This window comes from Arthrobacter sp. MDT2-16 (genome assembly GCF_054510925.1).
The window spans coordinates 1-113,924 of sequence record NZ_JBTNDP010000009.1 but is presented as its reverse complement, the minus strand read 5'-3'; the positions used below and the strand labels follow the sequence as shown (position 1 = coordinate 113,924).

110 protein-coding genes (1 of these 110 running past the window's edge) are annotated in these 113,924 nt (G+C 71.2%); 87 read left to right on the top strand and 23 right to left on the bottom strand.

All coding sequences use genetic code 11. The features are described 5' to 3' along the window. A protein-coding gene (locus tag ACX80N_RS15405; RefSeq protein ID WP_105031669.1) for a solute symporter family protein crosses the window boundary here: on the top strand, positions 1-1,521 show its 3' portion. 87 nt of this gene lie to the left of the window's left edge; only the last 1,521 of its 1,608 coding nucleotides appear in the window; its start codon lies beyond the left edge, outside the window; its stop codon occupies positions 1,519-1,521. A gap of 78 nt (positions 1,522-1,599) precedes the next feature. On the opposite strand, the gene ACX80N_RS15400 is transcribed toward ACX80N_RS15405, so the two are convergent. Next, positions 1,600-2,076 (bottom strand): Lrp/AsnC family transcriptional regulator, encoded by a 477-nt coding sequence (locus tag ACX80N_RS15400; RefSeq protein ID WP_105031528.1) that lies wholly within the window; start codon positions 2,074-2,076, stop codon positions 1,600-1,602. A gap of 187 nt (positions 2,077-2,263) precedes the next feature. Between ACX80N_RS15400 and pdhA the strand changes: the two genes are divergently transcribed. The 3 genes from pdhA to ACX80N_RS15385 are packed head-to-tail and all read left to right on the top strand — an operon-like array spanning position 2,264 to position 5,966. Further along, entirely contained in the window at positions 2,264-3,466 is a 1,203-nt protein-coding gene (gene pdhA / locus ACX80N_RS15395) for a pyruvate dehydrogenase (acetyl-transferring) E1 component subunit alpha (RefSeq protein ID WP_459340089.1), read from the top strand. Next, positions 3,466-4,500 carry an alpha-ketoacid dehydrogenase subunit beta gene (locus ACX80N_RS15390; RefSeq protein WP_105031529.1) on the top strand — a complete coding sequence of 345 codons (1,035 nt, stop codon included), beginning with the start codon at positions 3,466-3,468 and terminating at the stop codon, positions 4,498-4,500. The genes pdhA and ACX80N_RS15390 overlap by 1 nt, the downstream gene beginning before the upstream one ends. Continuing rightward, complete coding sequence (locus ACX80N_RS15385; RefSeq protein ID WP_459340088.1) at positions 4,497-5,966, top strand: dihydrolipoamide acetyltransferase family protein; 1,470 nt, start codon at positions 4,497-4,499, stop codon at positions 5,964-5,966. Before ACX80N_RS15390 ends, ACX80N_RS15385 begins: the two co-directional genes overlap by 4 nt. 64 nt (positions 5,967-6,030) lie before the next feature. Here the strand turns inward: ACX80N_RS15385 and ACX80N_RS15380 are convergent, their stop codons facing one another. The 4 genes from ACX80N_RS15380 to ACX80N_RS15365 form a co-directional block, all read right to left on the bottom strand. Further along, a complete protein-coding gene (locus ACX80N_RS15380) occupies positions 6,031-6,573 on the bottom strand; it encodes an SRPBCC family protein (RefSeq protein ID WP_459340087.1) in 543 nt (180 codons plus the stop codon). Further along, positions 6,570-6,932, bottom strand: a complete 363-nt coding sequence (locus tag ACX80N_RS15375; RefSeq protein WP_459340086.1) for an ArsR/SmtB family transcription factor — start codon at positions 6,930-6,932, stop codon at positions 6,570-6,572. The genes ACX80N_RS15380 and ACX80N_RS15375 overlap by 4 nt, the downstream gene beginning before the upstream one ends. A gap of 108 nt (positions 6,933-7,040) precedes the next feature. After that, the gene (locus ACX80N_RS15370) at positions 7,041-7,508 is read right to left on the bottom strand and encodes a GNAT family N-acetyltransferase (protein WP_459340085.1); all 468 of its coding nucleotides are present in this window, start codon (positions 7,506-7,508) and stop codon (positions 7,041-7,043) included. An 89-nt stretch (positions 7,509-7,597) separates the two neighbouring features. Next, on the bottom strand, positions 7,598-8,209 hold the full coding sequence (locus tag ACX80N_RS15365; RefSeq protein WP_105031534.1) for a TetR/AcrR family transcriptional regulator: 612 nt from the start codon (positions 8,207-8,209) through the stop codon (positions 7,598-7,600). Positions 8,210-8,328: 119 nt separating this feature from the next. On the opposite strand from ACX80N_RS15365, the gene ACX80N_RS15360 reads away from it, so the two are divergent. The 8 genes from ACX80N_RS15360 to ACX80N_RS15325 all read left to right on the top strand — a co-directional run bounded on the left by ACX80N_RS15360 (position 8,329) and on the right by ACX80N_RS15325 (position 16,630). Next, positions 8,329-9,936 carry a carboxyl transferase domain-containing protein gene (locus ACX80N_RS15360; RefSeq protein ID WP_459340084.1) on the top strand — a complete coding sequence of 536 codons (1,608 nt, stop codon included), beginning with the start codon at positions 8,329-8,331 and terminating at the stop codon, positions 9,934-9,936. A 4-nt stretch (positions 9,937-9,940) separates the two neighbouring features. Beyond that, complete coding sequence (locus ACX80N_RS15355) at positions 9,941-11,998, top strand: acetyl/propionyl/methylcrotonyl-CoA carboxylase subunit alpha (protein ID WP_459340083.1); 2,058 nt, start codon at positions 9,941-9,943, stop codon at positions 11,996-11,998. After that, the gene (locus tag ACX80N_RS15350) at positions 11,995-13,167 is read left to right on the top strand and encodes an acyl-CoA dehydrogenase family protein (protein WP_105031537.1); all 1,173 of its coding nucleotides are present in this window, start codon (positions 11,995-11,997) and stop codon (positions 13,165-13,167) included. Before ACX80N_RS15355 ends, ACX80N_RS15350 begins: the two co-directional genes overlap by 4 nt. A 55-nt stretch (positions 13,168-13,222) precedes the next feature. Continuing rightward, a complete protein-coding gene (locus ACX80N_RS15345; protein ID WP_459340082.1) occupies positions 13,223-14,020 on the top strand; it encodes a CoA transferase subunit A in 798 nt (265 codons plus the stop codon). 2 nt (positions 14,021-14,022) lie between these two features. Next, a complete protein-coding gene (locus tag ACX80N_RS15340; protein WP_459340099.1) occupies positions 14,023-14,673 on the top strand; it encodes a CoA transferase subunit B in 651 nt (216 codons plus the stop codon). Then, positions 14,670-15,176, top strand: a complete 507-nt coding sequence (locus ACX80N_RS15335; RefSeq protein ID WP_459340081.1) for a MaoC family dehydratase — start codon at positions 14,670-14,672, stop codon at positions 15,174-15,176. Before ACX80N_RS15340 ends, ACX80N_RS15335 begins: the two co-directional genes overlap by 4 nt. Continuing rightward, a complete protein-coding gene (locus tag ACX80N_RS15330; RefSeq protein WP_459340080.1) occupies positions 15,140-15,997 on the top strand; it encodes an HpcH/HpaI aldolase/citrate lyase family protein in 858 nt (285 codons plus the stop codon). Before ACX80N_RS15335 ends, ACX80N_RS15330 begins: the two co-directional genes overlap by 37 nt. Before the next feature lie 84 nt (positions 15,998-16,081). Beyond that, positions 16,082-16,630 (top strand): dihydrofolate reductase family protein, encoded by a 549-nt coding sequence (locus tag ACX80N_RS15325; protein WP_459340079.1) that lies wholly within the window; start codon positions 16,082-16,084, stop codon positions 16,628-16,630. Positions 16,631-16,730: 100 nt separating this feature from the next. Here ACX80N_RS15325 and ACX80N_RS15320 read toward each other — a convergent pair whose 3' ends face one another. Then, positions 16,731-17,849, bottom strand: coding sequence for an HNH endonuclease signature motif containing protein (locus tag ACX80N_RS15320; RefSeq protein WP_459340078.1), 1,119 nt, complete (start codon positions 17,847-17,849; stop codon positions 16,731-16,733). Positions 17,850-18,078: 229 nt separating this feature from the next. Here ACX80N_RS15320 and dxr point away from each other — a divergent pair, with 229 nt between their 5' ends. The 9 genes from dxr to ACX80N_RS15275 all read left to right on the top strand — a co-directional run bounded on the left by dxr (position 18,079) and on the right by ACX80N_RS15275 (position 27,068). After that, a complete protein-coding gene (gene dxr, locus ACX80N_RS15315; protein ID WP_459340077.1) occupies positions 18,079-19,353 on the top strand; it encodes a 1-deoxy-D-xylulose-5-phosphate reductoisomerase in 1,275 nt (424 codons plus the stop codon). Continuing rightward, the gene (locus ACX80N_RS15310; protein WP_459340076.1) at positions 19,350-20,693 is read left to right on the top strand and encodes a M50 family metallopeptidase; all 1,344 of its coding nucleotides are present in this window, start codon (positions 19,350-19,352) and stop codon (positions 20,691-20,693) included. The genes dxr and ACX80N_RS15310 overlap by 4 nt, the downstream gene beginning before the upstream one ends. A gap of 39 nt (positions 20,694-20,732) precedes the next feature. After that, entirely contained in the window at positions 20,733-21,347 is a 615-nt protein-coding gene (locus tag ACX80N_RS15305) for a MarR family transcriptional regulator (RefSeq protein ID WP_459340075.1), read from the top strand. Between the two features lie 99 nt (positions 21,348-21,446). Then, positions 21,447-21,887, top strand: coding sequence for a hypothetical protein (locus ACX80N_RS15300; RefSeq protein WP_459340074.1), 441 nt, complete (start codon positions 21,447-21,449; stop codon positions 21,885-21,887). A 19-nt stretch (positions 21,888-21,906) separates the two neighbouring features. Next, complete coding sequence (locus ACX80N_RS15295; protein ID WP_105031547.1) at positions 21,907-22,197, top strand: YciI family protein; 291 nt, start codon at positions 21,907-21,909, stop codon at positions 22,195-22,197. A gap of 99 nt (positions 22,198-22,296) precedes the next feature. After that, entirely contained in the window at positions 22,297-23,463 is a 1,167-nt protein-coding gene (gene ispG / locus ACX80N_RS15290) for a flavodoxin-dependent (E)-4-hydroxy-3-methylbut-2-enyl-diphosphate synthase (protein WP_105031548.1), read from the top strand. Further along, complete coding sequence (locus ACX80N_RS15285) at positions 23,417-24,319, top strand: GNAT family N-acetyltransferase (RefSeq protein ID WP_459340073.1); 903 nt, start codon at positions 23,417-23,419, stop codon at positions 24,317-24,319. Before ispG ends, ACX80N_RS15285 begins: the two co-directional genes overlap by 47 nt. A gap of 136 nt (positions 24,320-24,455) precedes the next feature. Continuing rightward, positions 24,456-26,246: a proline--tRNA ligase gene (locus tag ACX80N_RS15280; RefSeq protein ID WP_459340072.1), complete on the top strand. Its 1,791-nt coding sequence runs from the start codon at positions 24,456-24,458 to the stop codon at positions 26,244-26,246. 6 nt (positions 26,247-26,252) lie between these two features. Beyond that, a complete protein-coding gene (locus tag ACX80N_RS15275) occupies positions 26,253-27,068 on the top strand; it encodes a sulfite exporter TauE/SafE family protein (protein ID WP_459340071.1) in 816 nt (271 codons plus the stop codon). Between the two features lie 12 nt (positions 27,069-27,080). Here ACX80N_RS15275 and ACX80N_RS15270 read toward each other — a convergent pair whose 3' ends face one another. After that, on the bottom strand, positions 27,081-28,115 hold the full coding sequence (locus tag ACX80N_RS15270; protein WP_459340070.1) for an aminoglycoside phosphotransferase family protein: 1,035 nt from the start codon (positions 28,113-28,115) through the stop codon (positions 27,081-27,083). After that, the gene (locus ACX80N_RS15265) at positions 28,108-29,220 is read right to left on the bottom strand and encodes a DUF4439 domain-containing protein (RefSeq protein WP_459340069.1); all 1,113 of its coding nucleotides are present in this window, start codon (positions 29,218-29,220) and stop codon (positions 28,108-28,110) included. Before ACX80N_RS15265 ends, ACX80N_RS15270 begins: the two co-directional genes overlap by 8 nt. A 104-nt stretch (positions 29,221-29,324) precedes the next feature. Here ACX80N_RS15265 and ACX80N_RS15260 point away from each other — a divergent pair, with 104 nt between their 5' ends. The 5 genes from ACX80N_RS15260 (at position 29,325) to rbfA (ending at position 35,086) form a co-directional block, all read left to right on the top strand. Further along, positions 29,325-29,954 carry a ribosome maturation factor RimP gene (locus tag ACX80N_RS15260; RefSeq protein WP_459340098.1) on the top strand — a complete coding sequence of 210 codons (630 nt, stop codon included), beginning with the start codon at positions 29,325-29,327 and terminating at the stop codon, positions 29,952-29,954. A 10-nt stretch (positions 29,955-29,964) separates the two neighbouring features. Beyond that, the gene (gene nusA, locus ACX80N_RS15255) at positions 29,965-30,963 is read left to right on the top strand and encodes a transcription termination factor NusA (protein ID WP_105031553.1); all 999 of its coding nucleotides are present in this window, start codon (positions 29,965-29,967) and stop codon (positions 30,961-30,963) included. After that, a complete protein-coding gene (locus ACX80N_RS15250) occupies positions 30,897-31,433 on the top strand; it encodes a YlxR family protein (protein ID WP_459340068.1) in 537 nt (178 codons plus the stop codon). Before nusA ends, ACX80N_RS15250 begins: the two co-directional genes overlap by 67 nt. 124 nt (positions 31,434-31,557) lie before the next feature. Beyond that, positions 31,558-34,536 (top strand): translation initiation factor IF-2, encoded by a 2,979-nt coding sequence (infB, locus tag ACX80N_RS15245; RefSeq protein WP_105031555.1) that lies wholly within the window; start codon positions 31,558-31,560, stop codon positions 34,534-34,536. A 109-nt stretch (positions 34,537-34,645) separates the two neighbouring features. Beyond that, positions 34,646-35,086: a 30S ribosome-binding factor RbfA gene (gene rbfA, locus ACX80N_RS15240; RefSeq protein ID WP_105031556.1), complete on the top strand. Its 441-nt coding sequence runs from the start codon at positions 34,646-34,648 to the stop codon at positions 35,084-35,086. A gap of 156 nt (positions 35,087-35,242) precedes the next feature. Here the strand turns inward: rbfA and ACX80N_RS15235 are convergent, their stop codons facing one another. Further along, positions 35,243-36,418, bottom strand: a complete 1,176-nt coding sequence (locus ACX80N_RS15235; protein ID WP_459340067.1) for a pyridoxal phosphate-dependent aminotransferase — start codon at positions 36,416-36,418, stop codon at positions 35,243-35,245. 87 nt (positions 36,419-36,505) lie between these two features. Between ACX80N_RS15235 and truB the strand changes: the two genes are divergently transcribed. The 8 genes from truB (at position 36,506) to ACX80N_RS15195 (ending at position 44,561) form a co-directional block, all read left to right on the top strand. Then, on the top strand, positions 36,506-37,408 hold the full coding sequence (truB, locus tag ACX80N_RS15230) for a tRNA pseudouridine(55) synthase TruB (protein WP_459340066.1): 903 nt from the start codon (positions 36,506-36,508) through the stop codon (positions 37,406-37,408). Between the two features lie 2 nt (positions 37,409-37,410). Beyond that, entirely contained in the window at positions 37,411-37,779 is a 369-nt protein-coding gene (locus tag ACX80N_RS15225) for a hypothetical protein (RefSeq protein WP_105031558.1), read from the top strand. Positions 37,780-37,877: 98 nt separating this feature from the next. Further along, on the top strand, positions 37,878-38,246 hold the full coding sequence (locus ACX80N_RS15220; protein ID WP_105031675.1) for a hypothetical protein: 369 nt from the start codon (positions 37,878-37,880) through the stop codon (positions 38,244-38,246). 95 nt (positions 38,247-38,341) lie between these two features. Continuing rightward, positions 38,342-39,004: a DUF4345 domain-containing protein gene (locus ACX80N_RS15215; RefSeq protein WP_459340065.1), complete on the top strand. Its 663-nt coding sequence runs from the start codon at positions 38,342-38,344 to the stop codon at positions 39,002-39,004. A gap of 148 nt (positions 39,005-39,152) precedes the next feature. Further along, positions 39,153-40,148 carry a bifunctional riboflavin kinase/FAD synthetase gene (locus ACX80N_RS15210; RefSeq protein WP_459340064.1) on the top strand — a complete coding sequence of 332 codons (996 nt, stop codon included), beginning with the start codon at positions 39,153-39,155 and terminating at the stop codon, positions 40,146-40,148. 103 nt (positions 40,149-40,251) lie between these two features. Beyond that, on the top strand, positions 40,252-40,521 hold the full coding sequence (rpsO, locus tag ACX80N_RS15205; protein WP_105031561.1) for a 30S ribosomal protein S15: 270 nt from the start codon (positions 40,252-40,254) through the stop codon (positions 40,519-40,521). A gap of 292 nt (positions 40,522-40,813) precedes the next feature. Continuing rightward, the gene (locus ACX80N_RS15200; protein ID WP_459340063.1) at positions 40,814-43,078 is read left to right on the top strand and encodes a polyribonucleotide nucleotidyltransferase; all 2,265 of its coding nucleotides are present in this window, start codon (positions 40,814-40,816) and stop codon (positions 43,076-43,078) included. Positions 43,079-43,190: 112 nt separating this feature from the next. Then, on the top strand, positions 43,191-44,561 hold the full coding sequence (locus ACX80N_RS15195; protein ID WP_459340062.1) for a M16 family metallopeptidase: 1,371 nt from the start codon (positions 43,191-43,193) through the stop codon (positions 44,559-44,561). A gap of 9 nt (positions 44,562-44,570) precedes the next feature. Here ACX80N_RS15195 and ACX80N_RS15190 read toward each other — a convergent pair whose 3' ends face one another. Continuing rightward, positions 44,571-44,822 (bottom strand): MoaD/ThiS family protein, encoded by a 252-nt coding sequence (locus tag ACX80N_RS15190; RefSeq protein WP_105031676.1) that lies wholly within the window; start codon positions 44,820-44,822, stop codon positions 44,571-44,573. 1 nt (position 44,823) lies between these two features. Further along, entirely contained in the window at positions 44,824-45,903 is a 1,080-nt protein-coding gene (gene moaA, locus ACX80N_RS15185; RefSeq protein ID WP_459340061.1) for a GTP 3',8-cyclase MoaA, read from the bottom strand. Positions 45,904-46,097: 194 nt separating this feature from the next. Between moaA and ACX80N_RS15180 the strand changes: the two genes are divergently transcribed. The 7 genes from ACX80N_RS15180 to ACX80N_RS15150 are packed head-to-tail and all read left to right on the top strand — an operon-like array spanning position 46,098 to position 51,690. Continuing rightward, positions 46,098-47,648 carry a molybdopterin-dependent oxidoreductase gene (locus ACX80N_RS15180; protein ID WP_459340060.1) on the top strand — a complete coding sequence of 517 codons (1,551 nt, stop codon included), beginning with the start codon at positions 46,098-46,100 and terminating at the stop codon, positions 47,646-47,648. 53 nt (positions 47,649-47,701) lie between these two features. Further along, positions 47,702-49,006 (top strand): molybdopterin molybdotransferase MoeA, encoded by a 1,305-nt coding sequence (locus ACX80N_RS15175; RefSeq protein ID WP_459340059.1) that lies wholly within the window; start codon positions 47,702-47,704, stop codon positions 49,004-49,006. A gap of 26 nt (positions 49,007-49,032) precedes the next feature. Beyond that, positions 49,033-49,530, top strand: a complete 498-nt coding sequence (gene moaC, locus ACX80N_RS15170) for a cyclic pyranopterin monophosphate synthase MoaC (protein ID WP_459340058.1) — start codon at positions 49,033-49,035, stop codon at positions 49,528-49,530. Beyond that, positions 49,527-50,012, top strand: a complete 486-nt coding sequence (locus tag ACX80N_RS15165) for a MogA/MoaB family molybdenum cofactor biosynthesis protein (protein WP_459340057.1) — start codon at positions 49,527-49,529, stop codon at positions 50,010-50,012. The genes moaC and ACX80N_RS15165 overlap by 4 nt, the downstream gene beginning before the upstream one ends. After that, complete coding sequence (locus ACX80N_RS15160; protein ID WP_459340056.1) at positions 49,999-50,433, top strand: molybdenum cofactor biosynthesis protein MoaE; 435 nt, start codon at positions 49,999-50,001, stop codon at positions 50,431-50,433. The genes ACX80N_RS15165 and ACX80N_RS15160 overlap by 14 nt, the downstream gene beginning before the upstream one ends. Before the next feature lie 10 nt (positions 50,434-50,443). Next, on the top strand, positions 50,444-51,214 hold the full coding sequence (gene dapB, locus ACX80N_RS15155) for a 4-hydroxy-tetrahydrodipicolinate reductase (RefSeq protein WP_459340055.1): 771 nt from the start codon (positions 50,444-50,446) through the stop codon (positions 51,212-51,214). After that, entirely contained in the window at positions 51,211-51,690 is a 480-nt protein-coding gene (locus ACX80N_RS15150) for a hypothetical protein (protein WP_459340054.1), read from the top strand. The genes dapB and ACX80N_RS15150 overlap by 4 nt, the downstream gene beginning before the upstream one ends. 19 nt (positions 51,691-51,709) lie before the next feature. Here ACX80N_RS15150 and ACX80N_RS15145 read toward each other — a convergent pair whose 3' ends face one another. Beyond that, positions 51,710-52,891 (bottom strand): heparan-alpha-glucosaminide N-acetyltransferase domain-containing protein, encoded by a 1,182-nt coding sequence (locus ACX80N_RS15145; protein WP_459340053.1) that lies wholly within the window; start codon positions 52,889-52,891, stop codon positions 51,710-51,712. A gap of 113 nt (positions 52,892-53,004) precedes the next feature. On the opposite strand from ACX80N_RS15145, the gene dapA reads away from it, so the two are divergent. The 6 genes from dapA (at position 53,005) to ACX80N_RS15115 (ending at position 60,286) form a co-directional block, all read left to right on the top strand. Further along, on the top strand, positions 53,005-53,943 hold the full coding sequence (gene dapA, locus ACX80N_RS15140; protein ID WP_459340052.1) for a 4-hydroxy-tetrahydrodipicolinate synthase: 939 nt from the start codon (positions 53,005-53,007) through the stop codon (positions 53,941-53,943). Next, complete coding sequence (locus tag ACX80N_RS15135; RefSeq protein ID WP_459340051.1) at positions 53,940-55,640, top strand: ribonuclease J; 1,701 nt, start codon at positions 53,940-53,942, stop codon at positions 55,638-55,640. The genes dapA and ACX80N_RS15135 overlap by 4 nt, the downstream gene beginning before the upstream one ends. 97 nt (positions 55,641-55,737) lie before the next feature. Next, on the top strand, positions 55,738-58,629 hold the full coding sequence (locus ACX80N_RS15130; RefSeq protein WP_105031575.1) for an FtsK/SpoIIIE family DNA translocase: 2,892 nt from the start codon (positions 55,738-55,740) through the stop codon (positions 58,627-58,629). Positions 58,630-58,638: 9 nt separating this feature from the next. Beyond that, positions 58,639-59,226: a CDP-diacylglycerol--glycerol-3-phosphate 3-phosphatidyltransferase gene (gene pgsA, locus ACX80N_RS15125; RefSeq protein WP_105031576.1), complete on the top strand. Its 588-nt coding sequence runs from the start codon at positions 58,639-58,641 to the stop codon at positions 59,224-59,226. Between the two features lie 5 nt (positions 59,227-59,231). Continuing rightward, entirely contained in the window at positions 59,232-59,720 is a 489-nt protein-coding gene (locus ACX80N_RS15120) for a CinA family protein (RefSeq protein ID WP_459340050.1), read from the top strand. 125 nt (positions 59,721-59,845) lie between these two features. Beyond that, entirely contained in the window at positions 59,846-60,286 is a 441-nt protein-coding gene (locus ACX80N_RS15115; protein ID WP_105031578.1) for a helix-turn-helix domain-containing protein, read from the top strand. 55 nt (positions 60,287-60,341) lie between these two features. On the opposite strand, the gene ACX80N_RS15110 is transcribed toward ACX80N_RS15115, so the two are convergent. Next, positions 60,342-60,851 carry a MarR family winged helix-turn-helix transcriptional regulator gene (locus ACX80N_RS15110; RefSeq protein WP_459340049.1) on the bottom strand — a complete coding sequence of 170 codons (510 nt, stop codon included), beginning with the start codon at positions 60,849-60,851 and terminating at the stop codon, positions 60,342-60,344. Positions 60,852-61,092: 241 nt separating this feature from the next. Here ACX80N_RS15110 and ACX80N_RS15105 point away from each other — a divergent pair, with 241 nt between their 5' ends. From ACX80N_RS15105 to dapF, 6 genes are all read left to right on the top strand, one after another. Then, a complete protein-coding gene (locus tag ACX80N_RS15105) occupies positions 61,093-61,311 on the top strand; it encodes a DUF3046 domain-containing protein (RefSeq protein ID WP_105031580.1) in 219 nt (72 codons plus the stop codon). A 209-nt stretch (positions 61,312-61,520) separates the two neighbouring features. Further along, a complete protein-coding gene (recA, locus tag ACX80N_RS15100) occupies positions 61,521-62,567 on the top strand; it encodes a recombinase RecA (protein ID WP_105031581.1) in 1,047 nt (348 codons plus the stop codon). A 5-nt stretch (positions 62,568-62,572) separates the two neighbouring features. Further along, the gene (locus ACX80N_RS15095) at positions 62,573-63,676 is read left to right on the top strand and encodes a regulatory protein RecX (protein ID WP_459340048.1); all 1,104 of its coding nucleotides are present in this window, start codon (positions 62,573-62,575) and stop codon (positions 63,674-63,676) included. 53 nt (positions 63,677-63,729) lie between these two features. Next, positions 63,730-65,289, top strand: coding sequence for a tRNA (N6-isopentenyl adenosine(37)-C2)-methylthiotransferase MiaB (gene miaB, locus ACX80N_RS15090; RefSeq protein ID WP_459340047.1), 1,560 nt, complete (start codon positions 63,730-63,732; stop codon positions 65,287-65,289). Further along, entirely contained in the window at positions 65,286-66,197 is a 912-nt protein-coding gene (gene miaA / locus ACX80N_RS15085) for a tRNA (adenosine(37)-N6)-dimethylallyltransferase MiaA (protein WP_459340046.1), read from the top strand. The genes miaB and miaA overlap by 4 nt, the downstream gene beginning before the upstream one ends. A gap of 4 nt (positions 66,198-66,201) precedes the next feature. Next, the gene (gene dapF / locus ACX80N_RS15080; RefSeq protein ID WP_459340045.1) at positions 66,202-67,158 is read left to right on the top strand and encodes a diaminopimelate epimerase; all 957 of its coding nucleotides are present in this window, start codon (positions 66,202-66,204) and stop codon (positions 67,156-67,158) included. Positions 67,159-67,184: 26 nt separating this feature from the next. On the opposite strand, the gene ACX80N_RS15075 is transcribed toward dapF, so the two are convergent. Further along, positions 67,185-67,805: a class I SAM-dependent methyltransferase gene (locus tag ACX80N_RS15075; protein ID WP_459340044.1), complete on the bottom strand. Its 621-nt coding sequence runs from the start codon at positions 67,803-67,805 to the stop codon at positions 67,185-67,187. Between the two features lie 142 nt (positions 67,806-67,947). Here ACX80N_RS15075 and hflX point away from each other — a divergent pair, with 142 nt between their 5' ends. Together hflX and ACX80N_RS15065 are read left to right on the top strand one after the other, a co-directional pair. Then, positions 67,948-69,528 carry a GTPase HflX gene (gene hflX / locus ACX80N_RS15070; RefSeq protein ID WP_105031586.1) on the top strand — a complete coding sequence of 527 codons (1,581 nt, stop codon included), beginning with the start codon at positions 67,948-67,950 and terminating at the stop codon, positions 69,526-69,528. Next, positions 69,521-71,602, top strand: coding sequence for an ATP-dependent DNA helicase (locus ACX80N_RS15065; protein WP_459340043.1), 2,082 nt, complete (start codon positions 69,521-69,523; stop codon positions 71,600-71,602). Before hflX ends, ACX80N_RS15065 begins: the two co-directional genes overlap by 8 nt. 95 nt (positions 71,603-71,697) lie before the next feature. On the opposite strand, the gene lexA is transcribed toward ACX80N_RS15065, so the two are convergent. Next, entirely contained in the window at positions 71,698-72,474 is a 777-nt protein-coding gene (lexA, locus tag ACX80N_RS15060) for a transcriptional repressor LexA (protein WP_459340042.1), read from the bottom strand. 313 nt (positions 72,475-72,787) lie between these two features. On the opposite strand from lexA, the gene ACX80N_RS15055 reads away from it, so the two are divergent. The 8 genes from ACX80N_RS15055 to ACX80N_RS15020 all read left to right on the top strand — a co-directional run bounded on the left by ACX80N_RS15055 (position 72,788) and on the right by ACX80N_RS15020 (position 79,094). Then, positions 72,788-73,303: a LysM peptidoglycan-binding domain-containing protein gene (locus tag ACX80N_RS15055; RefSeq protein WP_459340041.1), complete on the top strand. Its 516-nt coding sequence runs from the start codon at positions 72,788-72,790 to the stop codon at positions 73,301-73,303. A gap of 106 nt (positions 73,304-73,409) precedes the next feature. Next, on the top strand, positions 73,410-74,504 hold the full coding sequence (locus tag ACX80N_RS15050; RefSeq protein ID WP_459340040.1) for a histidinol-phosphate transaminase: 1,095 nt from the start codon (positions 73,410-73,412) through the stop codon (positions 74,502-74,504). A 146-nt stretch (positions 74,505-74,650) separates the two neighbouring features. Further along, the gene (hisB, locus tag ACX80N_RS15045; protein WP_105031590.1) at positions 74,651-75,268 is read left to right on the top strand and encodes an imidazoleglycerol-phosphate dehydratase HisB; all 618 of its coding nucleotides are present in this window, start codon (positions 74,651-74,653) and stop codon (positions 75,266-75,268) included. Continuing rightward, complete coding sequence (gene hisH / locus ACX80N_RS15040; RefSeq protein ID WP_105031591.1) at positions 75,265-75,903, top strand: imidazole glycerol phosphate synthase subunit HisH; 639 nt, start codon at positions 75,265-75,267, stop codon at positions 75,901-75,903. Before hisB ends, hisH begins: the two co-directional genes overlap by 4 nt. Positions 75,904-75,907: 4 nt before the next feature. Then, positions 75,908-76,066: a hypothetical protein gene (locus ACX80N_RS15035; RefSeq protein WP_170068224.1), complete on the top strand. Its 159-nt coding sequence runs from the start codon at positions 75,908-75,910 to the stop codon at positions 76,064-76,066. A gap of 66 nt (positions 76,067-76,132) precedes the next feature. Further along, entirely contained in the window at positions 76,133-76,891 is a 759-nt protein-coding gene (gene priA / locus ACX80N_RS15030; protein WP_459340039.1) for a bifunctional 1-(5-phosphoribosyl)-5-((5-phosphoribosylamino)methylideneamino)imidazole-4-carboxamide isomerase/phosphoribosylanthranilate isomerase PriA, read from the top strand. Further along, a complete protein-coding gene (locus tag ACX80N_RS15025; RefSeq protein ID WP_459340038.1) occupies positions 76,888-77,754 on the top strand; it encodes an SseB family protein in 867 nt (288 codons plus the stop codon). The genes priA and ACX80N_RS15025 overlap by 4 nt, the downstream gene beginning before the upstream one ends. Before the next feature lie 29 nt (positions 77,755-77,783). Next, positions 77,784-79,094, top strand: a complete 1,311-nt coding sequence (locus ACX80N_RS15020) for an MFS transporter (protein ID WP_459340037.1) — start codon at positions 77,784-77,786, stop codon at positions 79,092-79,094. Here ACX80N_RS15020 and ACX80N_RS15015 read toward each other — a convergent pair. Then, positions 79,087-79,536, bottom strand: a complete 450-nt coding sequence (locus ACX80N_RS15015; RefSeq protein ID WP_105031595.1) for a DUF1844 domain-containing protein — start codon at positions 79,534-79,536, stop codon at positions 79,087-79,089. The genes ACX80N_RS15020 and ACX80N_RS15015 overlap by 8 nt on opposite strands. Before the next feature lie 342 nt (positions 79,537-79,878). On the opposite strand from ACX80N_RS15015, the gene infC reads away from it, so the two are divergent. The 4 genes from infC (at position 79,879) to ACX80N_RS14995 (ending at position 82,764) form a co-directional block, all read left to right on the top strand. Continuing rightward, positions 79,879-81,000, top strand: coding sequence for a translation initiation factor IF-3 (gene infC, locus ACX80N_RS15010; RefSeq protein WP_459340036.1), 1,122 nt, complete (start codon positions 79,879-79,881; stop codon positions 80,998-81,000). A gap of 105 nt (positions 81,001-81,105) precedes the next feature. Beyond that, positions 81,106-81,300 (top strand): 50S ribosomal protein L35, encoded by a 195-nt coding sequence (gene rpmI, locus ACX80N_RS15005; RefSeq protein WP_105031597.1) that lies wholly within the window; start codon positions 81,106-81,108, stop codon positions 81,298-81,300. Between the two features lie 87 nt (positions 81,301-81,387). Continuing rightward, positions 81,388-81,777, top strand: a complete 390-nt coding sequence (gene rplT, locus ACX80N_RS15000; RefSeq protein ID WP_105031598.1) for a 50S ribosomal protein L20 — start codon at positions 81,388-81,390, stop codon at positions 81,775-81,777. Positions 81,778-81,822: 45 nt separating this feature from the next. Further along, positions 81,823-82,764, top strand: coding sequence for a TrmH family RNA methyltransferase (locus tag ACX80N_RS14995; protein WP_459340035.1), 942 nt, complete (start codon positions 81,823-81,825; stop codon positions 82,762-82,764). Positions 82,765-82,789: 25 nt separating this feature from the next. Here ACX80N_RS14995 and ACX80N_RS14990 read toward each other — a convergent pair whose 3' ends face one another. After that, positions 82,790-84,028 (bottom strand): MFS transporter, encoded by a 1,239-nt coding sequence (locus ACX80N_RS14990; protein WP_459340034.1) that lies wholly within the window; start codon positions 84,026-84,028, stop codon positions 82,790-82,792. A gap of 261 nt (positions 84,029-84,289) precedes the next feature. On the opposite strand from ACX80N_RS14990, the gene ACX80N_RS14985 reads away from it, so the two are divergent. After that, the gene (locus ACX80N_RS14985) at positions 84,290-84,748 is read left to right on the top strand and encodes a (deoxy)nucleoside triphosphate pyrophosphohydrolase (RefSeq protein WP_459340033.1); all 459 of its coding nucleotides are present in this window, start codon (positions 84,290-84,292) and stop codon (positions 84,746-84,748) included. On the opposite strand, the gene ACX80N_RS14980 is transcribed toward ACX80N_RS14985, so the two are convergent. Then, on the bottom strand, positions 84,745-85,791 hold the full coding sequence (locus tag ACX80N_RS14980; protein ID WP_459340032.1) for an Rv2578c family radical SAM protein: 1,047 nt from the start codon (positions 85,789-85,791) through the stop codon (positions 84,745-84,747). The genes ACX80N_RS14985 and ACX80N_RS14980 overlap by 4 nt on opposite strands. Positions 85,792-85,854: 63 nt before the next feature. Here ACX80N_RS14980 and pcp point away from each other — a divergent pair, with 63 nt between their 5' ends. Beyond that, on the top strand, positions 85,855-86,493 hold the full coding sequence (gene pcp, locus ACX80N_RS14975) for a pyroglutamyl-peptidase I (RefSeq protein WP_459340031.1): 639 nt from the start codon (positions 85,855-85,857) through the stop codon (positions 86,491-86,493). A gap of 9 nt (positions 86,494-86,502) precedes the next feature. Here pcp and ACX80N_RS14970 read toward each other — a convergent pair whose 3' ends face one another. Further along, positions 86,503-86,967, bottom strand: a complete 465-nt coding sequence (locus ACX80N_RS14970) for an eCIS core domain-containing protein (protein WP_459340030.1) — start codon at positions 86,965-86,967, stop codon at positions 86,503-86,505. A gap of 197 nt (positions 86,968-87,164) precedes the next feature. Between ACX80N_RS14970 and pheS the strand changes: the two genes are divergently transcribed. From pheS to ACX80N_RS14955, 3 genes are all read left to right on the top strand, one after another. Continuing rightward, on the top strand, positions 87,165-88,247 hold the full coding sequence (pheS, locus tag ACX80N_RS14965; protein ID WP_105031604.1) for a phenylalanine--tRNA ligase subunit alpha: 1,083 nt from the start codon (positions 87,165-87,167) through the stop codon (positions 88,245-88,247). After that, positions 88,248-90,791, top strand: coding sequence for a phenylalanine--tRNA ligase subunit beta (gene pheT, locus ACX80N_RS14960; RefSeq protein ID WP_459340029.1), 2,544 nt, complete (start codon positions 88,248-88,250; stop codon positions 90,789-90,791). It begins immediately after the preceding gene. Between the two features lie 642 nt (positions 90,792-91,433). Continuing rightward, positions 91,434-92,189 (top strand): neutral zinc metallopeptidase, encoded by a 756-nt coding sequence (locus ACX80N_RS14955; protein WP_459340028.1) that lies wholly within the window; start codon positions 91,434-91,436, stop codon positions 92,187-92,189. 36 nt (positions 92,190-92,225) lie between these two features. Here ACX80N_RS14955 and ACX80N_RS14950 read toward each other — a convergent pair whose 3' ends face one another. Next, on the bottom strand, positions 92,226-93,191 hold the full coding sequence (locus ACX80N_RS14950; protein WP_459340027.1) for a quinone oxidoreductase family protein: 966 nt from the start codon (positions 93,189-93,191) through the stop codon (positions 92,226-92,228). Positions 93,192-93,315: 124 nt separating this feature from the next. Further along, positions 93,316-94,098 (bottom strand): SDR family NAD(P)-dependent oxidoreductase, encoded by a 783-nt coding sequence (locus tag ACX80N_RS14945; RefSeq protein ID WP_459340026.1) that lies wholly within the window; start codon positions 94,096-94,098, stop codon positions 93,316-93,318. A 55-nt stretch (positions 94,099-94,153) separates the two neighbouring features. Here ACX80N_RS14945 and argC point away from each other — a divergent pair, with 55 nt between their 5' ends. The 11 genes from argC (at position 94,154) to ACX80N_RS14890 (ending at position 106,360) form a co-directional block, all read left to right on the top strand. Then, positions 94,154-95,185, top strand: coding sequence for an N-acetyl-gamma-glutamyl-phosphate reductase (argC, locus tag ACX80N_RS14940; protein ID WP_105031609.1), 1,032 nt, complete (start codon positions 94,154-94,156; stop codon positions 95,183-95,185). Then, on the top strand, positions 95,182-96,351 hold the full coding sequence (gene argJ / locus ACX80N_RS14935) for a bifunctional glutamate N-acetyltransferase/amino-acid acetyltransferase ArgJ (RefSeq protein WP_459340025.1): 1,170 nt from the start codon (positions 95,182-95,184) through the stop codon (positions 96,349-96,351). The genes argC and argJ overlap by 4 nt, the downstream gene beginning before the upstream one ends. 11 nt (positions 96,352-96,362) lie before the next feature. After that, positions 96,363-97,325 (top strand): acetylglutamate kinase, encoded by a 963-nt coding sequence (argB, locus tag ACX80N_RS14930; RefSeq protein ID WP_459340024.1) that lies wholly within the window; start codon positions 96,363-96,365, stop codon positions 97,323-97,325. Beyond that, positions 97,322-98,605 (top strand): acetylornithine transaminase, encoded by a 1,284-nt coding sequence (locus ACX80N_RS14925; RefSeq protein WP_459340023.1) that lies wholly within the window; start codon positions 97,322-97,324, stop codon positions 98,603-98,605. The genes argB and ACX80N_RS14925 overlap by 4 nt, the downstream gene beginning before the upstream one ends. Then, the gene (gene argF / locus ACX80N_RS14920) at positions 98,602-99,567 is read left to right on the top strand and encodes an ornithine carbamoyltransferase (protein WP_459340022.1); all 966 of its coding nucleotides are present in this window, start codon (positions 98,602-98,604) and stop codon (positions 99,565-99,567) included. Before ACX80N_RS14925 ends, argF begins: the two co-directional genes overlap by 4 nt. Then, the gene (locus tag ACX80N_RS14915; protein ID WP_105031614.1) at positions 99,564-100,103 is read left to right on the top strand and encodes an arginine repressor; all 540 of its coding nucleotides are present in this window, start codon (positions 99,564-99,566) and stop codon (positions 100,101-100,103) included. The genes argF and ACX80N_RS14915 overlap by 4 nt, the downstream gene beginning before the upstream one ends. 106 nt (positions 100,104-100,209) lie before the next feature. Then, positions 100,210-101,412: an argininosuccinate synthase gene (locus tag ACX80N_RS14910; RefSeq protein WP_105031615.1), complete on the top strand. Its 1,203-nt coding sequence runs from the start codon at positions 100,210-100,212 to the stop codon at positions 101,410-101,412. Next, positions 101,412-102,935 carry an argininosuccinate lyase gene (gene argH, locus ACX80N_RS14905; RefSeq protein ID WP_459340021.1) on the top strand — a complete coding sequence of 508 codons (1,524 nt, stop codon included), beginning with the start codon at positions 101,412-101,414 and terminating at the stop codon, positions 102,933-102,935. Before ACX80N_RS14910 ends, argH begins: the two co-directional genes overlap by 1 nt. Before the next feature lie 168 nt (positions 102,936-103,103). Next, positions 103,104-104,096 (top strand): FAD-dependent oxidoreductase, encoded by a 993-nt coding sequence (locus ACX80N_RS14900; RefSeq protein WP_459340020.1) that lies wholly within the window; start codon positions 103,104-103,106, stop codon positions 104,094-104,096. 82 nt (positions 104,097-104,178) lie between these two features. Beyond that, complete coding sequence (locus ACX80N_RS14895) at positions 104,179-104,322, top strand: hypothetical protein (protein ID WP_157940208.1); 144 nt, start codon at positions 104,179-104,181, stop codon at positions 104,320-104,322. 118 nt (positions 104,323-104,440) lie between these two features. Next, positions 104,441-106,360, top strand: coding sequence for an ABC transporter ATP-binding protein (locus ACX80N_RS14890; protein WP_459340019.1), 1,920 nt, complete (start codon positions 104,441-104,443; stop codon positions 106,358-106,360). Between the two features lie 31 nt (positions 106,361-106,391). Here the strand turns inward: ACX80N_RS14890 and ACX80N_RS14885 are convergent, their stop codons facing one another. Together ACX80N_RS14885 and ACX80N_RS14880 are read right to left on the bottom strand one after the other, a co-directional pair. After that, a complete protein-coding gene (locus ACX80N_RS14885) occupies positions 106,392-106,937 on the bottom strand; it encodes a methylated-DNA--[protein]-cysteine S-methyltransferase (RefSeq protein WP_459340018.1) in 546 nt (181 codons plus the stop codon). Positions 106,938-106,980: 43 nt separating this feature from the next. After that, positions 106,981-108,528 (bottom strand): DNA-3-methyladenine glycosylase 2 family protein, encoded by a 1,548-nt coding sequence (locus ACX80N_RS14880; protein WP_459340017.1) that lies wholly within the window; start codon positions 108,526-108,528, stop codon positions 106,981-106,983. A 122-nt stretch (positions 108,529-108,650) separates the two neighbouring features. Here ACX80N_RS14880 and ACX80N_RS14875 point away from each other — a divergent pair, with 122 nt between their 5' ends. From ACX80N_RS14875 to tyrS, 4 genes are all read left to right on the top strand, one after another. Continuing rightward, positions 108,651-109,265, top strand: coding sequence for a DNA-3-methyladenine glycosylase (locus ACX80N_RS14875; protein WP_459340097.1), 615 nt, complete (start codon positions 108,651-108,653; stop codon positions 109,263-109,265). Between the two features lie 80 nt (positions 109,266-109,345). Next, positions 109,346-109,849, top strand: coding sequence for an adenine phosphoribosyltransferase (locus ACX80N_RS14870; protein WP_459340096.1), 504 nt, complete (start codon positions 109,346-109,348; stop codon positions 109,847-109,849). 51 nt (positions 109,850-109,900) lie between these two features. Continuing rightward, positions 109,901-112,153, top strand: a complete 2,253-nt coding sequence (locus tag ACX80N_RS14865; RefSeq protein ID WP_459340016.1) for a HelD family protein — start codon at positions 109,901-109,903, stop codon at positions 112,151-112,153. Positions 112,154-112,165: 12 nt separating this feature from the next. After that, positions 112,166-113,488, top strand: a complete 1,323-nt coding sequence (gene tyrS / locus ACX80N_RS14860) for a tyrosine--tRNA ligase (protein ID WP_459340015.1) — start codon at positions 112,166-112,168, stop codon at positions 113,486-113,488. The last annotated feature ends 436 nt before the right edge of the window (positions 113,489-113,924 follow it).

Sequence of the window (113,924 nt, the reverse complement as noted above, 5' to 3'; positions counted from 1 at the left end):
GTGATCGTGCTCCGGGCCAGCCGCAACAACAAGACGGCGGCCGACTACTACGCCGCCGGCCGGTCCTTCACCGGCGGACAGAACGGCACCGCCATCGCGGGCGACTACCTCTCCGCGGCGTCGTTCCTCGGCATCGTGGGCGCCATCGCCATCAACGGCTACGACGGCTTCCTCTACTCGATCGGATTCCTCGTCGCGTGGCTCGTGGCCCTGCTGCTCGTCGCCGAGCTGCTCCGCAACACCGGCAAGTTCACGATGGCGGACGTGCTGTCCTTCCGCCTCAAGCAGCGCCCGGTCCGCATCGCCGCCGCCATCACCACGCTGGCGGTCTGCTTCTTCTACCTGCTCGCCCAGATGGCGGGCGCGGGCGGCCTCGTCTCGCTCCTGCTCGGGATCGACGACCGCCTCGGCCAGTCCGTGGTCATCACGGTGGTCGGCGTCCTGATGATCATGTACGTGCTGATCGGCGGCATGAAGGGCACCACCTGGGTGCAGATCATCAAGGCGTGCCTGCTGATCGCCGGAGCGTTCATCATGACCGTCTGGGTGCTGGCGCTGCACGGCTTCAACCTCTCCACGCTGCTCGGCGCGGCCATCGAGACCTCCGGCAACGCCGCGATCACGAGCCCCGGCCTGCAGTACGGCGTCAGCGCCACCACGCGCCTGGACTTCCTGTCCCTGGCGCTGGCCCTGGTGCTCGGCACGGCAGCCCTGCCGCACGTGCTGATGCGTTTCTACACGGTGCCCACGGCCAAGGAGGCCCGCCGGTCGGTGGTCTGGGCCATCTGGCTCATCGGCGCGTTCTACCTGTTCACGCTCGTCCTCGGTTACGGCGCCAGTGCGCTGATCGGCGCGGACCGCATCAAGGCCGCACCCGGCGGCGTCAACTCGGCGGCTCCGCTCCTGGCCTACGAGCTCGGCGGGTCGATCCTGCTCGGACTCATCTCCGCGGTCGCGTTCGCCACGATCCTCGCGGTCGTCGCGGGGCTGACCATCACGGCGGCCGCCTCCTTCGCCCACGACATCTACGCGAGCGTCATCCGCAAGGGCAAGGTCAACCCCGACGGCGAGGTGAAGGTGGCACGCCGCACGGTGATCGTCATCGGCCTGCTCTCGATCGCCGGCGGCATCGGAGCACAGGGGCAGAACGTCGCGTTCCTCGTGGCGCTCGCCTTCGCCGTGGCGGCCAGCGCGAACCTGCCCACCATCCTGTACTCCCTCTTCTGGCGGAAGTTCAACACGCAGGGCGCCATCTGGAGCATGTACGGCGGGCTCGGCTCGGCCATCCTGCTGATCGCACTCTCGCCCGTGGTCTCCGGCGGTGCGACGTCGATGATCAAGGGGGCGGATTTCTCGGTGTTCCCGCTCAGCAACCCGGGCATCGTCTCGATCCCGCTGGCGTTCTTCCTCGGCTGGCTGGGCACCGTCCTGTCCCGCACCGAGGAGGACCCGATGAAGCAGGCCGAGATGGAGGTACGCTCGCTCACCGGCGTCGGCGCCGAGAAGGCCACCGACCACTGATCGGATCGGCTCCTCGAGCCGACAGGAGGCCGTCCCACCCTCGCGGTGGGGCGGCCTCGTGCGTGGAGGCCGGACGCTTCAGGGCGCCGTGCGGGGACCGCGGGCGAGCAGCGGCTCCACGCGGAACGGGATGAGCTCGCCCATCGCGAGCGAGGTGTCGCACCGCTCCACGCCGTCGCAGGCGAGGATCTTGCCGTTGATGCGGAAGAGGTCCTCGGCGTCGACGGCGACCACCCGCACCAGGATGTCGGCCTGGCCCGTCAGTCCGAAGGCCTCGATGACCTCGGGCACCGCCGCGATGCTCCGCGTGATGGCCGCCAGCTTCTGCTGCTGCACGTGGACGTGGATGAACGCGGTCAGCGGATAGCCGAGCGACGCCGTGTTGATGCGCCGCTCGAACGAGAGGAAGACCGATTTCTTCTCGAGCTGCGCCATCCGTGCCTGGACGGTGTTCCGGGACAGCCCCAGCTTCTGCGCGAGGGCGACGACCGTGCGCCGGGGGTCCTTGGCCATCGCCTGCAGCAGGCGTGTGTCGGTGAGGTCCAGGGGTTGCATAGTGCGCAACGCTAACACGCCCGTTCGCGCCCGAATAGTGCAATCTGCTCAGTCCAAGCGACAACGGTTGTGCCACCTGTTCCCTGTGAGTAGGGTCACACTCACTCAGGGTAAAGGCGCCCGGAGCCCCTCCCGCCGTGCTGACAGGCCGGCGGAGGGTCGCCTGCGAGGACGAAGGTTGCGTGCAATGGCTCAGGATGGCATCCTGCCGGGATCGGGATCCGAGGAGAGGGTCGAGGCCCCCGGGGAAACGGCCGGACAGACGGGCGGTACGGTCCACCCCGGACCCTCCCGCCCCGGCGCGGACGGGCCGGTCCAGCTCATCGACTCCTCCGGCGTCCGGCACCCGCACGACCACTACGACGCCCTCGTGGCCGACGTCGACGGCCCCGCCCTGCAGAAGCTCTACGAGGACATGGTGGTGGTGCGGCGCATCGACGCCGAGGCCACCGCGCTGCAGCGCCAGGGGGAGCTCGCGCTCTGGCCCCCGCTGCTCGGCCAGGAGGCGGCGCAGATCGGATCCGGCCGGGCCCTGCGCTCCGACGACTTCGTCTTCTCCAGCTATCGCGAGAACGCCGTCGCCTACTGCCGCGGGGTGGACCTCGCGGACATCCTGCGCGTCTGGCGCGGCAACGCCTCCTCGGGCTGGGACCCCTACACCATCAACATGGCGACGCCGCAGGTCATCATCGGGGCGCAGACCCTCCACGCCACCGGCTACGCCATGGGCATCCTCAACGACGGCGCCGACGCCGTCGCCGTGACCTACTTCGGCGACGGCGCCACGAGCCAGGGCGACGTCAACGAGGCGATGGTCTTCGCCGCCAGCTACCAGGCGCCGGTGGTGTTCTTCTGCCAGAACAACCACTGGGCCATCTCGGAGCCGGTGGGGCTGCAGGCCCACGTGCCCATCGCGCGCCGCGCTCCCGGCTTCGGCATCCCCTCGGTGCGGGTCGACGGCAACGACGTCCTCGCATGCCTGGCCGTGACCCGCGAGGCCCTCGCCAGGGCACGCTCGGGCGGCGGACCCACCTTCATCGAGGCCGTGACCTACCGCATGGGACCGCACACGACGGCGGACGACCCGACCCGCTACCGCGACGCCAACGAGCTCGAGGACTGGGCGGCCCGCGACCCGCTGGCGCGGCTCGCCACGCTGCTGGACTCGCGCGGCCTGCTCGAGGCCGACTACACGGACGCGGTGAAGGCGAAGGCCGACGCCGTCGCCGCCGAACTGCGCGAGGGCTGCCTCTCGATGCCGGAACCGGCGCCGTCGGACGTCTTCCGGCACGTCTACAGCGAGCCCAACTCCTGGCTGGAGCGCCAGCAGGACCACTACGAGCGCTACCTCGCCTCCTTCACCCCCGCACCGCAGGAAGGACCCCGCTGATGTCCACCATGACCTTCGGCCGTGCGATCAACGCAGGCCTGCGCCGCGCCATGGACAACGACCCCAAGGTGGTCCTCATGGGCGAGGACATCGGCAAGCTCGGAGGGGTCTTCCGGATCACCGACGGGCTGCAGAAGGACTTCGGCCCGCACCGCGTCCTCGACAGCCCACTGGCCGAGGCCGGCATCATGGGCACCGCCGTCGGCATGGCCTACCGCGGGTACCGCCCGGTGGTGGAGATCCAGTTCGACGGCTTCATCTACCCGGCGTTCGACCAGATCGTGTGCCAGGTGGCGAAGCTGCACTACCGCACGCAGGGCGCGGTGAAGATGCCCATCACCATCCGCGTACCCTTCGGCGGCGGCATCGGCTCGCCCGAGCACCACTCGGAGTCGCCCGAGGCGTACTTCACCCACACCTCCGGCCTGCGCGTGGTCAGCGTCTCGAACCCGCAGGACGCCTACACGATGATCCAGCAGGCCATCGCCAGCGACGACCCCGTGCTGTACTTCGAGCCCAAGCGCCGCTACCACGTCAAGGGCGAGGTGGACGAGGCAGCGGATCCGGCGTCGTCGGACATGGGGGCCGCACGCGTGGTCACCGAGGGGACGGACGTCACGCTCGTGACCTACGGCCCGCTCGTGCCGACCGCCCGCGACGCCGCCGTCGCCGCGTCCGACGACGGCACCTCGATCGAGGTCATCGACCTCCGGTCGCTCGCCCCGATCGACTTCGCGACCGTCGAGGCGTCCGTCCGCAAGACCGGCCGGCTCGTCGTCACGCACGAGGCCGCGCAGTCCGGCGGACTCGGTGCGGAGATCGCCGCGAGCATCACGGAGCGGTGCTTCGACTACCTCGAGCACGCCCCCGTGCGCATCACGGGCTTCGACATCCCCTACCCGTACTCCAAGCTCGAGTTCCACCACCTCCCGGACCTCGACCGGATCCTCGACGGTGTGGACCGCGTGATGCGCCGACCGAACTCCCTGAGCGGGCTCGAGGGCGCGCCCACCCCCCAAGGAGCAGCACAGTGACGGCCACGACCTCGACCACCGTCCGCGAGTTCCGCCTGCCCGACCTCGGCGAGGGGCTCACGGAGTCGGAGATCGTGCAGTGGCACGTCGCCGAGGGAGACACCGTGGAGCTGAACCAGATCATCGCCGACGTCGAGACCGCCAAGGCCGTGGTCGAACTGCCCTCGCCCTACGCCGGCGTCGTCGTCCGCCTCCACGAGCCGGCCGGGACCACCGTCGATGTCGGAGCACCGATCGTCTCCTTCGCGGTGGCGGGGGAGTACGACGGCGGCGTCCCCGCGGCAGGTGAACACGGTCCTGCCGTGCGTGCGGTGCTTCCCGGCCCGTCCGTCGCCGACGAGGTACCTGCGAAGCGCGAACCGAATCTCGTGGGCTACGGGGCGGCGATCGAGAAGGGCGGGCGTCCGCAGCGTCGCCACCGCGTGCTTCCGCCATCGACGCCTGCGATGGCGCCGGCCGGTTCGGCACAGGTTGCCGTGATGGCGCAGATCCCGTCACCGGTGCCGGCTGCCGTCGCGCCGGCACCCTCCGGCCGCGTGCTCGCCGAGCGCCCGCGGTCCACTCCTCCCGTCCGCAAGCTCGCGCGTGACCTGGGCATCCCGCTCGACGGACTGCAGGGCACCGGTCCCGGTGCCCTGATCACGCGGGCCGACGTCCTCGCCGCCCTGGCAGGGATCGAGGGCAGTGCTGGAGCATCGTCGTCCGCGCCGTCCCTCCCGTCGCAGGCCTCATCGCCGGACCCGCGCCAGGCTGCACATCCGGCAGCGGGTCAGACACGTATCCCGATCAGGGGGGTGCGGAAGCACACGGCCGCCGCCATGGTCGCGAGCGCCTTCACGGCACCGCACGTCACCGAGTTCCTCACCATCGACGTCACGCCGACCATCGACCTGCTGGCGGAGCTGAAGCAGACCCGCACGTTCGAGGGGATCAGGGTCACACCGCTGACCATCGTGGCGAAGGCCGTGTGCATCGCGCTCCAACGCAATCCGAGCCTCAACTCGTCGTGGGACGAGGCGACGCAGGAGATCGTGCAGTACGCGGACGTGAACCTCGGCATCGCCGCCGCCACCCCGCGCGGCCTGCTCGTACCGCACATCAGGGCCGCGCAATCCCTGGCGCTCGCGGACCTCGCACGATCCCTCACGGCGCTGACCGAGACCGCGCGGGCGGGGAAGACCTCCCCGGCGGACCTGTCCGGCGGGACGATCACGATCACCAACATCGGCGTCTTCGGGATCGATGCGGGAACACCGATCCTCAATCCGGGAGAGGCCGCGATCCTGGCGGTCGGAGCCGTGCGTCGCATGCCGTGGGAGTACCAGGACGCCGTCGCCCTCCGCTCGGTGCTGACGCTCAGCCTGTCCTTCGACCACCGGCTCGTGGACGGTGAGCAGGGGTCGCGCTTCCTCGCGGACGTGGGGACGATCCTCCGGAATCCGGCCATGGCCCTCACGATGGTGTGACGCTCGGGTCATAGGGGCGGACGCTGGACTGCCGTGTCCCACGACCTCGGCACACCCCGGTGCCTTAGGAGAAGAGGTCGCGGTAGCCCTCGGAGCGCTCGAGGTAGGGCTCCCACGGAATCCGGCCCGGGTCGGCACCGCCGACCGCGGCGACGAGGCGATCGAGGTAGTAGTCCCAACCGGGGCCGACACTCCCGACCATGTCTGCTCCCACCGGCCCGTCGGGGATGACCTGCGTGAACGTGAGGGTCGTCAATCCGTCCGCCTCGCTGAGCTCCAGGGTGTGCTGCCAGGTCACGCGCGGGCCGGATCCGTCGGGGGAGAAGGAAGCGCCCTCGCGGCTGCGTACCACGAAGCGGTGCGGCGGCTCGCAGGCCTCCACGAGGTAGACCTCCTCGGGCACGTCGTCGCCCTCGGCTGTCATCCGGAACGAGACCTCACCGGAGGCCGGATCGCCGCTCCACGTACCGATCCACCGCTGCATCCGCTGCGGCTCGGTGCAGGCTGCCCAGACGTCGTCGAGCGGGGCGGCGAACAAACGGGTGAAGACGATCTGCTCGGCGCCGTCGCGCGTCTCGCGATGGCCGAACGGGGTGGTGGTGCTCATGCGCTGTCCTCCTGGTGATCGTTCCTGCGATGGTCCGGGCTCCGTTCGCGGACGGTACGACGGACCTCGAGATCGAGCGCGTCGAAGGCCGCCTCGCCGAACGGTGGTGGAGGTCGCAGCTCGTCGAGCAGGTCGGCCACCGGCATGAGACCGGCGCCCTCGAGCACGTAGTGCCTCTCGCGGCCGTGGTCCTCCACCGAGACCAGCCCGGCCTCGGTGAGCAGCCGGAGGTGCTTGCTGACGGCGGGGCGGCTGATCGGCTGGGCGGCGGCGAGATCGACCACCCGGGCCGGGCCTGCTGCCAGCGCGCGAAGGAGCTCACGGCGTACGGGGTCGGCGAGGGCTGCGAACGGATCCACCCCCTATTGGTAACTCTTCGGTTACCAATCTGTCAACCGTCCGGCCGGGGCGTCCGGCGGGCGGACGGGGAGCCGGGCCGTTCCGCCGCCGGCGGCCGTCCTACAGGGTCACGCCAGTTCGAGGATGAGCTCGCGCACCACGGCGCCACGGGCGGGGGCGAAGCCCTGCGTCTCGCCGACCTGCCGGAAGCCCCAGCGCTCGAGGATGCGGATGGAACTCGCGTTGTCGGCCACGGCGCGTGCCCGGATGGGCCGCTCGGTGACCTCGGCGAGGAACTGGCCCACGGCGGCCGTGGTGATGCCCTGGCCCCAGCGGGCGCGGTCCACCCAGTAGCTGATCTCCGGGGCGTCGTCGTCGTGGTAGGCGAGGATGCTGCCCACCACCGCGCCGTCGGACAGGATGGTCCGCACCGTGATCCGGCGGTCGTTGAGGATGTCCTGCCAGTGGTGGTCGAACACGCCGCGGTCCGCGGGATTCTTGGCACCGAAGGCGGCCATGTGGTTGGCACTCGGGTCCAGCTGGTGCGAGAAGAACTCGTCGAGGTCGGTTGCTTCAACGGGACGTAGCGTGATCACGGCGGTACTTTCAGTCGGTGGGGCCGGGCGGGCTGCGCGGCGGATTCCTTTGTTCAGCGTACTAGGCGGTCCTGCGCACGTCGGCTGCGTCATGCGGTCAGGGCGGCCCACGCCATGTCCTGCAGCAGGTCGCGGAGCAGCGTGAGCTCGCGCGGCGAGGTGGTGCGGCGCGTGGTGTGCGGGGTCGAGTTGATGAGGCCGAAGACGGCGTGCACCTTGCGCCGCAGCAGCGCCCGGTCCGTTCGGGGCAGGAAGGCGCCGAGCTCGTCCACCCACACCTGCACGTAGCTGCGCTGCAGCGACCGCACGGCGCGCTGGTCGTCGTGCGGGAGGGAACCCAGATCACGGTCCTGGACGCGGATGACGTCCGCGTTGTTCAGGGCGAACTCCACCTGGAACCGGATGAGCCCGCGCAGGGCCTCCTCCGGGGAGGGCGCCCCGGCCGCGACGGCACGGCCACCCTCGAGCAGGTCCTCGCTGACCCCGGTGAGGAGGGCGGAGAGGACGGAGGGCTTGCCGGTGAAGTGCCGGTAGACGGCCGGACCGCTGACGCCGGCGGCGGCACCGAGGTCCTCGATGGACACGCCGTTGTAGCCGCGGTCGGCGAAGAGCTGGGCGGCGGCGTCGAGCAGCGCTGCCCGACGGCTCGCCTTCGCGATGCTTCGACCGGTCACGGGGACCGCGGTGGGTGACGCCTCCATGTCGGTCCTTCTCGTCCGCCGGGGGATTCCTCCCCTCATTGTCATGGACATCCGGGTTAATGACCACTAACCTGAGTTCGGTTAGCGAATGCTAACTGAACAGCGCGAGGAAGTAGTCGATGGAGACTCTGGCATCGAAGGTCGATCCGCTCTCGGCGGCGTTCTCCGCGAACGCGGCGGCCCAGGCGGAACTGGTCGGCGACCTCCGCCGTCGCCTGGCCACGGCAGCCCTGGGCGGCCCCGAACGCTCCCGCGACCGGCACATCGCCCGCGGCAAGCTCCTGCCGCGTGAGCGCATCGACCACCTGCTCGACGACGGCAGCCCCTTCCTCGAGATCGCGCCCCTGGCCGCGAACGGGATGTACGACGACGAGTGCCCGGGCGCAGGCGTCATCGCCGGGATCGGGCTCGTCCACGGCCGCCACGTCCTCGTGCTCTCCAACGACGCCACCGTCAAGGGCGGGACGTACTACCCGATGACGGTCAAGAAGCACCTCCGGGCACAGGAAATCGCCCTCGAGAACAACCTGCCGTGCGTGTACCTCGTCGACTCGGGCGGGGCCTTCCTGCCGCGGCAGGACGAGGTCTTCCCCGACCGGAACCACTTCGGCCGGATCTTCTACAACCAGGCCACCATGTCGGCCCGGAAGATCCCGCAGATCGCGGCCGTGCTGGGAAGCTGCACCGCCGGTGGTGCCTACGTGCCGGCCATGAGCGACGAGACCGTCATCGTCCGGAACCAGGGCACCATCTTCCTGGGCGGCCCGCCCCTCGTGAAGGCAGCCATCGGCGAGGTGGTCACGGCGGAGGAGCTCGGTGGCGGCGACGTCCACTCCCGGATCTCCGGCGTCACCGACCATCTCGCCGAGAACGACCAGCACGCGCTGGAGATCGTCCGCGACATCATCGCCACCCTGCCGCCGGCCCTGCCGACGACGGCGGCGCAGACGCCCGTCCTCGAACCCGCCGTCGCGCCCGACGAGCTCTACGGCGCCGTGCCGGTCGACGTCAACGCCTCCTACGACGCCCGGGAGGTCATCGCGCGGATCGTCGACGGTTCCCTGTTCCACGAGTTCAAGCGCGAGTACGGCACCACCCTCGTCACCGGCTTCGCGACCATCCACGGACACCGTGTGGGCATCGTCGCCAACAACGGCGTGCTGTTCAGCGAGTCCGCACTCAAGGGCGCCCACTTCATCGAGCTCTGCGACCAGCGCGGCGTACCCCTGGTGTTCCTGCAGAACCTGTCCGGTTTCATGGTGGGCAAGGACTACGAGGCCGGCGGCATCGCGAAGAACGGCGCCAAGATGGTCACCGCCGTCGCCACCGCGCGCGTGCCGAAGCTCACCGTGGTCGTCGGAGGGTCCTTCGGGGCCGGCAACTACTCGATGTGCGGCCGGGCGTTCTCGCCCCGGTTCCTGTGGATGTGGCCGGCGAGCCGCATCTCCGTGATGGGTGGCAACCAGGCGTCGTCGGTGCTCGCCACCGTCAAGCGGGACCAGCTCGAGGCGCGCGGCGAACAGTGGCCGTCCGACGAGGAGGAGGCGTTCAGGGCGCCGATCCGCGACCAGTACGAGGCGCAGGGCAACCCCTACTACTCGACGGCGCGCCTGTGGGACGACGGCGTGATCGACCCCGCGGACACCCGCACCGTGCTCGGCCTCGCGCTCGATGTCTGCGCCAACGCGCCCCTGCCCGATACCTCCTTCGGCCTCTTCCGGATGTGACCCGATGATCTCCGATTCCACCCCCGGTACGACCCCGTGGGCCTTCGACACCGTCCTGGTGGCCAACCGCGGCGAGATCGCCTGCCGCGTGATCCGCTCCGTCCGGGCCCTGGGCCTGCGCTCCGTCGCGGTGTACAGCGACGCCGACGCCGGTGCCCGGCACGTCCTCGAGGCGGACGTCGCCATCCGCATCGGTACCGCGGCGCCGTCGGAGAGCTACCTGTCCATCCCCGCGGTCGTGGAGGCCTGCCGCCGCACCGGAGCGGGCGCGGTCCACCCCGGCTACGGGTTCCTCAGTGAGAACGCGGCCTTCGCCGACGCACTGCGCGACGCCGGGATCGTGTTCATCGGTCCGAGCGTGCACGCGCTCGACGTCATGGGGGACAAGATCCGCTCGAAGAACCACGTGGCCGGCTTCGGCGTGCCCGTGGTCCCCGGCATCGCCGAACCGGGTCTGTCCGACGACGACCTGGTCCGCGCCGCCGTGAACGTCGGCTTCCCCCTGCTCATCAAGCCGTCCGCCGGCGGCGGCGGCAAGGGCATGCACGCCGTCCACCGCGCCGAGGACCTCCCCGACGTGCTCGCCACCGCCCGGCGCGTCGCGGCCCGTGCGTTCGGCGACGACACCCTGTTCCTGGAGCGGCTCATCGAACGTCCCCGCCACATCGAGGTGCAGGTGCTCGCCGACGGCCACGGCTCCGTCATCCACCTCGGCGAGCGCGAGTGCTCGCTGCAGCGTCGGCACCAGAAGGTCATCGAGGAGGCGCCGTCGGCCCTGCTCGACGAGCCGACACGCCGCCGCATCGGCGAGGCGGCCTGCGCCGCGGCCCGCAGCGTCGACTACACCGGCGCCGGGACCGTGGAGTTCCTCGTGTCCGACGCCGCACCCGACGAGTTCTTCTTCATGGAGATGAACACGCGCCTGCAGGTGGAGCACCCCGTCACGGAACTCGTGACCGGCGTCGACCTCGTCGAATGGCAGATCCGCATCGCCGCCGGTGAGCCGCTGCCGCTCACGCAGGACGACGTCGTCCTCACCGGTCACGCCGTCGAGGCCCGCGTGTACGCCGAGAACCCCGAGGCCGGGTTCCTCCCATCCACCGGGACCGTCCTGGCGCTCGCCGAGCCGACCGGTGAGGGCATCCGCGTGGACAGCTCGCTGCTGCCCGGTGGCACGATCTCGTCGTCCTACGATCCGATGCTCTCCAAGGTCATCGCCTGGGGAGCGGACCGGCGCGAGGCTCTCGACCGCCTCGACGCCGCGCTCGCCGGCACCGTGCTGCTCGGCGTGGACACGAACATCGAATACCTCCGCCTCCTCGTGAACGACGACGACGTAAGGGCAGCCCGGCTCGACACGACCCTGATCGAGCGCAAGCTCCCGGCCCTCGCCTTCCGTCACCTCGGCGCGGAGGACCTCGCCCTCGCTGCCGTGCTGCTCGTCGAGGCCGGGCTCGAGGCGGTCCCGGGCGGTTCGCCCTGGCACCGCGGTGACGGGTTCAGGCTCGGCACACCCCGACCACGGATGGTGACGCTGGAGGCCGACGGGTCCACGACCCCGGTCCGGCTCCTGCGCACCGACGGGGCATGGGAGGCGACGATCGAGGGCGCGACCCACACCGTCGGTGTCGACGCCGGCGGAGCGACCATCGACGGTGTGCGATCCCGCCGCTCCTACCGGGTGGACGGCGACACCGTGTGGCTGGGCGACGCCGGGTGGTCCGCCCGCGTGCGTCGACCGGGCCGACGCGAACTGCTCGACGCCGCCCTGTCCCGCATCTCACGAGCGGAAGGATCGGCCGACCCGCTGGTCCGCAGCCCCATGCCGGGCACCGTGGTGTCCGTGTCCGTCGAGGACGGCGCCGTCGTCGAGGCGGGGGACGTCCTCGTGGCCGTCGAGGCCATGAAGATGGAACACCAGCTCACCGCCGCGCTCGCCGGCGTCGTCCGCCTGTCCCTGAAGCCCGGGGACCTCGTGAAGGCACAGCAGATCCTCGCAACCATCGAAGCCGCCCCCGAGGGCGGCCCGGCAACCATCTCCACGGAAGGCAGCGCAGCATGAATTTCGAACTGAGCGAGGAGTACCAGGACCTCGTCGACACCGTCCGCGAGTTCGCCGACGAGGTCGTGGCACCCGTCTCCGCCAAGCACGACGCCGAGCACAGCTTCCCCTACGAGGTGGTCAAGCAGATGGGGGACATGGGCCTGTTCGGTCTGCCGTTCCCCGAGGAGTACGGGGGCATGGGCGGGGACTACTTCGCGCTGTGCCTGGCGCTCGAGCAGCTGGCACGCGTCGACCAGTCGGTGGCCATCACCCTCGAGGCCGGTGTCTCGCTGGGGGCCATGCCGGTCTACCGCTTCGGCACCGAGGAGCAGAAGCAGCAGTGGCTGCCCTCCCTCGCCGCCGGCCAGGCCCTCGGCGGCTTCGGCCTCACCGAGTCCGAGGCCGGGTCCGACGCCTCGGGCACCAAGACGACGGCCACCCTCGAGCAGGGCGCCGACGGTCCCGAATGGGTGATCAACGGCACCAAGGAGTTCATCACGAACTCGGGGACCGACATCACCTCGCTGGTGACCGTCACCGCGGTGACCGGCACCTCCCAGCGGCCGGACGGCACGGTGAAGAAGGAGATCTCCACCATCCTCGTCCCCTCGGACACGCCGGGCTTCACGGCCGAGAAGGCCTACAACAAGGTGGGCTGGAACGCATCGGACACCCACCCGCTCACCCTCCGGGACGTCCGGGTCCCCGAGGCGAACCTGCTGGGCACACGCGGCCGGGGCTACGCGAATTTCCTGCAGATCCTCGACGAGGGCCGGATCGCCATCGCCGCGCTCGCGACCGGCGCCGCGCAGGGCTGTGTGGAGCAGTCCATCCGGTACGCGGGGGAGCGCATGGCGTTCGGCAGCACCATCGGTGCCTACCAGTCCATCCAGTTCAAGATCGCCCGTATGCAGGTCCGTGCGCACACCGCGCGCCTGGCCTACTACGACGCCGCCTCGCGCATGCTCGCGGGCAAGCCGTTCAAGACGCAGGCCTCCATCGCGAAGCTCGTGGCCGGCGAGGCCGCCATGGACAACGCACGCGATGCGACGCAGATCTTCGGCGGCTACGGTTTCATCAACGAGTTCGTGGTGTCGAGGCACTACCGTGACTCGAAGATCCTCGAGATCGGTGAGGGGACCACGGAGGTCCAGCTCATGCTGATCGCGAGGGAACTCGGCCTCTAGGCCGGTCCGACCAGGCCGTCGGCGGGTTCGGCAGCGGCGACACGAAGGAGAAGCAGTGATCGACAAGGTGGTTGGCAGTGCGGCGGAGGCCGTCGCGGACATCCCCGACGGCGCGTCCCTCGCCGTCGGCGGATTCGGACTGTGCGGCATCCCGGTGACACTCATCGACGCCCTGCACGCGCAGGGGACGGCGGAGCTCGAGACGGTGAGCAACAACTGCGGTGTGGACGACTGGGGTCTCGGCATCCTGCTGTCCGACCACCGCATCCGCCGTACCGTCAGCTCCTACGTGGGCGAGAACAAGGAGTTCGCGCGCCAGTACCTCTCGGGCGAGCTCGAGGTGGAGCTGACCCCGCAGGGCACCCTCGCCGAGAAGCTCCGTGCGGGCGGTGCGGGCATCCCCGCGTTCTTCACGACGGCGGGGGTCGGCACCCAGGTCAGCGAGGGGGGCCTTCCCCAGCGTTACGACACCGAGGGCAACGTCGCCGTCGCCTCGAGGCCCAAGGAGGTGCGGTCCTTCGACGGCGTCGACTACGTGCTCGAGGAGTCCCTGCGGCCCGACTACGCGCTCGTGCACGCGTGGAAGGGCGACCGCCACGGCAACCTCGTCTTCCACGCCACCGCGATGAACTTCAACCCCCTGTGCGCCCAGGCCGGTGCGATCACGATCGCGGAGGTCGAGGAACTCGTGGAGCCCGGCGAGCTCGACCCCGGGGAGATCCACACGCCGGGCATCTTCGTGCAGCGCGTCGTCGTGGCGCCCGGCGTGGAGAAGCGCGTGGAGAAGCGCACCGTGTCCCTCGATGGTTCCCCCGATCCGCAGGCCGGCGTCAACGCACCCGAAGGAGCATGAGCATGGCACTGACCCGGAACGAACTCGCGGCTCGAGTCGCCCAGGAACTCCAGAACGGCCAGTACGTGAACCTGGGCATCGGGATGCCCACGCTGATCCCGAACTACATCCCCGACGGCGTGGAGGTGGTGCTGCACTCCGAGAACGGCATCCTCGGCGTCGGCCCGTATCCGATGGAGGACGCGGTGGACCCCGACCTCATCAATGCGGGCAAGGAGACCGTCACGGCCAACGCCGGGGCGGCGTTCTTCGACTCCGCATCGTCGTTCGGCATGATCCGTGGGGGGCACGTGGACGTCGCCGTCCTCGGGGCCATGGAGGTCGCGCAGAACGGCGATCTCGCCAACTGGATGGTCCCGGGCAAGATGGTCAAGGGCATGGGCGGTGCGATGGACCTCGTGTTCGGTGCCAAGCGCGTGATCGTCATGATGGAGCACGTGGACCGTGCCGGTCGCCCGAAGATCGTCGAGGCCTGCTCGCTGCCGCTGACCGGCAAGGGCTGTGTGGACCGGATCATCACGGATCTCGCCGTGATCGACGTCGAACCGGAAGGTCTCGTGCTGCGTGAGACCGCTCCCGGTGTGGGCGTCGAGGACGTCGTCGCTGCCACCGGAGCGCGGCTGCGGATCGATCTCGCGGAAGCGGCTGCGTGACCAGTTCCCTGCCGGAGCGCCCGGTCATCGAGCAGCGCGGGCTCTACTTCGACGAGCTAGAGGTCGGCGCTGTGTATGCGCACCGTCCCGGCCGCACCCTCACGGAGGCGGACAACGTCCTGTTCACGACGCTGACGATGAACACGCAGGCACTGCACCTCGATGCCGCGTGGTCGGCGGGGCAGCCCTTCGGGCAGCGGCTCGTGAACTCGATGCTGACCCTCGCGACGCTCGTCGGGCAGTCCGTCTCGCAGCTGACGCAGGGCACCATCGTGGCGCAGCTCGGACTCACCGACGTCGCCTTCCCGAAGCCGTTGTTCCACGGTGACACCCTCTACACCGAGACGGAGATCACCGGTGTCCGGCCGTCGTCGTCCCGCCCGGGGCAGGGCGTCGTGACCATGGCCCACACCGGGCGGAACCAGCACGGGGACATCGTGGCGACGGCGACCCGCAGCGTGCTCATGTGGTCCTCGACGGCGCGGCAGTCGGTGCCTTCGTGAGCGCCATCGTCCTGGGGCCGGCCCTGCTCTTCTGTCCCGCGGACCGTCCCGAACGGTACGCCAAAGCCGCCGACCGTTCCGACACCGTGATCCTCGACCTCGAGGACGCCGTCGCGCCGGCCGCGAAACCCGCCGCGCGCGGCGCGCTCGCCGAGGCCGCGCTGTCCCGGCATCACACGGTGGTGAGGCTCAACGCCGTCGGAACCCCCGACTTCGCCCTCGACTGCGAGGCCGTCCGCGGCACCGCGTATCGCACGGTGATGCTCGCGAAGACAGAGGTCCCCGAGGACGTCGCAGCGGTCCGGGACGTGCTCGGTGACGTGGACGTCATCGCGCTGTGCGAGACCGCCCGCGGCGTCGTGAACGCGGTGGACATCGCGGCCACCGAGGGCGTCGTCGCCCTCATGTGGGGCGCGGAGGATCTCGTGGCCTCCCTCGGGGGCACCTCGAGCAGGACACCTGCCGGGACCTATCGTGCCGTTGCACTCCAGGCGCGCTCACAGGTGCTGCTGGCGGCAGGTGCGGCAGGTGTGGGCTGCATCGATGCCGTGTACGTGGACATCGCCGATACCGAAGGGCTCACCGACGAGGCGGACGACGCCGTCGCGTCGGGCTTCTCGGCGAAGGCGTGCATCCACCCGGGGCAGGTCGCTGCGGTCCGTGCCGCCTTCGCGCCCGACGACGCCGAGGTGGAGCGGGCCCGAGCGCTCCTGGCGGCGGCCGAGCACGAGCGCGGGGTCTTCACGTTCGAGGGTCGCATGGTGGACGAGCCGATCCTTCGCCATGCCCGCAGTGTCCTGGCGAGGGCGCAGCGCAGCTGAGGATCTGGTCGGACTCCCAGCCCCGATGCAGGGGCCTTCGAGGCAGGGGGTTGTGGACCGCAAGGTTTTCCGTACGCTGGGGCGATGCAGCCGCTGCGATACTCCATCAACATCACCCTGGACGGGTGCTGCGACCACCGTGAGGGCGCGTCGGACGAGGAGTTGCATCGTCACGCTGTGGAGAACCTCGAGCGGGCCGACGCCCTTCTGTTCGGCCGGGTCACGTACGAGATGATGGAGGCAGCGTTCCGCGCGCCGGTCCCGGGAGGCGCGGAGCCCGCGTGGACGGAGCCCTTCGCACGGACGATCGACGCGGCGAAGAAGTACGTCGTGTCGAGCACCCTGGAGCATGTCGACTGGAACGCCGAACTGTTGCGCGGTGACCTGGCAGAGGCGGTGCTGGAGCTCAAGCGGGAGCCGGGCAGGGGACTGTTCACGGGCGGGGTGACGCTTCCTCTCGCCCTGGCGGAACTGGGCCTGATCGACGAGTACGAGTTCGTGGTGCACCCACGGATCGCAGGCCATGGCCCTACCCCCTTCAGGGGACTCTCCGAGCGCGTCGACCTCCGCCTGGTCGACCGGCAGGAGTTCGGTTCCGGAGCGGTGGCGCTTCGGTACGAACCGCGGCGTTAGCTGTTCGGTTCTGCCGCATCGAACCCGTCTGTTCTCGCCGAGGTGATCGGACGGCGCCGCTCTCGCCGGACCTGCCGTGGCGTCGCCGTCCGCCCGACTGTCAGAAGGGAGGCAGGGATTCCACGTCGGCCACCCGTTCAGCATCCATCGCGGTCTCGAAGTCGCGCAGAAGGGCGATGGCAGAGGTTCCCGGCCCGGCGGGCGGCGGTTCGGGCGGCGTCGTGTACGTACGGCCGCCCGGGGACAGCCAGGTCAGTCCGCCGTCGGGCTCGCGCATGGGCGTCCAGTCCGTCTGGTGCTTGAGCACATGGTGTCGTTTGCAGACGGGGTGGAGGTTCTCATGGCTGGTCGATCCGTCATCGGCCCAGGCGACCAGGTGGTCCAGGTCGCAACGGCTCGCCGGACGCATGCAGCCGAGGAAACTGCACGTTTCGTCCCTCAGGTGGACCCACATCCGGAGGTCCTCGCTCGGGCGGTACCACGCCATTCCATCCTGATCCGGCTCGAACACGACGCAGCGGTCGGCTGCGGCGTTCACCCGGCGGGCGGTCAGCGTCTCGGGGTGCAGTCTCTCCCGCAGCCGCCGGCACCGGGCAAGCAACCTGGGCCGGTTCAGGTCTCCCGCGAAGTCCAGGACCTCGGTTTCGAACGACTGCACGGCTTCGTCCGGGAGGGTGCGGGACTGCTCCACGACGACCGATGCGCGTGCAGGACAGATGTCACCCTTCTCGAGGGCAGCCAGGGTGTTCCTCAGTTCACCGGTCAAGGTCAGTGACTCCGAGGCGAGCCGCGAAGCGGCCCCTTCGGACAGCTTCAGCAGTGCTGCGGTCTCCACGACCGTCTCGGTGAACGCGAGGGACGAGGACCGTCCGGACCAGGTGTGGTGCCCCCGATCGCTGAACGTGTGAACCTGAGCGACCCATCGGGTCCGCTGGGCGGCTGCCCAGGACGCCAGCCGGTCGGCCGCACGCAGCAGGTCGAGTGTGACCGCGAGACCGGCTGCACCGGATGGGCCGTACGTGGCGTCCTGCAACCGGGCCACCAGACCTGACGGCGAGGCGATCTCGACCCGTGCCCGCGCGTGCTCGTCGACGTCAGCGCCGTCGGCTCCCCACTCGTCCATCGAACCGAGGATCTCGTCGAACGCATCCGCGGGCCATCCCGAGGTCGCCTCGTCGTAGGCGTCCTCGAGGGTCAGCAGCGCCGATCCGGTGGTCATAGCTCATCCAATCACCCGGCGCCGACACTATCGGCGCTCGTCAGAGGGCGGAGAACAGCCGTTCACGCAGCCCCACGCCCCCGCACAGTGCAGCGCAGGGCGCACGCTCCCCGCCGAGCCGAGCTGCACGCCCTCGCGTGGTGCAGGCGGCCAGACGCCGTCGAGGCCGGACGGCTTCGACCCCGGCTCCGAGGGGGTGTCCACCCGTAGTCTGCGCGATACTGGGGCCATGGATTTCAGCAACCTCACGCGGGACCACCGGCGCGTCTCCATCCTCGGGTCCACCGGCTCCATCGGCACGCAGGCACTCGACGTGATCGCCGCCGCTCCCGATCGTTTCAGCGTCGCCGGTCTCAGCGCCGGAGGGCGGAACGTGGAGCTGCTCGCCCGCCAGGCCGTCGCCGTCCGTGCTCCCGCCGTCGGAGTCGCTTCAGGGACCGAGGCCGAGCTCGAGCACGCCATCGGCGAGGCCGCCGACGCCGCCGGAGTCTCGGGATATGCCCCGGAGCTTTTCGCCGGCACGAGCGCGGCAGCAAAGATCGCCGCCTGGCCGGATGCCGACGTCGTCCTCAACGGGATCACCGGATCGATCGGCCTCGAGCCGACCCTCGCCACCCTGGCTGCCGGGCACCTGCTCGCGCTCGCCAACAAGGAGTCGCTGATCGTCGGGGGAGCCCTCGTGCGGGCCGCCGCCGCGCCCGGACAGCTGGTGCCCGTCGACTCGGAGCACTCCGCGATCGCCCAGGCACTGCGCGGAGGGACGGCGGACGAGGTGGACCGTCTCATCCTGACCGCCTCGGGCGGCCCGTTCCGCGGCCTCACGCGCTCGCAGCTGGGCAATGTCACCCCGGCGCAGGCCGTGGCCCATCCGACGTGGGACATGGGCCGGGTGATCAGCACGAACTCCGCGTCCATGGTCAACAAGGCCCTCGAGGTCATCGAGGCGCACCTGCTCTTCGACATCCCGCTGGAGCGGATCGACGTCGTGGTGCACCCGCAGTCCATGATCCACTCGATGGTCCAGTTCATCGACGGCTCGACGCTGGCGCAGGCCTCCCCGCCGGACATGCGCCTCCCGATCGCGCTCGGCATCGGCTGGCCGTTCCGGGTCCCCGGCTCCGCGCGCGCCTGCGACTGGAGCCGGCCCTCGGAGTGGAACTTCGAGCCGCTGGACGAGCAGGCGTTCCCGGCGGTCGCCCTCGCCAAGCGCGCAGCGGCCGAGGGCGGAACGCGCATGGCGGTGTTCAACGCCGCGAACGAGGAAGCCGTGGACGCCTTTCACAGGGGAGCCATAGGTTTCCTTGACATCGTGGACACGGTGTCCGCCGTCGTCGACGACCAGCGCGCGCGGGACGCCGCGGTCGGTGAGAGGACGGACGTCACTCTCGACGCCGTCCTCGAGGCTGAACGCTGGGCACGGACGAGTGCCCGGGCCCGTTGTGGGCTCGGAGACCCGCTGCCGGAGACGGCAGCGGCATCGGAAGGCCAGAAGGAAAAGCTGTGACAGTTCTGTTGTTCCTCGTCGGGGTACTCTTCGTCGTTCTCGGGATCGCTGCGTCGATCGCGCTGCACGAGGTGGGACACCTGGTGCCCGCGAAGCTCTTCCGGGTCCGCGTCACGCAGTACATGGTCGGCTTCGGTCCCACGGTCTGGTCGCGACGCCACGGTGAGACCGAGTACGGGCTCAAGGCGATCCCCGCGGGCGGGTACGTCGCCATGGTGGGCATGTTCCCGCCCGCGACGACCGAGGACGGCGCCGTGCGCCAGTCCAGCACCGGCGTCTTCCAGCAGCTGACCAACGACGCACGGCAGGCCGCGGCCGAGCAGCTCCAACCGGGCGACGAGGACCGCGTCTTCTACAAGCTGCCCATCTGGAAGCGGATCGTCATCATGCTGGGAGGTCCGCTGATGAACCTCCTGATCGGGACGGTGCTGTTCGCCGTCCTCATCATGGGTTTCGGGACCGCGCAGGCCACCACCACCATCTCCTCCGTCTCCGAGTGCGTCGTGCCGGCCAGCCGGCAGGCCGCCACGGACCAGACGGAGTGCGGCGCCGATGACCCCGCCGCCCCGGCCTACGAGGCGGGCCTCCTGCCGGGCGACCGCGTGGTCGCCTTCGACGGACGGGACGTCACCAGCTGGGACGAGCTCTCCGGCTGGATCCGCGATGCCGCCGGTCGTGAGGTCGGCATCTCCTACGTGCGCGACGGTGAGACGATCGACTCGACCATCACGCCCCTGCTGACCGAGCGCCCCGTCGCCACGGCGGACGGTACGGCCGAGGTCGACGACGACGGCACCACGGTGACGCAGGAGGTGGGCTTCATCGGCGTCGGGTCCACGCAGGAGCTCGTCCCGCAACCGGCCACCGAGGTGCTCCCGGCCGTCGGCGACTCGCTGGCGCGCGTGGCCGGGGTGGTGCTCAACCTCCCGCAGCGCGTGGTGGACGTCGGCAAGGCCGCCTTCTCCGATGCGCCCCGCGATCCCGAAGGGCCGATCAGCGTGGTGGGCGTCGGCCGGATCGCGGGTGAGATCTCCGCGATGGAGGAGGTCCCCGTGGCCTCCCGTGCCGCGACCCTCATCGGGCTGGTGGCGGGCGTCAACCTGGCGCTGTTCGTGTTCAACCTCATCCCGCTCCTCCCGCTCGACGGCGGCCACGTGGCCGGAGCGCTGTGGGAAGGGCTCCGCCGCGGCGTCGCCCGCCTGTTCCACCGGCCCGACCCCGGTCCGTTCGACATGGCCAGGCTCCTGCCCCTCACCTACGCCGTGGCGATCCTGCTCATGGGCATGGGCGTCCTGCTGATCTATGCCGACATCGTGAAGCCGGTGAACCTCTTCGGCTGATCGGTTGTAAACCGGATTTCAACCCCATACGGTTGATGAATGTTCGTCCTCACGATCGACCAGGCCGGAAGCCGCACCTCGGCCGACCGCATCCCGGACCTGCTGGAGCTCCTCGCGTCCGTCCCCACTGTCCTGCCGTGGGAGCGGTCGGTCGGCGACGAAGCACAGGGCGTCATCGGGAACGCGCACGACGTCGTCGACGCCGTCCTGCGCTGCCTGCGGGCCGGCGGGTGGTACGTCGGGATCGGCCTCGGTGACGTGGAGCGGCCCTTCCCGCCCTCGCCGCGGGAGGGACGCGGAACAGCGTTCGTGGCGGCTCGGCTCGCCGTCGAACGGGCCAAGAAGACGGGGGAGCGGGCGCCCGTGGCCGTGGAAGGACCGGTCGGTCGGGCGGACACAGCGGCGGAGGCGGAGGGTGTCCTCGCACTGCTCGGCCGTCACGTCCTGGCGCGATCGGAGGCCGAGTGGCGCATCCTCGACCTCCTCCAGCCCGGCGAGCGGGGCACGCAGACCGCCGTCGCCCGCACCCTCGGGATCAGCCCGCAGGCAGTGAGCAAGGCCGCGGCCCGGGCAGCATGGCACGAGGAGCACGCCGTCCGTCCTGCGGCAGCCCGACTCCTGGCCTGGGCCGACGCGGGCGCGGACGACGCGTAGGCCGACGGCGCAGGCGACGACGACGGCAACGTGGAGGCCCGTTGGGGGTGCCGTGCGATAGACATGGAGCAGGGACCGACGGGACATGGAGGAGGTTCGGTGGACGCACTGTGGATCCTGACGGCGCTGGTCGTGGCGGGCGGCCTGGGCCTGCCCGTGACCATGCTCGTCCTGCGTCTGGCACGCTCCGTCGACACCGCCGAGCGACGCCGGGAGGAGCTGCCCGAACCTGCGGACCAGCCCCAGCTCGACCTCCCGGAACCACCTTCCCAGCCGCCCCAGGCTCCCGTCGACGCCCTGCCCCCCGGCGTGCTCCGCGGCGGACTGGTCATCGGTGTGCTCGAGCGCCTTGCGGTGACGGTCGCCATCCTCGGCGGCCAGCCCGTCGCCCTCGCCTACGTGGTGGCGGTCAAGGCACTCGGCCGCTACGCCGAACTCAAGGAGACCCCGGCTGCGTCGGAACGCTTCATCATCGGCACCCTGACCTCCATGCTCTGGGCCGCCGGCGTGGCGACCCTCGTCAAGGTGTACCTGCTGTAACTCACGTAGGGTGAAGCCCATGAGTATCTTCGCCGTTGAGTACGTGTACAGCCCCGACCACGACGCCCTCCGCACGGAGCACCGGCCCGCGCACCGGCAGTGGCTCGAGGAGCTCGTCGGGCAGGGACGTGTCCTCGCATCCGGCCCCTTCGCCGACGGCAGCGGTGCCCTGCTCCTCTTCGCCTCCGAGACCGAGGGCGACCTCAACCAGCTCGTCAGCGAGGATCCCTTCGCCCGCGCCGGAGCCATCTCGGCGGTCAAGACCACCGAATGGAACCCCATCATCGGGGCCTTCCGCGACCGCGTGTGACGTGCATCGCCACCGCAGCCCCGCACGGCGGGGACGGTGGATAATGAAGAAGAGAATCCCGTCAGACGTGCGGTCAAGGCCGCGAGCATGGAGGATGTTTTGACCTCGGTCAACCTAGGAATGCCAGCAGCGCCGCCGCCCGTCCTCGCCCCTCGGCGTAAGACCCGCCAGATCAAGGTCGGCTCGGTGGGGGTCGGTTCGGACTCCCCGATCAGCATCCAGTCGATGACCACGACGCCGACCACGGACATCAACGCGACGCTCCAGCAGATCGCCGAACTCACGGCCACCGGCTGCGACATCGTGCGTGTGGCCTGCCCGTCGGCCGATGATGCCGCGGCCCTGCCGATCATCGCGAAGAAGTCTCAGATCCCGGTGATCGCGGACATCCACTTCCAGCCCAAGTACGTGTTCGCCGCGATCGACGCCGGATGCGCCGCGGTCCGCGTGAACCCCGGCAACATCCGCAAGTTCGACGACCAGGTCAAGCAGATCGCCGACGCCGCGAAGGCCGCCGGCACCTCGATCCGCATCGGCGTCAATGCCGGGTCCCTCGATCCGCGCCTCATGCAGAAGTACGGCAAGGCCACCCCGGAGGCGCTCGTCGAGTCCGCGGTATGGGAGGCGTCCCTGTTCGAGGAGCACGACTTCCACGATTTCAAGATCTCCGTCAAGCACAACGACCCCGTGGTCATGGTCCGCGCCTACGAGCTCCTGGCCGAGCGCGGCGACTGGCCCCTGCACCTCGGCGTCACCGAGGCCGGGCCCGCCTTCCAGGGCACCATCAAGTCCGCCACCGCCTTCGGGGCGCTGCTGTCCAAGGGCATCGGGGACACCATCCGCGTCTCCCTCTCCGCGCCGCCGGTCGAGGAGATCAAGGTGGGGAACCAGATCCTGCAGTCGCTCAACCTGCGCCCGCGCAAGCTCGAGATCGTCTCCTGCCCCTCCTGCGGCAGGGCCCAGGTGGACGTGTACACGCTCGCCGAGGAGGTCACCGCAGGCCTCGAGGGCATGGAGGTCCCCCTCCGCGTGGCCGTCATGGGCTGCGTCGTCAACGGGCCGGGAGAGGCCCGCGAGGCCGACCTCGGCGTGGCCTCCGGCAACGGCAAGGGCCAGATCTTCGTGAAGGGCGAGGTCATCAAGACCGTGCCCGAGGACCAGATCGTCGAGACCCTCATCGAGGAAGCGATGCGGCTGGCAGAGGAGATGGGTGAGACGGATGGCGAGACTGCTGGCCAAGGTGGCCCCATGGTTACCGTCAGCTAGGCCCGAGCCCGACCCCGAGGGGCCCTGGTCCTTCCGTGTCCTCGGCGAGGAGGACACCCGCGACCTCTGGACCATCGTCAATGCGGATCCGGTGGCGAACGTGTTCGTCGCCTCCCATCTCGAGACCCTCGGCAGCGCGGCGCCGTCCTTCTCGGGCGGAGAGATCGTGGGCATGTTCCGCCACAACGAACTGCGTGCCGCGTGCTGGGCGGGTGTGAACCTGGTGCCGGTCGGCGTGACCGACGAGACGGGGGCCATCTTCGGAGACCATCTCGGACGCTCGGGGCGCACCTTCTCCTCCATCTTCGGGCTCTCCGAGGGCGTCATGGACCTGTGGTCCACGCTCGAGGACTACAGTGCCGAGCCGTTCGACGTCCGCCCCACGCAGCCGCTCATGGCCATCGACCGGGACCCCCTCATCCGGCCCGCGACCGATCTGAGGTTCACCCGTCCGGAGGAGCTCGACCGCCTGCTGCCCGCGTGCGCGGCGATGTTCGAGGAGGAGGTGGGGTACTCGCCGTTCATCGGCGGGTCGGAGCACTACCGGCGCCGCGTGGCCTCCCTCATCAGCCGGAAGCACTCCCTCGTGGCCTTCGACGACGGCGGCGAGGTGGTCTTCAAGGCCGAGCTCGGCACGGTGTCCTCCCAGGCCGTCCAGGTGCAGGGCGTGTGGATGAACCCGGACCACCGCGGCAGGGGGCTGAGCGCCGCGTACATGGCCGCCGTCGTCGTCGCCGCCCGCGCCGTCGCCCCCACCGTGAGCCTCTACGTGAACTCCTACAACGCCCGCGCGATCGCCGCGTACAAGCGCGTGGGGTTCGAGCAGGTGGACACCTTCGCGACCATCCTCTTCTGAGGACGGACACCCGGCCCGCGACGGCGGCGCCGGGTCGGGACCGGCTAGATTGGTACCTGTTGTCTCCCGCCGGACGGCGGGAGCGTGAACGGCAGTGCACGATCTCGATGCACGATAGATACGAACGGACACCCGCGTGGTCTTACGACTCTCGACCCTTTTCCTGCGCACCCTGCGTGAAGATCCAGCCGACGCCGAGGTGGCGAGCCACCGCCTCCTGCTGCGTGCGGGCTACATCCGGCGGGCCGCGCCCGGGATCTACAGCTGGCTGCCGCTGGGACTGAAGGTCCTGGCGCGGGTCGAGGCCATCATCCGCGAGGAGATGGAGGCCATCGGCGCCCAGGAGGTGCACTTCCCGGCGCTGCTGCCCAAGGAGCCCTACGAGGCGACGAACCGCTGGACCGAGTACGGCGACGGCATCTTCCGCCTCAAGGACCGCAAGGACGCCGACTACCTCCTCGCGCCCACGCACGAGGAGATGTTCACGCTGCTCGTGAAGGACCTGTACACGTCGTACAAGGACCTGCCCGTGAGCCTGTTCCAGATCCAGACCAAGTACCGCGACGAGGCCCGGCCCCGCGCCGGACTGCTCCGCGGCCGCGAGTTCATCATGAAGGACTCCTACTCCTTCGACATCGACGACGAGGGCCTCGAAGCGAGCTACCAGCTCCACCGCGGCGCCTACCTGCGCATCTTCGAGCGGCTCGGCCTCGAGGTGATCCCCGTGACGGCGACCGCCGGAGCCATGGGCGGCTCCAAGAGCGAGGAGTTCCTGCACCCGACGCCCATCGGCGAGGACACCTTCGTCCGCTCCGCCGGCGGGTACACCGCGAACGTGGAGGCCGTCACCACCGTGGTGCCCGACGACGTCGACTTCACGGACGCGCCGGCCGCGGAGGTCCGGGACACCCCCGACACCCCGACGATCGACACCCTCGTGGACCACGCCAATGCCGTCGGCGACCGGACCTGGACCGCCGCCGACACCCTGAAGAACGTCGTGCTCGCCGCCGTGCTGCCTACGGGGGAGCGCGAGATCGTCGTCGTCGGCGTGCCCGGCGACCGCACCGTGGACCTCAAGCGCATCGAGGCGAACATCGCCGTGCACCTGGAGACGGGCGGGGAAGTGGCCGTGGAGGCCGCCGGCGAGGAGGACCTGAAGAAGCACCCGGGCCTCGTCAAGGGCTACATTGGCCCTGGGCTCGCCCCGGAGGCCGCCGTCCTCGGCGTCGAGGGGTCCACCGGCCTGCGCTACCTCGTCGACCCGCGCGTGGTCCGCGGAACCTCCTGGATCACCGGCGCCAACGAGCACGGCAGGCACGTCTTCGGCCTCGTCGCCGGCCGCGACTTCACGTGGGACGGCGTCATCGAGGCCGTCGAGGTGCGCGAGGGCGACGAAGCGCCGGACGGCTCCGGACCGCTCGCCGCCGCCCGCGGCATCGAGATGGGACACATCTTCCAGCTCGGCCGCAAGTACGCCGAGGCCCTCGGGCTCAAGGTCCTCGACCGGAACGGCAAGCTCGCCACGGTCACCATGGGCTCCTACGGTGTGGGCGTGACCCGCGCCATCGCCGCACTCGCCGAATCCAACCACGACGACCGCGGCATCATCTGGCCCCGCAACGTCGCACCTGCCGACGTGCACATCGTCGCGACCGGCAAGGGAGCCGAGGTGTTCGAGGCCGCGGAGAAGCTCGCCGCCGAGCTGGAATCGGCCGGCCTGACCGTGCTCTACGACGACCGCCCGAAGGTCTCGCCGGGCGTCAAGTTCGGGGACGCCGAACTGATCGGCGTCCCGACCATCGTCGTCGTCGGACGCGGGCTCGCGGACGGCGTCCTCGAGGTGAAGGACCGCCGGACGGGCGAGGCGCAGGACGTCGCGGTGGACGACGCCGTCGCGCTGCTGCGCGAGCTCACGGCCTCCTAGCCGGCGGTGGTCTCGGGACTCGAGGAACTGCACCTCGCCACGATCCTCCTGGTCCTCGTCGCCGGGTTCGCCGCGGGCTGGGTGGACGCCGTCGTCGGCGGGGGAGGGCTCCTGCAGCTGCCGGCGCTCCTCCTCGTCCCCGGTATCACGCCGGTGGAGGCCCTCGCCACGAACAAGCTGGGGTCCATCTTCGGCACGACGACGAGCGCCGTCACCTACTACCGGCGGGCGCACCCGGATCTGCGCACGGCCCTGCCGATGGCCGGAATCGCCCTCGGAGGGAGCTTCGGCGGCGCGATCCTCGCCGCGTCGCTGCCGTCGTCGGTCTTCAAGCCGATCATCGTGGTGGCGCTCATCGCCGTCGCGGTGTTCACGGCGCTCAAGCCGTCCGTGGGGACGCTGACGCAGCTGCGGCACCAGGGCGCCCGGCACTACGGGACGGCCGGCGCGATCGGCCTCGTGATCGGCTTCTACGACGGGCTGATCGGACCCGGCACCGGATCCTTCCTCATCATCGCGATGGTGACGCTGCTCGGGTACAACTTCCTGGGCGCCAGCGCGAAGGCGAAGATCGTGAACATGGCCACCAACTTCGGTGCCCTGATGTTCTTCCTGCCGAACGGGTCCATCCTCTGGGGCCTCGGTCTCCTGCTCGGCGTCGCCAACATGGCCGGCGGTTACACGGGGTCCCGCATGGCCATCAGCCAGGGGAGCCGGTTCATCCGCATCGTGTTCCTCGCCGTCGTCGGGGCCCTGATCCTCAAGCTGGGCTACGACGTGTGGGTCGAGAACGTCAGGCCCTGGGTGGACGGGACGTCCTGACCGCTGCTCCGCCTAGAGCGCCGGGAGCGCACTGACCGGCGGCAGCCCGTCCAGGGTCCGTCCCAGCACGGAGCTCGCCACCCAGAGCGAGCGCTGCGCGTCACCCGCCTGGCCGTGGCCGAGGTAGGACAGTGCGTTGCGAACCTCGCGCACCACCGTCCAGCCGCTCGCCAGCTCCGCGTCGAGGCCGGCGGCTCCCGCCAGGGCGCTGCAGTGCGCGCGGAGGTGCGCCGCAGGGTCGGCGGCGTCCAGTTCGTGGAGCCGGTTCCACAGCATCGGGGGGACGGCGTACTCCGCGTCACCGAGCACCGGCTTCGGATCGATCGCCGTGAAGTCCCGCAGCTGCCCCTGCGTGGTGGGCAGCAGGTTCTCGTAGTGCAGATCGGAATGCACGAGCACGTCACGCTCGGACCGCCGGCCGACGGCGCCGCGGAACTGGCACACTTCCAGCGCAGCCTCCATGAGCCACCGGGGGAAGGGCTCGCCGAGCTCGTCCCAGCGCGCCGGCAGCGTGTCCGTCCACTGCTCGGCCGCTGCTGCCAGGTGTGGGATGGCCGCCCAGAGGGCGCTGTCACCGGGCGGGATCGACAGCTTCCGTACGACGTCGGCCCACGGTCCGGGGGTCTCGTCCAGCGGGACATCACGGAGCGAACGGTCCCCGTCGAGGCGCGCGAGCAGCAGTGCGAAGTCGGGACGCGACGCCCTGACGAGCCGCACTGCGCCCATCCCGTCCCACAGTTCGAGGGCGTCGGGTTCGGGGAGGGCTTCGTCGTGCGGGATGGTCAGCTTCAGCACGCCCTGCACGGGGTCGGTGCCGGCGTGCTGCACCACGGGGACGACGACGGCGCACCGGCCGGCCCACGCGGGCCGGCCCGGCACCAGGTCCAGGCCGAGGTCCCAGGCCTCGAGCCTCTCGGACAGCAGGCCCTGCCAGTCCCGCAGCCACCGTGCCCCGCCGACGATGGTCCGGGCACTGTGCACGAGGCGGAGCGGCAGGTCGGGCAGTCCCGCGATCCTGTGGAGTTCCTCGTCCCGCCTGTCAGCCATCGGCAGGCTCCGTCGGTCCACCCTGCCCTGATGCTGCCGGGCCGGCCCCCAGACCCGGGAAGGTCACCAGCGGGGTGCCGGCCTCGATGCTGCGCTGGACCGCGGCGTTGTAGGAGGCGACAGCCCACGCCCGCGTGTCGGGTCCGACGGTGGCGACCAGCCCCGCGTACAGCCCGACGTGATCCTCCTCCAGTTCCCGCAGGGCGGCAGCCGGATCGGCGCGGAAGGCCCGGTCGATCGCGAAGCCTGCCGGTGCCGGGGCCACCTCCGTGCAGAGTCCCGCGAGGCGGCGTGCAGCGGCATCCGCGGCCGCCCCGTGGGTGGCGGAACGGGCCAGGAGCGGAGCGGCCTCGGGCAGCAACGCCGCAGCGACCTCGTAGCCGAAGCGGGCCTGCTCCTCGGCCGTCCTCGCGCTGAGCAGGGCCTGGCGATCGGCCTCCGGCCCCAGGGGCGTGCCGTCGCAGTCGGCCGGTACGTCACCGTCGGGGCTCCCCGATGCGGACCCGGCCGTCAGATCCGCGCCGGGGCTCGCCTCGACGGGCGGCAGTCCCGGATCCTCGCCGAGGGCAACGCCGAGCACCACCGCGTGCCGCCACTGGTTGGCCCCGGCAGACGCGAGCACGCGCGCCGGGCCGGGTTCCGCCCCGCCGGCGTCACGCAGGCTGCGTAGCGCGCTGTCCCGCAGCAGCGCCATCACCCGTGCACCGTCGACAGGCACGGACGCCGGCGCCGAGGCCGGGGCGGACGCCGGTGCATCAGGGGAGGCGGGGGAGCGCGGCAGTGCCACGGCGTCCGACTGTGCAGTGAGATCGTCGGCGAGAGCGGTCAGCATCCCGCCGAGGGCCGGATCCGTCGTCGCGGCCGCCCGGGCCTCCGCGGCCAGTGTGCGATACCGTCCCTCGGCGTCGAGCTGTGCCTGCTGGCCCGCGGTATACACCGGTGCCGGCGGCTGCACGGAGGGCACGCCCATCCCGAAGCCGACCACGAGGAGGACCGCGCCGAAGAGGGCGACGAGGCCGGCCGACCGCCGGGCGATGCGGCCCGCAATGGAGGTCGCACGCCCTCCGCGCTCCTGCTGTCCGCCTGCACCCGCCTGTCCGATCACAGTTTCCGATCATCCCACGACGGTCCGCGTTTCCCCGGCCATACACCCGGGGCCGTGGAATGTCGGTACTCTTGGTGGACAACATCATCGAGGAGGAGGCAGCAATGACGGTCCGGTCCGGGAACGAAAAACATGCCTCGACCCGCAAGTCCGCCCTCGAGGCCGAACTGCAGGTGGAAGCACAGCGCCTGCGGACCAGGCTGCAGCCCGTGGTGGACGAGCACAACCTGTACCTCGAGGACGTCGAGGTCAAGGTCGCCGGCTCCCACCGGACAGTCCACGTCGTCGTCGACCTGCCCGAGGAATCCACGGGGAGCGTGGGTCTCGATGTGATCTCCGCCATCTCCTCCGACCTCTCCGCGGCCATGGACAGCGATCCCGAGGACGACGACCGCCCGTACAACCTCGAGATCTCCTCACCCGGCGTATCACGCCCCCTCACGGAGCCGCGGCACTGGCGCCGCAATGTGGGACGCATGGTGGAGATCAAGCCGGTGACCGGCGACGTCGTCGTCGGACGCCTCCAGGACGTCACCGCCACCGGCATCCGGCTGATCCCCCAGCTGCCGGTCAAGAAGGGCCAGAAGCCCAAGCAGGGCGATCCGCTCGCCCTCGAGTTTTCCAAGATCCGCAAGGGGACCGTCCAGGTCGAATTCGCGCATCTTGAGGACGAACACCACGAGACCAGCGATGGTGCCGAACCGGACGACTCCGGCGCCGTGCACCGCGCGTAAGGAGAACCACATGGACATCGACATGAGCGCGTTGAGGCTGCTCGAGCGTGAACGCGAGATCCCGCTGGACAAGCTGATCCCCACGATCGAGCAGGCACTGCTGATCGCCTACCACCGCACGCCCGGAGCGCACGAGACGGCGCGCGCCGAACTCGACCGCCGCAACGGCCACGTCACCATCTGGGCCACCGAGAAGGACGACGACGGCGAGCCCGTCGGCGAGTTCGACGACACCCCCGGCGGCTTCGGGCGCATCGCGGCGAGTACCGCGCGCCAGATCATCCTCCAGCGCCTGCGTGACGCCGAGGACGAGAACATCCTCGGCGAGTTCCGCGGCAAGGAGGGCGAACTCGTCGCCGGCATGATCCAGCAGGGCACCAACCCGCACATGATCCAGGTGAACCTGGGCTCGGTCGAGGCCGTGCTGCCGCCGCCCGAGCAGGTCCCCGGCGAGAAGTACCTGCACGGCACGCGGCTGCGCGCGTTCGTGGTCGACGTCCACCGCGGGATGAAGGGCCCCTCCATCACCCTGTCCCGCTCGCACCCCGGACTCGTCCGGAAGCTCTTCGAACTCGAGGTGCCCGAGATCGCCGACAGGACGGTGGAGATCGTGGCCCTCGCCCGTGAGGCGGGCCACCGCACGAAGATCGCGGTGAAGGCGAACGTCCCGGGCGTCAACGCCAAGGGAGCGTGCATCGGCGAGATGGGGACCCGCGTCCGCGCCGTCATGAACGAACTGAACGACGAGAAGATCGACATCGTGGACTACAACGACGACGCCGCCTCCTTCATCGCCAGTTCGCTCTCGCCGTCCCGCGTGACGTCCGTGACGATCACCGACGAGGCCACGAGGTCCGCGCGCGTCGTCGTGCCGGACTACCAGCTGTCCCTCGCGATCGGCAAGGAAGGCCAGAACGCACGGCTCGCCGCGAAGCTCACCGGGTGGCGGATCGACATCGTCTCCGACGCGGCCCAGCCGGCCCAGCCCGCCAGGGCGGCCAAGGCCTGAACGGCCGGTCGGGCAGCGGGGCCGGAAGGGGTAGACTGGAGGTGACTGCTGTGGAGTCGCGCCCGGAGGACGTCATCGATCGACGAGAGGTTGATCGAGAAGAGTCCGGGCGGCACCCGGGGGACCATCATCCGATACGCACCTGCGTTGGATGCCGCCGGCGGGACCGCCAGTCACACGTGATGCGGGTTGTCGCACAACCGATCGACGGGCAGGATGTGGCCGTCATCGACGAGCGGCGCCGGCTATCCGGACGGGGCGCCTGGCTGCACCCCGACCCGGCATGCCTGGAGACGGCGGTCAAGCGGAAAGCCTTTCACCGGGCCTTCCGCGGGCCGGTGGACACTGTGAGGTTGGCAGTGGACTTCCAGGCATACCTGGAGCGTCGAGATGAACGCTCCGACTCACCACCGTCCTCCCTGAAAGCGGGTCAGAACCCTCATGGAAACCCGATGAGTACCCAGCGATGAGTGCGCAACGATGACCTATCAGTTGCGCTCTGCAATTCAGCGTCCGGACGCCTCGGCGACCCGGATCAGCAGTAGGAAATAGACGGTTCGTGCCTGGCTCGGTGCGGACCGAGACAGGAGAAATGTGGCCAAGGTCCGCGTACATGAGCTCGCCAAAGAGCTCGGTATAACCTCGAAAGACGCAGTAGCGAAACTGCAGGAACTGGGCGAATTCGTCCGTTCGGCCTCCTCGACCATCGAGGCCCCCGTCGTGAAGAAACTTCGCGGCGCATTCCCCGGCGCCGGCGGCACCAAGCCCGCCGCCGCCCCCGCACCCTCACGCCCCTCGGCACCCGCGCCGTCGGGCCCCAAGCCGGGCGCCGCGCAGGCCGCGGCTCCCGCCCCGGCCGCACCGGAAGCACCTGCGGCCCCCGTCGCTCCGGCACCCCAGGCATCGCCGTTCTCGAACGATGCCGCTCCCGCCGAGGCTCCCGCCCCGGCCGCACAGAACACCCCTGCTCCGAGCGCCCCTGCCCAGAGCGTCCCTGCGCAGAACACTCCTGCACAGGACACCCCCGCCCCTGCCCCGCAGGGCACGCAGGGCGGTCCGACGCCGGGGACGCGTCCTGCGCCCCGCCCAGCGACCCCGCCCGCAGCTCCCTCGGCAGGCACCCGTCCCACGGGCGCCCGTCCCGGTGGCGCACCGCGTCCGGGCAACAACCCGTTCGCGCCGTCGCAGGGCATGGGATCCCGCCGCGGCGAGACCGACCGCGGTGCCGACCGCACGTCGGAGCGTCCGCCGCGTCCGGGCAACAACCCGTTCGCGCCGTCGCAGGGCATGCCCCGTCCCGGTCGTCGCGACGACGCCGGTGCCGGTGGACCCCGCCCGGCCGCGGGTGCCGGTGGACCCCGTCCCGCAGCAGGCGCGGGTGGACCCCGTCCCGCAGCAGGCGCCGGCGGACCGCGCCCGGGTGCGCCGCGTCCCGGTGCGCCACGTCCGGCCGGAGCCCCCGGCTCGCGTCCCACTCCCGGCATGATGCCCAACCGCACCGAACGCCCCGCTGCCCCCGGCCGCGGAGCACCCGGCGCAGGAGCCGGTCCGCGCCGCGGACCCGGCGGAGCACCGAACAGCCCCAGCGGAGCGCCCGCAGGCGGCGGCTTCGGCAAGGGCACCCGCGGACGCGGTGGCACCGCCGGCGCCTTCGGCAAGGGTGGAGCCGGTCGCGGCAAGCAGCGCAAGTCGAAGCGTGCGAAGCGGCAGGAACTGGAGCAGATGTCGGCTCCTTCGCTGGGCGGCGTGAGCGTACCCCGCGGAGACGGCAACACCATCGTCCGCCTGCGCCGCGGTTCGTCCATCACGGACTTCGCCGACAAGATCGAGGCGAACCCCGCAGCGCTGGTCACCGTGCTGTTCCACCTCGGTGAGATGGCCACGGCCACGCAGTCGCTCGACGAGGACACCTTCGAGGTGCTCGGAACCGAGCTCGGCTACAAGATCCAGGTAGTCTCGCCCGAGGACGAGGAGCGCGAGCTCCTCAGCAGCTTCGACATCGACTTCGATGCCGAGCTCGAAGCCGAGGGCGACGAGCAGCTCGAGGCCCGTCCGCCGGTCGTCACGGTCATGGGCCACGTCGACCACGGTAAGACGCGACTGCTCGACGCCGTCCGCAACACCAAGGTCGTCGAAGGCGAGCACGGTGGCATCACCCAGCACATCGGTGCCTACCAGATCCAGCACGTCCACGAGGACAGCACGCGCGCCATCACCTTCATCGACACCCCGGGCCACGAGGCGTTCACCGCCATGCGTGCCCGTGGTGCGAAGGTCACGGACATCGCGGTGCTCGTCGTCGCCGCGGACGACGGCGTCATGCCGCAGACCGTGGAGGCGCTGAACCACGCCCAGGCGGCCAACGTGCCGATCGTCGTGGCCGTCAACAAGATGGACAAGGAAGGCGCGAACCCCGACAAGGTCAAGGGCCAGCTCACCGAGTACGGACTCGTCCCCGAGGAGTACGGCGGCGACACCATGTTCGTCCACGTGTCGGCGCTGCAGGGCATGGGCATCGACGACCTCCTCGAGGCCGTCCTGTTGACCGCCGACGCCGCCCTGGACATGCGGGCCAACCCGAACAAGGACGCCCGCGGTATCGCGATCGAGGCCAACCTCGACCGTGGTCGCGGCGCCGTCGCCACGGTGCTCGTGCAGTCCGGGACGCTGCACGTCGGCGACACGATCGTCGCCGGTACGGCCCACGGCCGCGTGCGTGCGATGTTCGACGAGAACGGCGACGTCGTCACGACGGCCGGTCCGTCGCGTCCGGTCCAGGTCCTGGGTCTGTCCAACGTGCCCCGTGCAGGTGACACGTTCTTCGTCACCGACGACGAGCGCACCGGTCGCCAGATCGCCGAGAAGCGTGAGGCGGCGGACCGCAACGCGGCCCTCGCGAAGCGCCGCAAGCGCATCAGCCTCGAGGACTTCGACCAGGCCGTCGCCGAGGGCAAGGTCGACACCCTCAACCTCATCCTCAAGGGTGACGTGTCGGGTGCCGTCGAGGCCCTGGAGGACTCGCTGCTCAAGATCGACGTCGGGGAGGGCGTGCAGCTGCGCGTCATCCACCGCGGCGTCGGTGCCATCACGCAGAACGACGTCAACCTGGCCACGGTCGACAACGCGATCATCATCGGCTTCAACGTCAAGCCGGCCGAGCGCGTGGCGGACCTCGCCGAGCGTGAGGGCGTGGACATGCGCTTCTACTCGGTGATCTACGCCGCGATCGACGACATCGAGCTCGCCCTCAAGGGCATGCTCAAGCCGGAGTACGAGGAGGCGCAGCTCGGGACCGCAGAGGTCCGCGAAGTGTTCCGTTCCTCGAAGTTCGGCAACATCGCCGGTTCGATCGTCCGCTCGGGCATCATCCGACGCAACACCAGGGCGCGAGTCCTGCGCGACGGCAAGATCATCGGGGACAACCTCTCCGTGGACTCGCTCAAGCGCTTCAAGGACGACGCCACCGAGGTCCGCACCGACTTCGAGTGCGGTATCGGCCTCGGCTCGTTCAATGACGTCAAGGAAGGCGACATCATCGAGACCTTCGAGATGCGGGAGAAGCCCCGCGTCTAGCAGGTAGCAGCCCTCCACAGGCGCTCCGGGCAACCGGGGCGCCTGTGGCTTCCGTACCACCGGGACCCGCATCCGGGGTCCCCCACCCGCTTCCAGAGGAGTACCAGCCATGGCAGATCCGGCCCGCGCCGCGCGGCTCGCCCAGCGCATCAAAGTCATCGTCGCCGAGGCGCTCCGGCGCCGCGTGAAGGATCCCCGGCTCGAGGCCGTGACCATCACGGACGCCCGCGTGACCAACGATCTCCAGCACGCGACCCTGTACTACACCGTGCTGGGCGACACGGACGAGCAGCAGGCCACCCGGGTGGCGCTCGAGTCCGCTCGCGGCGTCCTGCGCTCGGAGGTCGGCAAGAACATCACCGCCCGGCTGACGCCCACCCTCGAGTTCGTCCCCGACGAGGTGCCGGTCAACGCCAGTCACCTCGAGGAGCTGCTGCAGAAGGCACGCGAGCGCGACGCCGAGGTGGCGGCGATCGCCCAGGGCGCCGACTTCGCGGGCGACGCGGATCCGTACCGCACGTCCGAGGACGACGGCGAGGCGGGACGCTAGAGCGACGGTCCCGAAGAGCACTGCGGAACGGAAGGCAGCCGACCCGACGGTCGGCTGCCTTTCCCATGTCCGGGCCGGCAGTGCCGGACCGGCCCGGGCGAGGTCCGCGGAGCGATCGGCTCCTGTGGCCGACCGCTCGCCCGTGGCGCTGCGCGGTCAGGCCTGCGGGGCGGGGAGCCGGGAGAGGCCCTCGACGAGCTCGTCGGTCCTGCCGCACAGGGCGATCCTCACCCAGCCCTCGCCCATCGCCCCGAAGGCGGTACCCGGCGCGAGCGCCACACCCTGCTCGGCCAGGAAGCGCCGCGTCCAGGCGCGGACGTCGCCGCCCGTCGCGTGGGACAGGTCGGCCCACAGGTAGAACGCCCCGCGGGCGTCGAGGTAGGTGATACCGCGTCCGTCCAGGACGGAGGTCGCTGCATCACGGTTGGACCTGTAGTGCTCGAGCGCCGTCGACACGTAGTCCTGCGGGCCGGTCAGTGCGGCCAGGGCGGCATACTGCGATGCCGCCGCGACGCAGGAGACCGTAGCCTCCATGACGTTGCTGAGCAACTGCTCCATACCGGGCGGCGTGACGAGGGCGCCGATGCGCAGTCCGGTCAGGCCGTACGTCTTCGACAGGGTGAGCGAGGTGACGACGCGCGCCTCGCGCGCCTCCGGCACTGCCTCGGGTCCGCCGGCGTCGAATCGTGCCGGGCTGACGTGCGGGACGTCGTAGGTGAAGGCCTCGTAGCACTCGTCCGAGATGACCCACAGGTCGTTCGCATGGGCGAACCGCACGAGTTCCCTCGTGAGGTCGGCGTCGAACACCGAGCCGAGGGGGTTCGACGGCGAATTGACCATGAGCACCCTCGTCCGTCCGGTCACGAGCCGCTGCAGGTCCTCGATCCGCGGCTGGAAGCCGTGGTGCGGCACGAGCGGGTAGGGCACCGGGACGCCGCCGAGCAGCCCGACGGTCATCGTGAACGTGGGATAGCCCGGGTCGGGGATGAGCACCTCGTCACCGGCACCGATGAGCGTGCTGAGCGCCAGGTGGAGGCCCTGCTGCGCACCCGCGACGACGAACACGCGCGAGGGGTCGTCGTCCACACCCGCCAGGCGTGCGAACCGCTCGGCGAAGGCCGCCCTCACCGGCGCCAGGCCCGCGTTGGGCGTGTAGTTCGTGTCGTCCCGGTCCAGCGCTGCCATGCCCGCCTCGAGGACGTGCCGCGCGACGGGGAACCCGGGCTCGCCGATGCTGAGGACGATGGAGTCGGGCGTGGCCCAGGCCGCCTGCGTGATCTCGCGGATCTGGTTGACCGGGACGTTGAGCACGTGGGCGGGAGCGGAGGGCATAGGCAGGATGCTATCGCGGGCCGGGCGGCGCCACGCGCCGATCGGGAGGCGCGGAGTGCCACGTCGGCGGCCCATATACTGGGAGGCGTGAATTCCGGGCAGGTCCACTCAGGGCTGATCATCGTGGACAAGCCTCAGGGCTGGACCAGCCATGACGTGGTCGGCCGTATGCGCCGGCTCGCGGGGACACGCAAGGTCGGCCACGCCGGCACCCTCGACCCCATGGCCACCGGGGTCCTCGTGATCGGTGTCAACCGTGCCACGCGCCTGCTGACCTTCATCGTGGGTACCTCCAAGACGTACACCGCCACCATCCGCCTCGGCCAGTCGACCATCACCGACGACGCCGAGGGCGAGGTCACCGGCGGCAGCATCGCCGCCGCCGTGACGGAGGTGGACATCCGCACCGCCGTCGGAGCGCTGACCGGGGACATCCAGCAGGTGCCGAGCAGTGTCAGCGCCATCAAGGTGAAGGGCGAGAGGTCCTACGCGCGGGTCCGCGCGGGCGAGGACGTGGACCTCCCCGCACGCCCCGTGACCGTCCACCGCTTCGACGTCCATGCCGTGCGGCGGGTGAGCAACGGCCGCCTGCAGGACGTCGACGTCACCGTCGAGTGCAGCTCCGGCACCTACATCCGCGCGCTCGCACGGGACCTCGGGGAGGCGCTGGGCGTGGGAGGGCACCTCACGGCCCTGCGCCGCACGCAGGTGGGTCCCTACTCGATCGCCCAGGCCCGCACCCTCGACGAGCTCGCGGGGGACCTGCAGATCCTCGCGCTCGACGACGCCGGCCGCGCCCTGTTTCCGGTCAGGGAACTCACCGCGGAGGAGGCCGCCGACGTCTCCCACGGCCGGAGGATCGCACCGAACACGGAGCCCGACGTCCCGGTCGCGGCGTTCGCGCCCGACGGCACGCTCGTGGCACTGCTGGAGAACCGTGGCGGGGCGGCCCGGACCGTGCTGGTCTTCGCCCCGGGCGGGAAGGACTAGCCGTGGATCCCTTCTTCCTCGTCGGGACCCTGGTCTGCGCCCTCTCGGCCGTCGTGTGCATCGGAGCGGCGGTGCTGCGGCAGCCCCCGAACGACATCACCATCCTCTCCGTCGCCGCCGTCGAGCTGTTCCTGCTCGCCTATACCGTGGGCGCCGTCGTCCGCCAGGTGACCGGTGAGCCGGTCCTGGGGGAGGCGTGGGAGTTCTGGGGCTACCTCCTCACGGCGCTCCTCGTGCCCGTGGGCGCGTTCTGGTGGTCCATCCTCGAGAGGACGCGCTGGAGCAACCTCGTCCTGGCGGCGGCAGGGCTGACCGTGTTCGTCATGCTCTTCCGCATGGAGCAGATCTGGGACGGGGTGGCGGGGCTGTGAGGAACCGACACGAGGCGACACCCCCGGGATCCCGGGCTCAGCAGGGCGCCCCCTCCGGGGCGGCCGGGACCAGCCGCGCCACCGGACCCGGGCGGCTCCTGATCGCCGTCTACGGCGTGTTCGCCCTCGCGGCGACGGCCCGGGCATCCTTCCAGATCGCGACGAAGTTCGGCGAGGCGCCGCTGGCCTACATCCTCTCGGCCGTCGCGGCGGTGGTCTACATCGTCGCGACGGTGTCCCTCGCCCGAGCCGGGGCGCGTGCCTACCGCGTGTCCGTCGTGGCGGTGACCATCGAACTCGTGGGGGTGGTCGCGGTGGGACTGCTCAGCGTGTTCGACGCGCAGGCCTTCCCCAGCGAGACGGTGTGGTCGGCCTTCGGCCGCGGCTACGGTTTCGTCCCGCTCATCCTGCCGATCCTGGGGCTGCTCTGGCTGCGCAGGAACCGGCCGGGCCGCCCCCGCGACTGACCCGGGGGCCGGCGGGCGAAATCCGCCGCCGACGTCGTGCGGCAGCGTGAGAGTATGGCCGGAGAGCATCATCCGGCCCGCCTCCAGGGAGTGACATGACCAGCAACAGCCCCGAGCACGAGAACCCCACCACGCCCGGCGGACGCGGCCGCGACGTCGCAGGAGCCTCCGGGGTGCCCCTCGAACCGGGCAGGCCCGTCGCGCCGTCGACGACGTCCTCCCCGCGCACCGGGACCACGGCCTCCGGCGATGCCGCACCCGCCGGCAAGGGCGGCACCACGCCGGCCAAGGCCGGGACCACCCCCGCCCAGGGCAAGAAGGCGGGCAAGGGCGGATCAGGCGACGACTGGAACGTCTTCCGCACCGTGGTCGTCCTTGTGGGCGTGGTCATCGCCGGGTTCGGCGCCTACTACCTGATCCTCGGCACGGCGGGCCTGCCCGACACCGAGGCCGACCCGGTGAACCCCACGCTGGAGAGCCAGTTCCGGTTCTTCTCGGCGATGATGGTGGGCGTCGGCGCCGCCTTCATCACCATCGCCATCAAGTTCCAGTGGGCCAACATGCTCTGGCTGGTGTGCCTCATGGTGTTCGCCGGCGGCATCGGGAGGGTCCTGTCCTGGGCCTTCTCGGGCACGCCCAACTACGTCCTGATCATCCTCATGGTCGTCGAACTGGCGTTCCCCCCGGCCCTGCTCGTCTGGCACAAGTACATCGCGAAGACGAGCGACCTCCGCAGGGAGTTCTCACAGCGCGGCTAGGCCGACGGTGCCGTACACGCCCGCGGTACCCCGTGCGTGGCCGCCCGATGCCGTACGGGGCGTACCGGTCGGCCATAATGAGATGGGCGATCGACCCGCCGGAGGACCCCCGGTGCCAGGGGGATCGGCCGGATCATGAAGGAGATGCGTGTACTACTGGAGAGACCTGGACAGCGTGCCCCCGGAGTTCGGGCCCTCCGTCCTGACGCTGGGCAACTTCGACGGCGTGCACCGGGGCCACCAGCGCGTCCTGCAGCAGGTCGTCGAGGCGGCCCGGCAGCGCTCCGCGGCCGCCGTCGTCGTCTCCTTCGAACCCCATCCGGCCCGGGTGCACCGCCCGGAGTCCGCCCCCGAGCTGATCATGGGCCTCGACGACCGCGTCGAGACCCTCGCGGAGTCCGGCATCGATGCGCTGCTGATGATGCACTACACCCTCGAGCTGGCCGCGAACTCGCCCGAGGAATTCGTGGAGCGCGTGTTCGTCCGTGCGCTGAAGGCCCGGGCGGTCGTCATCGGCCACGACGTCCGGTTCGGCCGCGGCAACAGCGGCGACCTCGACACCATGCGGGAACTCGGCCGGACGCTCGGCTTCGAGGTGATCGCGATCGACGACTTCGGCACCAGCTTCCCCATGGACGCGACCGACGCCGACGGCGACCGCCGGTGCTCGTCCACCTGGGTGAGGGAGGCCCTCGAGGCCGGCGACGTCGGTACCGCCGCCCGCGTCCTGGGCCGCCACCACCGCATGCGCGGCGACGTGGTGCACGGTGCGGCGCGCGGACGGGAGCTCGGCTACCCGACGGCGAACCTCGCCGCATCCTCCGAGGGCTACATCCCCGCCGACGGCATCTACGCCGGCTGGCTGACCGACCAGGCCGGGACCCGCTGGCCGGCCGCGATCTCGGTGGGTTCCAACCCGACCTTCGACGGCGTCGACCGGCAGGTCGAGGCGCACGTCATCAACCGGCCGCCCGAACGGGTGCAGGACTTCGACCTGTACGGTCAGGCCGTCGTCGTCGAATTCGTGGAGCGGCTACGCGGGCAGGTGGCGTACACCGGACCCGAGGCGCTGATCGCGCAGATGAGGCTCGACGTCGAGCGCGCGCGCGGGTTGCTTTCGACAGAACAACAGCCCAGACGCTAAACTGGCTGGAGATCCGGCTGCAGTCCGTGGTGGCTGGATTTTTCTGTGTCGTCGCGCAAGCGATGCTCAGCACCTGATCACGGTACAACTCTAGGAGTTACTCGTGGCCCTTGACGCCGCCATCAAGCAGGAGATCATCAAGCAGTACGCCCTCGCCGAAGGTGACACCGGTTCACCCGAGGTGCAGATCGCGATGCTCTCCCGCCGCATCCTCGACCTGACCGAGCACCTGAAGATGCACAAGCACGACCACCACACGCGTCGTGGCCTGCTTCTTCTCGTCGGCCGCCGCCGTCGCCTGCTGGACTACCTGCGGGACACCGACATCGCGCGGTACCGGTCGCTCATCGAGCGCCTCGGCCTGCGTCGATAACCAGCATCGGAAGGCGGCATCCTCCCCTCGGGGAGGAAGCCGCCTTTCTGCGCTGGGGTGACGACCAGCACCACCGGCAAGGAAAACCTGCACCAGCAGGAATGACAACGCACAACAGGAGTCGACCGGCACCGCGCATTCGCGGTCCTCGGTAGTGGTCTCCGGAACGCATCGAGACGATGCTGATCCGTGGATCTCGATCGAAGACCGGGTGCTGTGGGCCGTCCAGCAGGGACGGAACCCACGACGGGTGCCGATTGCCTCCGATACCCCAGAAACGGAGGTGACTCTCTTGGAGGGTCCCGAAATCCAGTTCGCCGAAGCAGTGATCGACAACGGTCGCTTCGGAACACGCACCGTCCGCTTCGAGACCGGGCGCCTCGCCCAGCAGGCCGCCGGCTCCGCCATGGTCTACATCGACGAGGACACCGCACTGCTCTCGGCCACCACCGCGGGCAAGCAGCCGCGCGAAGGCTTCGACTTCTTCCCCCTGACGGTCGACGTCGAGGAGCGCATGTACGCCGCGGGCCGCATCCCGGGCTCGTTCTTCCGCCGCGAGGGCCGCCCCTCCACTGAGGCCATCCTCGCCTGCCGCCTCATGGACCGCCCGCTGCGCCCCGCGTTCGTCAAGGGCCTGCGCAACGAGGTCCAGGTCGTCGTGACCGTCCTCGCGATCAACCCCGACGTCCGCTACGACGTCGTCGCCATCAACGCGGCCTCCATGTCCACCCAGCTGTCCGGCCTGCCCTTCTCCGGCCCAATCGGCGGCGTGCGCGTGGCCCTCGTGTCCGACGGCAGCGGCGCCGACCAGTGGATCGCCTTCCCCAAGCACTCCGAGCTCGAGAACTCCGTCTTCGACATGGTCGTCGCCGGACGCATCGCCGGTGACGACGTCGCGATCATGATGGTCGAGGCCGAGGCCACCGACAACTCCTGGACCCTCATCAAGGAGAACGGCGCTACGGCCCCCACCGAGGAGATCGTCGCCGACGGCCTCGAGGCCGCGAAGCCCTTCATCCGCGCCCTGTGCGAGGCGCAGGCAGACCTCGCGGGCCGCGCCGCGAAGCCGACCGTCGAGTTCCCGATCTTCCTGGACTACCAGGACGACGTGTACGAGGCGATCGAGGCCGCCGGGTCCGAGAAGCTCACGCAGGTCTTCCAGATCGCCGACAAGCAGGAGCGCGGCGCCGCGACCGACGCCCTGAAGTCCGAGCTCATGGACGCCCTCGGCGGCCAGTTCGAGGGACGCGAGAAGGAGCTGTCCGCAGCCTTCCGCTCGCTCAACAAGGCCGTCGTCCGCCAGCGCATCCTCAAGGACCAGGTCCGTATCGACGGCCGTGGCCTGAGCGACATCCGCAAGCTCACCGCCGAGGTCGAGGTCCTGCCGCGCGTGCACGGCTCCGCGATCTTCGAGCGCGGCGAGACCCAAATCATGGGCGTCACCACGCTGAACATGCTCAAGATGGAGCAGCAGATCGACTCGCTGTCGCCCGTCACGCGCAAGCGCTACATGCACAACTACAACTTCCCGCCCTACTCCACCGGTGAGACCGGCCGCGTCGGTTCGCCGAAGCGCCGCGAGATCGGCCACGGAGCACTGGCAGAGCGCGCCCTCGTGCCCGTCCTGCCGACCCGCGAGGAGTTCCCCTACGCGATCCGCCAGGTCTCCGAGGCGCTGAGCTCCAACGGCTCGACGTCCATGGGCTCGGTCTGCGCCTCCACGCTGTCGCTGCTCAACGCGGGCGTGCCCCTCCGGGCGCCCGTCGCGGGCATCGCCATGGGCCTCGTGTCCGACGTCGTCGACGGCCAGACGCGCTACGCGGCGCTGACCGACATCCTGGGAGCCGAGGACGCCTTCGGCGACATGGACTTCAAGGTCGCCGGCACGTCCGAGTTCGTCACCGCGATCCAGCTCGACACCAAGCTCGACGGCATCCCCGCCTCGGTGCTCGCCGCCGCGCTGAAGCAGGCGCGCGAGGCGCGCCTGCACATCCTCGGTGTCCTGCAGGCCGCGATCGACGCCCCGGACGAGCTCTCCGAGTTCGCGCCGCGCATCATCTCGGTCAAGATCCCCGTGGACAAGATCGGCGAGGTCATCGGCCCCAAGGGCAAGATGATCAACCAGATCCAGGAGGACACCGGAGCGGACATCTCCATCGAGGACGACGGCACCGTGCTGATCGGCGCCACGAACGGCGAGTCGGCCGAGGCCGCCCGCGCCGCCGTGAACGCCATCGCGAACCCGCAGGTCCCCGAGATCGGTGAGCGCTACCTGGGCACGGTCGTCAAGACCACGACGTTCGGCGCCTTCGTCTCGCTGACCCCGGGCAAGGACGGCCTCCTGCACATCTCCGAGCTGCGCAAGCTCGCCGGCGGCAAGCGCGTCGACAACGTCGACGAGATCGTCTCCGTGGGCCAGAAGGTCCAGGTCGAGATCACCAAGGTCGACGACCGCGGAAAGCTCTCGCTCTCGCCCGTCGTCGCCGAGGAGTCCGCAGCGACGTCCGAGGACGCCGGTATCGAACTGCCCGAGCCGGCAGCGGGCGACGACGACTGATCCGTCGCCCGCTCGACCTGAGCGGCCCATGGCCTGCGGCCCCGGCGCCTACCGATCGAACTCGGTCGGCGCCGGGGCCGTCGGCCTTCCCAGAACTCCCAGAAAGACCGGCATGTCCCTGTCCTCCGTAGTGTCCCTGCCCCTGCTGCCGACGCCCCGCACGGGGTCCGACGGCCTCGACCCCACCTTCGTGTCGGGCGATCCAGGAGGCAACGTCGTGCGCCGCAGCGTGCTGCCCGGGGGAGTGCGCGTGCTCACCGAGGCGATGCCGGGGCAGCGTTCGGCGACGATCGGCTTCTGGGTGGGCGTCGGTTCCCGTGACGAGGCCGAGGGCCAGCACGGCAGCACGCACTTCCTCGAGCACCTGCTGTTCAAGGGAACCTCGCGCCGCAGCGCCATGGACATCGCGTCCGCCTTCGACGAGGTGGGCGGCGAATCGAACGCGGCCACCGCGAAGGAGAACACCTGCTACTACGCGCGGGTGCTGGACTCGGACCTGCCCATGGCCATCGACGTCATCGCGGACATGGTGACCTCGGCCGTGCTCGACCCGGAAGAGCTCGAGCAGGAGCGCGACGTCATCCTCGAGGAGATCGCGATGGACAGCGACGACCCGGCGGACGTCGCCCACGAGAAGTTCGTGGAGCTCGTGCTGGGCGACCACCCGCTCGGCCGACCCATCGGCGGGACCCCCGAGGCCATCCGTGCGGTTCCGCGGGAGTCCGTCCTCGCCCACTACCGGCGCTACTACACGCCCGCCGAACTGGTGGTCACCGCCGCCGGAGGCCTCGACCACGACGTCGTCTGCCGGCTCGTGCAGGAGGCACTCGAGACAGCGGGGTGGACGCTCGACGAGGGCGCCCTGCCGGTCGCGCGCCGATCCACCACCGAGGCCCAGGTGCAGGGCGCCACGGGTACCCACGTGATCCGCCGGGCCGTCGAGCAGTCCAACATCCTCATCGGCTGCCCGTCCCTCACCGCCACCGACGAGCGCCGCTTCGCCATGAGCGTCCTGAACGCCGTCCTCGGCGGCGGCATGTCCTCCCGCCTCTTCCAGGAGATCCGGGAGAAGCGAGGCCTGGTCTACTCCACCTACTCCTTCTCGGCCTCCTACGCCGACGCCGGCTACTTCGGCATGTACGCCGGCTGCTCGCCCGCCAAGACGGGGCAGGTCATCGCGCTCCTCGGCGCCGAACTGGACCGGCTGGCCGCCGACGGCATCGACGCCGAGGAGCTCCGCAAGGCCGTCGGGCAGCTCTCGGGCGGGCTCGTCATGGCCCTGGAGGACAGTAGCTCCCGCATGTCCCGCCTCGGTCGCTCGGAACTGGTGTCGGGGGAGTTCGTCGACATGGACACCTCGCTCGACCGGATCCGGTCCGTCACGGCCGGGGAGGTGCAGTCGCTGGCCCGTGAGCTCGCGGCCGCACCGCGCACCACGGTCGTCGTCGGGCCGTTCGACTCCGAGGCCGACTTCACGCGCTGAAGGGCGCGGTCAGCCGCCGGCGAAGGGCGGCAGGACGTCGAGCACGTCGTCGTCCTGCAGGACGGTCGCGGGATCGCGCAACGCCACCTCGTTGAGCAGGAAGCTGCTGCGCTCCAGGACCCTCGCGAGGGACGGGGCGCCCGCTGCGGAAGGACGCTCGCGCAGCCCGTCGAGCACCGCGGCGAGGGTCCGTCCGCCGGGCAGGCGCTCCTCGTCCACGCCCGTCGCGGCCCTGGCCGCACCGAAGTACCGCACCAGCACGTCAGCCACCGATGGCGCTCATCGACCGGTCGGGCTGCACGAAGTCCTCGGCGCCGAGGCCCGTATGATCCATGCCGTGCGCGCGGGGCTTCAGCCACATGGCCTCGCGCCAGCGCCGGGCGACGGCGTCGTCGTCCGCGCCGGAGCGCAGGAGCCCCCGCAGGTCGGTCTCCTCGCGGGAGAAGAGGCAGCTCATCACCCTGCCCTCCGCGGTGACGCGCGTGCGGCGGCAGTCGGCGCAGAAGGGTTCGGTCACCGACGCGATGATGCCCACGGTGCCGAGGACGACGTCGGGGGTCTCCCTGGCCCGGACCTCCCACCGCTCGGCGGGGGCGCCGTCGCGCGTGCGCGGATCGGGGGTGAGGACGAAGCGGGTCTCGACGAGCGCGCGCATCTCGGCGGCCGTGACCATGCCCTCCTTCGTCCAGCCGTGGTCGGCGTCCAGGGGCATCTGCTCGATGAAACGCAGCTCGAAGCCGCGGGCCACCGCCCATGCCACGAGCTCGGGCGCCTCGTGGTCGTTGATGCCGCGCATGAGCACCGCGTTGATCTTCACGAGCCCGAGACCGGCGTCCGCCGCGGCCTCGATGCCCTTGAGGACGCGGTCCAGGAAGGGTCGCCGGGTCAGTTGCGCAAACGTCTCGGGGTGCAGGGAGTCCATCGAGACGTTGATGCGCGTCAGGCCGGCGTCCTTGAGCTGCACGGCCCGGCGGTCCAGGCCCAGGGCGTTGGTGGTCATGGAGATGGGCAGCGCGGGATGTCCCGTGCGGATGTCCCGGATGATCTCCAGCAGGTCTGCGCGCACGAGCGGTTCCCCGCCGGTGAGGCGCAGTTCGCGGATCCCGAGCAGATCGACGCCGATGCGGACCAGCCGTACGATCTCCTCGCGGGAGAGCACCTGGTCTTTCTGCAGCCAGTTGAGGCCCTCGGCGGGCATGCAGTAGGTGCACCGCAGGTTGCACTTGTCCGTGAGGGACAGGCGCATGTCGGTCGCCTGCCGGCCGTGGATGTCCAGGAGTCCCCGGCCTGCGTCCGCAGTGGCAGCGTGGGCACCGCGCGGCATCCCCAGGTGTACTCCCATGGAACGAGGGTACGCCCTCCGGCAGGCGGCGCCCTATCCGGGCGGCAGGGGACGCCCCGGCTGGTCCTCGGCGCCGGAATGGGGTAGGAGGGCCGCCCCGACAGGACCGGGGAACCGGGTGGGGGCGGCAGTCGTGTAACGGTGGGTCCCTGCCCGGCAACGCGCCGTCGCCGGGATCCCAGGGGAAGGCAGGAATGATTCGACAGCGGACATGGGCGGCGGTGTCGGGCGCCCTCGCCGTCGGGCTCGGTGTGATCGGCGGGGAGCTGGCCGCGGCCGCCCTGAGTCCCTCCGTGACGCCGGTCAGCGCCGTCGGCTCCGCCGTGATCGACGGCCTGCCGCCGGGCGTGAAGGACTGGGCCATCGCCTGGTTCGGCACCGCGGACAAGGCGGTCCTGCTGGGGGCGATCGCGCTCGTCATCGCGGTCCTCGCCCTCGTCGCCGGCGTGCTGGAGCACCGCAGGCGTTTCGCCGGTCGGGCGGTGGTCCTCGCCTTCGGCGTCCTCGGCGTCCTCGCCGTGGCATCGCGCCCGCAGTCCTCCCTGGTGTCCTTCGTGGCGCCCGTTCTCGCCGCGGTGCTGGCGGTGCTCGTCCTCGATGCCCTCGTGCGCTCTCTCGGGTCCTGGACCAGGGCGGCCGGGACCGACACCGAGGGCTCCACCCCGGCACGCCGGCGGTTCCTGCAGGGCGCGGGAGGCGCGGCGGTGGTGGCTGCCGCGACGGGCGCCGCGGCTGCCGGGGTGCGCTCGTCGCAGACCACGGTGGCGCAGCAGCGCGCCGCCCTCCGCCTTCCCGCCCCTGCGGACGTCACCCCGCCTCCCGAGGGGTCCGTCGTCCCCGACGGCGCGGACCTCGAGATGGAGGGCATCACGGAGCTGGTGACGCCCTCCGACGACTTCTACCGGATCGACACCGCCCTCGTGGTACCCGTCGTCGATCCGGCGCAGTGGTCCCTGAAGGTCACCGGGCTCGTGGACCGCGAGGTGGAGATCACGCTCGACGAACTGCTCGCCCTGCCCCTCATCGAGCGCCACATCACCCTCGCGTGCGTGTCCAACACCGTGGGCGGGGACCTCACGGGCAACGCCCGCTGGCTCGGCTGGCCGGTCCGCGAGCTCCTGGCCCGCGCCGGCGTGCAGGCGGGCGCGGACATGGTGCTGTCGCGGAGCGTCGACGGGTTCACCGCCGGCACGCCCCTGGAGGCCCTGACCGACGCACGCGACTCCCTGCTCGCGGTCGGCATGAACGGCGAAGCCCTGCCGGTCGAGCACGGCTTCCCGGTCCGGCTCGTGGTCCCCGGACTCTACGGTTTCGTGTCCGCGACGAAGTGGGTGAGCGAGCTGAAGGTCACCCGCTTCGCCGACGACCGCGCGTACTGGTCCACGCGCGGCTGGTCCGAGCGGGGCCCCGTCAAGACCTCCTCCCGCATCGACGTCCCGCGCTCCGGCGCGCGCATCCCGGCGGGCGACGTCGTCGTGGGCGGCGTGGCCTGGGCCCAGCGACGGGGAGTGGAGGCCGTGGAGGTGAGGGTCGACGGCGGCCCTTGGCAGCGCGCGACACTCGCCCGGCCGATCTCCGCCGACACCTGGTGCCAGTACAGCACCACGCTGCGGCTGGACGCCGGCTCCCACACGCTCCAGGCACGTGCCGTCGACCGCACGGGGGACGTCCAATCCGAGGCGTCCGTGGAGCCGGCGCCTGACGGGGCGGAGGGACTGCACACGGTAACGTTCACGGTGACCTAGACCACCGGGTCGGCCCTCCTGCACCGGGCCGCCGGCCGACGCGGAAGGCAGCCATGAGAAGAACCGTCGACGAACACCGGGCCGCCGTCGCCGGGCTCCTGCGCTGGAGCAGCGGGTACGACGGTGCCGGGGCAGAGGTCCTGCCGCTCGCCGCGGCGCTGGGTCGGGCACTGGCCGGGGACGTCGCCGCGCCGGTGAGCCTGCCGCCCTTCGCCAATTCCCAGATGGACGGCTACGCTGTCCACGCCGACGACCTCGCCGGCAGGGACGCCTTCGAGGTCGCCGACGCCATCCCCGCCGGCTCCGTGCCGCCGCCCCTGGCACCGGGCACCGCCGCGCCGATCATGACGGGCGCCATGCTGCCCGAGGGCGCCGCCGCCGTGGTGCCCATCGAACGCGCCGACCCGGCGCAGTTCCACTCCGCCACGGACAGGGCCCGCGGACCCGTCACCGTCCGGCTCCCCGCCGGCATCGACGCCGGCCTGTTCGTCCGGAACGCCGGCAGCGACATCGCCGAGGGGGAGGCGGCGCTCCGGGCAGGCACGCTGCTCGGCCCCGCCCAGCTCGGTCTCCTCGCCGCGTGCGGTGTCGGCGAGGTGCCCGTCCGTCCCCGCTTCCGCGTGCTGCTGCTCTCCACGGGTGACGAGGTCGCCGAGCCCGGCGCCCCGCTGGCCCCCGGCTCGATCTACGACGCCAACACCACGCTCCTGGAGGCGGCCCTGCGCGAGGCCGGGGCCGAGGTCTCCCGCCACAGGCTCCTCGGCGACGACCCGGCGGTGCTGCGCGACGCCTTCGGGGCCATCCCCGCCGGCAGCACCCACCTGGTCCTCTCCACGGGAGGCATCAGCCAGGGTGCGTACGAGGTGGTGAAGCAGGCGCTGGCCGACAGCAGCGTGGAGTTCTCCTCCGTCGCGATGCAACCGGGTGGCCCGCAGGCCCACGGCACCATCTCGGGCATCCCGTTCCTCGGGTTCCCCGGCAACCCCGTCAGTGCGATCGTCTCGTTCGAGATGTTCCTGCGCCCGGCCCTGCACCAGCTGACCGGCGTGCCCGCCCCGCGCCCGGTGCTGGAGGCAGTCCTCGTCGACGCCCTCGACAGTCCCCGCGCGAAGCACCAGCTGCGGCGCGGGCTCTACCGCGACGGCAAGGTGGCACTCGTCGGCGGGCCCGACTCCCATCTCCTGCACGCCCTCGCCGCCTCCAACTGCCTGGTGCACGTCCCGGAGGGCGTCGCCGCGCTCGCCCCGGGAGACCGCGTCGAGGTCACGCTCATGGGCCCGGTGCCCACGGACCCCTTCGCCGTCGAGGACGTGCTCGTGCTGGACGAGGCCGGTACGGATGCGGCCGGCACTGGTTGAATGGACTCCGCAGAAAGGATCCAGCCATGAGCACCCCACCTCCCACCCCGCCGCCCGCGGACGCGCTGTCGCACGTCCGCGCCGACGGCACCGCCCACATGGTCGACGTCTCCGGCAAGCAGGCCACCGTCCGCCAGGCCGTCGCCGAGGCGACGCTCGAGACCACGCCCGACGTCGTCGCCCTCATCACAGAGGGGGACCTGCCGAAGGGCGACGCCCTCGCCGTCGCCCGGATCGCCGGCATCATGGCCGCGAAGCAGACGTCCTCGCTCATCCCGCTGTGCCACCCGCTCCCGCTGTCCAAGGTGACCGTGGACTTCGAGCCCGACGGCGGCGCCGTCCGGATCATCGCGCTCGTGCGGACCACCGCGCTCACGGGCGTCGAGATGGAGGCGCTCACGGCGGCGTCCGTGGCGGCCCTGACGCTGTACGACATGATCAAGGCCGTCGACAAGCACGCGGTCATCAACGGCACGCGCGTGGTGTCGAAGTCCGGCGGCAAGAGCGGGGACTGGACCATATGACCGCTCTCCGCACCGCCGCCGTGGTCATCGCCTCCACCCGGGCGGCCGCCGGCATCTATCAGGACGAGTGCGGGCCCGCGATCGCCGAGTGGCTCTACCGGCACGGCTTCGCCGTCACGGACGCCGTCGTGGTGCCCGACGGCGACGCCGTCGGGTCCGCGATCGGCGCCGCGCTCGAGGCGCGCCCGGCGGTCCTGATCACGAGCGGGGGGACCGGCCTGAGCCCCGACGACGCCACCCCCGAGCAGACCGCCCCCTACCTCACCCGCAGCCTCCCCGGCATCATGGAGGCCATCCGCCGGGCAGGTGCGGACGCGGTCCCCACCGCCGTCCTCAGCCGCGGGCTGGCGGGCACCGCGGGCACGACCTTCGTCCTCAACCTGCCCGGATCACCCGGCGGGGTGCGCGACGGGCTCGCCGTCCTCGCACCGCTCATCGACCACATCTGCTCCCAGCTGGAGGGCCACCATGACCACCGGTGAAGTGATCCACGCAGCCGTCGCCGCCACCCCGATCACCCCCGAGGAGGCCCACGCCGGTGTCGACTCCCCGTACTGCGGGGCCGTGGTCGGCTTCAGCGGCGTGGTGCGGGACCACGACGGCGGGCGCTCCGTCACGTCCCTGAGCTACTCCGCCCACCCGAGCGCCGAGCGGGTGATCCGCGAGGTCGCCGAGGAGATCGCCGCCCGCCACGACGGCGTCCGCATCTGGGTGGCCCACCGGATCGGCCCCCTGGCCATCGGCGACCAGGCGCTCGTCGCCGCCGTCGGCGCCGCGCACCGCGGGGAGGCGTTCCGGGCCTGCTCGGACCTCGTGGACCTCGTCAAGGAACGCGTGCCCATCTGGAAGGAGCAGTTCTTCACGGACGGGACCGTGGAGTGGGTTGGCGCAGGGGAACAGTAGGGTTGGGGGCATGACCGAACACCTGCCCGTGGCCGTCCTGGGCGCCCGCGGCCGCATGGGCTCCGAGGCCGTGCGCGCCGTCGAGGCCGCTGCCGACCTGGAGCTCGTCGCGGCCCTCGGCAGCAGCGACCCGCTCGACTCGCTCCTGTCCGCCGGCGCGCGCGTCGTCGTCGACCTCACCGTCCCGGACGCCACCGTCGGGAACGTGTCCTTCGCCGTCGAGCACGGCATGCATGCCGTGGTCGGGACCACCGGCTGGACGGACGAGCGCCTAACCCGCCTGGAGACGCTGCTGGCCGGCAGCCCCGGCACGGGCGTGCTGATCGCACCGAACTTCGCCCTCGGCTCCGTGCTCGCCACGGCCTTCGCCGCGGCCGCCGCACGGTACTTCGAGTCCGTCGAGATCGTGGAGCTGCACCACCCCGACAAGGTGGACGCGCCCTCCGGCACCGCCGTCCGGACCGCACGGCTCGTCGCCGCCGCCCGCGCAGCAGCGGGCGTGCCGCAGGCTCCCGACGCGACACGCGAGATGCTCGACGGCGCCCGCGGAGCCGGGATCGACGGCGTCCCGGTGCACTCGGTCCGCCTGCGCGGGCTCACGGCGCACCAGGAGGTGCTGCTGGGCAGCCCGGGGGAGCAGCTGACCATCCGGCACGACTCCTACGACCGCGCGTCCTTCATGCCCGGCGTGCTCCTCGGCATCCGGTCCGTCGCCGACCACCCCGGCCTGACCGTGGGGCTCGACGGCTACCTGGACCTGCCGACCGGCGGGGCCCGGTGACCGCAGTGGAGTTCTACCGGCAGCATCAGGCAAAGCTCGGCGTTCTGCTCATCACGGCCCTGCTCGTCTTCTGGCTCGCCGTCGCCTTCCAGCGCAGCTTCCTGCTGCTCGGCGATCCGGAGCCGGTCGCGAAGGCCATCGGAGCCGCCTACCTCCTGCTGCCGTGCATCGGCGCCTGGGCGCTGATCCGCGAACTGCTCTTCGGGGCGCAGACGCAGCGCATGGCGCGCCGGCTCGAGGCCGAGGGCGGCCTGCCGGTCGACGACCTCCCGAGGGCGCCCTCCGGCCGGATCGTGCGTTCCGCCGCGGACGCGGCGTTCCCCGCCTACCAGGCGGAGGCCGAGGCGGACCCGGAGAACTGGCGCACCTGGTTCCGTCTCTCGTGCGCCTACGACGCCGCGGGAGACCGCAAGCGCGCCCGGCGGGCCATGCGCGACGCCGCGAAGCTGTACCGACAGGACGGCGCCGGCGCCTGACCGGGCAGCCGGCGGGTGGTCAGCGCCGCACCTCGGCGTGGCCCTCGCGCGCGGCGTTCGCGGCACCGGAGGTCAGCAGCTCCAGCGGCCCGCGGGCGTGCAGGCGCTGGAAGAGGATGCCGAGGGCGACCGCGGCGAGCACCTGCACCCAGAACAGCTGCAGCGGGTCCGGCAGCGGCACGAGCTGGTCCGCCCAGCTCATCACGCAGATGTGCAGGCTGTAGAGGGTCAGCGTCATGGCCCCGGGAGCCGACAGCGGCAGGAGCGCCTGCGGGAACTGCCGGGTCAGCAGCAGGCACACGGCGATAACGGCGGCGGCCGACCCGGCCACGTGCACCAGGTCCAGGGTGGTCCCCGAGTGGGGTGCGCTCACGGCCAGCCACCACCAGGAGCCGGACTGGTCCACGCCGGCGAGCCCGACGTCGAGCATCGCCTCGAGCGGGTAGCGGCGCCCGTCGGGTGTCTGCAGGAGCGCCGCGAGCCCTCCGCCCGGACCGAGGAGCTGCGCGCTGACGAGGCGGGCGCCGACCGCCGCGATGATCCCCGCGACGAGGAGGCCCAGCTGCACGCCGAGGCGCGAGAGGTCCAGCCGACCGATCACCATGCCGATCAGGAGGAAGCCGAGCCACTGCAGCACCGGGTAGTACCCGGTCAGGAGGACGTCCGCGGCCAGCGTCTGCGGCACGAGGAAGTGCTCGAAGAGGGGATTGCCGCCCACCGACGCCGGGACCACGCTCCCGGCCACCACCGGGCGCAGCAGGTACGCCGCGACGGGAGCGAGCACCACCCAGCCCGCGGCCCAGGCGGCGAGGGGACCCGTCCGGAGGCCCGTGAAGGGCAGCGCGAGGAGGAAGAGCACACCGTAGTGGAAGAGGATGATCGCGATGTTCGTCTCGACCCCGCCGAGCACCAGTCCGACCAGGGCGATGATCACGGCGCGCACCGCGATGCCGCGCCGGTCCGCGGACAGCGTCCGGTCGCGGTGCGGGAACCGGCCGCCCGTCAGCAGGGCCAGACCGATCCCGGCGACGACGGCGAACAGCCCCGACGCGCGTCCCGAGAAGAGCAGGGCCGTCCACGTGGCCTCGGTGGTGCCGGGCGTGTAGAGCGGGAGGACGTGGGTGCTCATCATGCCGAAGAGCGCCACGCCGCGGGCTGCGTCGATCCCGGTCAGCCGCCGGGGAGCGGACTTCGTGTGCATCCCGCCATGGTCCCACAGGCGCCCCGGCCCGGCCTGTGCCCGACCCCTGCCAGGATGCGCCGGGCGGGGTGCCCTTGCCGCCGCCCACCCCGCGAACGGGTAACGTTTCACCCATGGCTGACACCCCCTCGCGCACCCTCCCGTTCGGTTCCCTCGTGACGGCGATGGTCACACCGTTCACCGCCGACGGCGCCGTCGACTTCGACGCGACGGCCGCCCTCGCCGCCCGGCTCGTCGATGACGGCTGCGACGGTCTGGTGGTCTCCGGCACCACCGGGGAGACCTCCACGCTGGAGGACTCCGAGAAGGAGGACCTCTACCGCGTGGTCGTCGAGACGGTGGGGGACCGTGCCCGCGTCATCGCCGGCACGGGCACGAACCACACCTCGCACTCCGTCGAGATGGCCCGGCGAGCCGAGCGGGCCGGTGCCCACGCGCAGCTGGTCGTGACGCCGTACTACAACAAGCCCACGCAGCCCGGCGTGCTGGCACACTTCGAGGCGGTCGCCGCCGCGACCGACCTGCCGATCATGATCTATGACATCCCCGGCCGGTCCGCCATCCCCATCACCACCGAGACGATGCTCCGGCTCGCCGAGAACCCCAGGATCGGTGCCCTGAAGGACGCGAAGGCCGACTTCGGCGCCATCACGCAGGTCCTCGCCGCCACCGACCTCGACGTCTACTCCGGTGACGACGGCCTCACCCTCCCGTGGATGGCCGCGGGCGCCGTCGGCGTCGTCAGCGTCACCGCGCACGTCGCGACCACCGCCTTCCGGGCGCTCGTCGACGCCGCGGCAGCGGGCGACTTCGTCGAGGCGCGCCGGGTCCACTTCGAGCTCGACCCCGTGATCCGCGCCGTCATGACGCACATCCCGGGCGCCATCTCCGCCAAGCACATCCTGCACCTGCAGGGGGTGCTGCCGAACGCCGTCGTGCGACTGCCTCTCGTGGAGCCCGATGCGCGCGAACTGGAGCCGGTCCTCGCCGACCTCGCCGAGGCCGGGTGGGACCTGTCCGCCCTCGGGGTCCGGCGGGACGCGCGGGCATGAGCGAGCACGGCGGTACGGGACCGGCCCTGCGCGAACTGCCACCCGCCCTCGAGCCGGGCACCCTGCGGGTGGTGCCGCTGGGCGGCCTCGGCGAGATCGGCCGGAACATGGCGGTCTTCGAGATCCACGGCAAGCTGCTGATCGTCGACTGCGGCGTCCTGTTCCCCGAGGAGAACCAGCCCGGCGTGGACCTCATCCTGCCGGACTTCTCCTACATCGAGGACCGGCTCGACGACGTCGTCGGCCTCGTCCTCACGCACGGCCACGAGGACCACATCGGCGCGGTCCCGTACCTGCTGCGCCTGAAGGCCGACATCCCGATCATCGGCTCGCAGCTGACGCTCGCGCTCATCGAGGCGAAGCTGCAGGAGCACCGCATCCGGCCGTACACGCTCACGGTCTCCGAGGGGCAGATCGAACAGCTCGGACCGTTCGAGTGCGAGTTCGTCGCGGTCAACCACTCCATCCCGGACGCCCTCGCGGTGTTCCTGCGCACCGAGGCCGGCACGGTCCTGCACACGGGCGACTTCAAGATGGACCAGCTGCCCCTGGACGGCCGCATCACCGACCTGCGTGCCTTCGCCCGCCTCGGCGAGGAGGGCGTGGACCTGTTCATGGTGGACTCCACGAACGCCGACGTGCCCGGCTTCACCACCGCCGAACGCGAGATCGGGCCGGTCCTCGAGAACCTGTTCGGGCAGGTGAGGAAACGCATCATCGTGGCGTCCTTCTCCTCCCACGTGCACCGCGTGCAGCAGGTGCTCGATGCCGCGCACGCCCACGGGCGCTTCGTCTGCTTCGCCGGTCGCTCGATGGTGCGCAACATGGCGATCGCCGAGAAGCTCGGCTACCTGAAGGTCCCGGCCGGGATCCTCGTGGACATCAAGAACGTCGACGACCTGCCCGACGACCGCGTGGTCCTGATGTCCACCGGCTCCCAGGGCGAGCCCATGGCGGCGCTGTCGCGCATGGCCAACGGCGACCACCGCATCACGGTGGGCCGCGGCGACACCGTGATCCTGGCGTCGTCGCTGATCCCCGGCAACGAGAACGCGGTGTACCGCGTGATCAACGGGCTCCTGAAGCTCGGCGCCGACGTCATCCACAAGGGCAACGCGAAGGTTCACGTCTCCGGCCACGCCGCCGCCGGGGAGCTGCTCTACTGCTACAACATCCTGCGGCCGAGGAACGTGATGCCGGTGCACGGCGAGACGCGGCACCTCATCGCCAACGGCCGGCTCGCGGAGCAGACGGGCGTGCCGGCGTCGAACGTCCTGCTCACCGAGGACGGCTCGGTCATCGACCTCGTGGACGGCACGGCCCGCGTGGTGGGCACCGTGGAGTGCGGCTACGTGTACGTGGACGGCTCCAGCGTCGGCGAGATCACGGACGCCGACCTCAAGGACCGGCGCATCCTCGGCGAGGAGGGCTTCATCTCGATCATCACGGTCGTGAACCGCACCACCGGGAAGATCGTCTCGGGCCCGGACATCCACGCCCGCGGCTTCGCCGAGGACGACTCCGTGTTCGACGAGATCACGCCGAAGATCAGCGCGGCCCTCGAGGACGCCGTGACGAACACCACCGACCACACCACGTACCAGCTGCAGCAGGTGGTCCGGCGCACCGTCGGCACGTGGGTCAACCGCCGCTACCGCAGGCGTCCCATGATCATCCCGGTGGTCCTCGAGGCCTGATCCGGGGTATCCGCCGCCTCCCTCCGCCCGGTCGCCCCGATCCGTCAGGAACCGGAGATCCGTCGGTTCGGATGCGCCGTCCGGTACCGTGAAGGGCATGGCCACTCGAACGACCCCTGCCCCGCGGGGCCAGCACCAGACCCGCAGCAGGGGAGCGTCCGCCGTCGGCGCGGCCCCCCGGACCAAGGCAGCAGGAGGGTCCTCGGCGAAGGGGAGTGCGCGTCCCCCGGCGAAGTCCCGGCAGGCGCCGGCCCCGCCGGAGCCCCGGCACGAGGACCGCCCCGCGCTCCCGCTGAGGGCCGTCCAGGCCGTCTGGATGGGCATGGCGGGCGCCGCCGCGTCCGGCGTCCGGGTCTTCGGGCACGCCGTCACCCCTGAGCGGGAGCTGCGCCGCGACGGCTCCGGCTTCTTCCTCCTCCTGCTGGCCCTCGCCGTCGCCGCCGTCGAGTGGTGGGCACTGACGGGCCTTCCCGCCGACATCGTGCACGCCGCGGCCGGCGGCACCTTCGGCTGGATGGCCCTGCTCCTGCCGTTCCTGCTCGGTATCGGCGCCGTGCGCCTCTTCCGGTACCCGGAGCGCCACCGGGCCAACAACCGCATCAGCATCGGCCTGCTCGTCATCCTCTTCGCCGGATCGGGCATCGCGCACCTCGTCGGTGGGGGGCCCGCCCTCTCGGACGGGCTCGACGCGCTCTGGCGAGCCGGCGGCGTGGTGGGCTTCCTCACGGCCGGTCCCCTCAGCTCCGTCCTCACGGCGTGGCCCGTCGGCGTCCTGCTCGCCCTCGTGGTCCTCCTCGGCCTGCTGATCGTCACCGCGACGCCCTTCCGCCACATCCCCGCCCGCCTGCGTTCGCTCTACGAGCACCTGATGGGCCAGGACCCCGACGACGCCGGCCACAAGCGCGACGACGGGCACGACCAGAGCTACCTCTACGAGACGCACGGTGCCACGGCCAAGCCGGAGCCGAAGAAGCGCAAGCGCCTGTTCGGCAAGGACAGGACCGACGAACCCTTCGACGCCGAGCACGGCGCAGGCGCGGATGACGCCGACGGCTACGTGGGCGACGAGGCGTTCGAGCGCGCCGTCATCGAGGACGAGGAGCGCCGGGCCCGCGAGGCCGAGGCGGCCGTTCCCCCCGGCGTCCGTCGCCCCACCAAGCAGGAACTGGCCGCCGAGGAGCTCAAGCGCTCCTCGACCAGCCGCCGGCCCGCGGCACCGGCACCGGAGCGCGCCCCCGAGGGGGCCACCGAGGCGATCGACGTCGTCCCCGCCGCGAAGGCGCTCATCGTCCCCTCCACCCCCGTGCAGCCGCAGGTCCCGCCGACGCCCATCCCGCAGCGCACCGAGCAGCTCCAGCTCGCCGGCGACGTCGCGTACACGCTGCCGCCGTCGGACTACCTGCCGGCCGGCACGCCGCCGAAGGAACGCTCGGAGGCCAACGACGCCGTCGTCGCCGCCCTGACCCACACCCTCGACCAGTTCAACGTGGACGCCAAGGTGACGGGCTTCTCCCGTGGCCCCACGGTGACGCGCTACGAGATCGAGCTCGCCCCGGGCACCAAGGTGGAGCGCGTCACGGCCCTGTCGAAGAACATCTCCTACGCCGTCGCGAGCTCCGACGTCCGGATCCTCTCGCCCATCCCCGGCAAGTCCGCCATCGGCATCGAGATCCCCAACACCGACCGCGAGACGGTGTCGCTCGGCGACGTGCTGCGCTCCGGCAACGCCCGGAAGACCGAGCACCCGATGGTCATGGGCGTGGGCAAGGACGTCGAGGGCGGGTTCGTCGTCGCGAACCTCGCCAAGATGCCCCACCTGCTCGTGGCCGGTGCCACGGGTGCCGGCAAGTCGTCCTTCGTGAACTCGATGATCACGTCCATCCTCATGCGTTCCACGCCCGACGAGGTGCGCATGGTCATGGTCGACCCAAAGCGCGTGGAGCTGACGGCCTACGAGGGCGTACCGCACCTGATCACCCCGATCATCACGAACCCCAAGAAGGCCGCCGAGGCGCTGCAATGGGTCGTCCGGGAGATGGACACCCGCTACGACGACCTCGCGAACTTCGGGTACAAGCACATCGACGACTTCAACAAGGCGGTCCGCAACGGGAAGGTCGTCCCGCCCGAGGGCTCCAAGCGCGTCGTGCGCCCCTACCCGTACCTCCTGGTCATCGTGGACGAGCTCGCCGACCTCATGATGGTCGCGCCGCGCGACGTCGAGGACTCCATCGTCAGGATCACGCAGCTCGCGCGCGCCGCCGGCATCCACCTCGTGCTCGCCACGCAGCGGCCGTCCGTCGACGTCGTCACCGGCCTGATCAAGGCGAACGTCCCGTCCCGCATGGCGTTCGCGACGTCGTCCGTCACCGACTCCCGCGTGGTCCTCGACCAGCCGGGCGCCGAGAAGCTGATCGGTCAGGGCGACGCGCTTTTCCTGCCCATGGGCGCCTCCAAGCCCATGCGCGTCCAGGGTGCCTGGGTCACCGAGTCCGAGATCCACCGCGTCGTCGAGCACGTCAAGGGCCAGCTCCAGGCCACCTACCGCGAGGACGTGGCGGTCGAGGCGCCGAAGAAGCAGATCGACGACGACATCGGGGACGACCTCGACGTCCTGCTGCAGGCCACCGAGCTGGTGGTCACCACGCAGTTCGGGTCCACGTCGATGTTGCAGCGCAAGCTGCGGGTCGGATTCGCGAAGGCCGGGCGGCTCATGGACCTCCTCGAGTCCCGCGGCGTCGTCGGCCCGTCCGAGGGCTCCAAGGCCCGCGACGTGCTGGTCAAGCCCGACGACCTCGAGCCGGTGCTTGCGGCCATGCGCGGCGACGAGCCGGTGGCCCAGCCGCGCCCCCCACAGGCGCCGGTGGACCTCGTGGCCGAGGACCTCGCCTCCAGGCCGCAGGCCGTCGACTACTACGACGGCGCGGATGCGACCGGGGGGTCCGCCGACGAGGACGGCGAGGACGCCTGGAACCTCACCGGCAGGTAGCCTGAGACGGTGAACAGCTCCCCGAGCCCGGCGGTGCCGGTCCTGAACATCGCGAACGTCCTCACGGTCGTGCGAATCCTGCTGGTCCCCTTCTTCATCTGGTTCCTGCTGCTCGACGACGGGCGCGCCGGGCTGTTCCGCTGGCTCGCCGTCCTCACCTTCGTGGTCGCGATCTACACGGACAAGCTCGACGGCGACCTGGCCCGCAGCAGGGGGCTCATCACGGACTTCGGCAAGATCGCCGACCCGATCGCCGACAAGCTGCTCATCGGATCCGCCCTGGTGCTGCTGTCGGTCCTGGGCGAGCTCTGGTGGTGGGTGACCGTCGTCATCCTCGTCCGAGAGGTGGGCATCACGCTGTTGCGCTTCGCCGTGATCCGGTACGGCGTCATGCCGGCCTCGCGCGGCGGCAAGCTCAAGACCGTGGTCCAGACCGTCGCCATCCTGCTGTTCCTGATCCCGCTGCAGGCCCTCGTGGGGGACTGGGCGTGGTGGGTCGCCGCGGCCGTCATGGCGGCCGCCGTCGCCATCACCGTGGTGACCGGCGTCGACTACATCGTCCAGGCGATCCGGTTGCGGGCGAGCGCCCGCAAGTGACGGGGGTGCGGCCGGCATCGGACGTCGTCGCCCTCGCGGCACGGCGGGGACTCACGGTGGCCACGGCCGAGTCGCTCACGGCGGGGATGGTCGCCGCAGCCCTCGCCGAGGTGCCGGGCGCCTCGTCCGTGCTGCAGGGCGGCATAGTGGCATATCAGGTGTCCGTCAAGCAGAACCTCCTGAGGGTCGATGCGCAGCTCCTCGCGAGCGCCGGTGCCGTGGATGCCCGCGTCGCCGCGGCGATGGCGGAGGGGGCGCGGTCCGCGCTCTCGGCCGACATCGGTATCGCGACCACCGGCGTCGCCGGCCCGTCGGCGCACGAGGGCAAGCCCGTCGGCACCGTGTTCACAGCGATCTCGAGCGCCGAGGGCACGGAATCGTTCGAACACCACTTCGCCGGGACCCGCGACGAGATCAGGGCCGCTTCGCGGGATGCCGTGCTCGGCGAGCTCCTCGGAGCACTGTCCAGGGGAACAAACGGCGGGCAGGGGTAGTTATAAACAGTGCCGGCCGTTGGTAGGGTTGGCGACTCAGGCTCAAGCAGCTCGGGCAGGTCATCATCACGTGGCACACGTCGATCAGGACGGTGCCGCATTCATGAGGGAGCAAGGCGATACAGATGGTAAAGCAGCCCGTGTCCGTAAACGGCGTCGTCCGTTGGCGTGATGTGGGGTTGGCAGAGGATGCACAACGCAAGCCCAAGGAGCGCAAAATGGTAGTTCTTCGCCATGAGATCGGCGATGTCCTCCGCGACGTCCGCCAGCGCCAGGGCCGGACTCTGCGTGAGGTGTCGCACAGTGCGAGGGTCTCCCTCGGATACCTCAGCGAGGTCGAGCGTGGCCAGAAGGAAGCATCCTCTGAACTCCTCTCATCAATCTGCAGTGCACTCGAGGTGCCGCTCTCCTCGATGCTGCGGGAAGTCAGCGACCGCCTGGCAGAAGCAGAAGGCGTGTCCATCCCGGACACCATCCCGCAGGAGTTCTCGCGGGAGTTCGGGGACGATCTCACCGACGATCTGAACGACGACTTCCGTCGGGGACTCGCGGCCACGAACCGCTAGTACCCCCACGACAAGGAAGGCCCGTCCCCTCGGGGACGGGCCTTCCTGCCGTCCGCTACCAGTTGTCCTTGGTGTACGTGTTGTTCAGCTGGGCGATCAGGGTGCCGAGCCGGGTGAGGTCGTCGACGTCCCAGTCCTCCATGAGCTGGTGGAACGCCTGCTTGCGGGCGTGCTGCGCCGCGACGAGCTGCCGGGTCCCGGCCTCCGTCAGCGAGATCGCCTGGGCACGGCCGTCCAGGGGGTCGGCCTCCTTCTGCACGAGGCCGAGCTGTTCCAGCATCGCGATCTGCCGGCTGACCGACGGCTTGCCCACGCCCACGCTGGCAGCGATGTCCGTGAGGCGCATGGAACCCTCGCGCTGCAGGATCACGAGGAGCCCGTAGGCTGCCGGCTCCATGTCGGGGTGCACGCGGCGGGCCACCTTGTAGGAGTTCGACCGCGCCCGCCGCCACAGCATGCTCAACTGCTGCTCGAGCGCCTCGATGGCGGCATCGGTGTCGGCGTCATCCCCGGGGTAGGCGTCAAGGCCCGGGCCGGGGTCCGTGGTGCTCGGCTTCGCGTTCATGGGGCCATTGTAGGGTGACGTGTCGCGGGGAACACCATGGCGCGGCCAACTCCTTCCGCCCCGTCGGTGCCGGGGTGCGGGCACCGAAGGGGCGGTGCTGCCGCGGCGGCCCCGCCCGCTGCCGCGCGCGGGCGGAGGATCGGGCGCGACGGTGCACCCGCCGGGTGGTACACGCAGAATAGAGGGACGCGCGCGGCTCCACGGCAGCCGCGCGGCCGGACGACGAGAGCAGGGACAGCACATGCGGTTGAGCGACTTCTGGCGACTGATGGACGAGGAGTTCGGCGCGGGCTACTCCAGGACCCTCGCCAGGGATCTCGTCGTCGACCGGCTCGGCGACCGGACCGCGGCCGAAGCACTCGCCGCAGGGGTGGACCCGCGGGCCGTATGGGAGGCGGTGTGCCGGGCGCAGGACGTGCCGCGGGAGCGTTGGCTGGGCCGCGACATCAGGCCCCGGTGAGTCCGCGGGGACGGTCCGCAGCCGGGAATCGGACACCCGCGGATGCCGCGAATAATCGAATACCTGTTCGGACGGCGGTATACTGGGGGAGGAGTCGGCGCGCTCCTGTGCACATAGCGGTGACCCGACCTCAAACTGTCGGCGCAGGCTAATACAGTCGTCATGAACACGTAAACAGGCCAGTTGGCCATGGACAACCGAGGTGAAGAATGGCCGCTCCAGACCGCGAGAAAGCCCTCGAAGCTGCTCTCGCCCAGATCGACAAGCAGTACGGCAAGGGATCCGTGATGCGTCTCGGCGACGAGACGCGGGCGCCCATCGAGACCATCTCGACCAGCTCCATCGCCCTGGACGCCGCCCTCGGCATCGGTGGCCTCCCGCGTGGCAGGGTCGTGGAGATCTACGGCCCGGAATCCTCCGGAAAGACCACCGTCGCCCTCCACGCCGTCGCCAGCGCTCAGCGCAACGGGGGGATCGCCGCCTTCATCGACGCCGAGCACGCCCTCGATCCCGAGTACGCCAAGAGGCTGGGCGTCGACACCGATGCCCTGCTCGTGTCGCAGCCGGATACCGGTGAGCAGGCGCTCGAGATCATGGACATGCTGGTGGGATCGGGTTCGATCGACATCATCGTCATCGACTCCGTCGCCGCGCTCGTACCGCGCGCCGAGATCGAGGGTGAGATGGGCGACAGCCACGTCGGCCTCCAGGCTCGCCTGATGAGCCAGGCGCTCCGGAAGATCACAGGACGACTGAGCCAGACCAAGACCACCGCGATCTTCATCAACCAGCTGCGCGAGAAGATCGGCGTCTTCTTCGGGAGCCCCGAGACCACCACGGGTGGCAAGGCGCTCAAGTTCTACGCGTCGGTGCGCATCGACGTGCGCCGCATCGAGACGCTGAAGGAAGGCGTGAATGCGGTGGGTAACCGGACCCGCGCCAAGATCGTGAAGAACAAGATGGCACCGCCCTTCAAGCAGGCCGAGTTCGACATCCTCTACGGTCACGGCATCTCCCGTGAGGGCGGGCTGATCGACGTGGGCGTCGAGAACGGACTGGTGAAGAAGTCCGGTGCCTGGTTCACCTACGACGGGGATCAGCTGGGGCAGGGCAAGGAGAACGCCCGGAAGTTCCTCAGGGACAACCCCGGCCTGGCCGACGAGCTCGAGCAGAAGATCAGGGTCAAGCTCGGCATCGGCGTGCAGCCGGAGGAAGAGGTCGAGGCTCCCAAGCTCAAGGCCGTCGGCGGCGAGTAGGGCGCATGCCGACCGACACCGGGCCCGAACCGGTCGAATGGGGGATCTCCTTCGGTCGGTTCGGTTCGGACAGCTCGCGGGACGATCCGGCGGGAAGCACCGATTCCACCGGCTCCAGCGGCTCGAAGACGGCCGGGCGGGGGTCGTTCGGCCGGTCCGGTACGAGCAGTTCCGGTGACGGGTCGGCCGGTTCGTCCGGCTCCAGCGGCTCGAAGAAGACCGGGCGGGGGTCGTTCGGCCGTTCGGGTTTCCCGCAGTCCAGGTCCTCCGCCGGCCGGACCGCTGGAGGTCAGAAGCGGGTCCGGTCCGGGGGCCGTGGCGGAGGTTCACGCCGGGCCCCGTTCGACGACCCTTTCAGCCCGGTCGTGGGCTTGTCTGCGGATGCGCCGGACGCAGGGGAGAGGTCCGCAGATCCCGCGTTCCACCCGGAATGGCCCGATGGTGCCGGTCACGACGCCGCCGGATCGGGCGGAGCCCAGGAGGTCCACCTGGACCCATCGGCGGAGGAGCTCCCCGGGCGGCGCCGTGTGGGCCGCAGCACCAGGGGCCGAGCCGCAGGCAGGGCCGCCGGCACTGACGGCGACGGGCCGCCCGGGTCCGACGCACCCGCGAGGAGCGACGAGGACTGGGCATCGGAAGCGCGGTCCATCCTGCTGCGCCAGCTCGCCCTCGGTGCGCGGAGCCGCCACCAGCTCGACGTCAAGCTCACCGAGCGGGCTGTCCCCGCAACGGTGGCGGCCGCCGTCCTCGACCGGTTCGAAGAGGTTCAGTTGATCGACGACGCCGAGTTCGCCCGCATGTGGGTTCGGACCCGGACCGCCGCCAGGTCGCTGTCCAGGTCGTCCCTGCGCCGTGAGCTCGCGGACAAGGGCATCGAGACGGAGCTGGCGGAGGATGCCCTGCTGCAGATCTCCGACGAGGACGAGCACGAGCGGGCGCGTGACGTCGTCAGGCGAAAGCTCCGCAGCAGCACCGACCTGTCCGACCGTGCGGTGCGCGACAAGGAGGTGCGCCGGCTCGTCGGCGTCCTCGCCCGCAAGGGCTACAGTCCCGGTACCGCGTTCTCGATCGTCAAGGACGTCATCGCCGAGGCGGGCACCGACGATTGAGCGGAACCGGAAGGATTGTGGGCGTTCCGGCCGCCAGCCGTACGCTTGAGGGCGTGAGCATGACAGCCCCCGTCCCCCTCGACGACACCACCAGCGGAACTATCAGCGAGCCCACGGACGCGCCTGGCGACCATCGCCGTACCTACGAGGTGCGCACCTTCGGCTGCCAGATGAACGTCCATGACTCCGAGCGCATCTCGGGCCTCCTCGAGGGCGCCGGGCTCAGCCGCGTGCAGCAGGGCCAGGCCGACGTCGTCGTCTTCAACACCTGCGCCGTGCGTGAGAACGCCGACAACAAGCTGTACGGCAATCTCGGCATCCTCAAGGCCGTGAAGGAAGCACGTCCGGGCCTCCAGATCGCCGTGGGCGGCTGCCTCGCCCAGAAGGACAGGGAGACGATCCTCCGGAGGGCGCCGTGGGTGGACGCCGTGTTCGGGACCCACAACATCGGCGCGCTGCCGGCTCTGCTCGAGCGTGCCCGGCACAACCAGGACGCGCAGCTCGAGATCCTCGAGTCCCTCGACGTCTTCCCGTCCACGCTGCCCACTCGGCGCGAGTCCGTCTACGCGGGCTGGGTGTCCATCTCCGTCGGCTGCAACAACACCTGCACGTTCTGCATCGTGCCGTCGCTGCGGGGCAAGGAGCGCGACCGCCGGCCCGGGGAGATCCTCGCCGAGATCGAGGCCCTCGTGGCCGACGGCGCCGTCGAGGTGACGCTGCTGGGGCAGAACGTCAACTCCTACGGCGTGGAGTTCGGGGACCGCGGTGCCTTCGCGAAGCTGCTCCGCGCCTGCGGCTCGATCGAAGGGCTCGAGCGCGTGCGCTTCACGAGCCCCCACCCGGCCGCGTTCACGGACGACGTCATCGACGCCATGGCCGAGACGCCGAACGTGATGCCGCAGCTGCACATGCCGCTGCAGTCGGGCTCCGACGCGGTCCTCAGGGCCATGCGCCGCTCCTACCGGTCCACCCGTTTCCTCGGGATCCTCGAGCGCGTCCGCGAGCGCATGCCGGACGCTGCCATCTCGACGGACATCATCGTCGGGTTCCCCGGGGAGACGGAGGAGGACTTCCAGGCCACGCTCGACGTCGTCGAACAGGCGCGCTTCGCCACCGCCTTCACGTTCCAGTACTCCCGGCGCCCCGGGACCCCCGCGGCGGACCTGCCGGACCAGCTGCCCAAGGCGGTGGTCCAGGAGCGCTTCGAACGGCTGACGGCGCTGCAGGACCGCATCGCCCGCGAGGAGAACGCCCGCCAGGTCGGCACGCTCGTCGAGGTGCTCGTCACGGACCAGCAGGGACGCAAGGCATCGGAGACGCACCGCCTCACGGGGCGGGCACGCGACCAGCGCCTGGTCCACTTCTCGGTGCCCGACGGCGCCGAGACGCCCCGACCCGGCGACGTCGTGACGCTTCCCGTCACCGAGGCGGCGTCCTTCCACCTGCTGTCCGATCCGTCGCCCGCCGAGTACTCGCTCCGCCGCTCGCGCGCCGGCGACGCGTGGGACCGCAGCCAGGCGGACTCCTGCGGCATCCCCGTCACGCCGAGCGGCGCCCCGCGCCCGGTGGCGCTGGGCATGCCGTCTCTGCCCGTCCGGGCCGGCGCCCTTTGACCCTCCCGGTCGTCGCCGTCGTCGGTCCCACCGGGTCGGGCAAATCGGATCTCGGCGTCGCCCTGGCGCAACGCCTCGGCGGGGAGGTGGTCAACGCCGACGCCCTGCAGTTCTACCGCGGCATGGACATCGGCACGGCGAAGCTGACCCCGGCGGAGCGGCAGGGCGTGGAGCACCACCTGCTGGACGTCCTCGACGTCACCGAGGAGGCGAGCGTCGCCGCCTACCAGGACGACGCCCGCCGCATCATCGACAGCATCCACGACCGGGGCAGGGTCCCGATCCTCGTGGGCGGGTCCGGGCTGTACGTCCGGGCGGCCCTGGACCGGCTGGAGTTCCCGCCCACCGATCCCTCCGTCCGGGAGCGGCTCGAGGCCGAACTCGCCGAAGGAGGGGCCGCTGCGTTCCGGGAGCGCCTGCATGCCGTCGACCCCGCCTCGGCCGGACGCATCAGGGATGACCGCCGTCTGGTACGGGCACTGGAGGTGCACGAGATCAGCGGACGGCCCTTCAGCGCCTTCATGCCCCGGCGCGAGTACCACCGGCCGACCGTGCAGATCGGTCTCGCGGTGGACCGCGACCTCCTGCGCGACCGGCTGGCGCGGCGCGTGCAGGTCATGGTCCGGGACGGCCTCGCGGAGGAGGTCCGGAGCCTCGCCGACTCGGGGCTCAGGGAGGGTAGGACGGCCTCCCGCGCCCTCGGGTACGCACAGTTCCTGCAGGTCCTCGACGGGTCCGTGACGGAGGCCGCCGCGGTCGAGGACACCATCGCCGCGACGCGGCGGTTCGCCAAACGCCAGCTGACCTGGTTCCGCGGCGACCCGCGCGTCGCCTGGCTCGACTGGCAGGCGGACGGCCTGGTCGACCAGGCCGTCGGACTCGCCAGGCGTTCCGGGGACCTATCCTGAGACGGTGACCGATCACCTCGCCGACACTGCAGCCCCCTCCGCCCGGCAGTCCGCCGGGCTGTCCTTCTCGAAGGGCCATGGCACGGGCAACGACTTCATCCTGACCCTCGATCCCGACGGGGACGCGCCGACCGACGCCGCGGTCGTCGCCGCGCTGTGCGACCGGCACCGCGGGATCGGTGCCGACGGGTACATCCGCGCCGTCCGGTCCTCAGCGCTCCCCGAGGGGCGTGCCCTGCTGCAGACCGAGCCGGCCGCCGAATGGTTCATGGACTACCGCAACGGTGACGGATCGGTGTCGGAGATGTGCGGCAACGGGGTCCGGGTGTTCGTCCATTTCCTCCTCGCCCAGAAGGTGGCCGACCTGCCGCAGGGCGGGGAGCTGGCCATCGGGACCCGCGCCGGCGTCAAGCGGGTCACGCGATCGGGGGACGGCTACGCGGTGGACATGGGGCCGTGGGAGTTCATCTTCCCGGAGGCGGCCGTGGCACGGGGTATGGACTCCCTCGTCGCCATCGGCGGGCTCGACGTCGACCGTCCCGCGCTGTCGATCAGCATGGGTAACCCGCACACCGTCGTCGCCCTCGCCGAACGGACCGAACTCGATTCCACCGATCTCCACCGCGCACCGGCGGTCCAGCCGGTGCCGCCCGAGGGCACCAACGTGGAACTCGTGGTCCCGTCCGATCCGCTCGTGGGTGACGACGGCGTGGGGCGCCTCACGATGCGCGTGCACGAGCGCGGCGTCGGCGAGACCCAGTCCTGCGGCACCGGGGCCTGCGCCGCGGCCGCCGGTACCCGGTTCTGGGCGGGGGAGGGCGCACCGGCCCGGTGGCTCGTGACGGTTCCCGGCGGCGTCGTCGGCGTCACCTTCTTCGACGGCCCCGACGGTCGCGAGCACGTGCAGCTCAGCGGGCCGGCCGTCTTGGTGGCCGACGGCGTGCTGTCGACCCGCGGCTGAGCGGACGCGCCCCGGACGCCCCGGCATCACTGCCCGCGGCGCACCTCCAGGATGCGGAAGGACTTCGACGTCTCGGCGCGGCGGACGAGGAAGTCGTCCGGCAGTTCCCCGGCGAGCCAGCGCTGCAGGGAGTCGGCGCCGAGGTTCTTCTGCACCACGAGCCACGCGCTGCCACCGGGCGCGAGGCGCGGCAGCCAGCGGAGCAGCAGCGCGTGCAGCTCCTGTTTCCCGATCCGGATGGGCGGATTGGACCAGATCGTGTCGAAGGCCAGGTCCGCATCGACGTCGTCCGGGGTCGAGGCCACGACATTGCCCAGCCCCAGCCGCCGTGCGTTCTCGGCGGTCAGCGCAATGCACCGCTCGTTGACGTCGACGGCACGGACCTCGGCCTCCGGTGCCTTCAGCGCCATCGTGAGGGCGATCGGTCCCCAGCCGCACCCGAGGTCCAGCAGGCGCCGGCCCTCGGGGTCCGGCACGGATCCGAGGAGGATCGACGTGCCCTTGTCCACGCCGTCGGGGCTGAAGAGGCCCGACGAGGTCACGAGCTCCCTGCGCTCACCGGCGAGGACGACGGAGAGGGGCCTGCGCGTCTCGGGCCCGACCGGCCGGGCGCTGAAGTAGTGCTGCGGCTCCTGGGATGCGTCCATAGGGAAAAGCGTAGCGGCACGCCCTCGCCGGTCCCCGCCGGCGGTCCTCCTTCCGGCGCAAGGCGGTTTCGCCCCGCGAGAATACGCTGGAACGCCGTCGGTGGGCCGCCGTAGAATCGAACGACATTCACTGAAGGAGAACATGACCGAGAATCACGGACATCCCACCGGGGCCGACATGGGCCCGGAGGAGATCCAAGCCGTCATCGACCGGATCCTCGCCAGCGACGAAGCTGCCGCGGCGAAGGCGAAGAACGGGACGACACCGGAGAAGACCACCGCACCGATCGAGAAGACCTGGCGCTCCCGTGCGCTCGCGCTGTCGAGCGAGGACGAGCCCGCCGACGCCGACGGGGACCAGCAGGACCTGGCGGAACGCCGTGCGCTCCGCCGCGTGGCGGGTCTTTCCACCGAACTCGAGGACGTCACCGAGGTCGAGTACCGGCAGCTGAGGCTGGAGCGGGTGGTCCTCGCCGGCCTCTGGAGCGAAGGGACCGCGCTGGACGCCGAGAACTCGCTGCAGGAACTCGCCGCCCTCGCGGAGACTGCCGGATCGGAGGTGCTGGACGGCATCGTGCAGCGCCGCCTGAAGCCGGACCCCGCCACGTTCCTCGGCTCGGGCAAGGCCCAGGAGCTCAAGAGCATCGTCCAGGCGACCGGCGCCGACACCGTGATCGTCGACAGCGAGCTCTCCCCGTCGCAGCGCCGCGGCCTGGAGGACATCGTCAAGGTGAAGGTCATCGACCGCACCGCCCTGATCCTCGACATCTTCGCCCAGCACGCCCAGAGCCGCGAGGGCAAGGCCCAGGTCGAGCTGGCGCAGCTCGAGTACCTGCTGCCCCGCCTGCGTGGCTGGGGCGAATCGATGTCCCGCCAGGCCGGTGGCCAGGTCGGCAGCGCGAGCGCCGGCATGGGCTCCCGCGGTCCCGGTGAGACGAAGATCGAACTCGACCGCCGCAAGATCCGCACGAGGATGGCGAAGCTGCGCCGCGAGATCGCAGGCATGAAGCCGGCGCGGGAGACCAAGCGGTCCAACCGCAAGCGGAACCAGGTACCCTCCGTCGCCATCGCCGGCTACACGAACGCCGGCAAGTCGTCCCTGTTGAACCGGCTCACGGACGCCGGGGTCCTCGTCGAGAACGCCCTGTTCGCGACGCTCGATCCGACGGTGCGCCGGGCCGAGACCCCGGACGGCATCGGCTACACGCTCGCCGACACCGTCGGCTTCGTCCGGTCGCTGCCCACCCAGCTGGTCGAGGCATTCCGCTCGACGCTGGAGGAGGTCGCGGACGCGGACCTGATCCTGCACGTCGTCGACGTCTCGCACCCGGACCCGGAGGGCCAGCTCGCTGCGGTCCGCACCGTCCTGACCGAGGTCGATGCCCGCAAGGTGCCCGAGATCGTGGTCTTCAACAAGGCCGACGCCGCCGACCCGTTCGTCATCGAGCGGCTGCGGCAGCGCGAGCCGCGCTCCGTCGTCGTCTCCGCGCGCACCGGTGCCGGCATGACGGAACTGAAGCAGCTCATCAGCACGAACATCCCGCGTCCCGGCGTGAAGCTGGACCTGCTGGTGCCCTACGAGCGCGGCGAGGTCCTCAGCCGCCTGCACCAGGAGGACGTGGAGATCCTCGGCCTCGAGCATGTCGACGAGGGCACCCGCCTCGAGGTGATGGTCCGCGAGGGACTGGCAGCCGATCTGGAGCCGTACCTCCGGCATGGGTGACAGCACCCGATCCGGCGCCGTCGTCGCGGCGTCGGACCCGGCGCGCCACTCCGCCGAAGCCCGTCAGGCACTGGAACTGCTCGACGCCGCCGTGGCGGCCATGGGCGGCGAGATGCGCGCCGGCCAGCACGAGATGGTGCGGCAGGTCAGCGAGGCCATCCGCTCGGGCGACCACCTGCTGGTCCAGGCCGGCACCGGCACGGGGAAGTCCCTGGCGTACCTGGTCCCCCTGATCGCCCACGCCATGGACAGTGACCGCCCGTCCGTGGTCTCGACGGCGACGCTCGCCCTCCAGGCCCAGATCGTGGGCCGTGACCTGCCACGCCTCCTCGATGCCGTGAAACCCGCTCTCGCGCGCCCCGTCGACGTCGCGCTCCTCAAGGGCCGTTCCAACTACGTGTGCCTGCACAAGACCGGCGGAGGCTTCCCCGAGGAGGACGCCCCCGACGCCCTCTTCAGCCTCGGCGAGGACGCAGCACCGCACCCCTCCCCGGCCCTCGGCGGGGGAGGCCCCGCGTCGGCACTCGGCAGGGAGGTGGTCCGGCTGCGCGAGTGGGCGGAGGACACGGACACGGGCGACCGCGACGACCTCGTCCCCGGTGTCAGCGACCGCGCGTGGCGGCAGGTGTCGGTCTCCAGCATGGAGTGCCTGGGCGCCGCCCGCTGCCCGATGGCCCAGGAGTGCTTCAGCGAGAAGGCGCGCGCCGCTGCCGCGGACGCTGACATCATCATCACGAACCACGCGATGCTCGCCATCAGCGCGTTCGAGGGGCTGGCCGTCCTGCCCGAGTACGACGTCGTCGTGATCGACGAGGCGCACGAACTCCACGACCGCGTGACCGGGGCGGTCTCCGGACAGCTCTCCGCCTCCATGGTGAGCGCCGCCGCGACCGCCCTCCGCCGCCACGCCTCGATCGGCACCGCAGCCCTCGACACCGCGGCGTCCGCCTTCGAGGCGGCCTCCGAACTCGTGCCCTCCGGGCTCCTGCCGGGCGGCCTCCCCGACGACCTCGAGGAATCCCTCGCGCAGGTCCGGGACGCCGCACGCGCCGCGCTCTCCGACACGAAGACGGACGGCAAGTCGGAGGCCGACGTCGACGGCGGGCGGCAGGTTGCACGCTCCCGCGTCACCCTGGTGTTCGACCTCGCCGAGCGGATCCTCGCGGCCGCAGACCTCGATGAGGTGGTCTGGGCGTCCCGGCCGAGCACCTTCACGCCCGGATCCGGCTACGCGCAGCCGGATGAGAGTGCGCCCGCGACGCTGAACGTGGCGCCGCTCTCGGTGGCGGCGCGCCTGCGGGAGGGCCTCTTCGAGGACCACACCGTGGTGCTCACCTCCGCGACGCTCGCGATCGGTGCCGAGTTCGGACCCGTCGCGGGATCGCTGGGCCTCAGCGGCCCCGGCGCGCCGGCCTGGACCGGCGTCGACGTCGGCAGCCCGTTCGACTACCCGCGGCAGGGCGTGCTGTACGTGGCGAAGGACCTGCCGAAGCCCGAACGCGGCACGTCCGACGCGCAGCTGGCAGAACTGCTGACCCTGCTCCGGGCATCCCGCGGGGGAGCCCTGGGACTCTTCTCCTCCAAGCGGGCTGCCGAGGAGGCGGCGGAGGCGCTGCGCCCCCAGGTCGACTTCGAGATCCTCTGCCAGGGGGAGTCCTCCCTCAACGCCCTGGTCACGCAGTTCGCTGATGAGCCGGACACCTGCCTGTTCGGCACCATGTCCCTCTGGCAGGGCGTGGATGTGCCGGGCGCCTCGTGCCGCCTGGTGGTGATCGACCGCATCCCGTTCCCGCGGCCGGACGATCCGCTCATGACGGCGCGGACACGGGCCGTGGCCCGCAACGGCGGCAATGGCTTCATGAGTGTCTCCGCGACGCATGCCGCGATCCGCCTCGCACAGGGCGCCGGCCGCCTGATCCGGTCGGGAGGCGATCGGGGCGTCGTCGCGGTCCTTGACAGCCGCCTCGCGACGGCTCGCTACGGCGGGTTCCTCCGGGCTGCGCTACCGCCCTTCTGGGCGACCACGGACAGGGCCACCGTCACCGGGATCCTGGAGCGGCTCTCCACCCGCTGACGGCCCGGCCCGGCCCCGGCAGGTCCGGGCACCCAACCACGAGGGGCGCCGCAGTCACCGGACTGTAGGCGCCCCTCGGGCGGAGAGCGGGGCGCCTACAGTGCGCGCATCACCGAGACGACCTTGCCCATGATGCTGGCGTGGTCGCCGAGGATGGGCTCGTAGCGCGTGTTCTGGGGCAGCAGCCACGTGTGTCCGTCCCGTTGACGGAACGTCTTCACCGTGGCCTCGTCATCGAGCAGCGCTGCGACGATGTCCCCGTTCTGGGCGCTCTGCTGCTTGCGGACCACCACCCAGTCGCCGTCGCAGATGGCGGCGTCGACCATCGAGTCGCCGGAGACCCTGAGCATGAACAGGTCGCCGTGGCCCACGAGCTGTCGGGGCAGGGGCATGACGTCCTCGACCACCTGATCGGCGAGGATCGGGCCACCAGCGGCGATACGGCCGACCAGTGGGACCAGCGCGGTGTCCACCGCGACCCGGTGCTCCGCCGAGGTCTTCCGCTCCGGCGACCCGTCGGGACCCGCCGGCGCCTCGGCGGGCAACGTCAGCGGCAGCAGGACCTCCATGGCGCGGGGGCGCTTGGGGTCGCGCCGGAGATAGCCGAGCCGTTCGAGCTGGGACAGCTGATGCGTCACGCTCGACAGGCTCGCCAGACCCACGGTGTCACCGATCTCCCGCATGGACGGCGGGTAGCCCTTGTCCGCGATCGAGCGCTGGATCGTCTCGAGGATGGTCAGCTGACGTGCGGTCAGTCCCTTGGACACCGAGCGGCCCCGCGGGCGGCCCCGGCCCGCGGTGATCGGAACGGCGTCGCCGGGGACGTCGGCGATGTTCGATTCCTGCCGGACTGCCGGTGTTGGTTCCGCCACTGTTCTGCCTTTCGCCTGGGACCGCAGATCCCGTGGAGCCCACCACCGGCATTCCGCTGCGGCGGAATCCATTGTGTCGGTGGCGGGTGATTGTCTGAGGTGCATCGACGGCCTGCCTGCCGCTCAGCAGCGGCAGAGGCCGGTGATGCCCTGTCCTGATCACGCTAGGGCAGGCCTGCATGCTTTTCAAACATATGTTCGAGCGAGTCTCGACAACGGTCGTCGGTGAGTGCTAGAACTGAGTTCGAGTTAATTAGAACATCCGTTCGAAACGGGCGTCCAGCCCGGAACGGCTATTCGAAGGAAAAGAGGCTTGGCAATGGCTGAAGCACGAGTTCTGCAGGGCAGCACGGCGCTGTGGGCGCTGACACCCGGCCGCCCGGAAGTGCCCTTCCGCGCGGTCCCCGCGGGTCGCATCCGGCCGACGCGGCTCCGTACCTCCACGCAGCGGAGTACGGAGCGGAGTACGGAGCGGATCGCCGGCCCGGTCGCAGGGCGGCTCGAGGAGCGGAACCCGGAGCGTCCCCTCACCCTGACGCGCCGCGGACGGCTGCTGCTGGTCGGTCTGCCCATCGCGCTGGGCGTGGCGGCGCTCATCCTCCTCGGTGCCTTCCTCACCTCCCAGGCGCAGGCGGGCGAGTCCCTGCCGGAATCGTCCGCGACCGTCGAGGTCAGCGTCGCGGCGGGGGAGTCACTGTGGGACCTCGCGCTGCGCCACGCCCCCGATCGCGATCCCCGGGACGTCGTGGCGGAGATGGTCGAGCTCAACAACCTCCGCGGCTCGGTGGTCCAGGCCGGGCAGAGCATCGCGGTACCCGTCGGGGGATAGCACCGAAGGCGAGGTCCCCGGCCGGAACCCCGACCGGATGGTCCCATCGGACCGACCGAATCGAGCGCGATTACCGGCGGAAGGGGGCATCCCTTAAACTTGTCGAGTGCCTTCCTCCGTCGACGCCCTAGCGAACCTGCCCCTGCGCGATGACCTCGTGGGCCTGCACCCGTACGGGGCCCCGCAGCTGGACGTGCCGATCCTGCTCAATGTCAACGAGAACACGCACGGCGTGCCGGCTGACGTGCATGCCGCCATCGTCGACGCCGTCGCGGAGGCCACGCAGGGCCTGAACCGGTATCCGGACCGCGAGTTCACCGAGCTCCGCAAGAACCTGGCGGACTACCTCGGCCATGGCCTCACCCCGGACCAGCTGTGGGCGGCCAACGGATCGAACGAGGTGCTGCAGCAGGTGCTGCAGGCGTTCGGCGGGCCCGGACGGACGGCGCTCGGGTTCCCTCCCACCTACTCCATGTACCCGCTGCTGGCCAGCGGCACCGGGACGCGCTACGTGACGGCGGAGCGCGGGGCCGCGTACGCCATGACGCCGGAGAGCACGGCCCGCGCGGTGCGCGAGTCCGGGTCGAACATCGTGTTCCTGTGCTCGCCGAACAACCCCACCGGGACCGCGCTCGGCCTCGACGTCATCGAGGCCGCCTATGAGGCCGGCGAGGCCGCCCGCGCTGTCATCATCGTCGACGAGGCCTACGGGGAATTCGCGCAGACGGGGACGCCGAGCGCGCTGACCCTGCTGCCGGGGCGCCCGCGCCTGCTCGTCTCCCGCACCATGAGCAAGGCCTTCGCTCTCGCGGGCGCGAGGATCGGCTACCTCGCGGCAGCCCCGGAGGTCGCCGACGCGCTCCGGCTGGTGCGCCTGCCGTACCACCTGTCCGCGATCACCCAGGCGGCCGCCAATGCGGCGCTGACGCACGCGGAGACCCTGCTCTCGAACGTCGAGGCCATCAAGGTGCAGCGGGACCGCATCGTGCGCGAACTCGTGCGTCTGGGGCTCCGCCCCGCGCCGTCGGACTCCAACTTCGTCTTCTTCTCGGGCCTCGAGGACCCGCACCGGGTCTGGGAGGGGCTCCTGGAAGCAGGTGTCCTCATCCGGGACGTCGGGATCCCGGGGTCCCTGCGCGTGACCGCGGGAACAGAAGAGGAGACCACGGTGTTCCTCTCGGCGTTGGAGAAGTTGCTGTAGCCCCCGAGGACCGAGCTGCGCCGCCGTCGCATCTCCTAGACTTGAGGGGCAGTGGACGCACACGGCCCGTCGCCGTGCACCACCTCCCGCCACCAGACGAATGTCGATCCGCGCGCCGATGACCGGCAGCGCACCGAAGGAATGCAATGACAGTTGATGCCGCCCGCGGCCGCACCGCCCGGATCGAGCGCGTCACGAGCGAGTCCAGCGTCCTCGTCGAGCTGGACCTCGACGGCACCGGGGTGTCCTCGATCGACACCACCGTCCCCTTCTACGACCACATGCTCACAGCGCTGTCGAAGCACTCGCTGATCGACCTGACCATCAGGTCCTCGGGCGACACGCACATCGATGTCCACCACACCGTCGAGGACACCGCCATCGCGATCGGCGAGGCGCTCCGGAGCGCCCTCGGGACCAAGGCCGGGATCCGGCGCTTCGGCGAGGCCACGGTGCCGCTCGACGAGGCCCTGGCCAACGCCGTCGTCGACATCTCGGGTCGCCCGTTCCTCGTGCACGGCGGGGAGCCGGCGGGCCAGGAGTACCACCTGATCGGCGGCCACTTCACCGGATCGCTCACGCGCCACGTGTTCGAGGCCCTGGCCCTGCACGCCGGGATCTGCCTCCACGTCACCGTCCTCGCCGGCCGCGACCCGCACCACATCGTCGAGGCCCAGTTCAAGGCACTGGCCCGTGCCCTGCGTGCAGCGGTGGAGCCCGACCCGCGCGTCGAGGGCATCCCGTCCACGAAGGGGACGCTATGAGTGCGCGCACCGTCACGGTGCTCGACTACGGCTCGGGCAACGTCCGCTCCGTCGTCCGCGCCCTGGAGCACGTCGGCGCCGACGTCGTGCTGAGCGCAGAGCCCGACGACGTCCTCAACGCCGACGGCCTGCTCGTGCCCGGTGTCGGCGCGTTCGCCGCCGTCATGAAGGGGCTCAAGGACGTCGACGCCCTCCGTATGATCGGCAGGCGCGTGGCCGGCGGCAGGCCCGTCCTCGGGATCTGCGTGGGACTGCAGGTGCTCTTCGACGAGGGCGTGGAGCACGGCGTCCGCACCCCCGGCATGGGTGAATGGCCCGGTACGGTGGAGCGGCTCCAGGCCGACGTCGTGCCGCACATGGGCTGGAACACCGTCCAGGCGCCCGAGGACACCGTCCTGTTCGACGGCATCGGGGACGAGCGCTTCTACTTCGTGCACTCCTACGGCGTCCAGGACTGGCGTTTCGACGTCACCCAGCCGGCCATGAAGCCCCCGCAGGTCACCTGGGCCGAGCACGGTACCCCCTTCATCGCGGCCGTCGAGAACGGGCCGCTCAGCGCCACGCAGTTCCACCCCGAGAAATCGGGCGACGCCGGCGCGCAGCTGCTGCGGAACTGGATCGAGGGGATGCGGTGAGGCCGTGCTGAGCCTCGTGCTCATGGGCGCCGCCGGTGTCCTCATCGGAGGTGCCTTCTCCCTGCGCAGCCAGGACTTCCCCCGCTGGGTCTGGATCGCCTTCCTCGTGCTGGCGGGACTCTCGCTCCTGGCCGCCTACCTGTTCACGCTTCCCGGCGACTAGCCGCCACACCCGCCCCGACCGACCCGCTCGACCGACCAGGCCCGACAGCCCGTACGAAAGCAGACCATGAGCCCCTTCGCCGAATCGCCCACGCTCGAACTCCTCCCCGCCGTCGACGTCGCCGACGGCCAGGCCGTGCGCCTGGTGCAGGGCGAGGCCGGCAGCGAGACCGGGTACGGCGACCCGCTCGACGCCGCTCTCGCCTGGCAGGAGGCCGGCGCGGAGTGGGTGCACCTCGTGGACCTGGACGCCGCCTTCGGCCGGGGCTCCAACCGGGACCTGCTCGAGCGCGTGGTCCGCCACCTCGACATCAAGGTCGAACTCTCCGGAGGCATCCGGGACGACGCGACACTCGACGCAGCCCTCGAGCTCGGCGCCACGCGCGTCAACCTCGGCACGGCTGCGCTCGAGAACCCCGAGTGGACCGAACTGGCCATCGCCCGGTACGGCGACGCCGTCGCCGTCGGGCTCGACGTCCGCGGCACCACCCTCGCCGCGCGCGGCTGGACGGAGGACGGCGGTGACCTCTGGGAAGTCCTGCAGCGCCTCGAGGACGCGGGCTGCGCACGCTACGTGGTCACGGACGTGACAAAGGACGGAACCCTCAGGGGCCCGAACATCGCGCTGCTCCAGGAGGTCCTCGCGAGGACCACGCGACCGGTCGTGGCGTCGGGCGGGATCTCGAGCCTCGACGACGTCGCGGCGCTCCGCGAACTCGTGCCCTCCGGCCTCGAGGGCGCGATCGTCGGCAAGGCACTCTACGCGGGAGCGTTCACCCTGCCGCAGGCCCTCGACGTGGCGGGACTGCCCGCCACGGACGCGTGACCGGACGGCAGCTTCCCGCGCACATCGCGGCGGCCCTCGCGGGCAATACCGCCGACTCCGCCGGGCAGGCGTGGGCGGGCCGCGACCTGTCCGGGCCGGACAACCCCCTGCACGCGTTCGACGACGACGACGGCACAGCCGACCCCGCACTGGCTGCCGCCGTCGCCGGGCTGCTCGGTGCTCCCGACCGATCGGTGGATCAGCCGGGGCCCCGCGAGAGGGCTGTGTTCAGCGCCCTCACGACCGCGCGGGTCTTCATCCCCATCGTCGCCCGGCTCGCGCAGCCGGGGGAGGGGGTCTCCGGTGTGCAGTCCGACAAGGAAGCGGAGATGGCACTCGTCACGCTCACCGCGCCGGACGGGCGCAGGGCCCTGCCGGTCTTCTCGTCCACCCGCGCCCTCGAGCGCTGGCACCCGGACGCCCGCCCCGTCGCGGCGTACGCGGCACGCGCCGCCCTCGCCGCCGCGGCGGAGGACGCCGAGCTGATGGTGCTGGACCCGGGCGCGGACCTGACCGTCGTGGTCCGCCGTCCCGCTGTGTGGGCCCTCGCCCGACAGATCCGGTGGACGCCGTCCTACGAGGACCCCGCACTGGCTGCGCTGGTGGAGACGGCGGCGCGCGGGGAGCAGGACGTGCTCGCAGTAGCCCTGCGACCCGCCGCAGGCGTCCTCACGCGTACGGCCGACGGTACTATTGCCTCCGGTGGGGGTCCCGGTCCGGAGCTGCGCATGGACCTGCAGCTCCGCGGAGGGTTGTCGCCGCAGGAGGTACGCGATGCCGTCGCGTCCTTCCGCGGGAAGCTCCTGGGCCTCACCGACTTCGTGGAACGCGTCGACTCGCTCGACATCAAACTGACCCGCTGACGGATCCGTCGGCCAGGAAAGACACACACGTGAACTTCGCCGTCTACCGTGATCTGCTGCGCATCCGCTCCGTCCGGACCCTGCTGATCGTCGGGATGATCGCCCGCTTCCCCCACTCGGCGGCGGGCGTGCTCCTGACCCTGCACGTCGTGCAGACCCTCGATCGCGGCTATGCGGAGGCGGGGGCCGTGGCCGCCGTCGTCACCATCGGTATCGCCGTCGGTGCCCCGTGGCGCGGCCGGCGGATCGACGAGGCAGGACTGCGCCGGGCGCTCGTCCCCTCCGTCATCGCGGAGGCGGCCATCTGGTCCGTCGCCCCGCACCTGCCCTACGAGTGGCTGCTCCTCGCCGCCCTCGTCGGCGGGCTCTTCACCCTCCCGGCGTTCTCGGTGATCCGGCAGGCGCTCGGAGTACTGGTCGACGGTGATCGACGGCGCACGGCCTTCACGCTCGACGCCATCTCCACGGAGGTCGTCTTCATGGCCGGGCCGGCCGTGGGCATCGTCCTGGCCACCCAGGTGTCCTCCGTGCTCGGTCTGACCCTCGTGGGCCTCGCCACCGCCGCGGCCGGTGTCTTCCTCATGTGGTTCAACCCGCCGACGCGCTCCGACCAACTGCCCGACGCCGGGACCGTATCGGCAGCCGCACCGGCCGGCGTCGGCGACGCCGCAGCCGACCTCATCGGATCCTCCGACGCGACCCCGGCCGCCGGTGCTTCGATGCTGCGCCGGGGGGTGCGCCGGGCCTTCCCGTGGCTGACCGTGCCGCTCGTCCTGGTCATGGTGACCGCCGCAGGGGCCGGGCTCGCCCTCTCGGGCTCCGAGGTGGGCATCGTGGCGGCGCTCGAACTCGCGGGCAAGGAGGATCAGCTCGGGCTCGTCTTCGTGGCGTGGTGCGCCGCCTCGGTGGTGGGAGGCCTCGTCTACGGTGCCCTGCACCGGCCGGTCCCGCCGTCGCTCCTCCTGCTCGGCATGGCGCTGCTGACGCTGCCCATGGGCTTCGCCGACTCGACGCTGTCGCTGGCGCTGCTCTCGATCCCGCCGGGCCTGCTCTGCGCCCCGGTCCTCTCGGCGGCATCGGAGAAGGTCGCCGATCTGGTGGCCGAGGACAGGAGGGGTGAGGCGATGGGATGGTACGGCTCGGCGCTGACCTCCGGCGTGGCGCTCGGGGCACCCCTGGCGGGTGTCCTCATCGACCTGACCGGCCCCTGGGGCGGTTTCACGGCCGTGGCCGTGGTCTCGGCGCTGATCGGTGTCGTCGCCTTCCTCGCCCGTCACCTGGAGCGGTCACCGGTCGGGGCCGGGACCGCACACCGGGAGGCAGCCGGCGGGGCTAGTTGACCGGACCCGTGTACTTCTCGCCGGGACCCTTGCCGGGCGGGTCGGGGATGATCGAGGCCTCGCGGAAGGCCAGCTGCAGGGAACGGAGCCCGTCACGCAACGGGCCCGCGTGCTGGGAACCGATCTCGGGTGCCGCGGCGGTCACGAAGCCGGCGAGGGCGGTGATCAGCTTCCGCGCCTCGTCCAGATCCTTGAGCTGCTCCGCGTTCTCCTCGTGGCCGAGGCCGCACTTCACGGCGGCGGCACTCATGAGATGGACCGCGGACGTGACGATCACCTCCACGGCGGCCACCTCCGAGATGTCACGCATCTGCCGTCGGACGTCCTGCTCCGCCTCCGAGGCGCCTGCGGCGTGCTCCTGCTCGTCGGCGAAGCTGCGCCGGGAGGTCGTCGCGGCTCCGGTGTCGGAGGCCTGCTGCGGATTGTCGTGTGGGGTGTCCATACTGGTAAGCTTGGCATAGACCAACCGGTCGCTGGTACTCGTCGTGCTCCCTCAGGGAGTCCGCCGTAACCGGACCGGGACGCAAGCGGAGTCCTCTCCCACCCGCGTTTGCCTGGTGCGGCCCCTCGCCGCATTGCAGGTAGCCGGGTTTCATGGTCGGTCCTGCCGATGATCGTGCAGGGGGCTTCGGCTTCCTCCGACGGTGCGGGACCGGTTACCGAGGCCTCCTGTTGCGCGTGCGATGGGAGGCCTTCTTTCGTCTGCAGGCGGTTTCAGCTTGAGAATCCACAGGAGTGACACATTAGCGAGCCAAGAATCAACGATCGTATCCGCGTTCCCGAGGTGCGGTTGGTCGGACCTGCCGGCGAACAGGTAGGAATCGTCCGTATCGAGGACGCGCTCCGACTTGCCGCCGAATCCGACCTGGATCTTGTCGAGGTAGCACCGCAGGCGAAGCCGCCGGTCGCCAAGCTCATGGATTTTGGTAAGTACAAGTACGAAGCGGCCGTCAAGGCGCGCGAGGCCCGGAAGAACCAGACCAACACGGTCCTGAAGGAGATCCGTTTCCGCCTCAAGATCGACACGCACGACTACGAGACCAAGCGCGGGCACGCGATCCGCTTCCTCGGCGCCGGCGACAAGGTCAAGGCCATGATCCAGTTCCGCGGGCGCGAGCAGCAACGCCCCGAGATGGGCATCCGCCTCCTGCAGAAGTTCGCGGAGGACGTGGCCGAGGTCGGCGTCGTCGAGTCGTCGCCCCGCATCGACGGGCGCAACATGGTCATGGTCATCGGTCCCACCAAGAACAAGGCCGAGGCCAAGGCCGAAGCGCGCCGTGCCACGCAGCGCGCCGAGGCGAAGGCCGCCAACGAGGCTGCAAAGAACGGCGAGGCGCCGCCGCGCGTCGACACCTCGGGCCTAGGCAATGCCCCGCTGACGCAGTCCCTCGCGGACCTGCTGCCCGAGGGCTACTCGATCAGGAGCGCTCCCGAGGCGGAGGCGCCCGAGACCGACGCGCCGACGACGGACGCCCCTCAGGCTCCCGCCCAGGACGCGTCCACCGCGGGGACGACGCAGGCGGTCGAAGCCCCGGTCGCACAGGCGCCGACGGCGGAGCCGGCTCCGGCCCGCACCTCGTCGGCCCCGCGGTCGACGGCGACGCCTCCTGCCGCCGAGCGTCCCGCGACGTCGAGGCCGGCATCGGCCCCGCGCCCGGCGGCATCGCGCCCCACGTCGGCTGCTCCGGCACCCCGGCCTGCATCGGCTGCTCCGGCACCCCGGCCCGCATCGGCAGCCCCGGCGCCGAGGCCGGCCGCAGCGGCACCGAAGCCGTCCGCGGCAGCCCAGCCCTCGGCCATGCCGAAGCCCGGAGCGCCGAAGCCTTCGGCGACCCCCAAGCCCGCCGGCAGGACGGCTCCCAGCAAGAGCCCGACCAGCCGTCCCAAGCCCGGAAGCACGGACTAGGGCCCAGGCCCGGTCCTGACGGGCCCGTTCCACAACCAGCAGGCACCGCCACGGTGCCGACCTCCGGGTGCACCCGCCCCGGCTATCAGAAGGAGATCGGTCCCCATGCCGAAGATGAAGACCCACAGCGGTGCCAAGAAGCGCTTCAAGCTGACCGGCAGCGGAAAGCTGAAGCGCCAGCAGGCCAACCGCCGTCACTACCTCGAGCACAAGTCCTCGACCGTGACGCGCCGCCTCGCGAGCGACCAGATCGTCTCGAAGGCCGACACCAAGACCATCAAGAAGATGCTGGGCGTCTAACCACCTATCCACCCCGGGTAAGCGCACGCACGACAAGTGCGGCGCTGCGGCTGCGGCCGTCACCGAAGAACACGAAGGAGTACACACGTGGCACGTGTGAAGCGGGCAGTCAATGCCCACAAGAAGCGTCGGGTCGTCCTCGAGCGGGCCAAGGGCTACCGCGGACAGCGTTCGCGCCTGTACCGCAAGGCCAAGGAGCAGCTGCTCCACTCGTTCGTCTACAGCTACGGCGACCGCCGCAAGCGCAAGGGCGACTTCCGTCGGCTCTGGATCCAGCGCATCAACGCTGCGTCCCGCGCGAACGGTCTGACCTACAACCGCCTGATCCAGGGCCTGAAGGCCGCCGAGATCCAGGTCGACCGCCGTATGCTCGCCGACCTCGCCGTCACGGACGGTGCCGCCTTCGCCGCACTCGTCCAGATCGCGAAGAACGCCCTGCCGGCCGACACGTCGGCTGCGCTCAAGGCCTCGGTCTAGGCGCATCGGCTGGTGCGGGCCCCCGGCCCCGCCCTCCGGGAGACGATGACTGTGCACGGACGCCCCCAGGCGCCACTGATGACCAACACCCAGGCTGACCGGGTGAAGGAGGTGGCACGCCTGGCCGGGCGTCCGTCGCGTTTAAGGCGCCGGGAGTTCCTCGCCGAGGGGCCTCAGGCTGTCCGCGAGGCGCTGCGCCTGCACCTCGAGCGGCGTGAGGGCGGTGCTGACGGCGTCGTCGTGGACGTCTACGCCACGCTGGAGGCCCTCAAGCGGCACGACGACATCGCCGGCCTCCTCGAGCAGCGGGACGCGCCGGATGTGCGCCGGGTGACCCCCGACGTGCTGGCGGCGATGTCCTCGACGGTCACGCCCCAGGGGTTCGTGGCCGTCTGCCGGTTCATCGACGCCCCGCTGGAGGACGTGCTCGCCCGGGGGCCGCGGCTCGTGGCCGTGCTCGTCGAAGTGAGGGATCCGGGGAACGCCGGGACCATCATCCGGGCCGCCGACTCCGCCGGGGCCGACGCGGTGATCCTCACGGGAGCCAGCGTCGATCCCTACAATCCCAAGACCGTGCGGTCCACCGTGGGATCACTGTTCCACCTGCCGCTCGTGCTCGGCGTGGATCTCGAGGGACTGACGGAACGGCTGGGAACGGCCGGGCTGACGGTGCTCGCGGCCGACGGCTACGGCCCCGTGGACCTCGACGGGTTGCAGGACGCGAGTGCGGCGCGCCGTTTCGGAGCGGCGGGGAGCCAGGGTCAGGACCAGGAGCCGACCGGGCCCGGAACCGCCGCTCGGGTGCGGCTCGAGGACCCGAGTGCGTGGCTCTTCGGCAACGAGGCGCAGGGGCTGCCCGCAGCGCTGACGGCCGCCGCGGATGCGCGCGTGGCCGTCCCGGTGTACGGGAACGCGGAGTCCCTCAACGTCGGCACGGCGGCAACGGTTTGCCTGTACGCCTCGGCCCGCGCGCAGCGACCCGGCTGAACCCCAGTCCTTCCGGCGCAGCGCCTCAGGAGGGGACGGGCATCGACGGGCGCCGCGTCCGCTGCCCGCGGCGCCGGTCCATCCGACCGCTGACGAGGGCGACCGCGAGGCCGAGCACCGCAAGACCGGCCCCCACCAGGGCGGGAGCCGTGAAGCCCCAGCCTGCCGTGATGACGGCGCCCCCCACGGCTGCACCGAGGGCGTTGGCGAGGTTCAGCGAGGAGTGGTTCATCGACGAGGCGAGGGAGGGGGCGCCGGGGGAGACGTCGAGGAGCCGTGCCTGGAGGGGTGGGATGAGCGTGGAACCGCTCGCTCCCACCAGGAACACGAAAAGGCACGCGCTCCACGGCGTGCCGGCCGCCAGCGGGAAGACGAGCAGCACGCAGGTGATGGCGGCCATCGACCCGTAGATGCTTCCCATGATGGACCGGTCCGCCAGCCGTCCGCCCAGGATGTTGCCGACCACCATGCCGACGCCGTACAGGGCGACGACGAACGGCAGCAGGGACGCCCTCACCCCCGCCACCTCGGTCATCACGGGGGCGATGTAGGAGTAGACGGCGAAGAACCCGCCGAACCCCACGATGCCGATGAGCAGCGTCATCCACAGCTGCGGCCGGCGCAGCGCCCCCAGCTCGGCCCTGATGCTCGCGCCGGGCCGCACGGGAACAGCCGGGACGAAGGCCCTGATCAGTACCAGCGTCGCCGCGCCGATCACGCCCACGAGCAGGAACATGGAGCGCCAGCCGAACTGCTGTCCGACCCAGGTGGCGAACGGCACCCCGACGACGTTGGCGATGCTGAGTCCGAGCATCACCATCGAGATGGCCCGCCCGCGTCGGGCAGGATCGGCGAGGGACGCGGCGATGACGGCGGCCACGCCGAAGTAGGCGCCATGCGGCAGGCCGGACAGGAACCGCGAGACCAGCATCCACCCGAACCCCGACGCGAAGAACGAGGACAGGTTGGCCAGGGTGATGACCAGGGCGAGGACGAGGGCCACGGAACGCTGCGGCCGCTTCGCGCCGAGCGTGGCGAGCACCGGCGCCCCCACGACGACGCCGAGCGCGTAGGCGGAGATCACCTGGCCGCCGCGCTCGTAGTCCACCCCCAGGTCGGCGCGCATCTCCTCGAGCAGGCCCATGATGGTGAACTCGGTGGTCCCGAGTGCGAAGCCTCCCACCGCGAGCGCCCCGATGGCCAGGGCCAGCGGGCGACCCCTGAGCCGCTGGGAGGATGTCGGGGGCGAAACGGGGGCGGTCATGGGTGTGTCCTTGCGGCGGGGATCGGGAGAGGTCTGTCGCCGCGACACCCGGAGCGGGTGTGCTGCAGGGGACGGCGACGTGGACGCCGTCGTCTCCTCCAAGCGTAGGCGATGCCCACGTCCCGTCAGGAAGCGCAACCGGACGCGGCGCCGCGGAAGGAATCCCGCATCATCCCCGGCCGTCCTACCGTCATCGGACGACGTCCCGGTCCAGCAGCGGCCCCGGGCCGGCGGCTTCCGCTGCGTGGATAGACTCGGCGGGTGACACGACCCGCAGAGACACCGCTCCGCCAGATCGTCGGGGCGGCCGTCGTCGACTCCCTCCAGCATCCCACCCGGCTCCTCGTGGCCCGCCGGACGGCGCCGCCGCAGTTCGCCGGGATGTGGGAGTTCCCCGGCGGGAAGGTGGAGGCAGGGGAGACCTGCCAGGAGGCGTTGCTGCGCGAACTCGGCGAGGAGCTCGGCATCGCGGCGCGGCTGGGGCCGGAGATCCCCGGCCCGCACCCGCAGGGATGGCCGCTCAGCGCCGCTGCCGCGATGCGCGTGTGGCTGGCCGAATCGTCGGCCGGTGAGGCGGCGCCCCTGCAGGACCACGACGAGGTGCGCTGGGTGTCGCTCGGCCCCGGTGAGGAGCTCGACGCCCTGCCCTGGATCCCGGCCGACAGGCCCATCCTCGTCGCGCTGCGGGCCGTCACGGCCCGCGCGGGTGATCTGACCTAGAACAGCGACGCCTGGACCGGTGCGGCGGCAGCCGGAAGGGTGGCCGGCGCCTGCGGTCCCTCGGGCGAGAGATTGCGGAAGAATCCGGCGCCTGCCGTCAGGCCGTGCTTCTTCCTGAACACCCGGATCCTGCCGGAGAGCCACTCCCGGTACTCCTTGGACGCGTAGCTCCCGCCCCGGTAGAGCCCCTCATACTTCCCGACCAGGTGCGGGTGGTGGGCCGCGAGCCACTGCATGAACCACTCCCTGGAGCCGGGCCGCAGGTGCAGGGGGCCGGCGCTCACGCCGGTGGCACCGGCTGCCGCGAGCTCGCCGAACAGCCGGTCGAGCGATTCGTCGCCGTCCGTCAGCCAGGGCAGGATCGGCATGGCCATCACCCCGCAGGGCAACCCGGCCTCGCGCAACCGGGAGATGAGGGCCAGGCGTGCCTTCGGCGCCGGGGTGCCGGGCTCGATCGCCTCGGCGAGGACGGGGTCCACGAGGGCGAGCGAGATGCCCATCCCGACGGTGACCGACTGCGCCGCGGCTCTCAGCAGCGGGAGGTCGCGCGCCAGGAGTGTGCCCTTCGTGAGGATGGAGAAGGGTGTGCCCGAGTCCGCGAGCGCGGAGATGATGCCCGGCATGAGCCGGTAGCGCCCCTCGGCCCGCTGGTACGGGTCGGTGTTCGTGCCCAGGGCCACGTGCTCGCGCGCCCACGACGGGCGGCGCAGTTCGCGGGCGAGCACCTCGGCGGCGTTGACCTTCACGACGAGCTGCGCATCGAAGTCGAGACCCGTGTCGAGGTCGAGGTAGCTGTGCGTCTTGCGGGCGAAGCAGTAGACGCACGCGTGGGAGCAGCCCCGGAACGGGTTGATCGTCCAGGAGAACGGCATGGACGACGTGGGCGGGACCCTGTTGAGGACGGACTTCGCGGTGACCTCGTGGAAGGTGATGCCCGCGAACTCGGGCGTCTGCACGCTCCTCAGCAACCCCGCCAGGGGGAGCAGGGCGGGCTTCGCCGGCGCGACCTCGTCCGCCGACATCGTCTGGCCTTCCCACCGCATGCACCCAGTAGAACATGTGTACTAATTCGGCGCCACTCCTGCGGACTGTCCTAGGCTGGGGCCATGATCCTGCTGACCGGCTTCGAACCCTTCGGGGGAGAATCGACCAATCCGTCCTGGCTGGCCGCCGAGCACGCGGCGCAGGTGCTCCGGGGGCAGGGGAGGGAGGCGGTGGCCGTGGAACTCCCGTGCGTCTTCGGCCGGAGTGCCGATGTGCTCGCAGCCGCGATCGAGCGGCACCGGCCGGACATCGTCCTGTGCGCGGGGCAGGCCGGCGGGCGTACGAGCATCTCGGTGGAGCGCGTGGCCATCAACGTCGACGACGCCCGTATCCCCGACAACGCGGGACGCCGGCCCGTCGACGAACCCGTGGTCGCCGACGGACCGGCCGCGTACTTCTCCACCCTGCCCATCAAGGCCTGCCATGAGGCGGTGGCCGCCGTCGGCCTCCCCGTCGAGGTCTCGCAGACGGCCGGTACGTACGTCTGCAACCACGTGTTCTACGCGCTCATGCACCTCCTGGCGGACCGGCGCGGGATCCGCGGCGGGTTCGTCCACGTGCCCTACTCGACCGGGCAGGCCGCCGGACACGGTCAACCCGGGCTGGCCGTGGAAGCGATGGCTGCAGCCCTCGTCGTCATCGCGACCACGACGGCGGACACCGCGACGGACGTGCGGATCGCCGCAGGCGCGGAGCACTGACGCGCGCGCCTAGGAGCTGCCGGCGCGCCGCGCGGCGACGGCGGCCCGGACCCCCTCGGCCACCGGTCGGAGGGGCCGCTCGCGGTAGCCGCCGTCGGCCAGTCCGGCCCCGCGCTCGAACACGTTGCGGGACGCCGGGTCACCCGTGCGCAGGAGCGAGTAGGCAGCGGCCGTGAGGTAGGCCGGCAGGAACGGCAGACCGAGGCAGGCGGCGTACTGGCGGGCGTGGCGGGCCTCGTGCTCGAGGAGCCGGGCGAATCCGGCAGGCGCGTCCCGCGGCGCGCGGCCCCGGAGCAGTACCACGCTGCCCACCGTGAAGGCCCTGGCCTTCGGCAGGCGCCGCCGGTAGCCCTCGGCCAGCAGGATGCCGTCCGGGCCGACCGACACCCGGCACCCGGACAGGGCGGCCACCAGGAGGCCGCACGGCGTCGACAGATTGATCCAGTTCAGGAGCGGCACGAGCCTCCGGTTCATGCCGCCATCCTACTGAAGCACGCGAGGCGGGTCAGCAGGACGGGCTCCCTGCCCGCGCGGGCGGTTGCGGCGTCGCCGAGCGGGTCGCCTAGACTTGACACGCCGGTGCGCCCCGCTGCGACCCGGCGTTTTCCTGTCCACGGCACGGCCCGCCCCCATCGGCCGCCCGCCGCACGAGTGCAAGGTGAATCACCGCCATGTCCGAAACCCCAGATCACGCCGCGCCCGACGGCCCCGAGGCCCAGGTCCCCGATCCGCTGGACGCCTCGTCGGTCGCCGCGGCCGTGGACGCCGCGCTCGCCGCCATCGCGGCGGCGGAAGACCTCGACGAACTGAAGGCGGTGCGGATCGCGCACACCGGCGAGAAGTCGCCCCTGAGCCTCGCCAACCGGGGGATCGGGGCCCTGCCCAAGGAGCAGAAGTCCGCCGCCGGCAAGAACATCGGCCCGGCCCGCGGCCGGATCAACCAGGCGCTCGCCGCCAGGACCGCCGAGCTCGAGATCGAGCGCGACGCGCGCATCCTGGTCGAGGAGGCCGTCGACGTCACCGCGGCTCCGCGCCGGCGCCGGACCGGCGCCCGGCACCCGCTGTCCACCCTGCAGGAGCGGGTCAGCGACGTCTTCGTCGGGATGGGCTGGGAGATCGCCGAGGGCCCCGAGCTCGAATCCGAGTGGTTCAACTTCGACGCCCTGAACTTCAAGCCCGATCACCCGGCGCGCGAGATGCAGGACACCTTCTTCGCCGAGCCGCCCGAGGCCCACCTCGTGCTGCGCACGCACACCTCGCCCGTCCAGGTCCGCTCCATGCTCGAGCGCGACCTCCCGATCTACGTCCTGTGCCCGGGCAAGGTCTTCCGCACGGACGAGCTCGACGCCACCCACACCCCGGTCTTCCACCAGTTCGAGGGCCTCGCCATCGACAAGGGCCTCACCATGGCCGACCTCGTGGGGACGCTCGAGCACTTCACGCAGCAGCTCTTCGGGGACGACGCGAAGGTCCGCCTGCGCCCCAACTACTTCCCCTTCACGGAACCGAGTGCGGAGCTCGACATCTGGCACCCGGGCGCCAAGGGCGGCCCGCGCTGGATCGAGTGGGGCGGCTGCGGCATGGTCAACCCCAACGTCCTGCGCGCCACGGGGATCGACCCGGAGGTCTACTCCGGCTTCGCCTTCGGCATGGGGATCGAGCGGGCGCTCATGTTCCGCAACGAAGTCAGCGACATGCGGGACATGATCGAGGGCGACGTACGTTTCAGCGAACACTTCGGGATGGAGATCTAGATGAGAATCCCACTGTCCTGGCTGCGCGAGTACGCAGCCGTGCCCGCGGACGCCACCGCGGAAGACGTGATGGCCGAGCTCGTGAAGGTGGGGCTGGAGGAGGAGGACGTCCACCGCCCCACGGACGAACTGACGGGGCCGATCGTGGTGGGCCAGGTGCTCAGCGCCGTCAAGGAGCCGCAGTCCAACGGCAAGACCATCAACTGGTGCCAGGTCCGCGTGGTCCCCGAAGGCGCCGAGCAGACACTCGCCGGGGACGGCATCGACCCGACCGGAGTGCAGGGCATCGTCTGCGGTGCGCACAACTTCGTCGAGGGTGACAAGGTGGTGGTGACGCTGCCGGGCGCCGTCCTGCCCGGCGACTTCCGCATCAGCCCGCGCAAGACCTACGGGCACGTGTCCGCCGGCATGATCGCGTCCGTCCGGGAACTGGGCATCGGCGACGACCACGACGGCATCCTGGTGCTCTCCACCCTGGGGCTCGACCCGGAGGTCGGCACGGACGCGATGGAGCTGCTCGGCCTGTACGACGAGGCCGCGGAGATCAACGTGACACCGGACCGCGGCTACTGCTTCTCCCTGCGGGGGGTCGCCCGCGAGTACGCCCACGCCACCGGGACGCCGTTCACGGACCCCGCCGCCAGCGTCGTCGTGCCTCCCGCCGTGGGCACCGGCTATCCGGTCCGGCTCGAGGACGCCGCGCCCATCCACGGCACGCCGGGCTGCGACCGGTTCGTGGCGCGCACCGTGCGCGGTGTGGACCCCACCCGGCCCACACCGCCGTGGATGTCCGCGCGCCTGCGCCTGGCGGGGATCCGGTCCATCTCGCTCGTCGTCGACATCTCCAACTACGTGATGCTCGACCTCGGGCAGCCGCTGCACTTCTACGACCTCGACAAGCTCTCGGGCGACATCGTGGTGCGGCGTGCCGTGGAGGGCGAGACGCTGCGCACCCTCGACGACAGGGAGCGCACGCTGGACGTCGAGGACCTGCTGATCACCGACGCCTCGGGCCCGATCGGCATCGCCGGCGTGATGGGCGGCGCGTCCACCGAGGTCTCCGACGCCACGAGCAATGTGCTGATCGAGTCCGCCCACTTCGACGACGTCAGCATCGGGCGCTCGCGGCGCCGCCACCGGCTGCCCTCCGAGGCGTCCCGGCGCTTCGAGCGCGGCGTCGACTGGCACATCGCCGACGTCGCCGCGCAGCGCGCCGTCGAGCTGCTCCTCGAGCTCGCCGGCGGGACCGTCGACGACGCCGCCACCGACGTCGGGCAGGCTCCCGCGCCGCGCGTCATCGAGCTCGCGGCCGACTTCCCGGCCCGCCTGATCGGACGCGACTTCACGGACGAGCAGATTCGTGGCACCCTGACCGATCTCGGAGCCACCGTCGAGCAGACGGACGGCGGCTACCGTGTCACGGCGCCGAGCTGGCGCACGGACCTCGAGACCCGCGAGGACCTGACCGAGGAGGTCATCCGGCTCGTCGGGTACGACACCATCCCGTCCACGCTGCCGGTCGCCCCTCCGGGCCGCGGCCTCACGCGCGTCCAGCAGCAGCGCCGCCGGCTCCTGAACGCCCTCGCGGCCGCAGGGCTCACCGAGGTGCTCTCCTACCCCTTCGTCAGCGAACGGTCCAACGCGGTCTTCGGCACCCCCGAGGCAGGAGCCGCCGTCGGATCGGTGAAGCTGGCGAATCCGCTCAGCGCCGAACTCGGGTACCTGCGCCGGTCCATCCTCCCGGGCCTGGTCGAGCTCGCGAAGCGGAACCACTCCCGGGGCTTCCGCGACCTCGCCCTGTTCGAATCCGGTGCGGTCTTCCTGCCCGGCGCGTCCGTCGGCACGGAGTCCATCCCGCCGCTGGGCATCAGGCCCGACGACGCCGTGCTCGACGCGCTGTACGCCGGGATCCCCGACCAGCCGTTGACCATCGCCGCGCTGCTCACGGGCCACGAGGTCCCGCCGTCGGCCGGTGCCACGCCCCGGTCCTGGGACTGGGCCGACGCCGTCGACCTGGTGCGGCTCATGGCACAGGTGACCGGCGTCGACGTCGTGGTGCGGCAGGGGAGCCACCAGGCCTTCCACCCCGGTCGCACGGCCGAGTTCACGCTGCGCAGCGGCGAGGTGCTGGGGTACGCCGGCGAACTCCACCCGAAGCTCCTCGCTGCGCAGGACCTGCCCGCCCGCACCGTGGCGCTCGAGATCGACGCGGACCTGCTGTTCGACGCCGCCGCGGACGTCATCGTGGCGCGCCCGCTGTCCACGTATCCGCCCGCGACCCAGGATGTCGCACTCGTCGTCGACGCCGGCGTCGTGGCAGGCGAGGTGCTCGAGACCCTGCGCGAGGGGGCCGGAGAACTCCTCGAGGATGTCGGCCTGTTCGATGTGTACACGGGACAGGGCATTGGGGAAGGGCGGAAGTCGCTGGCGTTCGCCCTGCGGTTCCGGGCGCCCGACCGCACCCTGACCGCGGACGAGGCGAGCGCCGCACGCGACGCCGCCGTGGCCCTCGCCGCCGAACGGTTCGGCGCGGTACAGCGCTAGGCACCACCGGGGCACCGGGGCGGCAGGACTGCCCCCGGTGCCCCGGTAGGATCCCCGTCCGACCGGCGCCCGAGGCGTTGCTCCGTAGGATGTCCGTCATGAGGGCGTCATGTAGCAGGAGATGGGCGACATACGGACCCCGGCGGGATCCGGAGAAATACAATGGTCGCCTCGACGGCTTCGGCCGCCGGAACGGCAACTTCGGACCTCGGCTCTCCTCTCCTGGCCTCTGCAGCATCGCGGGAGCCGCGGCGTTCCGGCAGGGCACGGCCCTGCCCCTCGACAACCTGCGGTGCGGGCACGATGGGGGCCCTCCCGCACCGGTACGACCCGTCGGAAGCCGCGCCCATGTCCGGCACCCATCGTTTACTCCGTCGCCTGGCCGCCCTCTGCGTGGCGGTCCTCTGGCTGGCCACCTCATGTACCCCGCTGCCGGTCCGAACGAGCGTTCCGGAGGCGCCTCCGCCGACGTCCCGGTCCTTCCCCAGCGGATCCGGACCGGCGGGGGAGGACCGGATCCCCGGACGATGGGCCCCGTCCTTCCCTGGCCCTCCGACGTCGAGGGTCCAACCGCCTGAGACCGGACCGGCGCCCGGTATCCACGGGTGCGACCCGCCGCCCGGCACGTCCTGCCTGCGCCAGATGGACCCGGCCCTGCAGGGAGGCGCTGCGCCGCCCAGCGGCATCCGGTACCCCGCGGCCACCGGCCAGGTACGCGCCTACCTCCTCGCCGTGCTCCGGGCGCTCGATGCGGCCTGGGTCGCCTGGTTCGAGGAGAACGGACTCGGGGGACCCGAGGTGTACTACACCCTCATCCCGTCGGAAAGGACCCACCCCTCGCACTGTGCGGCTCCCGGCAGTACGCACCGCCTCACGGTGGAGCACGACCACCCCAACGCCTACTACTGCCCCGCCGATCCGCGCGATCCTGCCGATCCGGAAGGCCCCTCCGCCACGAGCGACTCCGACAACGGCATGATCGTCCTGCCCCTGACGACACTCCTGCGCCTGTGGAGCGGCGACCGCTCCACAGGAGGTGACGGCGACCTCGCCGTGGCCCTGGTGCTCGCCCACGAATTCGGCCACCACATCCAGCACGAGCTAGCACTCCACTGGTTCGAGAAGTTCGCCGACCCGATCCCCGCATTCACCGGAGCCAACAGGGAGCTGATCGCCGACTGCCTCGCCGGTACGTGGATGGCCACGCAGTACGCGCCCCGGTATCTGGACGGGAGCGCCGTCGACAGGGCCTTCTCATCCGTGGCGGCGATGGGAGTGCCGCAGCCCGGAGCCGGTCACGGCACGGCGCGGGACAGGCGCGCGGCCTTCCTCCTCGGAACGTCCGGCGGCGGTTACCGGACCGGACCCGAGGCCTGCCTCGAGGCGTACTGGAAGTGACCGCGCACCCTGCCCCACGAACCGGGCATCAGGGGATCAGGGGATCAGGAGCACCTTTCCGGTGGTCCGGCGCGCCTGCAGGTCCTCGTGCGCCCGGGCTGCGTCGGCCAACGGGTACCGGGCGCCGATCCTCACGTCGAGCTGTCCCGAGGCGACAGCGCCGAACAGCTCCTCCGACCGCCAGCGCCGTTCCTCGGGGGAGAGCAGGTAGTGCACGAGCGTCGGACGGGTGACGAACAGGGAGCCCCCGCTGTTCAGGCGCTGCGGGTCGAAGGGCGGTACCGCCCCGGACGCCGCGCCGTAGAGCACCAGCGTGCCCCGGACGCGGAGCGACCGCAGCGACTCGTCGAACGTCGCCGCGCCGACACCGTCGAACACCGCGTCCACGCCCGTCCCGTCGGTCAGGGTCCGTACCGCGTCGGCGAAGCCCTCATAGCGCAGGACCTCGTCGGCGCCGGCACCGCGCGCCAGGTCCTCCTTCTCCGCGGTGGACACCGTGGTGATCACGCGCGCGCCCTTCGCTTTGAGCAGCTGGATCAGCAGCAGGCCCACGCCGCCGGCACCCGCGTGGACGAGGAGCGTGTGCTCGGCGCCCACGGGGAAGGTCGAGTTGATCAGGTAGTGGGCGGTCATCCCCTGGAGGGGGAGGGCGGCCGCTGTCTCGAGGTCGACGCCGTCGGGCACCGGCAGGGCGCGGTCCGCGTCCACGAGCGCGTACTCCGCGTAGGTGGCCTTGCCCTCGGCGAACGCGATCCGGTCACCCGGCTCGAATGCCGTGACGCCGTCGCCCAGCGCCTCCACGGTGCCGGCCGCTTCGGCCCCGGGCGTGAAGGGGTGCTCGACGGCGTAGGCACCGCTGCGCTGGTAGGTCTCGATGAAGTTGACGCCGGCGGCCGCGACCTTCACGAGGAGCTGGCCGGGTCCGGGTGCGGGGCGTCCGCTGGTCTCGAGCGTGAGGACCTCTGGTCCGCCGGACTGGCGGACGACGATAGCTGAGGGCATGGTGCTGATCCTTTCGGTGGCGTGTCCTCATGCTATTCCCGGTGTGCGTCCGTCCGAGGACCGCCCTGTGGTCGGCCGTCGCGGGGAGCGCGACCGGCCGGCGTCGGCCGCCCCTCCCCGGGACTCAGTGCACCCAGAAGCCGCCGTCGACGGCGAGCGACTGTCCCACGACGTAGGCCGACGCCGCGCCGGGCAGGAAGACGGCTGCTCCTGCGAAGTCCTCCGGCACACCGTTCCGCCCGATGAGCGTGCGTCTCGCCAGGGCCTCGACGGTGGCCGGGTTCGCACTGAGCCGCCTGTTCAGGGGAGTCCGCACGAACCCGGGCACCAGGACGTTCGCCGTGACAGCGTGCGGCGCCCAGGTCTCGGACTGCGATCGGGCCAGGCCCTGGATGCCCGCTTTCGACACCCCGTAGGCGCCGCTCGACGCGAAGGGACGGTGCGCCTGCTGGGAGCTGATGTGGATCAGCCGTCCGAAACCGCGGTCGGCCATGCCCGGTGCGAGGCGCCGGCCCAGGATGAAGGGCGCCTCGAGATTCACGCGCATGGTCGCATCCCAGGTGGCCTCATCGAGGTCGGGCAACGGCGGGCGGAGGTTGATGCCGGCCGAATTCACCAGGATGTCCACCCGGCCGGCGGTGTCGGCGAGCACATGAGCCCCCTCGCGCGTCGACAGGTCCGCGACGATGCCGGCACCGGAGCCCCCTGCTCCGTGTATCTCCTCGACGGCGGCATCGATCGCCGCGGCAGACCGTGCAGCGACGAGCACGTGTGCACCCGCTCCCGCGAGCGCGAGGGCGAGGGCGAGGGCCTTGCCGATACCCGAGCTTCCTCCGGTCACGAGTGCCACGCGCCCGTCGAGACCGAACAGCTGCCGGAGGAAGACCGAGCGGTTCTCCGGAGCCACGGCGGCGTGCATAAGTATGTGATGGCATGCATGGAGTTGCTGTAGAGTGGGTCGTATGACGTTCACCGCAGCCGTATCCGGCGCCAGTGGCTACGCCGGAGGGGAACTCCTGCGCCTGCTCGCCAACCATCCGGACATCGAGATCGGGGCGATCACGGCCCACAGCAACGCCGGGTCGCTCCTCGGCGAGCTTCAGCCCCACCTGCACTCCCTGGCCGACCGCGTCCTCCAGGACACCACGCCGGAGGTGCTCGCCGGGCACGACGTCGTCTTCCTCGCCCTTCCGCACGGGGCCAGCGCCGGCATCGCCGCACAGCTCTCACCCGACACCCTCGTCATCGACGCCGGGGCCGACCACCGGCTGCACGACCCCGCCGCCTGGGAGAAGTTCTACGGCTCGTCCCACGCCGGTACCTGGCCGTACGGGTTGCCCGAACTCCCCGGCACCCGGGCGGACCTGGCGGGCGCGCGGCGCATCGCCGTCCCGGGCTGCTACCCCACGAGCGTGCTGCTCGCCCTCACGCCGGGCTTCGCGGCGGGGCTCCTCGAGCCCGACGACGTCGTCGTCGTGTCAGCGTCCGGTACCTCCGGTGCGGGTAAGGCCGCCAAGCCGAACCTGATCGGCTCCGAGGTCATGGGCGGCATGAGCCCCTACGGCGTGGGCGGCGGCCACCGCCACACGCCCGAGATGGAGCAGGGTCTCGGTCTCGCGGCCGGTGAGCCCGTCTCCCTGTCCTTCACCCCGACCCTCGCGCCCATGGCCCGCGGCATCCTGACGACGGCGACGGCGCGCGTGAAGCCCGGTGTCGGGTATGCGCAGCTGCGCGAGGCATGGGAGGCCGCCTACGTGGACGAGCCGTTCGTCCGCGTCCTGCCGGAGGGGCAGTGGCCTGCAACGAAGTCCGTCCTGGGATCGAACCACGCTGCGCTGCAGCTCGCCTTCGACGCCCACGCAGGCCGCGTGATCGTCAGCAGCGCCATCGACAACCTCACCAAGGGGACCGCCGGCGGCGCCGTGCAGTCCATGAACATCGCTCTCGGACTCGACGAGACCGCGGGCCTGACCATCCAGGGGATCGCACCGTGAGCATCACCTATCCGGGCGGGTTCCGGGCCGCCGGCGTCGCCGCGGGCCTCAAGATCACCGGCAAGCCCGACGTCGCCCTCGTCGTCAACGACGGCCCGCTGCACAACGCGGCAGCCGTGTTCACCTCGAACCGCGTGGCCGCGGCCCCCGTGCTCTGGTCACGGCAGGTGGTCACCGACGGGCGCGTCGACGCCGTCGTCCTGAACTCCGGCGGAGCGAACGCCTGCACCGGACCCGAGGGCTTCCAGAACACGCACCGGACGGCCGAGGTGACCGCCGACCTGCTCGGCGCCTCGGCCACCGACGTCTTCGTGTGCTCCACCGGGCTCATAGGGGAGCAGCTGCCCATGGACCGGCTCCTCGCCGGGGTGACCGACGCCGCCGGGGCCCTCGGCAGAGGCGGGGGGCCCGCCGCGGCCGAGGCGATCAGGACCACGGACACCGTGTCGAAGGAGGCGCGCTATCCGGCCACCGCCGACTCCGCGAGCGAGGGCTACGCCATCGGCGGCATGGCCAAGGGCGCCGGCATGCTCGCGCCGGGCCTCGCCACCATGCTCGTGGTCCTGACCACCGACGCCGCCCTGGACCCCGGGGCCCTCGACGCCGCCCTGCGGGAGGCCACGCGCGTGAGCTTCGACCGGACCGACGCGGACGGCTGCATGTCGACCAACGACACCGTGGTCCTGCTCGCCTCCGGCGCCGCGGGCATCGCCCCGGACCAGGCCCAGTTCACCGCGGCCCTCACGCAGGTGTGCCTCGACCTCGCCGCGCAGCTCATCCAGGACGCCGAGGGAGCGAGCCACACCATCGCGGTCACGACCGTGAACGCCGCCTCCGAGCGCGACGCCGAGGTGGTCAGCCGCGCCGTCGCCCGCTCCAACCTCTTCAAGACCGCGATCTTCGGCAACGACCCGAACTGGGGCCGGGTGCTCGCGGCCGTCGGCACCACCGACGCCGTGTTCGAGCCCGACCGGCTCAACGTCGCGATGAACGGCGTGCAGATCTGCCGGAACGGCGGGATCGGGGACCCCCGCGACCTCGTGGACCTCACCGCACGCGACGTCACCGTGGAGATCGACCTCGCCGCCGGGCCCGCGAGCGCCACGATCTGGACCAACGACCTCACGCACGAGTACGTGCACGAGAACTCCGCCTACTCGAGCTGACGGGAGACACGATGGACAGCACCACCGGCACGACGCCGTCGGCCTCCACCCTGAGGGCGCAGGACAAGGCGGCCACGCTCATGGAGGCACTGCCCTGGATCCAGCGGTTCGCGGGCACCACGATGGTCATCAAGTACGGTGGCAACGCCATGGTGGACGACGCCATGCGACGGGCCTTCGCCGACGACATCGTCTTCCTCCACCATGTCGGCGTCCGTCCCGTCGTCGTGCACGGCGGTGGGCCGCAGATCAACGCCATGCTCGGGAAGCTCGGCATCGAGTCCGAGTTCAAGGGCGGACTCCGCGTGACCACGCCCGAGGCGATGGACGTGGTGCGGATGGTCCTCACCGGGCAGGTGGGCCGCGAACTCGTGGGCCTGATCAACGCGCACGGGCCCTACGCCGTCGGGCTCTCGGGCGAGGACGGCGGCCTGCTCCGCGCCGTCCGCACCGGCACCGTCGTCGACGGCGAGCCCGTGGACCTCGGCCTGGTCGGCGAGGTGACCGCCGTGCACCCCGGTGCTATCCTCGACATCCTGCAGGCCGGGCGGATCCCGGTCATCTCCACCGTCGCCCCGGAGTACGACGCCGACGGGGAGGCCACGCAGCAGGTGCTCAACGTCAACGCCGACACCGCGGCCGCCGCGCTCGCCGCAGCGCTCGGTGCCTCCAAGCTCGTGATCCTGACCGACGTCGAGGGGCTGTACGCCGCCTGGCCGGACCGCACCTCCCTGATCTCCTCACTTGCCGCGTCGGAGCTCCGTGAGCTCCTGCCGAGCCTGGAGTCGGGGATGATCCCCAAGATGACCGCCTGCCTCCAGGCCGTCGAGGCCGGCGTCGAACGGGCACACATCGTGGACGGCCGCCTGTCGCATTCGATGCTGCTCGAGGTCTTCACCACGGCGGGGATCGGCACGCAGATCGTCCCGGACCACCCCACGCAGGACACCGCACCCCAGGGAGCACGCCCGTGAACGAGATCGTCGCAGCAGCCACGGGCCGGCACGCCGCCGTCGCCCCGACGACGGACAGCGCCGAGGTCCTCGCCGGAGCAGGGTCGGGCGCCGACTGGCTCGCGCGCTACGGGGAGGCGCTGATGGGTGTCTTCGGGACACCGCAGCGCGTGCTCGTCCGCGGGTCGGGGTGCTACGTGTGGGATGCCGACGGCAACGAGTACCTCGACCTCCTCGGCGGGATCGCGGTCAATGCCCTGGGGCACGCGCACCCGTTCGTCACCTCGGTCGTCTCCAGCCAGCTCGCCACCCTCGGCCACATCTCGAACTTCTTCACGAGCCCCACACAGGTGGCGCTCGCCGAGAAGCTGCTGGGGCTCGCGCAGGCCCCCGCCGGTTCGCGCGTGTTCTTCACCAACTCCGGCGCCGAGGCCCTCGAGGCCGCCGTGAAGCTGGCGCGCCGCAACAGCACGCCGCAGCGGCACCGGATCCTCGCCCTCGACGGCGCCTTCCACGGCAGGACGATGGGCGCCCTCGCCCTCACCTCGAAGAAGGCCTACCGGGAGCCGTTCGAACCGCTCCCGGGCGGCGTCGAGCACGTGCCCTTCGACGACGTCGACGCCCTCAGGGCCGCCATGGACGAGACGGTGGCCGCCCTGGTCCTCGAACCCATCCAGGGTGAGGCCGGCGTGCGACCGCTCTCGCCGGAGTACCTCAGCGCCGCCCGCGCGCTCACCCGCGAGCACGGTGCCCTGCTGATCCTCGACGAGGTGCAGACGGGGATCGCGCGGACGGGCCGCTGGTTCGCGCACCAGTGGGTCGACGGCGTCCTCCCGGACGCCATGACCCTCGCCAAGGGCCTCGGGGGCGGGTTCCCGGTCGGTGCGCTCGTCACCTTCGGGGAGGACGCCTCGACGCTGATCTCCGCCGGCCAGCACGGCACCACCTTCGGCGGCAACCCGGTGGCGACGGCGGCAGGACTCGCCACGCTCCACGTGCTGGAGACAACCGGGGCGCTGCAGCACGTCTCCGACGTCGGCGCCTACCTGCGGGAGCACCTCTCCGGGCTGCAGGGCGTCACGGCCGTGCGGGGGGAGGGGCTGCTCATCGGGTTCGACCTCGACGGCGGGTACGCACCCGCCGCGGTCCAGGCGGCACTCACCGCAGGCTTCATCATCAATGCGACCGGTCCGGCCACCCTCCGCCTGGCGCCGCCGCTGATCCTCACCACCGGGCAGGCCGCGACCTTCCTGGAAGCCCTGCCCTCCATCCTGACGACCGCCCGGGAGGCAACAGCATGACCCGCCACTTCCTCGTCGACACGGACCTGACACCCGCCGAGCAGGCCGAGGTCCTCGAGCTCGCCGCGGAGCTCAAGGCCAGCCCCTACTCCCACGCCCCCTACGCCGGCGAGGGTGCCGGTCGCAGGACCGTCGCCGTGATCTTCGACAAGACCTCCACCCGCACCCGGGTGTCCTTCGCCGCGGGCATCGCCGACCTCGGCGGAGTGCCGCTCATCATCGGGGCCGGCGACTCCCAGCTCGGGCACAAGGAGTCCATCACCGACACCGCGAAGGTGCTGGAGCGCATGGTCGCCACGATCGTCTGGCGCACCTACGCCCAGGCGGGCCTCGAGGAGATGGCCGCTGCCTCAAGCGTCCCGGTCATCAACGCCCTCTCCGACGACTACCACCCGTGCCAGCTGCTGGCGGACCTCCTCACCGTCCGCGAGCACAAGGGGACCCTCACCGGCCTGACCATGACCTATCTGGGTGACAGCGCCAACAACATGGCCAACTCCTACCTCCTGGCCGGGACGACGGCCGGCATGCACGTGCGCATCGCAGGTCCCGCCGGCTACCTCCCCGACCCCGCGGTGGTGGCCGCGGCGGAGCAGCGGGCCGCCGAAACCGGGGGGTCGGTCCTCGTGACCACTGACCCCGCCGCCGCGCTCGCCGGCGCCGACGTCGTCGCCACGGACACGTGGGTGTCCATGGGCCAGGAGGACGAGAAGGCGGCACGGAAGGACCTCTTCCGCGCCTACGCCGTCGACGCCGCGGCCCTGGCCCTCGCCGCGCCCGACGCCGTCGTGCTCCACTGCCTGCCCGCCTACCGCGGGTACGAGATCAGCGCGGACGTGATCGACGGCCCCCAGTCGATCGTCTGGGACGAGGCGGAGAACCGGCTCCACGCCCAGAAGGCACTCATGACCTGGCTCGTCGCGGCGTCGGGAACGCCGGGCACGGCCGAGGGACCGTCGTGACCGTCCAGCGCGATTCCGCCCGCCCCACCACGAAGACCGCCCGTCATGCCCGGATCACCGACCTGCTGACGGCCCGATCGGTGCGCTCGCAGGTCGAGCTCGCGGCGCTGCTCGCCGCCGACGGCGTGCAGGTGAACCAGGGGACGCTCTCGCGGGACCTCGTGGAGCTCGGCGTCGTCCGCGTCCGCGGGGCCGACGGCGCCCTGATCTACGCGGTCCCGGTCGAGGGGGGAGGGCGTCACGTCCAGAGCGCCGTCTCCCAGGAGATCCTCGACGCCCGCCTCGCGAAGCTCTGCAACGAGCTTCTCGTGACGGCCGAGTCCTCGGGCAACATCGTCATCCTGCGCACGCCGCCGGGCGCGGCGAACTTCCTCGCCCTGGCCATCGACCACTCGGTGATGCCGACGATCCTCGGGACCATCGCCGGGGACGACACCGTGATGCTCGTGAGCCGGGACGCCGACGGCGGTGCCGCCGTCGCCGAACGTTTCCTCGGACTCGCGCAGGAGCCGCAGGGACCCGCCGAACCCACCTGACGCCTGCGCGGCGGTGTTCGACCTGCGCCGGACGGCCGCGCCATGAAAACCTGAACACCTACAGACCCCACGGGCGCCCGCCCGGACCATCGAAGGAGCATTTCCCGTGACTGAACGCATCGTCCTCGCCTACTCGGGCGGACTCGACACCTCCGTCGCCATCGGCTGGATCGCCGAAGCCACCGGAGCCGAGGTGATCGCCGTGGCCGTCGACGTCGGACAGGGCGGCGAGTCGCTCGAGACCATCCGCCAGCGTGCCCTCGGCTGCGGCGCCGTCGAGGCGTACGTCGCCGACGCCCGCGAGGAGTTCGCCACCGAGTACTGCATGCCGGCCCTGAAGGCGAACGCCCTCTACATGGACGCGTACCCGCTCGTCTCGGCGCTGTCGCGCCCCGTCATCGTCAAGCACCTCGTCGCCGCGGCGCGCGAGTTCGGCGCCACGACCGTGTCCCACGGCTGCACCGGCAAGGGCAACGACCAGGTGCGCTTCGAGGTGGGCATCCAGACCCTCGGCCCCGACCTGAAGTGCATCGCCCCGGTGCGCGACCTCGCCCTGACCCGCGACAAGGCCATCGCCTTCGCCGAGGAGAAGGGCCTGCCCATCGAGACCACGAAGAAGAACCCGTTCTCCATCGACCAGAACGTGTGGGGCCGGGCCGTCGAGACGGGCTTCCTCGAGGACATCTGGAACGGTCCCACCAAGGACGTCTACGACTACACGGCGTCGCCCGAGTTCCCGCCCGCCGCGGACGAGGTCACCATCTCCTTCAGGGAGGGCATCCCCGTGGCGATCGACGGTCACGCCGTCACCCCGCTGCAGGCCATCGAGGAGCTCAACCGCCGCGCGGGTGCCCAGGGCATCGGCCGCATCGACATCGTCGAGGACCGCCTCGTGGGCATCAAGAGCCGCGAGATCTACGAGGCCCCCGGCGCCATGGCCCTCATCGCCGCCCACCGCGAACTCGAGAACGTGACCATCGAGCGCGAGCAGGCCCGCTTCAAGAAGACCGTCGACCAGCGCTGGACCGAGCTGGTCTACGACGGCCAGTGGTTCTCCCCGCTGAAGCGCTCGCTCGACACCTTCGTCGACGACACGCAGAAGTACGTCACCGGCGACATCCGCATGGACCTCCACGGTGGCCGCGCGACGGTCACGGGCCGCCGCTCCGACGTCGCGCTCTACGACTTCAACCTCGCCACCTACGACTCCGGCGACACCTTCGACCAGTCGATGGCCCGCGGCTTCATCGAGATCTTCGGCCTGTCCTCCAAGGTGGCCTCGAGCCGGGACCAGCGGGCGGGCGCCTGATGGTCCCACGTGCGCAGGGGTCCCCGGCCGAGCGGAGCGAGGTAGGGGGGCGTTCGGTGGGCCCACGTGCGCAGGGGTCCCCGGCCGAGCGGAGCGAGGTAGGGGAGCGCTCGGGGACGAATGAGGGCTCGCTGTGGGGCGGCCGCTTCGCCGGCGGCCCCGCCGACGCCCTCGCGGCCCTCAGCAAGTCCACACACTTCGACTGGCGGCTGGCCACCTACGACATCGAGGGCTCCCGAGCCCACGCCCGCGTGCTCCGCCGGGCCGGCCTGCTCGACGACACCGAGCTGGCCGGGATGATCGACGCCCTGGACCGCCTCGACGCCGACGTGCGATCGGGGGCCTACCTGCCCGCGGAGAGCGACGAGGACGTGCACGGATCCCTCGAGCGCGGCCTCATCGAGCGCGCCGGTCCGGCGCTCGGCGGGAGACTGAGGGCCGGACGCTCCCGCAACGACCAGGTGGCAACGCTCGGGCGCATGTACCTGCGGGACCACGCGAGGATCATCGCCCGCGGCGTCCTCGCGACGATCGGCGCGCTCGTCGACCAGGCGGAGGCACACCTCGAGGTGCCGATGCCCGGGCGGACCCACCTGCAGCACGCGCAGCCCGTCCTGCTCAGCCACCACCTGCTGGCCCATGCCTGGGCGCTGCTGCGCGACGTGCAGCGGCTGCAGGACTGGGACCGGCGCGCCGGTGTCTCGCCCTACGGGTCCGGCGCGCTGGCCGGCTCGTCGCTGGGCCTCGACCCCGAGGCGGTGGCCGCGGATCTCGGTTTCTTCTCCGCGACCCACAACTCGATCGACGGCACCGCTTCGCGTGACGTCTACGCGGAGTTCGCCTGGGTGACGGCCATGATCGGTGTCGACCTGTCCCGCGTGAGCGAGGAGATCATCCTCTGGGCCACGAAGGAGTTCTCCTTCGTCACGCTCGACGACGCCTTCTCCACGGGCTCCTCGATCATGCCGCAGAAGAAGAACCCGGACGTCGCCGAACTCGCCCGCGGCAAGGCCGGCCGGCTGATCGGGGACCTGACGGGTCTGCTCGCGACGCTCAAGGGTCTGCCGCTCGCCTACAACCGCGATCTCCAGGAGGACAAGGAGCCGGTGTTCGACGCCGTCGACACCCTCGAGGTCCTCCTGCCCGCGGTCTTCGGCATGATCGCGACGCTCGTCTTCGACACCGGACGGATGGCGGCGCTGGCACCCCAGGGATTCGCCCTGGCCACCGACATCGCCGAGTGGCTCGTCCGGCAGGGTGTCCCGTTCCGCGAGGCCCACGAGCTCTCCGGTGCTGCGGTCCGCGTCGCCGAACAGCGCGGCGTGGAGCTGTGGGACCTGACGGACGAGGAGTTCGCAGGGATCTCCGCGCACCTCACGCCCGCGGTCCGCGAGGTCCTGACCGTCGAGGGGTCCCTGGCCAGCCGCGACGCGCAGGGCGGCACCGCCCCGACCGCCGTGAGGCGTCAGCTCGCCGCCCTGCGCGCCGAGCTCGACGGCGTCGCGGGGTACGCCACGGACTGATACCGATCGGTGTGCGGCTCCTTCCGGGGCCGCACACCGATCGGTCCGACGCGACGAGTCGTCGCCGACCGGCCGCGAGGGCCACCGCTGACGACGGGGACTCCGAGGCATGGATCCGGAGCGCGTGCCGGGTCCGGGCACACTCCCGGTCGGTGGTACCGTCGCGGCATGGCGAGGGCGACGGTCGTGGGTGCGGGGATCGCGGGGCTCACCGCCGCGCTCGGGCTGCACCGTGCGGGATGGTCGGTGACGGTCCTGGAGCAGGAGCCGGAGGTACGCACCTCCGGGACGGCGGTCCTGCTGCACCGGGCGACAGTGCGGGGGCTCGGATCCCTCGGCATCGGCCCCGGTCTCGAGGCCCTGGCCGTCCCGCTCTCAGGCCTTCAACTCCGTACGCGCAGAGCTCGGCCCATCTCCCCTTCCCGGGCCCCATCCGGCTCCGTGCTGATCGAGCGATCGGACCTCGTCGGCCTGCTCCGCGACTCGCTGCCGGAGAACGCACTCGTCCTCGGTCGCCCTCTGGCGGGAGGCGACCTCCCCGGTGCGCGGGCGGAGGCCGCCCTGGTCGTCGGAGCCGACGGTCTCCACAGCACCCTGCGTCACGCCTTGTTCGGTCCTGCCTACTCCGCAACAGCAGTCGGCACCACCGTGTGGCGCGGGACGGCGGCCGTGACGACGTCGGGCCTGACCGAATACTGGGGCCAGCGACGCCGCTTCGGTATCAGTAGCAGGCCGGGCGGGGGGACGAACTGGTACGCGACGGCAACGGTGGTGCCTGCCGGGCGGGCGTCGCCGCAGCCACACCTCGACGAGCTTCGGAGGCTGTTCGGGCACTGGGACGGGGCGGTGGGCGCCACGATTGCCCGCATCGATGAGGAAAGCATCCTGCGGCATGCGATCCAGCACCTGGCGCGGAGGCTGCCGCGGTACCACCTGGGAAACACGGCGCTCATCGGGGATGCCGCCCATGCCATGACACCGGACCTCGGGCGCGGCGCGAACGAGGCGATCCTCGACGCGCTGTCCCTCGTGGGCGAGCTCCAAGCGCACGACCACGTGGATCGCGCTCTGGCCGCCTACGACAGGTCCCGGCGCCCGACCACGCAGCGGACCGCGACCGGATCGGCCGTCCTTCACACCCTCATCCATCGCGCGCGGTAGGCCGGTCACGGACCTGCACCCCGAGGATCCGGAGAACCCCACGGGGACGAGGAACGAGGCCACCGTCCGTAGGATGTCGTGCATGACATCCGACGAGGAGAAGGACCCTCCCGTACCCGCCTTCCTCGAGGGCATCTCACTGAAGCGGGTCCACGACGGGCAGGGTACGGAGAACCACGACAGCGGTGACACCACGTCCCCGCAGGCGGAGAAACCGGACAGCTGATCGTCTACCCCGCCCGGGCGCCGGCCGCTGGACGCCACCCCGAACCAGGATGCAGGACCCCGCTACGCCCGCCGCGAAGTCCTTTGACAGGCCGCGGTGCCCGGCGCAGTGTGTGTGCATGCAGCCCACCGATCAGCGCGCCACGCTCAGGGAATTCTTCCCCTACCTGCGGGGACACGTCCGCGTGCTCGTGCTGGTCGCCGTCGTCTCCCTGATCTCCACGGGACTCGCGATCGCCCAGCCGCTCATGGTCCAGCAGCTGGTCAACGCCGTGTCGGCGAGCCGGCCGGCCACGACGTTCGTCTGGCTGCTCGTCGCCGTCACCCTGGCCGGCGCCGTGGTGGCGGCTGCCCAGGCCTATCTCCTCCAGAGGACCGCCGAGTCCGTGGTGCTCAGCGTCCGGCGGTCGCTGGTGGGGCAGTTGCTGGCCCTGCCGATCCGTGAGTTCGACCGGCGTCGCGTCGGCGATCTCATCTCCCGCGTCGGCTCGGACACCACCCTGATGCGCAGCGTCATCACGTCCGGCCTGTTCGAGATCGTGTCCTCCGTCCTCATGTTCTGCGCGGCCGTCGTCCTGATGCTGCTGATCGATCCGTTGCTGTTCGGGATCACCCTGTCCGCCGTGCTGCTGGGTGCGGGCGGCGTCCTGTTCCTCGGCCGCATCATCCGCAAGCGGAGCCGGGACGTGCAGGACGCGGTGGGTTCGATGACCGCAGCCGTCGAACGGGGACTGTCGGGCATCCGGACCATCAAGGCCTCCGTCGCCGAGCAGCGCGAAGCCGCGGTCATCGATGTCGAGGCCACCCGCGCCTACCGGGCCGGGATCGCCATGGCGCGCCTCCAGGCGGCCGTGCAGCCGATCATGACGATCTGCATCCAGGGTGCCTTCATCGTGGTGCTCACGGTGGGTGGCATCAGGGTCGCGGCGGGGGAGCTGCTCCTCGGTGACCTCATCGCGTTCATCCTGTACCTGTTCCTGCTCGTCGTACCCATCGGGGAGGCCATGAGCGCCTTCGTGCAGATCCAGTCCGGGCTCGCGGCGCTGGACCGCATCCAGGAGATCGCCCGGCTCGACCCCGAGCGCTCGGACGAGGCGGAGATCCTCACGGCCGGCCCCTCCACCGGGGCCGCCGCGTCGGGTCCGTCGTCCCCGACGGCGGCACGGGCGGTCCCCAGCGGAACGATCGAACTCCGGGACGTGAGTTTCAGGTACGCCGTGGCGGAGGAGGCGCCCCGTGGCGCCGCACCGGTCACGACCGACGAGCCCACCGACGAGGCACGCGATCAGCAGGGACGGACCGCATCACCGGATGCGGCAGGGGACCAGGGCCTGTTCGAGGGCGACAGCCCGCTGGTCCTGGACGGCGTCAGTTTCACCGTCGCCGCGGGCAGCAGGACGGCGCTCGTCGGGCCGTCGGGCGCCGGCAAGTCCACCGTGCTGGCCCTGCTCGAGCGGTTCTACGAACCGACGGGCGGCAGCATCACGCTCGACGGCACGCCGTTGCCGCAGCTGCCGCGGTCCGGGATCCGTGCGCGCATCGGTCTCGTGGAGCAGGAGGCGCCCGTGCTCAGCGGGACCCTCGCGGACAATCTCCGGCTGGCAGCACCAGAGGCGACCGACGACCAGCTCCGGCAGGTGCTCGCCGCCGTCGGACTCGACGACCTCGGGGAACGCTCGGACGACGGCCTGCACCTCAACCTGGGGGAGGACGGTATCCGGCTCTCCGGCGGCCAGCGGCAGCGCCTGGCCTGGGCGCGCGTGATCCTCGCCGATCGTCCCCTGCTCCTGATGGACGAGCCGACGTCGGCCGTCGACTCCCGGACCGAGCAGCTCCTCCAGCAGACGCTGGGGGAGGCCTCGCGTGATCGCACGGTGGTGGTCGTGGCCCACCGCCTCTCGACGATCGCCGACTTCGACCAGATCGTGGTTCTCGACCGCGGCCGGGTCGCGGCGATCGGCACGCACGAGGAGCTCCTGGGCAGCAGCGACCTCTACCGCGACATGGCTGCCCGCCAGCGGCTCGTCGCCCACGCCTGAGGTCAGGCCCGGCCGGCCCTGGACGGAAGGGTCAGGGGCTGACCGGGCGGCCCGCTTCGCGGTCGAGCAGCCGCTGCTTGACGGGCAGTCCCCAGCGGAACCCGCCGAGCGTGCCGTCCGTCCTGATGATCCTGTGGCAGGGGACGAAGAGGGCGGCGGCGTTCCTGGCGCACGCAGCGGCGGCGGCACGGACCGCGGCGGGATTGCCCGCCCGCTCGGCGTACTGGCGATAGGTGACGGGCGCACCCGGTTGCACCGTGCGCAGGACCTCCCACGCGTGCACCCGGAAGGGGCCCGAGGCCTGCTGCACCCGCACCGACGCGACGGCGTCGAAATCGCCGTCGTAGTAGCGGGACACGGCATCGAGGATCGGCCGGAGGGAGGAGGCGCCGGGATCGAAGCGGTGGCCGCGGATGCTCGGATGGATCTGCCCCGTGAGCTCGGAGGCGGAATCCGTCCACCCCGAGGACAGCACGGCGCCTTCGGCCTCGATCACGGTGAAGGCCCCGTCCGGCGTGTCGATGGTGGTGGTGGTGGCGCCGTGCAGCGTCGCCGGCGAGGTCGGTGTTGCGGTCATGGCGGTCGATCCCTTCGATGGTCACAGGGTACGGGGTGCCGGGTCAGGCGACGATGTCAGGCAGTTCCTCGCCGGTTCGCCGGCGGGCGCCCGGTGCGGCGGCCCTCCAGAGGTGCAGGGTCGCGTACGAGCGCCAGGGACGGACGGCGGCCACCGCCTCGTCGAGCGAAGCGCCCGGCGGTCCGCCGCGGGCGCCCGGCGGGCCGGCACCGCGTGTCACGAGGTATCGCCAGCCGCTGCGGACGGCGGCATCGGTGGGCAGATGGACGTCGGGGTGGCCGAGGACGCGCATGGTGACGTAGTCCGCCGTCCACGGACCCACTCCGGGAAGCCGCAGCAGGTCGCCCCGCAACGCCTCGGGGCTGGAGCCCACGCCGATCTCGAGGGTGCCGGAGGCCAGCTGCCGTGCCGCCTCCCGCAGGGCGTCGTCGCGCCGTCGCGGTCCGGGCAGCAGCGGCCCGGGCGCGTCCGCGAGATGCGCTACGGCCGGGAACATCCTGGAGAGGCCGGTGCCAGGAGCATCGATCGCCGGGCCGGCCTGCGCGAGGGTTCCCAGCGCCCTGGTCGCGGCGGCGACGGTCACCTGCTGACCGGCGATCGCCCGGACGAGCGTCTCGGCGGGGTCGACCGAGCCGGGGAGCCGCATGCCGGGCACGGCGGTGGCCGCCCTGGCGAGGAACGCGTTCCGCGCCAGGGCGGCATCGATGGCCACCGGATCGGCGTCGAGATCGAACAGCCGCCGGATGCGGCTCAGCAGCGCCGGGAGGTCGGCGAGTCCTGCGACCGAGACCGTCACGGGCAGGGCGCCCTGCCCCGTGCCGCGCGACTCGGCGATGCCCGCCCTGAACCAGGCCGGACCGGCGGGCAGGTCCACGAGCCGCTCGTAGCCGGCGGGTGTCGCCCGTTCGACCCCGTCGACCGCCCGCGCCGCGAGGAAGCCGAAGATGCCGTTGTCGTAGGGCAGCCGCGTGGGCAGGAACAGGGAGATCCGGAGGGGGCCGCCGGGGGACCCGCCGGCGACGCCGTCGCGCTGCTGTCGCGACGCGTCCCGCAGCTGCCTCGGCGTGAGGTCGAAGACCTGCTGCACCGTGTCGTTGAACTGGCGGACGCTGCCGAAACCGGCGGCGAAGGCCACGTCCGCGACCCGCAGGGTCGAGGCGGTGAGCAGGGTCCGGGCCGTCTGGGCGCGGTGCGCGCGGGCCAGCGCGAGCGCACCCGCGCCCAGTTCGTCCCGAAGGATGCGGTTGAGGTGGCGGGTCGAGTAGCCGAGCCGGGCCGCGAGGCCGGCCACCCCCGACCGGTCCACCTCGCCGTCGGCGATGAGCCGCATGGCACGGGCAGCGGCGTCGCTGCGGAGGTTCCACTCCGGGTCGCCCGGGACGGCCTCGGGCAGGCACCTCTTGCAGGCGCGGTAACCGGCCTCGTGCGCGGCGGCCGACGTCCGGTAGAAGGTGACATTGGAGGGTTTCGGGGTGCGTGCGGGGCAGGATGGCCGGCAGTAGATGCCCGTGCTCGAGACGGCGGTGACGAACTGACCGTCGAAGCGCACGTCACGGGCGTCGATCGCCCGGTACTGCTGCCAGAAGTCCATGGCTCCATCCTTCCACCCGGCACGGGCGGCAACTGGCGGGTTTCGGACATCGCTGCGGGACGTCGTCCAGGCGGTCTTGCTACGGTCGATGGGTGGCGGATCGAAGCGTGACGGCAGGGGACATGCGGGACCAGCTGGGCGGCAGTGCCCTCGACGTCGCACCCCGGCTCCTCGGAGCCCACCTGAGCCACAGGGACGACGACGGCGAGGTCACCGTACGCATCTCCGAGGTGGAGGCGTACCTCGGCCCCGACGACCCCGGCTCGCATGCGTTCCGTGGGAGGACCGCGCGGAACGCGACGATGTTCGGCCCGGCGGGTCACCTCTACGTCTACTTCACCTACGGGATGCACTACTGCGCCAACATCGTGTGCGGGACCGAGGGGTGGGCCACAGGTGTGCTGCTGCGCGCGGGGGAGATCGTCGGGGGCACCGCGATCGCCCGTGCTCGGCGCAACCATCCCGCATCGGAACTGGACCTCGCCCGGGGGCCGGCGCGGCTCGCGCAGGCGCTGGGTCTCGACCGTCGGTGCGACGGCGCCGACGTCCTCGGGGAGCCCTTCCGCCTCGTGCTGCCGGATTCGGCGCCGGCGGTGATCGGCCGCGGGCCGCGCGTCGGTGTGAGCGGTGTCGGCGGGACAGCGGAGTACCCGTGGCGCTTCTGGCTGCCGGGGGATCCGACGGTCTCGCGCTACCGTCCCGGCAAGCCCCCCGCAGCCCGTAGTGTTGATGCGTGACAATCAGCGGAGCGGACGCCGGCGGTACCCCGGCCACAGCAGCAGGACCATCCCGGCTCGCGGCGCGCGCCACGGACGCCATCGACCGGCTGTGCGCCGTCGTCCCCGACTTCCCGTCCCCGGGCATCATGTTCCGTGACCTCACCCCCGTCCTCTCCGACGCCGAGGCCTTCCGGGCCGTCGTCGACGCCGTCTCCGAACCCTTCGCCGGATCGTTCGACGCCGTGGCCGGCGTCGAGGCCCGGGGCTTCCTCCTCGCCGCCGCCGTCGCCTACGCGACCGGTACCGGCGTCGTCACCGTGCGCAAGGCGGGCAAGCTGCCCCGCGCCGTCTACAGCGAGTCCTACGACCTCGAGTACGGGCAGGCGACGCTCGAGATCCACCAGGCCGACCTGCCCGAGGGTGCGCGGGTCCTGGTGCTCGACGACGTCCTCGCCACGGGTGGAACGCTCGTCGCGGCATGCGCGTTGCTCGAAAGGGCGGGAGCCGTCGTCGTCGGCGCCGGGGTGGTGCTCGAGCTCGGCGGTCTGGAAGGCCGGACGAGCCTGACGGGCCGGAGGGTCCACACACTGAAGACCGTGTGATCCGCGGCGCGCTAGAATTGTTGGTCCGTCTTTGAAGGAAGGTAGTGTCCGATGCACGAGACGTCCCACGCCAAGGCGGAGCTGGACCACGAGCGCCGCTACGTCGACGGCCTGTACCGCCGTCTCGACGAACTCCGTGCCGAGAAGGTCCAGCAGCTCGCCGAGGTCCGGCGCACGCAGGCGGCCGGGTCGCACCAGAACCGCTCCGAGCGGGATGCCTTCGCCACGATGTACGAGGACCGTCTGGCCCAGCTGAACGCCGTCGACGACCGGCTCGTCTTCGGGCGCCTGGACCTCGACAGCGGCGACGAGCGGTACATCGGCCGCATCGGACTCTCCGACGACGACCTCCGGCAGCTCATGGTGGACTGGCGCGCCCCCGAGGCGGGCACGTTCTACCAGGCCACGGCCTTCGAACGCATGGGCGTCCGCCGACGCCGCCACCTCATCCTGTCCCGGCGTGACGTCGTCGCCATCGAGGACGACGTCCTCGACGCGGACCTGCTCGGCGACGACGACTCCCTGCAGGGCGAGGGCGCCCTGCTCGCCGCCCTGAACACACGGCGTACCGGCCAGATGTCGGACATCGTCGGCACCATCCAGGCCGAGCAGGACCGCATCATCCGCGCCCCGCTCCCCGGGGTCACCGTGGTCCAGGGCGGACCGGGCACCGGCAAGACGGCCGTGGCCCTCCACCGTGCCGCCTACCTGCTCTACACCCACCGGGAGCGGCTGAAGTCCGCCGGCGTGCTGCTGGTCGGGCCGACCGACGCCTTCATGAAGTACATCGAGCGCGTGCTGCCGTCCCTCGGGGAGACCGGCGTGGTCATGGCCGGCATCGGCACGCTGATGCCCGGTGTGTCCACGGTGCAGGAGACCAGCGAGGAGGCCGCAGCACTCAAGGGCCGGCTGGAGATGGCGCAGGTCATCCGGAACGCCGTCGCCAACCGGGAGCGGGTACCCGCCGAGGACAAGCGGCTCAATGTCGAGGGAACCCTGCTGACGCTCGCGCCCCGCCAGGTGGCGCGCGCCCGTGAGCGCGCCCGTGCCACCGGCAAGCCCCACAACGAGGCACGCGTCACCTTCGTCAAGATCCTCCTGAGGGAGCTCACCGAGCAGCTGCTGGACAAGCTCGAGGAATCATCGGGCGGAGGCAACAACGCCGACCGGTCCTACCTCGCCGAGGACGTCCGCAGTTCCCGGGACGTGAGGATCGCGCTGAACCTCGCCTGGATGCCCCTCACGCCCCAGAAGCTCGTCTCGGAACTGTTCGCGCGGCCCGAGCTGCTGCGGGCGGCGGCGCCCGATCTGACCGATGACGAACTCGCCGTGCTCGCCCGGCCCGCCGATGCTCCGTGGACCGAGGCGGACGTGCCCCTGCTGGACGAGGCCGCCGAACTGCTCGGTGAGCTCGACGCGTCGGCCGGCAGGGACAGCTCCGCGCGTGAACAGGAGCAGAAGCGGGACCTCGCCAATGCCGAGCGGGCCCTCGAGAACGTCAACGCCTCGCTGGAGGACGCGGGCGTGAACGGTGTCCTCACGGCCGAGGAGCTCGCCCAGCACAACGCGGTGTCCACCACCCGCCTATCCGCGGCCGAGCGCGCGTCCGGCGACCGCACGTGGGCGTACGGGCACATCGTCGTCGACGAGGCGCAGGAGCTCTCGGCGATGCAGTGGCGCCTGCTGATGCGACGCTGTCCCGTGAAGTCGTTCACCATCGTGGGCGACATCGCGCAGACGAGCTCCGCGGCCGGCTCGAGGTCCTGGCAGCAGGCGCTCGAGCCGTTCGTGGGTGAGCGCTGGCAGCTGGAGGAGCTGACGGTCAACTACCGCACGCCCTCGCAGATCGCCGAGGCCGCGGTGCGCATGGCGAACGCCGCGGGGCTCGTCGTCTCCGCGCCCAAGGCCGTGCGCGAGGGCCGCTTCCCGCCCGTCCTCGATACCGTCCGGGAGCTCGTACCGTCCCTCGTGCGCGCGATGCCCGAGGAGCTCGCGGCGATCGACGGCGGCCTGCTCGCCGTCATCGCCCCCGAGCACCTCGTGCCGGAGGTCCGCGCGGCACTGGTTCCCGTGTACGGCAGCCGCGTGGGCTCCGGTGCGGGCGGTCCGGGCCAGGACATCGTGGTGATCGGACCCCGGGAGTCGAAGGGACTGGAGTTCGACGGCGTCGTCATCCTCGAACCGCACGAGATGCTCGATTCCGCGACGGCGCGCGTCGGTGATCTCTACGTCGCCATGACGCGCCCCACCCAGCGGCTCCGCGTCATCTCGACGGGCCGGATTCCTGCGGGTATCGCCGACTGATAATTTGGAGGGGTGTCCCAGCAAACAGATACCCCGGTCAGTGGCCTCCGAGGCCAGCGCAACGATCCCTCGTTCGGCAACGTCTATGACGAGCTGGTGTGGCGCGGGCTGGTCCACGTGTCCACCGATGAGGGTGAGCTGAGGGAGCTGCTGGCGGGTGCTCCGATCACGTTCTACTGCGGGTTCGACCCGACGGCGCCCAGCCTGCACCTGGGCAACCTCGTGCAGCTCCTCCTGATGCGCCGGCTGCAGCTCGCCGGTCACCGGCCCCTGGGGCTGGTGGGCGGGTCCACCGGTCTCGTCGGCGATCCGCGGCCGACGGCCGAGCGCACCATGAACACCAAGGAGACCGTCGCCGAGTGGGTGGCGTCCCTCCAGGGGCAGGTGCAGAGGTTCCTCGACTTCGAAGGGGACGGTGCCGCCAGAATGGTGAACAACCTCGACTGGACCGGTCCGATGAGCGTCATCGACTTCCTGCGCGATGTCGGCAAGTACTTCCGCGTGGGCACCATGGTCAAGAAGGAGACCGTCGCCAAGCGCCTGAACTCCGACGAGGGCATCAGCTACACCGAGTTCAGCTACCAGATCCTGCAGGGCATGGACTACCTGCAGCTGTTCCGTGACTACGGCTGTGTCCTGCAGACCGGCGGCTCGGACCAGTGGGGGAACCTCACCAGCGGCACGGACCTGGTGCGCAAGGTCGAGGGCACGGGTGTGCACGCGATCGGTACGCCGCTGATCACGAACTCGGACGGCACGAAGTTCGGCAAGAGCGAGGGCAACGCGATCTGGCTCGACGCCGCGATGACGAGCCCGTACGCCATGTTCCAGTTCTGGCTGAACACCTCGGACGCCGATGTCGCCGAGCGCCTGCGCATCTTCACCTTCCGTAGCCGGGAGGAGATCGAGGAGCTCGAGCGCGCGACGGCGGAACGGCCCCACGAGCGGGCGGCGCAGCGCGCACTGGCCTACGACGTCACCTCCCTCGTGCACGGGGTCGACGCGACCGAGAAGGTCATCGCCGCGTCGGCCGCCCTCTTCGGTCAGGGCGACCTCGGAGCCCTCGACCTCCCGACCCTCCAGGCAGCGACGGCGGAACTGTCGTCGGTCGCGGTCACGAGGGACGGGCTGGGGATCGTCGACCTGCTGGTCGCATCGGGCCTGTCCGCCAGCAACTCCGCAGCCCGGCGCACCGTCGCGGAGGGCGGGGCCTACGTCAACAACGCGAAGATCGCCGACGCGGACCACGCCGTCGCCGTCGATGATCTGCTCCACGGCCGCTACCTCCTGATCCGCCGTGGCAAGCGCAACCTCGCGATGGTCGACGTCGGCTGAGGACCTCCTGCCCGGCGACGACGGGAGTCGGCACACCCCCGAGCGGGTGTGCCGGCTCCCGTCGTCCATGCCCCACACCGCCCTGTGGGGGGAAGGGCCCCGAGCCGATTTGGTTCTCGTGGTGGGGTGCTCGTATAGTTATGGAGTTGCCCCGGTGTGGGTGACAATCCCCCCTTGATGAAGATTCGAGTTCTTCGGTTGCGTGCTGTGCATGGTTCCGGTGGTGGCTCGGGGTTCGTCGTCTGTTCTGTGGGTTTGTTGGTCGGTTGTGCTGCTGGTTTTGTCCGGTGGTGGGGCCGGGGAGCGGATTTGCGGGATCGGGGTTGCGGGGGTAGGCTTGTGAAGTTGCTTCGGAGCGAGGACATGACGGTTTGGTTGTGTTTGGTGCCGGTAGCTGCTGTTGTTTGAGAACTCAATAGTGTGCCAAGTTTGTTGA

Bases quoted from the DNA above. Each gene is read 5' to 3' on its own strand.
- hisB (WP_105031590.1), top strand. From the start codon at position 74,651: ATGACAGTTGATGCCGCCCGCGGCCGCACCGCCCGGATCGAGCGCGTC.
- ACX80N_RS15270 (WP_459340070.1), bottom strand. From the start codon at position 28,115: ATGGCTGACAGGCGGGACGAGGAACTCCACAGGATCGCGGGACTGCCC.
- ACX80N_RS14865 (WP_459340016.1), top strand. From the start codon at position 109,901: ATGCACGAGACGTCCCACGCCAAGGCGGAGCTGGACCACGAGCGCCGC.
- argB (WP_459340024.1), top strand. From the start codon at position 96,363: ATGGACAGCACCACCGGCACGACGCCGTCGGCCTCCACCCTGAGGGCG.
- rbfA (WP_105031556.1), top strand. From the start codon at position 34,646: ATGGCAGATCCGGCCCGCGCCGCGCGGCTCGCCCAGCGCATCAAAGTC.
- ACX80N_RS15075 (WP_459340044.1), bottom strand. From the start codon at position 67,805: ATGGACGCATCCCAGGAGCCGCAGCACTACTTCAGCGCCCGGCCGGTC.
- recA (WP_105031581.1), top strand. From the start codon at position 61,521: ATGGCCGCTCCAGACCGCGAGAAAGCCCTCGAAGCTGCTCTCGCCCAG.
- hisH (WP_105031591.1), top strand. From the start codon at position 75,265: ATGAGTGCGCGCACCGTCACGGTGCTCGACTACGGCTCGGGCAACGTC.
- moaA (WP_459340061.1), bottom strand. From the start codon at position 45,903: ATGGGAGTACACCTGGGGATGCCGCGCGGTGCCCACGCTGCCACTGCG.
- ACX80N_RS14950 (WP_459340027.1), bottom strand. From the start codon at position 93,191: ATGCCCTCAGCTATCGTCGTCCGCCAGTCCGGCGGACCAGAGGTCCTC.
- dapA (WP_459340052.1), top strand. From the start codon at position 53,005: ATGGCTGACACCCCCTCGCGCACCCTCCCGTTCGGTTCCCTCGTGACG.
- ACX80N_RS15295 (WP_105031547.1), top strand. From the start codon at position 21,907: ATGAGTATCTTCGCCGTTGAGTACGTGTACAGCCCCGACCACGACGCC.
- ACX80N_RS15325 (WP_459340079.1), top strand. From the start codon at position 16,082: ATGCAGCCGCTGCGATACTCCATCAACATCACCCTGGACGGGTGCTGC.
- pheS (WP_105031604.1), top strand. From the start codon at position 87,165: ATGTCCGAAACCCCAGATCACGCCGCGCCCGACGGCCCCGAGGCCCAG.
- ACX80N_RS14970 (WP_459340030.1), bottom strand. From the start codon at position 86,967: ATGAACCGGAGGCTCGTGCCGCTCCTGAACTGGATCAATCTGTCGACG.
- ACX80N_RS15350 (WP_105031537.1), top strand. From the start codon at position 11,995: ATGAATTTCGAACTGAGCGAGGAGTACCAGGACCTCGTCGACACCGTC.
- ACX80N_RS15285 (WP_459340073.1), top strand. From the start codon at position 23,417: ATGGCGAGACTGCTGGCCAAGGTGGCCCCATGGTTACCGTCAGCTAGG.
- ACX80N_RS15165 (WP_459340057.1), top strand. From the start codon at position 49,527: ATGACCGCTCTCCGCACCGCCGCCGTGGTCATCGCCTCCACCCGGGCG.
- ACX80N_RS14890 (WP_459340019.1), top strand. From the start codon at position 104,441: ATGCAGCCCACCGATCAGCGCGCCACGCTCAGGGAATTCTTCCCCTAC.
- ACX80N_RS15360 (WP_459340084.1), top strand. From the start codon at position 8,329: ATGGAGACTCTGGCATCGAAGGTCGATCCGCTCTCGGCGGCGTTCTCC.
- ACX80N_RS14895 (WP_157940208.1), top strand. From the start codon at position 104,179: ATGACATCCGACGAGGAGAAGGACCCTCCCGTACCCGCCTTCCTCGAG.
- ACX80N_RS15380 (WP_459340087.1), bottom strand. From the start codon at position 6,573: ATGAGCACCACCACCCCGTTCGGCCATCGCGAGACGCGCGACGGCGCC.
- ACX80N_RS15135 (WP_459340051.1), top strand. From the start codon at position 53,940: ATGAGCGAGCACGGCGGTACGGGACCGGCCCTGCGCGAACTGCCACCC.
- ACX80N_RS15305 (WP_459340075.1), top strand. From the start codon at position 20,733: ATGTTCGTCCTCACGATCGACCAGGCCGGAAGCCGCACCTCGGCCGAC.
- ACX80N_RS15110 (WP_459340049.1), bottom strand. From the start codon at position 60,851: ATGAACGCGAAGCCGAGCACCACGGACCCCGGCCCGGGCCTTGACGCC.
- pdhA (WP_459340089.1), top strand. From the start codon at position 2,264: ATGGCTCAGGATGGCATCCTGCCGGGATCGGGATCCGAGGAGAGGGTC.
- ACX80N_RS15105 (WP_105031580.1), top strand. From the start codon at position 61,093: ATGCGGTTGAGCGACTTCTGGCGACTGATGGACGAGGAGTTCGGCGCG.
- ACX80N_RS14990 (WP_459340034.1), bottom strand. From the start codon at position 84,028: ATGACCGCCCCCGTTTCGCCCCCGACATCCTCCCAGCGGCTCAGGGGT.
- moaC (WP_459340058.1), top strand. From the start codon at position 49,033: ATGAGCACCCCACCTCCCACCCCGCCGCCCGCGGACGCGCTGTCGCAC.
- ACX80N_RS14875 (WP_459340097.1), top strand. From the start codon at position 108,651: ATGCGGGACCAGCTGGGCGGCAGTGCCCTCGACGTCGCACCCCGGCTC.
- pcp (WP_459340031.1), top strand. From the start codon at position 85,855: ATGATCCTGCTGACCGGCTTCGAACCCTTCGGGGGAGAATCGACCAAT.
- ACX80N_RS15015 (WP_105031595.1), bottom strand. From the start codon at position 79,536: ATGGACACCCCACACGACAATCCGCAGCAGGCCTCCGACACCGGAGCC.
- ACX80N_RS15160 (WP_459340056.1), top strand. From the start codon at position 49,999: ATGACCACCGGTGAAGTGATCCACGCAGCCGTCGCCGCCACCCCGATC.
- ACX80N_RS15130 (WP_105031575.1), top strand. From the start codon at position 55,738: ATGGCCACTCGAACGACCCCTGCCCCGCGGGGCCAGCACCAGACCCGC.
- priA (WP_459340039.1), top strand. From the start codon at position 76,133: ATGAGCCCCTTCGCCGAATCGCCCACGCTCGAACTCCTCCCCGCCGTC.
- ACX80N_RS15215 (WP_459340065.1), top strand. From the start codon at position 38,342: ATGACCAGCAACAGCCCCGAGCACGAGAACCCCACCACGCCCGGCGGA.
- ACX80N_RS15175 (WP_459340059.1), top strand. From the start codon at position 47,702: ATGAGAAGAACCGTCGACGAACACCGGGCCGCCGTCGCCGGGCTCCTG.
- ACX80N_RS15065 (WP_459340043.1), top strand. From the start codon at position 69,521: ATGGGTGACAGCACCCGATCCGGCGCCGTCGTCGCGGCGTCGGACCCG.
- ACX80N_RS14995 (WP_459340035.1), top strand. From the start codon at position 81,823: ATGACTGTGCACGGACGCCCCCAGGCGCCACTGATGACCAACACCCAG.
- ACX80N_RS14880 (WP_459340017.1), bottom strand. From the start codon at position 108,528: ATGGACTTCTGGCAGCAGTACCGGGCGATCGACGCCCGTGACGTGCGC.
- ACX80N_RS14955 (WP_459340028.1), top strand. From the start codon at position 91,434: ATGGACCCGGCCCTGCAGGGAGGCGCTGCGCCGCCCAGCGGCATCCGG.
- ACX80N_RS15195 (WP_459340062.1), top strand. From the start codon at position 43,191: ATGTCCCTGTCCTCCGTAGTGTCCCTGCCCCTGCTGCCGACGCCCCGC.
- ACX80N_RS15260 (WP_459340098.1), top strand. From the start codon at position 29,325: ATGACGGTCCGGTCCGGGAACGAAAAACATGCCTCGACCCGCAAGTCC.
- ACX80N_RS14980 (WP_459340032.1), bottom strand. From the start codon at position 85,791: ATGCGGTGGGAAGGCCAGACGATGTCGGCGGACGAGGTCGCGCCGGCG.
- ACX80N_RS14885 (WP_459340018.1), bottom strand. From the start codon at position 106,937: ATGACCGCAACACCGACCTCGCCGGCGACGCTGCACGGCGCCACCACC.
- ACX80N_RS15235 (WP_459340067.1), bottom strand. From the start codon at position 36,418: ATGCCCTCCGCTCCCGCCCACGTGCTCAACGTCCCGGTCAACCAGATC.
- hflX (WP_105031586.1), top strand. From the start codon at position 67,948: ATGACCGAGAATCACGGACATCCCACCGGGGCCGACATGGGCCCGGAG.
- ACX80N_RS15390 (WP_105031529.1), top strand. From the start codon at position 3,466: ATGTCCACCATGACCTTCGGCCGTGCGATCAACGCAGGCCTGCGCCGC.
- pheT (WP_459340029.1), top strand. From the start codon at position 88,248: ATGAGAATCCCACTGTCCTGGCTGCGCGAGTACGCAGCCGTGCCCGCG.
- rpmI (WP_105031597.1), top strand. From the start codon at position 81,106: ATGCCGAAGATGAAGACCCACAGCGGTGCCAAGAAGCGCTTCAAGCTG.
- ACX80N_RS15095 (WP_459340048.1), top strand. From the start codon at position 62,573: ATGCCGACCGACACCGGGCCCGAACCGGTCGAATGGGGGATCTCCTTC.
- argC (WP_105031609.1), top strand. From the start codon at position 94,154: ATGACGTTCACCGCAGCCGTATCCGGCGCCAGTGGCTACGCCGGAGGG.
- ACX80N_RS14900 (WP_459340020.1), top strand. From the start codon at position 103,104: ATGGCGAGGGCGACGGTCGTGGGTGCGGGGATCGCGGGGCTCACCGCC.
- dxr (WP_459340077.1), top strand. From the start codon at position 18,079: ATGGATTTCAGCAACCTCACGCGGGACCACCGGCGCGTCTCCATCCTC.
- ACX80N_RS15115 (WP_105031578.1), top strand. From the start codon at position 59,846: ATGGTAAAGCAGCCCGTGTCCGTAAACGGCGTCGTCCGTTGGCGTGAT.
- ACX80N_RS15365 (WP_105031534.1), bottom strand. From the start codon at position 8,209: ATGGAGGCGTCACCCACCGCGGTCCCCGTGACCGGTCGAAGCATCGCG.
- ACX80N_RS15355 (WP_459340083.1), top strand. From the start codon at position 9,941: ATGATCTCCGATTCCACCCCCGGTACGACCCCGTGGGCCTTCGACACC.
- argH (WP_459340021.1), top strand. From the start codon at position 101,412: ATGGTCCCACGTGCGCAGGGGTCCCCGGCCGAGCGGAGCGAGGTAGGG.
- ACX80N_RS15320 (WP_459340078.1), bottom strand. From the start codon at position 17,849: ATGACCACCGGATCGGCGCTGCTGACCCTCGAGGACGCCTACGACGAG.
- ACX80N_RS15400 (WP_105031528.1), bottom strand. From the start codon at position 2,076: ATGCAACCCCTGGACCTCACCGACACACGCCTGCTGCAGGCGATGGCC.
- ACX80N_RS15180 (WP_459340060.1), top strand. From the start codon at position 46,098: ATGATTCGACAGCGGACATGGGCGGCGGTGTCGGGCGCCCTCGCCGTC.
- ACX80N_RS15145 (WP_459340053.1), bottom strand. From the start codon at position 52,891: ATGCACACGAAGTCCGCTCCCCGGCGGCTGACCGGGATCGACGCAGCC.
- argF (WP_459340022.1), top strand. From the start codon at position 98,602: ATGACCCGCCACTTCCTCGTCGACACGGACCTGACACCCGCCGAGCAG.
- dapB (WP_459340055.1), top strand. From the start codon at position 50,444: ATGACCGAACACCTGCCCGTGGCCGTCCTGGGCGCCCGCGGCCGCATG.
- nusA (WP_105031553.1), top strand. From the start codon at position 29,965: ATGGACATCGACATGAGCGCGTTGAGGCTGCTCGAGCGTGAACGCGAG.
- ACX80N_RS15340 (WP_459340099.1), top strand. From the start codon at position 14,023: ATGGCACTGACCCGGAACGAACTCGCGGCTCGAGTCGCCCAGGAACTC.